102 protein-coding genes (1 of these 102 only partly in view) are annotated in these 112,943 nt (G+C 64.0%); 54 read left to right on the top strand and 48 right to left on the bottom strand.

Features of this window, described 5'->3' with window-relative positions:
- The 15 genes from ACWGS9_RS13550 to ACWGS9_RS13480 form a co-directional block, all read left to right on the top strand.
- A protein-coding gene (locus tag ACWGS9_RS13550) for a nucleotidyltransferase family protein (protein ID WP_454505725.1) crosses the window boundary here: on the top strand, positions 1 to 94 show its 3' portion. Its footprint begins 1,163 nt before the window's first position; only the last 94 of its 1,257 coding nucleotides appear in the window; its start codon lies beyond the left edge, outside the window; its stop codon occupies positions 92 to 94.
- Positions 95 to 98: 4 nt separating this feature from the next.
- Entirely contained in the window at positions 99 to 1,127 is a 1,029-nt protein-coding gene (locus ACWGS9_RS13545) for a glycosyltransferase family 2 protein (protein WP_454505724.1), read from the top strand.
- A gap of 124 nt (positions 1,128 to 1,251) precedes the next feature.
- A complete protein-coding gene (locus tag ACWGS9_RS13540; protein WP_454505723.1) occupies positions 1,252 to 1,629 on the top strand; it encodes a hypothetical protein in 378 nt (125 codons plus the stop codon).
- 129 nt (positions 1,630 to 1,758) lie between these two features.
- Positions 1,759 to 2,643, top strand: a complete 885-nt coding sequence (gene exoK, locus ACWGS9_RS13535; protein ID WP_454505722.1) for an endo-1,3-1,4-beta-glycanase ExoK — start codon at positions 1,759 to 1,761, stop codon at positions 2,641 to 2,643.
- 129 nt (positions 2,644 to 2,772) lie between these two features.
- Entirely contained in the window at positions 2,773 to 4,104 is a 1,332-nt protein-coding gene (locus tag ACWGS9_RS13530; protein WP_454505721.1) for a UDP-glucose dehydrogenase family protein, read from the top strand.
- A gap of 91 nt (positions 4,105 to 4,195) precedes the next feature.
- Positions 4,196 to 5,416, top strand: coding sequence for a glycosyltransferase family 2 protein (locus ACWGS9_RS13525; protein ID WP_454505720.1), 1,221 nt, complete (start codon positions 4,196 to 4,198; stop codon positions 5,414 to 5,416).
- 39 nt (positions 5,417 to 5,455) lie between these two features.
- Positions 5,456 to 6,535 (top strand): glycosyltransferase, encoded by a 1,080-nt coding sequence (locus ACWGS9_RS13520; RefSeq protein WP_454505719.1) that lies wholly within the window; start codon positions 5,456 to 5,458, stop codon positions 6,533 to 6,535.
- Positions 6,536 to 6,722: 187 nt separating this feature from the next.
- Positions 6,723 to 8,747, top strand: a complete 2,025-nt coding sequence (locus ACWGS9_RS13515) for an acyltransferase family protein (protein WP_454505718.1) — start codon at positions 6,723 to 6,725, stop codon at positions 8,745 to 8,747.
- A gap of 417 nt (positions 8,748 to 9,164) precedes the next feature.
- The gene (locus tag ACWGS9_RS13510) at positions 9,165 to 10,661 is read left to right on the top strand and encodes a lipopolysaccharide biosynthesis protein (RefSeq protein WP_454505717.1); all 1,497 of its coding nucleotides are present in this window, start codon (positions 9,165 to 9,167) and stop codon (positions 10,659 to 10,661) included.
- Between the two features lie 546 nt (positions 10,662 to 11,207).
- Positions 11,208 to 12,377, top strand: coding sequence for a glycosyltransferase family protein (locus ACWGS9_RS13505; RefSeq protein WP_454505716.1), 1,170 nt, complete (start codon positions 11,208 to 11,210; stop codon positions 12,375 to 12,377).
- 26 nt (positions 12,378 to 12,403) lie between these two features.
- The gene (locus ACWGS9_RS13500) at positions 12,404 to 13,393 is read left to right on the top strand and encodes a glycosyltransferase family 2 protein (RefSeq protein ID WP_454505715.1); all 990 of its coding nucleotides are present in this window, start codon (positions 12,404 to 12,406) and stop codon (positions 13,391 to 13,393) included.
- Positions 13,393 to 14,331, top strand: a complete 939-nt coding sequence (locus ACWGS9_RS13495; RefSeq protein ID WP_454505714.1) for a glycosyltransferase family 2 protein — start codon at positions 13,393 to 13,395, stop codon at positions 14,329 to 14,331. Before ACWGS9_RS13500 ends, ACWGS9_RS13495 begins: the two co-directional genes overlap by 1 nt.
- On the top strand, positions 14,321 to 15,349 hold the full coding sequence (locus ACWGS9_RS13490) for a glycosyltransferase family 2 protein (RefSeq protein ID WP_454505713.1): 1,029 nt from the start codon (positions 14,321 to 14,323) through the stop codon (positions 15,347 to 15,349). The genes ACWGS9_RS13495 and ACWGS9_RS13490 overlap by 11 nt, the downstream gene beginning before the upstream one ends.
- Before the next feature lie 38 nt (positions 15,350 to 15,387).
- The gene (gene galU / locus ACWGS9_RS13485) at positions 15,388 to 16,284 is read left to right on the top strand and encodes a UTP--glucose-1-phosphate uridylyltransferase GalU (protein WP_454505712.1); all 897 of its coding nucleotides are present in this window, start codon (positions 15,388 to 15,390) and stop codon (positions 16,282 to 16,284) included.
- A 167-nt stretch (positions 16,285 to 16,451) separates the two neighbouring features.
- Entirely contained in the window at positions 16,452 to 18,833 is a 2,382-nt protein-coding gene (locus ACWGS9_RS13480; RefSeq protein WP_454505711.1) for a polysaccharide biosynthesis tyrosine autokinase, read from the top strand.
- 81 nt (positions 18,834 to 18,914) lie between these two features.
- On the opposite strand, the gene ACWGS9_RS13475 is transcribed toward ACWGS9_RS13480, so the two are convergent.
- From ACWGS9_RS13475 to ACWGS9_RS13465, 3 genes are all read right to left on the bottom strand, one after another.
- Positions 18,915 to 19,628, bottom strand: a complete 714-nt coding sequence (locus tag ACWGS9_RS13475; protein ID WP_454505710.1) for a metallophosphoesterase — start codon at positions 19,626 to 19,628, stop codon at positions 18,915 to 18,917.
- 97 nt (positions 19,629 to 19,725) lie between these two features.
- A complete protein-coding gene (locus ACWGS9_RS13470) occupies positions 19,726 to 19,968 on the bottom strand; it encodes a hypothetical protein (RefSeq protein ID WP_454505709.1) in 243 nt (80 codons plus the stop codon).
- A 113-nt stretch (positions 19,969 to 20,081) separates the two neighbouring features.
- Positions 20,082 to 21,989, bottom strand: coding sequence for a propionyl-CoA synthetase (locus ACWGS9_RS13465; RefSeq protein WP_454505708.1), 1,908 nt, complete (start codon positions 21,987 to 21,989; stop codon positions 20,082 to 20,084).
- Between the two features lie 650 nt (positions 21,990 to 22,639).
- On the opposite strand from ACWGS9_RS13465, the gene ACWGS9_RS13460 reads away from it, so the two are divergent.
- Genes ACWGS9_RS13460 through ACWGS9_RS13450 form a run of 3 tightly spaced genes read left to right on the top strand, consistent with a single transcriptional unit; the run spans position 22,640 to position 24,341 of the window.
- Positions 22,640 to 22,927, top strand: coding sequence for a PqqD family protein (locus tag ACWGS9_RS13460; protein ID WP_454505707.1), 288 nt, complete (start codon positions 22,640 to 22,642; stop codon positions 22,925 to 22,927).
- Entirely contained in the window at positions 22,927 to 23,358 is a 432-nt protein-coding gene (locus tag ACWGS9_RS13455; protein WP_454505706.1) for a lasso peptide biosynthesis B2 protein, read from the top strand. Before ACWGS9_RS13460 ends, ACWGS9_RS13455 begins: the two co-directional genes overlap by 1 nt.
- On the top strand, positions 23,355 to 24,341 hold the full coding sequence (locus ACWGS9_RS13450) for a serine kinase (protein WP_454505705.1): 987 nt from the start codon (positions 23,355 to 23,357) through the stop codon (positions 24,339 to 24,341). Before ACWGS9_RS13455 ends, ACWGS9_RS13450 begins: the two co-directional genes overlap by 4 nt.
- A gap of 21 nt (positions 24,342 to 24,362) precedes the next feature.
- Here ACWGS9_RS13450 and ACWGS9_RS13445 read toward each other — a convergent pair whose 3' ends face one another.
- From ACWGS9_RS13445 to ACWGS9_RS13375, 15 genes are all read right to left on the bottom strand, one after another.
- Entirely contained in the window at positions 24,363 to 25,388 is a 1,026-nt protein-coding gene (locus ACWGS9_RS13445; protein ID WP_454505704.1) for a nucleotidyltransferase family protein, read from the bottom strand.
- A gap of 72 nt (positions 25,389 to 25,460) precedes the next feature.
- Positions 25,461 to 26,447, bottom strand: a complete 987-nt coding sequence (gene dhaK, locus ACWGS9_RS13440) for a dihydroxyacetone kinase subunit DhaK (RefSeq protein ID WP_454505703.1) — start codon at positions 26,445 to 26,447, stop codon at positions 25,461 to 25,463.
- A gap of 32 nt (positions 26,448 to 26,479) precedes the next feature.
- Positions 26,480 to 26,911, bottom strand: coding sequence for a hypothetical protein (locus ACWGS9_RS13435; protein ID WP_320217441.1), 432 nt, complete (start codon positions 26,909 to 26,911; stop codon positions 26,480 to 26,482).
- Positions 26,912 to 26,918: 7 nt separating this feature from the next.
- Positions 26,919 to 28,493 (bottom strand): phosphoenolpyruvate--protein phosphotransferase, encoded by a 1,575-nt coding sequence (gene ptsP, locus ACWGS9_RS13430; RefSeq protein WP_454505702.1) that lies wholly within the window; start codon positions 28,491 to 28,493, stop codon positions 26,919 to 26,921.
- 41 nt (positions 28,494 to 28,534) lie between these two features.
- Positions 28,535 to 28,837, bottom strand: a complete 303-nt coding sequence (locus ACWGS9_RS13425) for an HPr family phosphocarrier protein (RefSeq protein WP_454505701.1) — start codon at positions 28,835 to 28,837, stop codon at positions 28,535 to 28,537.
- Between the two features lie 19 nt (positions 28,838 to 28,856).
- The gene (gene dhaM / locus ACWGS9_RS13420) at positions 28,857 to 29,246 is read right to left on the bottom strand and encodes a dihydroxyacetone kinase phosphoryl donor subunit DhaM (RefSeq protein WP_042645089.1); all 390 of its coding nucleotides are present in this window, start codon (positions 29,244 to 29,246) and stop codon (positions 28,857 to 28,859) included.
- Positions 29,246 to 29,845: a dihydroxyacetone kinase subunit DhaL gene (gene dhaL / locus ACWGS9_RS13415; protein WP_454505700.1), complete on the bottom strand. Its 600-nt coding sequence runs from the start codon at positions 29,843 to 29,845 to the stop codon at positions 29,246 to 29,248. The genes dhaM and dhaL overlap by 1 nt, the downstream gene beginning before the upstream one ends.
- A 10-nt stretch (positions 29,846 to 29,855) precedes the next feature.
- Entirely contained in the window at positions 29,856 to 31,493 is a 1,638-nt protein-coding gene (locus tag ACWGS9_RS13410; protein ID WP_454505699.1) for a dihydroxyacetone kinase subunit DhaK, read from the bottom strand.
- Between the two features lie 78 nt (positions 31,494 to 31,571).
- Positions 31,572 to 32,585 carry an ABC transporter ATP-binding protein gene (locus tag ACWGS9_RS13405; protein ID WP_454505698.1) on the bottom strand — a complete coding sequence of 338 codons (1,014 nt, stop codon included), beginning with the start codon at positions 32,583 to 32,585 and terminating at the stop codon, positions 31,572 to 31,574.
- The gene (locus tag ACWGS9_RS13400; RefSeq protein ID WP_454505697.1) at positions 32,578 to 33,684 is read right to left on the bottom strand and encodes an ABC transporter ATP-binding protein; all 1,107 of its coding nucleotides are present in this window, start codon (positions 33,682 to 33,684) and stop codon (positions 32,578 to 32,580) included. The genes ACWGS9_RS13405 and ACWGS9_RS13400 overlap by 8 nt, the downstream gene beginning before the upstream one ends.
- A gap of 2 nt (positions 33,685 to 33,686) precedes the next feature.
- Positions 33,687 to 33,890, bottom strand: coding sequence for a hypothetical protein (locus tag ACWGS9_RS13395; RefSeq protein WP_454505696.1), 204 nt, complete (start codon positions 33,888 to 33,890; stop codon positions 33,687 to 33,689).
- 193 nt (positions 33,891 to 34,083) lie between these two features.
- A complete protein-coding gene (locus ACWGS9_RS13390) occupies positions 34,084 to 35,034 on the bottom strand; it encodes a carbohydrate ABC transporter permease (protein ID WP_454505695.1) in 951 nt (316 codons plus the stop codon).
- Complete coding sequence (locus ACWGS9_RS13385) at positions 35,031 to 35,978, bottom strand: carbohydrate ABC transporter permease (RefSeq protein ID WP_454505694.1); 948 nt, start codon at positions 35,976 to 35,978, stop codon at positions 35,031 to 35,033. Before ACWGS9_RS13385 ends, ACWGS9_RS13390 begins: the two co-directional genes overlap by 4 nt.
- Positions 35,979 to 36,084: 106 nt before the next feature.
- Positions 36,085 to 37,413 carry an ABC transporter substrate-binding protein gene (locus tag ACWGS9_RS13380; RefSeq protein ID WP_454505693.1) on the bottom strand — a complete coding sequence of 443 codons (1,329 nt, stop codon included), beginning with the start codon at positions 37,411 to 37,413 and terminating at the stop codon, positions 36,085 to 36,087.
- 234 nt (positions 37,414 to 37,647) lie between these two features.
- On the bottom strand, positions 37,648 to 37,842 hold the full coding sequence (locus tag ACWGS9_RS13375) for a PIG-L deacetylase family protein (RefSeq protein WP_454505692.1): 195 nt from the start codon (positions 37,840 to 37,842) through the stop codon (positions 37,648 to 37,650).
- Between the two features lie 24 nt (positions 37,843 to 37,866).
- On the opposite strand from ACWGS9_RS13375, the gene ACWGS9_RS13370 reads away from it, so the two are divergent.
- The 5 genes from ACWGS9_RS13370 to nhaA all read left to right on the top strand — a co-directional run bounded on the left by ACWGS9_RS13370 (position 37,867) and on the right by nhaA (position 45,266).
- On the top strand, positions 37,867 to 38,757 hold the full coding sequence (locus ACWGS9_RS13370) for a DMT family transporter (RefSeq protein WP_454505691.1): 891 nt from the start codon (positions 37,867 to 37,869) through the stop codon (positions 38,755 to 38,757).
- 55 nt (positions 38,758 to 38,812) lie between these two features.
- Positions 38,813 to 41,275, top strand: a complete 2,463-nt coding sequence (gene hrpB / locus ACWGS9_RS13365; RefSeq protein WP_454505690.1) for an ATP-dependent helicase HrpB — start codon at positions 38,813 to 38,815, stop codon at positions 41,273 to 41,275.
- 360 nt (positions 41,276 to 41,635) lie between these two features.
- The gene (locus tag ACWGS9_RS13360; protein WP_454505689.1) at positions 41,636 to 42,961 is read left to right on the top strand and encodes an ActS/PrrB/RegB family redox-sensitive histidine kinase; all 1,326 of its coding nucleotides are present in this window, start codon (positions 41,636 to 41,638) and stop codon (positions 42,959 to 42,961) included.
- Positions 42,962 to 43,310: 349 nt separating this feature from the next.
- Positions 43,311 to 43,874, top strand: coding sequence for an ActR/PrrA/RegA family redox response regulator transcription factor (locus ACWGS9_RS13355; protein ID WP_320217456.1), 564 nt, complete (start codon positions 43,311 to 43,313; stop codon positions 43,872 to 43,874).
- 195 nt (positions 43,875 to 44,069) lie between these two features.
- Positions 44,070 to 45,266, top strand: a complete 1,197-nt coding sequence (nhaA, locus tag ACWGS9_RS13350) for a Na+/H+ antiporter NhaA (RefSeq protein ID WP_454505688.1) — start codon at positions 44,070 to 44,072, stop codon at positions 45,264 to 45,266.
- Between the two features lie 9 nt (positions 45,267 to 45,275).
- On the opposite strand, the gene ACWGS9_RS13345 is transcribed toward nhaA, so the two are convergent.
- The 3 genes from ACWGS9_RS13345 to ACWGS9_RS13335 form a co-directional block, all read right to left on the bottom strand.
- A complete protein-coding gene (locus ACWGS9_RS13345; protein ID WP_454505687.1) occupies positions 45,276 to 46,322 on the bottom strand; it encodes an RNA polymerase subunit sigma-70 in 1,047 nt (348 codons plus the stop codon).
- Positions 46,323 to 46,364: 42 nt separating this feature from the next.
- A complete protein-coding gene (locus ACWGS9_RS13340) occupies positions 46,365 to 47,111 on the bottom strand; it encodes an SDR family NAD(P)-dependent oxidoreductase (protein WP_454505686.1) in 747 nt (248 codons plus the stop codon).
- A gap of 180 nt (positions 47,112 to 47,291) precedes the next feature.
- Positions 47,292 to 47,792, bottom strand: a complete 501-nt coding sequence (locus tag ACWGS9_RS13335; protein ID WP_320215022.1) for an MmcB family DNA repair protein — start codon at positions 47,790 to 47,792, stop codon at positions 47,292 to 47,294.
- A gap of 147 nt (positions 47,793 to 47,939) precedes the next feature.
- On the opposite strand from ACWGS9_RS13335, the gene ACWGS9_RS13330 reads away from it, so the two are divergent.
- Entirely contained in the window at positions 47,940 to 48,410 is a 471-nt protein-coding gene (locus tag ACWGS9_RS13330) for a nucleoside deaminase (RefSeq protein ID WP_454505685.1), read from the top strand.
- 14 nt (positions 48,411 to 48,424) lie between these two features.
- Here ACWGS9_RS13330 and cueR read toward each other — a convergent pair whose 3' ends face one another.
- Positions 48,425 to 48,814 carry a Cu(I)-responsive transcriptional regulator gene (cueR, locus tag ACWGS9_RS13325; RefSeq protein ID WP_454505684.1) on the bottom strand — a complete coding sequence of 130 codons (390 nt, stop codon included), beginning with the start codon at positions 48,812 to 48,814 and terminating at the stop codon, positions 48,425 to 48,427.
- Positions 48,815 to 49,040: 226 nt separating this feature from the next.
- Here cueR and ACWGS9_RS13320 point away from each other — a divergent pair, with 226 nt between their 5' ends.
- A complete protein-coding gene (locus tag ACWGS9_RS13320; RefSeq protein ID WP_454505683.1) occupies positions 49,041 to 49,658 on the top strand; it encodes a L,D-transpeptidase in 618 nt (205 codons plus the stop codon).
- Between the two features lie 149 nt (positions 49,659 to 49,807).
- On the opposite strand, the gene ACWGS9_RS13315 is transcribed toward ACWGS9_RS13320, so the two are convergent.
- The 3 genes from ACWGS9_RS13315 to trpS form a co-directional block, all read right to left on the bottom strand.
- A complete protein-coding gene (locus ACWGS9_RS13315; protein ID WP_320215030.1) occupies positions 49,808 to 50,377 on the bottom strand; it encodes a NifU family protein in 570 nt (189 codons plus the stop codon).
- A 134-nt stretch (positions 50,378 to 50,511) separates the two neighbouring features.
- Entirely contained in the window at positions 50,512 to 51,003 is a 492-nt protein-coding gene (locus tag ACWGS9_RS13310) for a universal stress protein (protein ID WP_320308822.1), read from the bottom strand.
- 99 nt (positions 51,004 to 51,102) lie between these two features.
- The gene (trpS, locus tag ACWGS9_RS13305) at positions 51,103 to 52,170 is read right to left on the bottom strand and encodes a tryptophan--tRNA ligase (RefSeq protein WP_454505682.1); all 1,068 of its coding nucleotides are present in this window, start codon (positions 52,168 to 52,170) and stop codon (positions 51,103 to 51,105) included.
- Between the two features lie 180 nt (positions 52,171 to 52,350).
- Between trpS and ACWGS9_RS13300 the strand changes: the two genes are divergently transcribed.
- Entirely contained in the window at positions 52,351 to 52,596 is a 246-nt protein-coding gene (locus tag ACWGS9_RS13300; RefSeq protein ID WP_095766111.1) for a type II toxin-antitoxin system VapB family antitoxin, read from the top strand.
- A complete protein-coding gene (locus ACWGS9_RS13295) occupies positions 52,596 to 53,000 on the top strand; it encodes a type II toxin-antitoxin system VapC family toxin (protein WP_454505681.1) in 405 nt (134 codons plus the stop codon). The genes ACWGS9_RS13300 and ACWGS9_RS13295 overlap by 1 nt, the downstream gene beginning before the upstream one ends.
- On the opposite strand, the gene murJ is transcribed toward ACWGS9_RS13295, so the two are convergent.
- Positions 52,975 to 54,582, bottom strand: a complete 1,608-nt coding sequence (murJ, locus tag ACWGS9_RS13290) for a murein biosynthesis integral membrane protein MurJ (protein ID WP_454505680.1) — start codon at positions 54,580 to 54,582, stop codon at positions 52,975 to 52,977. The genes ACWGS9_RS13295 and murJ overlap by 26 nt on opposite strands.
- A 306-nt stretch (positions 54,583 to 54,888) precedes the next feature.
- A complete protein-coding gene (locus ACWGS9_RS13285) occupies positions 54,889 to 57,690 on the bottom strand; it encodes a [protein-PII] uridylyltransferase (protein WP_454505679.1) in 2,802 nt (933 codons plus the stop codon).
- Between the two features lie 189 nt (positions 57,691 to 57,879).
- Between ACWGS9_RS13285 and ACWGS9_RS13280 the strand changes: the two genes are divergently transcribed.
- From ACWGS9_RS13280 to ACWGS9_RS13265, 4 genes are all read left to right on the top strand, one after another.
- Complete coding sequence (locus ACWGS9_RS13280; protein WP_454505678.1) at positions 57,880 to 60,375, top strand: heavy metal translocating P-type ATPase; 2,496 nt, start codon at positions 57,880 to 57,882, stop codon at positions 60,373 to 60,375.
- A 42-nt stretch (positions 60,376 to 60,417) separates the two neighbouring features.
- The gene (gene copM, locus ACWGS9_RS13275) at positions 60,418 to 60,807 is read left to right on the top strand and encodes a CopM family metallochaperone (protein ID WP_454505677.1); all 390 of its coding nucleotides are present in this window, start codon (positions 60,418 to 60,420) and stop codon (positions 60,805 to 60,807) included.
- Positions 60,808 to 60,916: 109 nt separating this feature from the next.
- Positions 60,917 to 61,762, top strand: a complete 846-nt coding sequence (locus ACWGS9_RS13270) for an aldo/keto reductase (protein ID WP_454505676.1) — start codon at positions 60,917 to 60,919, stop codon at positions 61,760 to 61,762.
- A 43-nt stretch (positions 61,763 to 61,805) separates the two neighbouring features.
- Positions 61,806 to 62,615, top strand: a complete 810-nt coding sequence (locus tag ACWGS9_RS13265) for an MBL fold metallo-hydrolase (RefSeq protein ID WP_454505675.1) — start codon at positions 61,806 to 61,808, stop codon at positions 62,613 to 62,615.
- A 10-nt stretch (positions 62,616 to 62,625) separates the two neighbouring features.
- Here ACWGS9_RS13265 and ACWGS9_RS13260 read toward each other — a convergent pair whose 3' ends face one another.
- The 3 genes from ACWGS9_RS13260 to mutS all read right to left on the bottom strand — a co-directional run bounded on the left by ACWGS9_RS13260 (position 62,626) and on the right by mutS (position 66,541).
- Positions 62,626 to 63,195: a TetR/AcrR family transcriptional regulator gene (locus tag ACWGS9_RS13260; protein ID WP_454505674.1), complete on the bottom strand. Its 570-nt coding sequence runs from the start codon at positions 63,193 to 63,195 to the stop codon at positions 62,626 to 62,628.
- 67 nt (positions 63,196 to 63,262) lie between these two features.
- Positions 63,263 to 63,727: a nuclear transport factor 2 family protein gene (locus ACWGS9_RS13255; protein WP_454505673.1), complete on the bottom strand. Its 465-nt coding sequence runs from the start codon at positions 63,725 to 63,727 to the stop codon at positions 63,263 to 63,265.
- Between the two features lie 78 nt (positions 63,728 to 63,805).
- Positions 63,806 to 66,541, bottom strand: a complete 2,736-nt coding sequence (mutS, locus tag ACWGS9_RS13250; protein WP_454505778.1) for a DNA mismatch repair protein MutS — start codon at positions 66,539 to 66,541, stop codon at positions 63,806 to 63,808.
- 248 nt (positions 66,542 to 66,789) lie between these two features.
- Between mutS and ACWGS9_RS13245 the strand changes: the two genes are divergently transcribed.
- The gene (locus tag ACWGS9_RS13245) at positions 66,790 to 69,069 is read left to right on the top strand and encodes an NADP-dependent malic enzyme (RefSeq protein ID WP_320215047.1); all 2,280 of its coding nucleotides are present in this window, start codon (positions 66,790 to 66,792) and stop codon (positions 69,067 to 69,069) included.
- 92 nt (positions 69,070 to 69,161) lie between these two features.
- Here ACWGS9_RS13245 and ACWGS9_RS13240 read toward each other — a convergent pair whose 3' ends face one another.
- The 3 genes from ACWGS9_RS13240 to ACWGS9_RS13230 all read right to left on the bottom strand — a co-directional run bounded on the left by ACWGS9_RS13240 (position 69,162) and on the right by ACWGS9_RS13230 (position 72,769).
- The gene (locus ACWGS9_RS13240; protein ID WP_454505672.1) at positions 69,162 to 70,331 is read right to left on the bottom strand and encodes a porin; all 1,170 of its coding nucleotides are present in this window, start codon (positions 70,329 to 70,331) and stop codon (positions 69,162 to 69,164) included.
- 364 nt (positions 70,332 to 70,695) lie between these two features.
- A complete protein-coding gene (locus tag ACWGS9_RS13235; RefSeq protein WP_454505671.1) occupies positions 70,696 to 71,397 on the bottom strand; it encodes an antitoxin Xre/MbcA/ParS-like domain-containing protein in 702 nt (233 codons plus the stop codon).
- Between the two features lie 379 nt (positions 71,398 to 71,776).
- Positions 71,777 to 72,769 carry an adenosine kinase gene (locus tag ACWGS9_RS13230; RefSeq protein WP_454505670.1) on the bottom strand — a complete coding sequence of 331 codons (993 nt, stop codon included), beginning with the start codon at positions 72,767 to 72,769 and terminating at the stop codon, positions 71,777 to 71,779.
- A gap of 295 nt (positions 72,770 to 73,064) precedes the next feature.
- Between ACWGS9_RS13230 and ACWGS9_RS13225 the strand changes: the two genes are divergently transcribed.
- Both ACWGS9_RS13225 and ACWGS9_RS13220 read left to right on the top strand, forming a co-directional pair.
- Positions 73,065 to 73,967 carry an EamA family transporter gene (locus tag ACWGS9_RS13225; protein WP_454505669.1) on the top strand — a complete coding sequence of 301 codons (903 nt, stop codon included), beginning with the start codon at positions 73,065 to 73,067 and terminating at the stop codon, positions 73,965 to 73,967.
- Between the two features lie 98 nt (positions 73,968 to 74,065).
- Positions 74,066 to 74,761, top strand: a complete 696-nt coding sequence (locus ACWGS9_RS13220; protein WP_454505668.1) for a sulfate transporter family protein — start codon at positions 74,066 to 74,068, stop codon at positions 74,759 to 74,761.
- On the opposite strand, the gene ACWGS9_RS13215 is transcribed toward ACWGS9_RS13220, so the two are convergent.
- From ACWGS9_RS13215 to ACWGS9_RS13195, 5 genes are all read right to left on the bottom strand, one after another.
- Entirely contained in the window at positions 74,758 to 75,570 is an 813-nt protein-coding gene (locus ACWGS9_RS13215; protein ID WP_454505667.1) for an isocitrate lyase/PEP mutase family protein, read from the bottom strand. The two genes, ACWGS9_RS13220 and ACWGS9_RS13215, sit on opposite strands and share 4 nt — an antisense overlap.
- An 82-nt stretch (positions 75,571 to 75,652) precedes the next feature.
- Positions 75,653 to 76,507 carry a hypothetical protein gene (locus ACWGS9_RS13210; protein WP_454505666.1) on the bottom strand — a complete coding sequence of 285 codons (855 nt, stop codon included), beginning with the start codon at positions 76,505 to 76,507 and terminating at the stop codon, positions 75,653 to 75,655.
- Between the two features lie 63 nt (positions 76,508 to 76,570).
- Entirely contained in the window at positions 76,571 to 77,230 is a 660-nt protein-coding gene (locus ACWGS9_RS13205; RefSeq protein ID WP_454505665.1) for an HAD family hydrolase, read from the bottom strand.
- Positions 77,230 to 77,715: a dUTP diphosphatase gene (gene dut / locus ACWGS9_RS13200; protein WP_454505664.1), complete on the bottom strand. Its 486-nt coding sequence runs from the start codon at positions 77,713 to 77,715 to the stop codon at positions 77,230 to 77,232. Before dut ends, ACWGS9_RS13205 begins: the two co-directional genes overlap by 1 nt.
- A gap of 322 nt (positions 77,716 to 78,037) precedes the next feature.
- Positions 78,038 to 78,508, bottom strand: a complete 471-nt coding sequence (locus tag ACWGS9_RS13195; RefSeq protein WP_454505663.1) for an Lrp/AsnC family transcriptional regulator — start codon at positions 78,506 to 78,508, stop codon at positions 78,038 to 78,040.
- Between the two features lie 115 nt (positions 78,509 to 78,623).
- Between ACWGS9_RS13195 and ACWGS9_RS13190 the strand changes: the two genes are divergently transcribed.
- The 3 genes from ACWGS9_RS13190 to ACWGS9_RS13180 all read left to right on the top strand — a co-directional run bounded on the left by ACWGS9_RS13190 (position 78,624) and on the right by ACWGS9_RS13180 (position 81,177).
- Complete coding sequence (locus tag ACWGS9_RS13190) at positions 78,624 to 78,878, top strand: DUF6356 family protein (RefSeq protein ID WP_320215061.1); 255 nt, start codon at positions 78,624 to 78,626, stop codon at positions 78,876 to 78,878.
- A 16-nt stretch (positions 78,879 to 78,894) separates the two neighbouring features.
- On the top strand, positions 78,895 to 79,695 hold the full coding sequence (locus ACWGS9_RS13185) for a class II glutamine amidotransferase (RefSeq protein WP_320215062.1): 801 nt from the start codon (positions 78,895 to 78,897) through the stop codon (positions 79,693 to 79,695).
- A 108-nt stretch (positions 79,696 to 79,803) separates the two neighbouring features.
- Positions 79,804 to 81,177, top strand: coding sequence for an amidase (locus ACWGS9_RS13180; RefSeq protein ID WP_454505662.1), 1,374 nt, complete (start codon positions 79,804 to 79,806; stop codon positions 81,175 to 81,177).
- Here the strand turns inward: ACWGS9_RS13180 and ACWGS9_RS13175 are convergent.
- Positions 81,171 to 82,235 (bottom strand): NAD(P)/FAD-dependent oxidoreductase, encoded by a 1,065-nt coding sequence (locus ACWGS9_RS13175; protein WP_454505661.1) that lies wholly within the window; start codon positions 82,233 to 82,235, stop codon positions 81,171 to 81,173. The two genes, ACWGS9_RS13180 and ACWGS9_RS13175, sit on opposite strands and share 7 nt — an antisense overlap.
- A gap of 115 nt (positions 82,236 to 82,350) precedes the next feature.
- Between ACWGS9_RS13175 and ACWGS9_RS13170 the strand changes: the two genes are divergently transcribed.
- The 3 genes from ACWGS9_RS13170 (at position 82,351) to ACWGS9_RS13160 (ending at position 85,548) form a co-directional block, all read left to right on the top strand.
- Positions 82,351 to 82,938 (top strand): TetR/AcrR family transcriptional regulator, encoded by a 588-nt coding sequence (locus ACWGS9_RS13170; RefSeq protein ID WP_454505660.1) that lies wholly within the window; start codon positions 82,351 to 82,353, stop codon positions 82,936 to 82,938.
- 5 nt (positions 82,939 to 82,943) lie between these two features.
- A complete protein-coding gene (locus ACWGS9_RS13165) occupies positions 82,944 to 83,858 on the top strand; it encodes a haloalkane dehalogenase (protein WP_454505659.1) in 915 nt (304 codons plus the stop codon).
- 97 nt (positions 83,859 to 83,955) lie between these two features.
- Positions 83,956 to 85,548, top strand: coding sequence for a peptide chain release factor 3 (locus tag ACWGS9_RS13160; RefSeq protein ID WP_454505658.1), 1,593 nt, complete (start codon positions 83,956 to 83,958; stop codon positions 85,546 to 85,548).
- A 171-nt stretch (positions 85,549 to 85,719) separates the two neighbouring features.
- Here the strand turns inward: ACWGS9_RS13160 and ACWGS9_RS13155 are convergent, their stop codons facing one another.
- Positions 85,720 to 86,190, bottom strand: coding sequence for a VOC family protein (locus ACWGS9_RS13155; RefSeq protein WP_454505657.1), 471 nt, complete (start codon positions 86,188 to 86,190; stop codon positions 85,720 to 85,722).
- Positions 86,191 to 86,436: 246 nt separating this feature from the next.
- Here ACWGS9_RS13155 and ilvD point away from each other — a divergent pair, with 246 nt between their 5' ends.
- Positions 86,437 to 88,281 (top strand): dihydroxy-acid dehydratase, encoded by a 1,845-nt coding sequence (ilvD, locus tag ACWGS9_RS13150; protein WP_454505656.1) that lies wholly within the window; start codon positions 86,437 to 86,439, stop codon positions 88,279 to 88,281.
- Between the two features lie 191 nt (positions 88,282 to 88,472).
- Here ilvD and ACWGS9_RS13145 read toward each other — a convergent pair whose 3' ends face one another.
- Entirely contained in the window at positions 88,473 to 90,227 is a 1,755-nt protein-coding gene (locus ACWGS9_RS13145) for an ABC transporter ATP-binding protein (protein ID WP_454505655.1), read from the bottom strand.
- Positions 90,228 to 90,402: 175 nt separating this feature from the next.
- Here ACWGS9_RS13145 and ACWGS9_RS13140 point away from each other — a divergent pair, with 175 nt between their 5' ends.
- Complete coding sequence (locus ACWGS9_RS13140) at positions 90,403 to 91,683, top strand: amidohydrolase family protein (protein ID WP_454505654.1); 1,281 nt, start codon at positions 90,403 to 90,405, stop codon at positions 91,681 to 91,683.
- Between the two features lie 295 nt (positions 91,684 to 91,978).
- Complete coding sequence (locus ACWGS9_RS13135) at positions 91,979 to 92,902, top strand: DMT family transporter (protein WP_454505653.1); 924 nt, start codon at positions 91,979 to 91,981, stop codon at positions 92,900 to 92,902.
- Here ACWGS9_RS13135 and ACWGS9_RS13130 read toward each other — a convergent pair.
- Complete coding sequence (locus ACWGS9_RS13130) at positions 92,899 to 93,852, bottom strand: LysR family transcriptional regulator (protein WP_454505652.1); 954 nt, start codon at positions 93,850 to 93,852, stop codon at positions 92,899 to 92,901. The genes ACWGS9_RS13135 and ACWGS9_RS13130 overlap by 4 nt on opposite strands.
- Positions 93,853 to 94,010: 158 nt before the next feature.
- Here ACWGS9_RS13130 and ACWGS9_RS13125 point away from each other — a divergent pair, with 158 nt between their 5' ends.
- Complete coding sequence (locus tag ACWGS9_RS13125) at positions 94,011 to 94,457, top strand: ester cyclase (protein ID WP_454505651.1); 447 nt, start codon at positions 94,011 to 94,013, stop codon at positions 94,455 to 94,457.
- A 31-nt stretch (positions 94,458 to 94,488) separates the two neighbouring features.
- Here ACWGS9_RS13125 and ACWGS9_RS13120 read toward each other — a convergent pair whose 3' ends face one another.
- The gene (locus ACWGS9_RS13120) at positions 94,489 to 95,388 is read right to left on the bottom strand and encodes a phosphotransferase (RefSeq protein WP_454505650.1); all 900 of its coding nucleotides are present in this window, start codon (positions 95,386 to 95,388) and stop codon (positions 94,489 to 94,491) included.
- Between the two features lie 100 nt (positions 95,389 to 95,488).
- Here ACWGS9_RS13120 and ACWGS9_RS13115 point away from each other — a divergent pair, with 100 nt between their 5' ends.
- Positions 95,489 to 96,121 (top strand): class I SAM-dependent DNA methyltransferase, encoded by a 633-nt coding sequence (locus ACWGS9_RS13115; protein ID WP_454505649.1) that lies wholly within the window; start codon positions 95,489 to 95,491, stop codon positions 96,119 to 96,121.
- A gap of 15 nt (positions 96,122 to 96,136) precedes the next feature.
- Here ACWGS9_RS13115 and ACWGS9_RS13110 read toward each other — a convergent pair whose 3' ends face one another.
- Positions 96,137 to 98,590 carry a GcvT family protein gene (locus tag ACWGS9_RS13110; protein WP_454505648.1) on the bottom strand — a complete coding sequence of 818 codons (2,454 nt, stop codon included), beginning with the start codon at positions 98,588 to 98,590 and terminating at the stop codon, positions 96,137 to 96,139.
- Complete coding sequence (locus tag ACWGS9_RS13105; protein WP_454505647.1) at positions 98,587 to 99,471, bottom strand: phosphotransferase; 885 nt, start codon at positions 99,469 to 99,471, stop codon at positions 98,587 to 98,589. The genes ACWGS9_RS13110 and ACWGS9_RS13105 overlap by 4 nt, the downstream gene beginning before the upstream one ends.
- 387 nt (positions 99,472 to 99,858) lie before the next feature.
- On the opposite strand from ACWGS9_RS13105, the gene ACWGS9_RS13100 reads away from it, so the two are divergent.
- Positions 99,859 to 100,623 carry a DeoR/GlpR family DNA-binding transcription regulator gene (locus tag ACWGS9_RS13100; RefSeq protein WP_454505646.1) on the top strand — a complete coding sequence of 255 codons (765 nt, stop codon included), beginning with the start codon at positions 99,859 to 99,861 and terminating at the stop codon, positions 100,621 to 100,623.
- 107 nt (positions 100,624 to 100,730) lie between these two features.
- Here the strand turns inward: ACWGS9_RS13100 and ACWGS9_RS13095 are convergent, their stop codons facing one another.
- Positions 100,731 to 102,095 (bottom strand): sensor histidine kinase, encoded by a 1,365-nt coding sequence (locus ACWGS9_RS13095; RefSeq protein WP_454505645.1) that lies wholly within the window; start codon positions 102,093 to 102,095, stop codon positions 100,731 to 100,733.
- Between the two features lie 10 nt (positions 102,096 to 102,105).
- Complete coding sequence (locus ACWGS9_RS13090) at positions 102,106 to 102,780, bottom strand: response regulator transcription factor (RefSeq protein ID WP_454505644.1); 675 nt, start codon at positions 102,778 to 102,780, stop codon at positions 102,106 to 102,108.
- 212 nt (positions 102,781 to 102,992) lie between these two features.
- On the opposite strand from ACWGS9_RS13090, the gene ACWGS9_RS13085 reads away from it, so the two are divergent.
- From ACWGS9_RS13085 to ACWGS9_RS13050, 8 genes are all read left to right on the top strand, one after another.
- The gene (locus ACWGS9_RS13085; RefSeq protein WP_454505643.1) at positions 102,993 to 103,592 is read left to right on the top strand and encodes a class I SAM-dependent methyltransferase; all 600 of its coding nucleotides are present in this window, start codon (positions 102,993 to 102,995) and stop codon (positions 103,590 to 103,592) included.
- Positions 103,589 to 104,197, top strand: coding sequence for a DedA family protein (locus tag ACWGS9_RS13080; RefSeq protein WP_454505642.1), 609 nt, complete (start codon positions 103,589 to 103,591; stop codon positions 104,195 to 104,197). Before ACWGS9_RS13085 ends, ACWGS9_RS13080 begins: the two co-directional genes overlap by 4 nt.
- A gap of 65 nt (positions 104,198 to 104,262) precedes the next feature.
- Positions 104,263 to 105,174: a LysR family transcriptional regulator gene (locus ACWGS9_RS13075; protein ID WP_320215083.1), complete on the top strand. Its 912-nt coding sequence runs from the start codon at positions 104,263 to 104,265 to the stop codon at positions 105,172 to 105,174.
- A 287-nt stretch (positions 105,175 to 105,461) separates the two neighbouring features.
- The gene (locus ACWGS9_RS13070) at positions 105,462 to 106,616 is read left to right on the top strand and encodes an ABC transporter substrate-binding protein (protein ID WP_454505641.1); all 1,155 of its coding nucleotides are present in this window, start codon (positions 105,462 to 105,464) and stop codon (positions 106,614 to 106,616) included.
- 173 nt (positions 106,617 to 106,789) lie between these two features.
- Positions 106,790 to 107,788 (top strand): ABC transporter ATP-binding protein, encoded by a 999-nt coding sequence (locus tag ACWGS9_RS13065; protein WP_454505640.1) that lies wholly within the window; start codon positions 106,790 to 106,792, stop codon positions 107,786 to 107,788.
- Positions 107,789 to 108,014: 226 nt separating this feature from the next.
- Entirely contained in the window at positions 108,015 to 108,980 is a 966-nt protein-coding gene (locus ACWGS9_RS13060) for an ABC transporter permease (protein ID WP_454505639.1), read from the top strand.
- Positions 108,970 to 109,785 (top strand): ABC transporter permease, encoded by an 816-nt coding sequence (locus tag ACWGS9_RS13055; RefSeq protein ID WP_454505638.1) that lies wholly within the window; start codon positions 108,970 to 108,972, stop codon positions 109,783 to 109,785. Before ACWGS9_RS13060 ends, ACWGS9_RS13055 begins: the two co-directional genes overlap by 11 nt.
- A gap of 138 nt (positions 109,786 to 109,923) precedes the next feature.
- Positions 109,924 to 111,351, top strand: a complete 1,428-nt coding sequence (locus tag ACWGS9_RS13050; protein ID WP_454505637.1) for a gamma-aminobutyraldehyde dehydrogenase — start codon at positions 109,924 to 109,926, stop codon at positions 111,349 to 111,351.
- A gap of 104 nt (positions 111,352 to 111,455) precedes the next feature.
- On the opposite strand, the gene ACWGS9_RS13045 is transcribed toward ACWGS9_RS13050, so the two are convergent.
- On the bottom strand, positions 111,456 to 112,865 hold the full coding sequence (locus tag ACWGS9_RS13045; protein WP_454505636.1) for an FAD-binding oxidoreductase: 1,410 nt from the start codon (positions 112,863 to 112,865) through the stop codon (positions 111,456 to 111,458).
- Positions 112,866 to 112,943 lie beyond the last annotated feature (78 nt).

Here is a 112,943-nt window from a genome sequence, read left to right as displayed (position 1 = left end):
GCGCATCTTCGAGCGCCCGGCCCCTGACGGGCCGGCGCGAGGCGAAACAATCAAAATCATAGGCGGGGCTGCCACGCATGCAAACGAAAGGTAAGCCCATGCCTGTGACGACGCCTGTGACGCCGCCGGGAGTCTGCGTCATCATCGCCGCGCGCAATGCGGCGCGCACGATTCCCGTCGCCATCGCGTCGGCGCTGCGCGAAGCCGAAGTCGCCGAAGTCGTCGTGGTCGACGACGCTTCCACCGACAACACCCGGGATGTGGCTTTAGCCGCCGACGACGGCAGCGGCCGGCTTGCCGTCATCCGCCTCGACGTCAATCGCGGCCCCTCTTCCGCCCGCAACGCCGCTATCCAGGCTTCCAGGTCGCCTTTCATCAGCGTTCTCGACGCCGACGATTTCTTCCTCGAGGGCCGCTTTCGCCGGCTTTTCGCCAGCACCGACTGGGATTTCGCCGCCGACAACATCATGCTGATCCGCGACGATGCCGCGACCGACCTCGCCAAGGTCGCCGCGCCGCCTTTCGCCGCCGACCCGGAATTTCTCGATTTCGAGCGCTTCATCGACGGCAACATCTCGCGCCGCCGCGTCCGGCGCGGCGAGCTCGGTTTCCTCAAGCCGGTGATCAGCCGGGCTTTTCTCGAGCGGCATGGGCTGACTTACGATGAAAACCTCCGTCTTGGCGAAGACTACGAGCTCTACGCGCGCGCCGTCGCCTGCGGGGCGCGGTTCAAGATCATCAAGTCCTGCGGCTATGGCGCGATCGTGCGCGCCGATTCGCTGAGCGGCCAGCACAGGACGCAGGATCTGAAGCGCCTTGCCGACGCCGATCTGGCGCTGCTTCAGATCGACAGCCTTCCGGAGCGCTCGAAGGCCGCGTTGCGGCGCCACGAGCGCCATGTCCGCGACAAATACCGGCTGCGCAACTTCCTCGACGTCAAAGCCGAGCGCGGCCTGGCGTCGGCCGCGGCTTACGCCTTCGCCAGCCAGTCGAATCTGATCCCGATTGTCCGCGGCGTCGCAACCGACAAACTCGACGCGCTGTTCCGCCGCACCGGGATTGCCGCAGAAAAGCAAATGCCGCCGATGCGCTTCCTGATGCCGGCAACCAGTGCCGCAAATGAGTGATCCCGCATCACCCGGGAAGCCGCTAGCTCTCAAAAAATCCGCATTCCGAAAACTATGATGTTGCCTAGTGGCTGCGGTAATGTCAGTCTATGTTGCAATGCAGCAATTTCGAAAGGCCGATAGGATGGCTTCGATTTTTGGCTTCAGATCCCGGGATCCGGGTCGCGACCGGAACACCGATCTCCAGCGTTTCGACCGGTTGGCGAAGCTGTTCGACCAGATCGCGGTCGAGATCGAGGCGGAGAAAACCGGGCTGGAGAATCGTTATAGGTCGACGGCTGCCAACGCAGCCTTTCTGGTCGAGGCGATGGAGAATGGTTCGGCGCCGACCAGCAAGGGATCGGATGTCAGCGCGATGACCAACTCGATCCTGAACTGTGAGCGGCGCATTGCGGAACTGGTGCGCCAGAAGGGTCTGGTGAAGGAACTGCGGCATTCGCTCGACGCGATCGTCGAGGATGGTTCCGATCGGTCTGCTGCGCAGTCCGCGGCAAGAGGCTGACGGCACCTTCAGGCGCCGTCATCGGTACGAGACTTTAGAGGAGTTAAAAGGGCGCAGGATCAGAGGCGGCTCGCTCAAGGGAGCCAAGGATGACTTTGGGTTGGGCGGACAACACAAGGTGAGTTTGTTATGAACGCAGATCCGAACGACACCTCCACCGTGGCGGCTTGCGGGATGCCGCATACGCCAGGGAACGGATTAACCAGCCTGCGGCTCGGCGTGGTCGGCGCCCTGCTTGCGATCGCGGCGGCCCTTGCGGGAAGCCTACATCCCGCGCACGCGCAAGCGGTGCAACAGGAGGTGCAAAGCGCGCCGTCTTTCGTCGACAATTTCTCGAGTTTCGACCGGTCCCGCTGGTTCGTCTCGGACGGCTGGACCAATGGCGCCCACCAGAACTGCACCTGGTCGAAGGACCTTGTCCGGCTTTCCGACGGCGTGCTTTCGCTGGGCTTTGAAAAACGCAAGCTGAAGGACCGCGAGTTCGCCTGCGCCGAAATCCAGACCAAGCAACGCTACGGCTATGGCGTCTACGAGGCTCGGATGAAGACTGGTACCGGCTCCGGCCTCAACGCGGCCTTCTTCTCCTATATCGGCCCGCAGGACAAACAGCCCTGGGACGAGATCGACTTCGAGGTCCTCACCAAGGATCCGTCCAAAGTGCAGGTCAACAGCTACATCCAGGGCAAGCCGAAGAACGGCAAGCTGGTCGACGTCGAGGGCGGCGCCGACAAGGGCTTCAACGACTATGGCTTCGTCTGGGAGAAGGACCGGTTGCGCTGGTACGTCAACGGCAAGCTCGTCCATGAAGTGACCAACCCCGACGAACTGCCGACGCATTCGCAGAAAATCTTCTTCAGCCTCTGGGGCAGCGACAAGCTGACCAACTGGATGGGCGCCTTCGTCGATCCCGGCAGCAAGGTGACCATGGAGGTCAAGCGCGTCGCTTTCACCGCCTTGGGCCAGCCATGCCAGTTCCCGGATTCGCTGGCATGCAGCATAAGTAACAGCAACTAAGCATGATCCCCAAAAGTGGGAACCGGTTTTGGGATAAGATCATGCGGAACCAACTAGGCCGTTGGGCCTGGGGGACACTAGAATCGACCGGGCCGCTTGCGGCCCGGCCATCAACAGGAACAAAACCGAATGAACTTGACGGTGTTTGGGATTGGCTATGTCGGTCTCGTCCAGGCCGCTGTGCTTGCCGAGGTCGGCCACGAGGTGGTTTGCGTCGATATCGACGAGAAGAAGGTGGAGCGGCTCAACCAGGGCTTGGTTCCGATTTTCGAACCCGGCTTGGAGGCCCTCGTCCGGGAAAACCATGCAGCCGGGCGTATCCGCTTCACGACCGACGCGGCCGCGGCGGTCAAGCATGGCCAGATTCAGATGATCGCGGTCGGCACGCCGCCAGGTGAGGATGGCTCGGCCGATCTGAAATATGTGCTCGCCGTCGCCGAGACCATCGGCCGCGAGATGGACAGCGCCAAGATTGTCGTCGGCAAGTCGACCGTCCCGGTCGGCACTTGCGAAAAGGTGAAGGCCAGGATTGCCGAAACGCTGAAGAAGCGCGGCCGCGAGGACCTGAGCTTCGACGTCGCCTCGAATCCCGAATTCCTCAAGGAGGGCTCGGCGGTCGCCGATTGCATGAAGCCGGACCGCATCATCGTCGGCACGTCCAGCGAGGACACCGAGATGGTGATGCGCGAGCTCTACGCGCCGTTCAACCGCAACCACGAGAAGATGATCGTGATGGACGTGCGCAGCGCCGAATTCACCAAATACGCCGCCAACTGCATGCTCGCGACCAAGATCAGCTTCATGAACGAGATGGCCAATCTCGCCGAACAGCTGGGCGCCGACATCGAGGAGGTGCGCAAGGGCATCGGCAGCGATCCGCGCATCGGCTACCACTTCATCTATCCCGGCCTGGGTTATGGCGGCTCGTGCTTCCCCAAGGACGTGCGCGCGCTGATCAAGACCGCCGAAGGCGTCAAGTTCGACGCCAAGCTGCTGCGCGCCGTCGAGGAGCGCAACAATGCGCAAAAGTCGGTCCTGTTCGACAAGGTCAACCACTATTTCAAGGGCGCGCTCAAGGGCAAGACATTCGCTGTCTGGGGGCTCGCCTTCAAACCCAACACTGACGACATGCGCGAGGCGCCGTCGCGCACGCTGATGGAAGCGCTATGGGCGGCCGGCGCCAAGGTGCAGGCCTACGATCCCGAGGCGATGCAGGAGTGCCAGGCGATCTACGGGCTGCGCGACGATCTGCTGCTCTGCGGCACCAAGGAGGCGGCGCTGCGCGGGTCCGACGCGCTTTTGATCTGCACCGAATGGAAGAGCTTCCGCGCGCCGTCCTTCGACGCGCTCAAGGATGCGCTGACCACGCCGGTCATCTTCGACGGCCGCAACCTCTACGATCCGAAGGTGATTGCGCGCTACGGCATCGAATATTTCTCGATCGGCAGGATGGCGGCATGACCGCGGCTGCTTGCCTCAAGGACAATTGCCGTCGCCATGTCTGTAAAACCACGCCGGCGAACGGCGCATCGGCAATAGCATGAGGTCACCAATGGCTGCGCAGCGGAAACCGACGGTCACCGTCATCGTCCCCACCTTCAACCGGGAGAAGTTCCTGCCCGAATCCATTGGCAGCCTGCTCCAGCAGACTGTGGTGCCGGATCAGATTCTGATCGTGGATGACGGCTCGACGGACAACACAGGCGCGGTGGCGGCCTCTTTCCCCGCGCCGGTGGAATATCACCGCAAGGAGAATGGCGGCAAGTCGACGGCGCTGAATTTCGCCCTCAAGCACTGCAGGGGGGATTTCGTCTGGGTATTCGATGACGACGATGTCGCGCATCCGACGGCGCTTGAACGGTTTCTCGCTGCGTTCGAGCGGGAGCCGACGGCCGATTTCGCTTTCGGCGAATATGCACGTTTTCAGCAGTCAGCCCAGATCGAACAGCAGAATTACGAGATCGTCGCCTTCGGCCACGTCAGCCAGGACAACTTCTTCCCGTCGCATCTCGAATATTGCCACGTCCATCAGCCGGGCCTTCTGGTGCGCCGCAAATGCTACGACGAGGTGGGAGGCTTCAACGAAACCCTGGTCCGGTCGCAGGACTACGAGATGATGCTCAGGCTGGCGCGCCGGTTCAAGGGCGTCAGGGTCGACGGCCTCATGTTCTTCCAGCGCCAGCACGACATGGTTCGCGGCAGCACCAAGGTCGTCATTTCGTATGCCAACCGGATAAAGGCCTGGGGCTCATACGACCGGGCGATCATGGAAGAGGTCTACAGGTCCGTCGATCTCCATGAGTATCTCGATCGCTCGGAGCAGGCCTTGCCGAAGACGGCCGATCTCGAGATGCAGGCACTTCTGCAACGTTCGAGCATCATGGCCAGGAAGGGGCTATGGCATCATGCGGCCGAAGACATCCGCCGCTACGCCTTGCTTGCCGAACGAGCCGGAAAGACGTCGCTCAGCGACAAGGAACGCGCCATCGTGCGGCGCACGTTCGAAGCCTACGACACTGGTCTGGCATCCGCCCCTGCCGACGAATTCGTCTCGGCGGTGAAGGGATGGAAGTCTGGAGCGCTGAAGGCCGATATCGTCAGGGAGTACATGCATTCGTTTCCCCACTATCTGGCGCGGGACTTGAAGGCGGGAAAGGTGATCCCGGCATCGAAGCTGTTGCGGGAATACTCGACGCTGTCGCTTTCAGCCTCGGTCGGCCGGTTGTACCAGGCAATGACTTCGAAGCTTCCGTCGGCGCGCGGTGCAAGCTGATCAGCGCGGGTGCTCGCGGGCCGAATTAGGAGCCAAACGATGAAAGTGCTTTTCGCAAGCGGCAACGGATACATCCCCGAGTTCACCGGCGGCGTGCAATCCAACACCCACCATCTGGTCGAGCAGCTGATCGAGCATGGTCACCAGGCGTCGGTCCTCGCCTCGCTGTTCGGCGACGGCATGTTCGGCCTCAAGGCGCGCGCCAAGATGAAGCTGTTGCGGCAACCGGCGGTGGTCGACAATTTTCCCGGCTATCCGGTGATGCGCGCCTGGTTCCCCTGGGAGGCGGCCGGCTTCGCGGTCGAGAAGACCAGACCCGACGTCGCCGTCGTGCAGTGCCACAAATCCGTCCCGCTCGGAAAGGCGCTGCTGGCCGAAGGAGTGCCGCTGGTCGTCTATCTTCACAACGTCGAATTCCACGAGCTCGCCGGCGATCCGCGCGAGCTGCATTCGGCGCTCTACATCGCCAATTCGGAGTTTACGGCGCGCACCTACAAGGAAAAGTTCGGCATCGATTCCACGGTGCTTCCGCCGACCATCAACGACGCTCTCTACTGCACGCACACGACCGGTGAATTCGTCACCATGATCAATCCTTATGAGGAGAAGGGTTTCGATCTTGCGGTGAAGATTGCTGCCGCCTGTCCGGAGATTCCGTTCCTGTTCGTGGAAAGCTGGAAGCTGGACGACGACCATCGTGCCCGTATCGAGAAGACCATCGCGCCGCTGTCGAACGTCATGCTGGAAAACCGCACCAACGACATGAAGACGGTCTATGGCCGCACCCGGATCCTGCTTGCTCCGAGCAAATGGGAGGAGGCCTGGGGCCGCGTCGCATCCGAGGCGCATTGCAGCGGCATCCCCGTCGTCGGATCGAGGCGCGGCGGCCTGCCCGAAGCCATCGGTCCCGGCGGCGTGGTGCTCGACTACGACGCTCCGCTTGCCGACTGGGCCGCGGCGGTGAGGCGCCTGTGGAACGATCGCCAGGAATACGAACGGCTTTCGGCCTCGGCTCTCGCCTTCTCCAAACGCCCCGAGCTCGATCCTGCGCGGCAGCTGGTGGTGTTTCTCGATCTGCTCGAAAGAGCGGCCCGGCAGGACGTTCGCCGCGCTGCGTAGATCGGGATCTGCGTCTGCATAAGCCGGGCGCAGAACGCTTCCGTCTTATGCCCCGCCTTACGACTTGAGGTCGGTGCGCTGCCCCCTGCCTCCTTAGCGGAGATTTAATTGTGCGATGCACAATTTCGTGTTGCGCTCGCGAAGCGACTAATCTAATTTTCTTCTGCGGGGGCGGCTGGAGCGATCGATGACGAATCGCGAGATTTGGCTTGATGCCGCCAAAGGCGTTGGCATTCTACTTGTTGTGGCGGCACATATTGCCGGCGCTGGGTTTCAACCTTGGGACCCGGTTTTCGCTAACGCGGTATTGCTTTTTCATATGCCGCTTTTCTTTGTGATGTCTGGCTACGTTTACAAGCCTACGGAACGCAACCAACTGTTCTGGAAGAAGGTGGCTGGCCTAGCGGTGCCGTATGTAACTTTTTTGTTTGTTTTGACACTGGCAGTCATATCCAGGAGAGTTCTGCTCGGCGATTTTCCAGCCCGTTGGCAGATACGCGAGATGGCCGTTAACGATATGCTGGGTGGGATGCGCCTCTCGCGTGATTTTGGCGTCTTCTGGTTTATAACCTGCCTCTTCTTCACCCAAATCGTCTACAACGAAATTGCGAATTGGACGAAAAGCCCCAGCAGCCCTCGCATGTTGGGCTTTGTCGCTCTGTGCGTCGTCCTAGGCTATGCTATTCAATTCCAGTGGCCAATGAACCGTTCACCTTGGGCGGTCGCCGCAGTGCCAATTGCACTGTGCTGCTATTGGTTTGGGCATTTGATTCGGACCGTCCAATTTCGTTCGAGGACCTTGTGGATTTTCATTTTGACCGTGGGTGCCCTTGCTTCGGCCGGAGCAGCCAGCGGCGCTGACATTCAGTTCAATATGAAATATTCCATTTTCGGACCTCCCATCCTCGGGCTTCTCATTGCGCTGGCCCTGTCCCTGACATTTCTCATCCTGATACGGCGAGCAGCCACAGTTGCGGGAATAGGGTTGCCATTAGCGAAGGTGGGTGAAGCGTCGTTTGTCATTATGTTCCTGCACCAATTCTTCCATTTTTCCCTCCGGGATTTCGGGGTCGACAATGAGGCGGTCATCATGGTGGTCGCAGCTTTAGGGCCTTTTGCGATCTACCTTTGGCTGAAGCGATCGGAGTCGCTCTCCCCGTGGTTCCTGGGAACAGGTGTCGGCGCGCCAAGTCGCGGGATTTTGTGGGTGCGCCACGGTATTGGTTGGCGGGTCGCGAAGTATCGAGCAACGATCCTTCATTTTGCCAAGCCATACATTGCGCAACTCATGATCGCTCTTCGATGGCCACTTAGAGGCAAGGGAAGGCCGCATGGTTTGCCTGATGACTTGATCGTATCCCTGACTTCCTATCCGAAACGGTTCGCCACCCTGCATTTGACGCTGCGCTGTCTCCTGTCGCAGACGGTTGTGCCCGACCGGGTTATCCTTTGGGTCACGGCCGAGGATGCGGCGCAACTGCCTGCCTCGGTCACAAACCTCAAGGCCCAAGGTCTTGAAATCCGTTTTTGTACAGACATTCGTTCGTACAAAAAGATCGTGCCGGCCCTCCTAGCGTTTCCAAAGGCCTACATCGTTACGGCGGATGACGATGTTTATTATTCGTCGCGTTGGCTGGAGCAACTTGTTCAACTGGCGGGTGAAAAAACCGTCGTTTGCCATCGGGGCCACGAGGTCACATTCGATGATGCGGGGCGAATTCAGCCTTACGACAAATGGTTATTTGACGTTTCGGAAACGACGGGAATGCTTTTCCCAACGGGTGTCGGTGGAGTGCTGTATGGCCCTAAATCGTTGTCGCCAGAAACCGTAGATGAGGAACTGTTCATTAACCTCAGTCCCCAAGGCGACGATATCTGGCTGTTCTGGATGGGGCGACGAGTCGGGAGCAAGTACATAAAAACATCAACCAGGTGGGTGGAGTTTCCGTGGAAAGGGTCACAAGCGTCGGCGCTTGTATTAACCAATGTCGGGGCCGGCCGGAACGACATTCAGATCAAGAAAATCACAAGCCACTTTGGCGAGCCCACATCAAAAGGGCTGTCGCCAGAAGAACTAAAGCGGGTACCTTTTAGCCCTGATGATATGATCGTTAAAATTCAGAAGGAAATCGCTTCCAAGGCATCCTCCACACCCAGTGAGAGCCGCCTTTTGTTGTCCCAGGGCAGCCCACAACACGGTGAGCGTCGGTAGTCGCCCGATCCGTGCATTCAATTCCTTGTCAGCCCGTATATTTCCGGCCTAACCGGCCGGCGACTGTCTCACCTCGCTCATGGCGCACTAGCCCCCAGCGACTGCTCCTGCCCGCAACGCTGACCGCAGTGTCGTACGTTGTTGATCTATTGTAAGGTTCAATCCCTTCCGGTTCGCCATTTCTTCAAACGAAATTAACAGTTTGGACAGTGGTCCCTGCTTTGCCACAAGACACTCGAACGGGCTCCCACTAGCCTTTCTGTCGTAAAATTTTGCTGCATTGCAACAATTTTGATGCGGCGTCGCAAAAATTGCCATATCGTTGCTGCAAGCTTGATGGTGGACGGGGCATTTTCGGTACTCAACGGACGGTCGGGGTCATGGATCCAGGCCGGGCGAAAGTCAGGAATCCTGAATTTGCAAGCCAGTGCATTCGATCCGCCGGAAGGCTCTCTGCGCAAATCTGTCGGACGCGGCGCGGTCGTCACCGCGATGGCGCAAGGCGTGCGGGTGGCGACGCAGATCATCTCCGTCATCGTGCTGTCGCGGCTCCTGTCGCCGCAGGATTTCGGTGTCGTAGCGATGTGCGCGCCGGTGCTTGCCTTCATCGCACTGTTCCAGGATTTCGGCCTGACCCAGGCGACCATCCAGAAGACCGGCATCCGGGACGAAGAGGTCAACTATCTGTTCTGGATCAATGTGGCGGTGAGCGCGGCGCTCGCCTGCGTGCTCGCGGGTTCGGCGCCCCTAGTCGCCGCCTTCTATGGCGAGCCGCGCGTGACGGGCCTCGTTGCCGCCTTCGGCCTCCAGATCATAACCTATGGCCTGGGGGCGCAGCACGTGGCCCTGCTGACGCGCCGCATGGAGTTCACGCGGCTGGCCATCATAGACATCGTCAGCGCCGTCGCCGGTGTCGCGGTCTCGATAGCCTGGACGTACATCGATCGCTCCTACTGGGCACTTTTCGCCGGCACGCTGGCCAGCGCCGTGCTGCCGACGCTGTGCTACTGGTATTCCTCGCGTTGGCGCCCCAGCATGCCGCGCAAGGTCGACGGCATCAGCGCGCTGATCAATTTTGGCGCCGGCATCACCGGTTTCAATTTCGCCAATTTCTTTGCCCGCAACCTCGACAATGTGCTGATCGGCAAATACTGGGGCGAGGCGCAACTCGGCCTCTATGATCGCGCCTACAAGCTTTTGCTTTTCCCGCTCAGCCAGATCACCAACCCGCTGGCGAAGGTGATGGTGCCGGCGCTGTCGCGGCTGAAGGACGAGCCGGACCGCTACCGCAGCGCCTATCTGCGCGTCATGCCGCTGATCCTTGTGGTGGCGCTTCCGGGTGTCGCTTTCGCCACCGCCATGTCGGACACGCTCGTTCCCTTCGTGCTCGGCGAGCAGTGGCGAGGAAGCGCGCCGATCTTCCTGGCGCTGGGCTTTGCCGGACTGCTGCAGCCGCTCAACAACCCTTCGGGATGGCTATTCGTCAGCCAGGGCCGTTCCGGCGATTTCATGCGCTGGGGCATCATCTCCGCCGTGACCTCGGTCTTGGCCTTCGCAATAGGCCTTCCTTACGGAGCGCTCGGCGTCGCGGTCGCCTACGCGATCAGCGAGTATATTCGCACACCCTTCCTGTGGCTCTATGTCGGCAGGCACGGGCCGCTCAAGGCCAGCCATGTGCTTCACGCGGCATTGCCTTTCGTCCTTGGCGCGCATCTGGCGTTCGGCTTGGTCTGGCTCGCCAAACCTATGCTGCAGACGCCGCCGGTCGTCGCGCTGGCCGCCGGCGTAACGCTCTCCTATGTCGCGACCATTGTCGTCGCGCTTGCCTTCGGTGCCGGCCGCGAAGCGCTTCGCGAGGCATTGCGGCTGATCCCGGCGCGAGGGTTTTCCGCGACCCCGAGCGAGGCGAAATGAAACCGGTCGACCGGCGAGACGCCGATGTCAGGACAGGGACAACCGCATGAACTACCGATCGATTTCAGACATGAACGACGCGATGCGCAACCTTCACCGGTTGCCGCGAGACATCGACCTGGTCGTCGGCGTGCCGAGAAGTCCGCATCGCCACGGAAGTCGTATCCGGGGCCGAAGGTGTCGACGAACGTGGCCAGGATGCCGAAATGCAAGTTGCGCAGCAATTGCCGCATGGCATGATTGGGCAGCACGCCGTGGTAATGGACGTTCTTCAGGTTTACGATTTCAAACCATTTTACTGCGGCGCAACAATACTAGTGGACTGCGTTTTACGACCGGTTCAGGTCCGGATATCGGGCTTCGCTCGAGCGGTCGGCCCATGCACAGCCCGGTCGCTGGGCCGTTGCGACGGTCCAATTGACCTGCCAAAAATTATTGCGGTGCAGGACAGACTGGCACTTTTTGCTTCGCAGCACCAAAATTGTTGCGATGCAGCAAAAGCTGTACTAGCATCCCCGATGGGTGGGCCCAACAGGGTCGAGTTGCATGCTGCATGTCTTGTACCTTGTGCATGACGTATCCGACCCGGCGGTACGCCGGAGGGTCCAGATGCTCAAGGCAGGCGGCGCCAGGGTCACCCTGGCGGGCTTCCGCCGTACCACCAGTCCGGTCGCCGAGATCGAGGGTGTCGAGCCAGTCGACCTCGGCGCGACGCGCGACGGCCGATTCGCGCAGCGCATCGGCGCGGTCGCCAAGGCAGCCGTGTCGATCGGCGCGAAACTGGGCGCCATGCCCAGGCCCGATCTCATCATCGCGCGCAACCTCGAAATGCTGGCGCTGGCCCGCCGCGCCAATGGCGCGCTCGGGGCGAGCGTGCCGATCGTCTATGAATGCCTCGATATCCATCGCCTGGTGCTGCGCGACGATTTTGTCGGCAGGACGCTGCGCGGCGCCGAGCGCCGCCTTGCCCGCGACGTGAAGCTTCTGGTGACGAGTTCTCCCGCCTTCATCGCCAATTACTTTGAGCCGTTCGGGCAGATCGTCGCACCCGTCGAGCTGATCGAGAACAAATATTTCGAGACCGCGCCGCTAGCAGTGCGTTCTTTCGAGGACGACAGCCCGGCGACGCCACCCTGGCGCATCGGCTGGTTCGGCGCGCTGCGTTGCCGCCGCTCGCTGGAGCTGCTGGCCGATTTCACCCGCCGGCAGGCAGGACGTTTCGAGGTCGTGCTCAGGGGCCGCCCGGCGCTGTCCGAATTTCCGGACTTTCATGGTTTCGTCGGGGCCGAACCGTGGCTTTCCTTCCGCGGGCCTTACCGCAATCCGGAGGATATGGCCGCGATCTACCGGGAGGTGCATTTCTCCTGGGCGATCGATTTCTTCGAGGCCGGCCAGAATTCCGAATGGCTGCTTCCCAACCGCCTCTACGAGGGCTGCCGCTTCGGCGCCGTGCCGATCTCGATGGCGGACACCGAAACCGGCAGGTTCCTGAAGCAACGGGACATCGGCGTGCTTCTGTCCGAAGCGACGCCGGAAGGCATCGAGGCGACGCTCGGCCGGATGGATCAGGATGCATATCGCGGTCTGAAGTCGCGGGTGTTGGGCCGCAATCCGAGGACCTGGAGCTACGACCGCAGCGACTGCGCGGCCTTCGTCGAAAAGCTCCGCGGCCTCGCCGCCATGCCTTCGACTTTTGCGACGGGGGCGGCCGCGTGATGGCGCAGCAGGACGCACAAAAACCGATGACCGAGGCCACCGCATCGATCCTGATCGTCATTCCCTGCCTTGACGAGGCGTCCCATATCGGCGGCCTGCTCGACCAGTTGCGGCCCGCGGCGGCACGGCTCGGCGGCCGTATCGTCGTCGCCGACGGCGGCAGCACCGACGGCACGCAAGGCATCGTCGAAAACATCGTGGCGAAGGATCCTCGGGTCATCCTGCTCGCCAATCCGAAGCGCATCCAGAGCGCTGCCATCAACCTGGCGGTGGCGACCCTCGGCGATGGCGCCGACTACCTCATCCGCATCGACGCGCATGGCGGTTATCCTGACGATTACTGCGACAGGCTGGTCGAGGAAGCCCTTGCCACCGGCGCCGATTCGGTCGTCGTTTCGATGCTGACCAGCGGCACAAGCACCGTGCAGAAAGCAGTCGCGGCGGCGCAGAATTCCAAGCTCGGCACAGGCGGCTCGAAGCATCGGCACATGTCCGAGGGCGAATGGGTCGACCACGGCCACCATGCGCTGATGCGCATCGCCGCCTTCAAGGACGTCGGCGGCTATGACGAGAGTTTCAGCCATAACGAGGACGCCGAGCTCGACTACCGCCTGCGACGCGCCGGCTACCGCATCTGGATGAGCGGCAGGACTCAGATGGTCTACTATCCGCGCTCGACGCTGAAGAGCCTCTATTTCCAGTATCTCGGCTATGGCCGCGGCCGCGCCAAGAACGTCCTGAAACACCGCATGGTGCCGAAGGTGCGGCAGATGATCCCGCTTTTGGTGGCGCCCATGGTGCTGTTGGCCCTGTTCTCCTTAGTCCACTGGCTGGCGGCCGTACCTTTCCTGCTGTGGGCGGCGGTGTGCCTCGGCTACGGCCTCGTGACGGCGATACGCCAGCGCAATGCAGGCATCGCGCTGGCCGGCGTCTCGGCGATGGTCATGCATTTCGGCTGGTCGGTCGGCTTCTGGCAGCAGCTTTTGCCCCCTCGCTCGCAGCGCAAGGTGGCGTGATGGCCGGCCGCTCGATCGACATCTGCATCTGCACCTTCCGCCGGCCGGAACTGGCCGACACGCTGCGCTCCGTCGCCGCGCTGGAGAAGCCGGCGGGATTGGAGATCGGCATCGTCATTGCCGACAATGACGATGAGCCAAGCGCGCAAAAGCTCGTGAAGGCGCTGGCCGGGGAACTGAAGCTGCCGGTCCGCTATCGCCACGCGCCGGCGCGCAACATCTCGATCGCCCGCAACGCCTGTCTCGACGCGAGCGTTTCGGACTTCGTCGCCTTCATCGACGACGACGAGACCGCATCGCCCGGCTGGCTGGTCGAACTGATGGCGATGGCCGACGCCACGGGCGCCGCGGCGGTGCTCGGACCGGTGCGGGCGCATTATCGCCAGGACGCGCCGGACTGGATGCAAAAGGGTGACTTCCACTCGACCTTGCCGGTCTGGGTACGTGGCGAGATCCGCACCGGCTACACCTGCAATGTTCTGCTCAGAATGACCGATGGAAGCCTGCGCGGCCGGCGCTTCAGCCTGGCGCGCGGCCAGACCGGCGGCGAGGATACCGAGTTCTTCGATGCCATGGTCAAGACCGGCGGCCGCATCGCCTTTGCGCCCGACGCCTTCGTCGACGAGGTGGTGCCGCGCGCCAGGGCGGCGTTCGACTGGCTGCGTCGCCGTCGCTTCCGCTTCGGCCAGACGCATGGCCACCTGATCGGACACGACACCGGCGGTGTACGCCGCGCCGGCCAGGTCGGGCTGGCTTCGGCCAAGGCCGCCTACTGCTTCGGCATGGCCATTTTTACCGCAATCAGCCCGGTGCGACGGAACCGCAGCGTGCTGCGCGGCATTATGCACGTTGGTGTCGTCAGCGGTTTGGTCGGCGTCCGCGAAATCCGCCAATACGGCCTCACATCGCCAGAGCAAGGGAACAAGCGTGCAGCCTGACGTCAGCTTCGTCATTGCCGCCTACAACGCCGAGGCGACCCTCGACCGCGCCATCGCCGGCGCGATCGCGCAACGCGGCCTCACCGTTGAAATTATCGTCGTCGACGACCGGTCGCGCGACGGCACCCTGGATGTGGCGCGCGCCTACCCGCAAGATATCGTCAAGGTGGTGGCGCTGCCCGCCAACCGCGGCCCGGGCGGCGCCCGGAATGCCGGCCTCGACCTGGCGCGCGGCCGCTGGGTGGCGGTGCTCGATTCCGACGATGCAGTCCTTCCCGAGCGTCTGGCGGCGATGATCGCGCGGGCGGAAGCGACAGGCGCCGAAATCGCCGTCGACAATGTCCAGGTCGTGCGCGAGGACGGCACGCCCGACGACACCATGTTCTCGGCCGGCTATCTGGAAGGCTTACGCGAAATCTCGCTTGCCGACTACATAGAAGGCAATCTGGTCTTCGAATCGCGCTTCAATCTCGGCTATCTGAAGCCGATCTTTCAGCGGCGGTTCCTCGACGACAAAACGCTGCGCTACGACGAGAAGCTGCGCATCGGCGAGGACTACATTCTGCTGGCAAGCGCGCTGGCCAGCGGCGGCCGCTGTGTGGTCGAGCCGACCGTCGGCTATGTCTACCACATCCGCACCGGCTCGATCTCGCGCGTGCTCGAATTGCACCACGTCGAGGCGATGGTTGAGGCCGACGCCGCGTTCGCGGCGGCATATTCCATGGACAGCGGGGCCCAGGCGGCTTTCGCCAGGCGCGGCCGCAGCCTGCGCAAGGCAGCGTCGTTCCTGTCCCTGGTTCAGCACATCAAGGCGCGCGCGCCGCTCAAGGCGATAGGCGCGGCGCTCAGGGATCCGGCCGCGGTCAGGCATATGTCGATGCCGATCGCGGTCCGGCTCAGAAGGGTTGCGGCGCAGTTTTGCCGTGGGGGCGGGGAGATGAAGCATGCGGGCGATTTTTTGGAGCATGATCCCGAAAAGTGGGAACCGGTTTTCGGAAAAGATCATCTCCAACAATGATTTAGCCAGCGATAGGTAGAAATCAGAAGGAATACCAGATGCAGAAAGTCAGGAAGGCAGTCATCCCGGTGGCGGGGCTCGGAACGCGGTTCCTGCCGGCGACCAAGTCGATGCCCAAGGAAATGCTGCCCGTCGTCGACAAGCCAGTCGTGCAATATGCCGTCGACGAGGCGTTCGAGGCCGGCATCGAGCACATCGTCTTCGTCACCGGCCGCAACAAGGCGGTGATCGAGGACTATTTCGACCTGCATCCTGAACTGATCGGCACACTGGAGCAGACCGGCAAGAAGGCGCAACTGCAGTCGCTGGAAAGCCTGCTGCCGGAGGCCGGCGCCACCAGCTTCATCCGCCAGCAGTCGCCGCAGGGGCTCGGCCATGCCGTATGGTGCGCGCGCGACGTGATCGGCAACGAGCCCTTCGCGCTGCTGCTTCCCGACATGGTGTCCTTCGGCGCCCGCGGTTGCCTTGCCGAGACGGTCGACCTTTATCAGCGGACCGGCGGCAATGTGATCGCCGTCGAGCGCTGCGATCCGGCCGAAACCAGCAAATACGGCATTGTCGGCCGCGGCGACGAGGTCGGCTCCGGCTTCAAGGTTTCGGCGATGGTCGAAAAGCCAGCGCCCGCCAACGCGCCGTCGAATTTCTACATCAACGGACGCTACGTTCTGCAGCCGGAAATCTTTGCCCTGCTCGGCAATCAGCAGCGCGGCGCAGGCAACGAGATCCAGCTCACCGACGCCATGGTGCGCCTGGCTCAGAGCCAGCCCTTCTACGCCCAGCCTTTCGATGGCCGCATGTTCGACTGCGGCTCCAAGGAAGGCTTCATCGAGGCCACCATCGCCTTTGCTCTGGCGCGCGACGACATGAAAGGGCCTGTCTTCGAGATGCTGCAGCAATTTGTCCGGTCGCATGAGCGCCGGGAAGTGGCCGCATAATGCCCATCTTTTGGGTGCATATGCGAACTCGCGATGGCGCGACAGCCACACCAGCGCCCGGGCCTTCTGGCCCGGCGCATCTTGGCAACAATGTTGCGCGGTCTTTTCTGGTCACGACGCCGATCTATCAAGGCCGATAGCGCCTGCAACCTGGAATTGGACCAAACATGAACTATGCCAACTTCCCTCTCGACAAGAGGATGCCGTTGCCCAGCGCCGATTCGGAAAAGGGTGAAGACTTCATCGACGTCGAGCGTCTGCTTGGCATGGCCGCCCGACAGGCCAAGGTGGTGGCGATCTGCGCCGTCATCGGCCTGTTCCTGGGTGTGATCTATCTGCAGACCACGCCCAAGCAATATATGTCCATGGCGAGCGTCCTGATCGACGAGGGCATGAACAAGGTCATGAACGACATCTCGGCTGCCAGCGCCACGCAGCAGACCGACGCGACGATCCTCAGCCAGATCGAGATTCTCAACTCGGCGCGGCTGGCGTCGGAAGTGGTCGACAAGTTGAAGCTCGACCAGAACCAGGACTTCATGAACCCGCCGCAATCGGCTTTGGCCAAGGGTATCGGGTTCCTGCGCGGCATCGTCGGCTATTTCCGCGGCAATGCGGCCGATGAACTCCCCGGTATCCAGAATGTCGATGCCGCGACGCGCGAAGCCATGATCAAGACCGTGACTCACGACTACGCGGTTCTTATGCTGCAGACCGGATTGCTGGCGGATCGCGTCAGCCGCAGCAATGTCATCAGCATCGGCTACCAGGCGACAGACCCGGCACTCGCCACGGCCATCACGAAAGCCTATGCGGATGCTTATCTCGCCGACCAGCTCAACGCCAGCTTCGACGCCACCGAGCGCGCGGCCGTGTGGCTGCAGGGCCGGCTGACGGAGTTGCGCGAAAGCTCGCAGGCGGCTTCGCTGGCGGTCGAGAAGTTCAGGGCCGAGCATGGCCTTTCCGCCAACAGCGAAGGCCAGTTGCTGAGCGACAAGCAACTCGCCGACCTCAACGCCCAGCTCATCGTCGCGCAGGCCGACACGGCTCGCGCCAGCGCCCGCTACCAGCAATACAAGGCGATCGTCGAGAGCGGCTCCGAAAGCGCCTTCAACGATTCGGCGATAGCGGCCGACCAGCCGAGCAGCTCGGTCATCATCGCGCTCAAGACCCGCTATCTGGCCATCACCAAGCGCCTGCAGGACGTCGAGACGAATTTCGGCAAGGATCACCCGCAGGCGGTCGCGCTGGCCAAGGAAAAGGCCGATGTCTCGGCGCAGGTCTTCGGGCAGCTGAAACAAATCACCGAAAGCTACCGCAACGATTTCGAAGTGGCGCAGGCGCGCGAGACCGCACTGCGCGACAAGATTTCCACGGCTGCCGGCAAGAGCTCGGTCGACAACCAGTCGCAGGTGAGGCTGAAGGAGCTCGACCAGCAGGCGCAGGCGCTGACCACGCTCTACCAGACCTTCCTCAGCCGCTATGAGGAAGCCTCGCAGCAGCAGTCCTTCCCGGTCGGCAAGGTCCGCATCATTTCCGACGCGACGATGCCGCTTGCGGCCTCCAGCCCGCGCACCTTGCGCGTGCTGGCGTTGTCGCTGGTGCTCGGCCTGATGCTTGGCGCCGGCTTCGGTGGCCTCAACGAGTTCAACGAGCGTTTCTTCAGGACGGGCGAGGATATTCGTGATCGAGCCGGCCTGAAATTCCTCGGCTACCTGCCGACGATCGGCGGCGGCAAGGCCAGGGATTCCAAGGCCGACGACCTGCCGACCGACGGCAAGGTGGCTAGCCTCTCCGCGGCCGAGAGGCGGGCGCGCATGCGTGTCAGCATCGATGCTCCGGCTTCGATGTTCGCCGAGACGCTGCGCAACGCCAAGATCGCCTTCGACGTCGTGATGGAGGACCGAGGCAGCCGGGTCATCGGCGTCATTTCGGTGCTGCCCGGCGAAGGCAAGTCGACGGTGGCCGCGAACCTCGCCGGCCTGCTTGCCGCCAACGGCGCCAAGACCTTGCTCATCGACGGCGACCTGCGCAATCCCGGCCTCAGCCGCAGCCTCGGCATGGAGGCCGAACAGGGCTTGATGGAAGCGGTGGTCAACGGCCAGACTTGGCAGTCGGTCGGCAAGGTCGACCGCCAGACCAAGCTTGCGATCATTCCGGCAGTGCTGCGTGGCCAGTTCTCGCACACCAGCGAGCTGCTGGGCTCCGCCGGGATGCGGCGCTTCATCGAGAACGCCAAGGAGACGTTCGAGTATATCATCGTCGACCTGCCGCCGCTCGGGCCTGTTGTCGACGCCAAGGCGTTCGCGCCGCTGGCTGACGGCTTCGTGCTGGTCACCGAATGGGGCCGCACGCCGCGCGCCATGGTGCGCTCGATGCTGGAATCCGAGCCCTATATCGCCAACAAGGTGATCGGCGCAGTGCTCAACAAGGTCGATTTGAAGAAGCTGGCGAAATACGGCTCGCTCGGCGGCTCGGAAAGGTTCTTCGACCGCTATTCGAGCTACTATCTGGAGAAGTCGGAAACGCGCACCAAGCAGGCTGCCTGAGGCGGCTTTTCCGTTTGGAAAACAGAGAGATGGGGCGGCTCGGCGTTTTGAAACGGCGAGCCGCCCTAATCTTGTGAGGCCCTAATTATGTGAGGATAGCAGCCGGCCGTATTTGCCGACGATCCTGAGCGCGGTCAGACGTCCTGTTTGAAAGGCGCCGGTATCGATGTCGAGCCGGCGTCCGTCGAGGGTAGGAACGTCTACGATCGTGTGCCCGTGCACCACCCAGCGGTCGAGGCGGTGCGCCGCCTGGAAGAACTCCTCGCGGATGTTGGTGAGGTCGCCCTCGTCCTGCGCCTCGAGCGCGATGCCGGGCCGGATGCCGGCATGCACGAAGACGAATTGCTCGGAGCACACCATCACCGGCAGCGTGCGCAGGAAGTCGACATGGCTGGCGGGAATGGCATCGCGGATGCGCGCATCCGTCTGCTCGCTCGAACCGTAGAGGCTTGCCAGGCGGTCCGGATCGACGCCGTAGGAGAACAAGGTCTCGCGCCCGCCATAGCCGAGCCACGCTTCACGCGAGAGGTAGCCGTCCAGGTAGCCGAGCAGCGCGACCTCGTGGTTTCCCACGAGGCACACACGCAGGAAGCCTTTCGGCGGCGGCGCCATCAGATGTTCGATCACGCGCCGCGAATTCGGCCCGCGGTCGACATAGTCGCCCAGCATGATGATGATCTTGCGGCCGCGGAACTGCTGCGCGTCGAGTTGGATTTTTTGTTCCAGCGCACGTAGCTCGTCATGGCAGCCATGCACGTCGCCGATCGCATAGACGATTGTGTCGCGCATATCCATGACAAGGCGCTCGCGTGGCGCGGGTCGAGGGCGTTTCGATCGTTGGAACAGGCTCACGGATTGAGGCTCGGGTATGTTCATTGATTGCGCCTCGATATCATGCCGAATGCAAACAATTCCACACCGACGGTTCAAGCAACCGGATGAGCGGTTCGCCGTTTCCACGAAACGGTGAACCGCTCTCAGCAGCCTTCAACGGATAACGGAACAGCGTATGACCGGGCAGCAGCCGGATGCGCGGCTCGGCCACGGCCACCACCAGCCAGTTCACGGCGATCATGGCGGCAGCCAGGCATCGCGGAATGTCGACACCGCCGAATGTCGTCTTGTGCTGAGCCATGCCGTGCCTTCGCAATGGCCCCCAAGGCAGACTTTAGGAGTTATTGCTGCGTTGCACAACAAACGATTGCAATGCGGGAGGATCTCGCTTCGTTCCCGGGCGATCGGCGCAGCCTATATTGCGATGCCGCGTCCCTTCAGCGCTGCCGTGATCTCGTCGAGGATCACGGGATCGTCGATGGTCGCCGGCATCGTCCATTCCTCCTTGTCGGCGATCTTCTGCATTGTGCCGCGCAGGATCTTGCCGGAACGGGTCTTGGGCAGCCGCTTGATCGTCACCACGGTCTTGAAGGCGGCAACCGGGCCGATCCGTTCGCGCACCAGTCCCACCACCTCGCTTTCGATCGCGCTGGTGTCGCGCGACACGCCGGCATTGAGCACGACGAAGCCCAGCGGCACTTGGCCCTTCATGGCATCGGCAATGCCGATGACCGCGCATTCGGCGACATCGGGATGGGCGGCCAGCACCTCTTCCATGGCTCCGGTCGACAGCCGATGGCCGGCGACGTTGATGATGTCGTCGGTGCGGGCCATGACATAGAGATAGCCGTCCTCGTCCATCATGCCGGCATCGGCCGTCTTGTAGAAGCCCGGGAACTCTTCGAGGTAAGCCTGGCGGAAGCGGGCATCGGCATTCCACAGCGTCGGCAGGCAGCCGGCGGGCAGAGGCAGCTTGACCACGACATTGCCGAGCGTGCCGCGCGCCACCTCGTGGCCGGCATCGTCGAGAATTCGGATGTCGTAGCCCGGCATCGGCACGCCGGGCGAGCCGTATTTCACCGGCAGCAGCCCGAGACCCGCCGGGTTGATGGTCATCGGCGAGCCGGTCTCGGTCTGCCACCAATGGTCGACGACTGGGCGGTCGAGCTTCTGTTCCGCCCATTTGATGGTTTCGGGATCGGCGCGCTCGCCGGCGAGGAACAGGGTTCGGAACTTCGACAAATCGTATTTCGGCACGAACTCGCCCTTGGGATCCTGCCCCTTGATGGCGCGGAAGGCGGTCGGCGCGGTGAACAGCGCCATCACGCCATGCTGCGAGATCACCCGCCAGTAGGTGCCGGCGTCCGGCGTGCCGATCGGCTTGCCTTCGAACAGCACGCTGGTGCAGCCATGCAGAAGCGGCCCGTAGACGATGTAGGAATGGCCGACCACCCAGCCGACGTCTGAAGCTGCCCAAAACACTTCGCCCGGCTTGACGCCGAACTCGTTGTCCATGGTCCATTTCAGCGCGACCATATGGCCGCCATTGTCCCGCACGATGCCCTTCGGCTGGCCGGTCGTGCCCGAGGTGTAGATGATGTAGAGCGGATCGGTGGCCAATACCGGCACACAGTCGACATTGGCGCCGGCGGCGCGCTCACGCGCCACGGCGTCAGCATAGTCGAAGTCGTAATTGTCCTTCATTTCGCAGCGCAGCTGCTCGCGCTGCAGGATCAGGCAGGCGCCCGGCTTGTGCTTCGACATCTCGATTGCCTTGTCGAGCAGCGGCTTGTAGGCGACGACGCGGCCGGGCTCGAGGCCGCAGGACGCGGTGATGATCAGCTTCGGCTTGGCGTCGTCGATACGGGTGGCGAGCTCATGCGAGGCGAAGCCGCCGAACACCACCGAATGCACGGCGCCGATGCGGGCGCAGGCGAGCATGGCGATTGCCGCTTCCGCCACCATCGGCATGTAGATGATGACGCGGTCGCCCTTGCCGATGCCGCGATGCCTGATCACCGACGCCAGCGCAACGACCTCGCGCTTCAGTTCGGCATAGGTGAATTTCCGGATCGTGCCGGTGATCGCGCTGTCATGGATCAGCGCCAGCTGGTCGGCGCGGCCGCCCGCGACATGGCGGTCGATGGCGTTGTAACAGGTGTTGCAGGTAGCGCCGGTGAACCAGCGGCCATAGACGCCTTCCGTCGGGTCGAAGACCTTTTCGGCTGGCGTATACCAGTCGATCGCCTTGGCCGCTTCGGCCCAGAACCCTATGGGGTCGCGTTTCCAGCCCTCATAGACTTCATGGTAGCGTGAGGCCATCGACCTTCCTCCCGGGGACATTTTGCCGTCTGGGCATAAGCCTAGAGCAATTCCAGGAAAAGTGTGAAACGGTTTTCCGTCCGGAATTGCGTCAAAACAAAGGAGCAATTCCAGGAAAAGTGTGAAACGGTTTTCCGTCCGGAATTGCGTCAAAACAAAGGAGCAATTCCAGGAAAAGTGCGAAACGGCTTTCCGTCCGGAATTGCGTCAAAACAAGGAGATAGAGCGGTTCGCCGTCTCCTTGAAACGGTGAAACGCTCTGAGTCGCTTTTGCCGGCCATGTCTTCCTGCATTTTGGTCGACATCGCAAAAACGTCTCTGTTCGGCACCTCCAGTGGAGGCGTCGCTGTCGCGTCCGTGATATAAGCCGGCTTAGAGCGGCAGCGCCGCCAGCATCAGCCCGACGCCGCCGGCGATCAGGATGGCCGCCGCAAGCGCCTTCCGATGGCGCTCGAACGCCGTCGGAGCCCGTTCCCAATTGTAACGCATACGAAATCACTCCCCAGGACCCGGCGGACTCATAGCTTACTTAAGGGAAGGAAGGCAACCCTGGCGGGACTTGCCGCCACAGCAGCAAGCGCAACACCGGCTGGCAATGGACAGCGCCGCCGTCCCGCGCTAATTGCTCTGCGGCTAAAGGGAGCGGGCACATGGCTGAGATTGGTCCTGAAACGGTGCTGCGGATGGCGGACGACGCTTCCGTGCAGCATGTCGGCGATGGCGCCGTCGTGCTGTTGGCACGCAGCGGCCAGCTTTACACCTGCAACGACACCACCGAGGCTTTTCTCGGCAAGGTCGACGGTGCGCGCAACCTCGGCCAGATCGTCAACCTGTTGTCGGACGAATTCGACATCGACAAGGCAACGCTCGACGAGGATATGGCCGAATTGGCCGCCGAATTGGTGGCCGAAAGCATCCTCGCCGACCCGGGCGCGTGATGGCCGACGGACCGTTCCTGCGCATCCTGTTTCGCGTCCATTTGTGGCTCAGCGCCCGGCTGATGCCGGCGCTGGTCGGCCGGCGCGATTTCGAAAGCGTGTTGAAACTGGCGCCGCTGCAGTCGCCTGCGCCCTATCGTGACCTGCCCTGGACCTACATCGTGCAGCGCGTCAACCGAACGGTCCGGCGTCCCTGGTTCATGCGCGACCGCAGATGCCTTCGGGAAGGTCTGCTCGGCTTCCGCTTTCTGCGGATGGCCGGTCTAGATCCGGAGCTGCGTTTCGGCGTCGATGCCAGGTCGATGCACGAGCCTCGCCTGTCCGCGCATTGCTGGGTCTGTCTCGACGGCAAGCCGGTGGTCAGCGACAGCCAGCCCGGCATGGTGGAGATCTATCGCCACCCGTCCAGCGTGAAGGCGCCTGCCGCTTGAGCGACCGGACAACCACTTTCTGCTACGACCTCAAAGGGCAGGTCATAGGCATCACCGCCGCGCGCGCCGACCTCTGGCCGAGCTTTGACCTGATGCTCGGCGCCCTGCGCGTGAACGAGCCTGTCCAGCCCGGTTTTCGCGTCAACATCGTCGAGACGCCGCAGTTGCCGGAGAACCCGGAAGGAAAACTCGCTTTCGACGGCGAAGTGCCGCTGGACGGCCATTGCCGGATGATCGATGCCGGTTGCGTCTTCCATCTCGTCTTTCCAGGTCAGCAGACGGTGTCGATCCACGAAGAGGAGGGTTGGGCCGAAATCCGCGTTCATCCGGACAGCAAGATCAAGTGGACGCTGCTGATGATGGTGCTGGATGCAGCGCTCGATGCCGGCGCGCAGCACATGCTGCATACGGCCGGCCTGACGCTGCCGGGCAGCGAGGCGCTCGTGCTGATCCATGCGCCGAGTGGCACCGGCAAGTCGACGACGTCGCTGGCGCTCGCCTCGCAAGGCTTCGGCCTCTGCTCGGACGACGTCATGATCCTGAGCGCGGCACCGGATGGCGTCACCGCCTGGGGCATGCCGCGTAAGGTGAAGATCCATCGCAACACGGCAACAATGCTGCCTTTCGTGTCGCCCTGCCTTGGCGAGACATGGGACGCCGAGGGTGAGCAGGCCGTCTTGCTCGATCGTCTTGGCGAGATCATCCGTGTCGAGGACGTTCGGGTCAGGCCGATCGCGGCGCTGCTTCATCTTGCCCGCTCGGCCGACGGCGAGACCCGGCTCGTGCCGATGGCGAGGACCGACGCCATGGTGGCCTTGGCCACCGACAATGTGCGGACCGGCATGACCGGCCTGTTGCCGCTGCAGAAAAGGCGAATGGCGACGATCGCGGCCTTGGTCAAGACGGTGCCGACCTTCACGCTGCAAGTCGGGGCGAGGCCGGCCGAGGCTGCGGTGCTGATCCGCGCCGCGGTGCATCTTTAACGGATCGCGAAGTTCCCGCGCTCAGGCGGGATGAGGTCTCGGCCGGGCAAGCCTCTGCACCCAGCGGAAGGCGTCGCGGCTGAGACGCGAGCGCAGCTTTTCGCGCGAGTTGACACGCAGCAGCGTGTTGCCGGTGATCAGCCATTTCGCCAGCCTTATCGAAAGGTCCGGCTTGATGCGGTCGGCGAGCTCGATCGCGCGCGGCGCGCCGAACAGGCGTCCGGTCACGTTGAGGACCGTCGCAAGCTCGAGCTCGATGCCGGTCATACGGGCGGCCTCGAGCAGCCGCGCTTCCTCTTCCGGCGATTTCAACGCCCGCACGCCTTGCAGCACGTCGACGCAGAGCTGCAGCCGGTGGAATTTGTGCCCGCCGGCGGCATGGACGATGCCGATGGTCAGCAGCGCGGCCGGCGTGTCGGTTTCGCCATTGTCGATCGCCTGCAACTCGCGAAAGCCGAGCGACAAGCGTCTGCGCATGCCGGTGTCATGCACCAGGTTGCCATGCAGCTCGACCAGCAGGCTGGAGTTCTCTTTCTCCAGCCATTTGAATTCCTGCAGCTCGTGCGACTCGGCTTCGCCGCTGCCGAGCTCGAAGCCGCATTCGGCGATCGTCCTGTTGGCCTCGTCGATGCCGGCGGGGTCGACGAGTATGTCGATGTCGGTGAACGGCCGGTCGGCAACCTGGCGATAGAGCCTGCGCGCGAATACCGGCCCCTTGACGATCCGGGCCGGAACGCCTTTCGCCGCCAGCGCTTTCATGATGCGGTCGCCATGATATTGCAGCAGCATCGACTGCCCGGTCGCCGTCGTGGCCTGGTCGCGCAGCTCGGCAAGCTTCTGCAGTAGGCCTGTGTCTCTTGGTAGATTGGCGTCGCCACGTTCCCTGAGCTTGCGCAGAACGATCGGCAGCACGCCGTGGAACTCGGCATTGGCCAGCAGCGCCATCAGGCCGCTTGCGGAAACGTCCTTGCCCCAATCGGCGGGCGCCTCGGGGTCGGCAAGGTTGATCAGCAGTTTTTCCTGGGCAGGCGAAAGCTCGGGCAGCATCGGTTCGGCAAAACAGCAACGAGGTTTTGCGCATGCTTGCCAGAAAAGTACCTGGGAAGCCAGCGACGCGCGCTACATCCCCCAGCGCAGCGCCGCCGTGCGCACCGGAGCGTCCCACAACGCCGTCAAGTCATCGTCGAGCATGGTGAGCGTGATCGAGCATCCGGCCATGTCGAGCGAGGTCACATAGGAGCCGACGAGTGAGCGGATCACCGTCACGCCCTGTTTCTCGAATATTCTGCGGGCGCTGTTGTACATCAGATAGAGCTCCATCGACGGCGTGCCGCCGAAGCCGTTGACGAACAGCAGGGCCGGCCCTTTGGCGCGCTCACCGAAGTCGCCAGTGATCGCCGCGCAGACCTCCTCGGCGATCGCGTCGGCACTCTTCAGCGCGTCGCGACGCCGGCCGGGTTCGCCATGGATGCCGACGCCAAACTCCATCTCGCCGTCGCCGATCGCGAAAGTCGGCTTGCCGGCGGCGGGCACTGTGCCGCTGGTCAGCGCGACGCCCATCGAGCGCGTGGCGGCGTTGACGCGGTCGCCCAGCGCCTTGAGCGCGGGCAGGGCCATGCCCTGCTCGGCGGCGGCGCCGACGATCTTTTCAACCACCAGCGTGCCGGCGACGCCGCGGCGTCCGGTCGTGTAGGAAGAGTTCTCGACCGCGACGTCGTCATTGGTCACGACCTGCAGCACGCCGTCCGCCATCTCGGCCGCCATGTCGAAATTCATCACGTCGCCCTCATAGTTCTTGACGATGAACAGGCAGCCGGCGCCGGTATCGACAGCCTGGGTGGCCGCAAGCATCTGGTCGGGCGTCGGCGAAGTGAAGACCTGGCCGGGGCAGGCGGCGTCCAGCATGCCGTACCCGACCAGCCCGCCATGCAGCGGCTCGTGGCCCGAGCCGCCTCCCGAGATCAGCGCCACCTTGCCAGGTTTCAGCTCTTTGCGGCGGATGAATTTGTGCTCCTCGCCGAGGACCAGGATATCGGCATGTGCGGCCGCAAAGCCGTCGAGGCTTTCGATCAGCACCGTATCGACCGAATTCAGGAATTTCTTCATGTGTCCTCCCGACACAGCCTTACGCCATGCGATCAGCCGCCACTCTTGCCGGTGATGCTGGTGATCTTCTGGATGAAATCGTTGATCGCCCGGTCGAGCGCGGCGTTTTGCTTGTCGTCGCCGAAATCGGGGACGATGACCGAGACATGCCTGGTTTTACGCATGCCTGCCGCGACGGACATCTTGCCGGGATGCGCCAAATGATAGGCGGCGAGGAACTGATCGCGCTCGGCCTGGCTGAAATGGCAGACGGAAAAGATCGCCGGCAAATGTTTTGAGGGGATCGGGATCGAATAGACCGGGCTGGAAATCTGCGTGACGAAGCTGCGGTGCTTGCCGAGCGCGTCGGCCAGGCGCTGGCGCATGCCGGACGGGCGCTGGTCGATGACGTGAGACAGGATCGTCTTATAGGCGCGGATTGCCTCTTCCGAGCCTGCTTCCGGTATCTTTTCGGCCCTGGTCATGCCGCGCTTACACCGCGATGTCCGCAATGGCCGCCTTGGCCATCGCGAGTTGCGCAGGGGCGACCGACAAGTCGCGCAGGCCGGCTTCAAGCAGCACCGGGATGGCTGCCGGATCGCCGCCGGCATCGCCGCAGAGGCTGACTGGAATTCCCTTCTCCCGTCCGAAGGCGGCAACCGCAGCGATCAGCCGGAGCACCGCCGGGTGGCGAACGGAATTGAGATGAGCGACCGCGGCGTTGTCGCGGGCCGCCGCCATCACATACTGCGTCAGATCGTTGGAGCCGATCGAAAAGAAGGCGACGTCGGCGAAGGCCTCCGGCGCCAGCGCGACGGAAGGCACCTCGACCATGATGCCGAGCGGCGGCAGCTTGTGCGCCACGCCCTGCGCGGCGAGCGTTGCCTGTTCTTCCGCGAACAGCGCGGCGGCTTGGCTGTACTCGTCATGCGTGGCGATCATCGGGAACATCACCTTCAGATTGCCGTGGATAGCGGCGCGCAGCAATGCCCGTATCTGCACGCGGAAGATATCGCGCCGCGCCAGCGAAAGCCGGATGCCGCGCAGGCCAAGAAACGGGTTGGTTTCCTCGACGGTGAAACCGGGCACAGGCTTGTCGCCGCCGGCATCGACGGTGCGGATGGTCACCGGCTTGTCGCCGGCCCATTCAAGCACCTTGCGGTAGGCATGATATTGCGTCTCCTCGTCGGGCAGCGTCTTGCCGAACAGGAATTCCGTACGCATCAGGCCGACGCCGTCACAGGTCGCGATATCGATGCCGTCGACGTCGGAAGGGTATGCGATGTTGACCTGGACGCGCACAGCGGTGCCGGCCTTGGTCACCGCCGGCTCCGTCAGGAATGTCTGCGCCGCGCCCTGGCGGTCGGCGAAGAAAGAGGCGGACTGCCGGAAGGCTTCAATCTCGGCCGGCGACGGCGAGAAAATGATTCCGCCGCGCTCGGCATCGAGCAGCGCGACGCCGGTGAGCGGTCTGGCCGGGGCGCCGAGACCGACGACCATCGGCACGCCGCGCGAGCGCGCCAGCATCGCGACATGGCTGGCCGTGCTGCCTGCCCTCAGCGCTATGCCGCCGCCATTGCTCCAATCGGTTTCGAGGAAGCGCGTCGGTGCGATGTCCTCGCCATAGAGGATCGCGCCCAGGGGCGCCGCGGCCTCGCTGTCCTCGCTCAGCGCCCGCAGCACCTGGTCGCGAATGTCGCGCAGATCGGCGGCGCGGGCGCGGAAATAGTCCTGGTCCGACGCCTGGTAACCGGCGATTTCGCTGTCGAGCGCAGCGCGCCAGGCGACGTCCGCCGGCTGCCCGGAGCCGATCGACGCGAAGGCCGGACCGCTCAAAGCATCATCTTCCAGCATGGCGATGTGGAATTCGAGGATGCCGGCGGCGTCGCCATCGGCGGTTTCGACCAGCGCCGTCAGCCGGCCGACGGCCTTGCCGATCGCCCCTTCCAGTGCTGCTTTTTCTCCCGTCGCGCCCGCCTTGGCTTTGTAGCTGGCCGGAGGCTGGTCGAGGTCGAACAGCGGCCCTTCGGCATAGCCGGGAGAGGCGGGAATACCGTCAATCCGCATGGCTTGCGTTCCTTGCGGGCCTACGAACATGCAGGTCCGTTTCAAGCGGAGCGGGCATGATCCGCGTCCTCGCCGAAGTCACGCTGCACCAGGTCGACCAGCGCCTCGACTGCTTGGGTCGCGCCGTCGCCCTTGGCACGGATGTGCAGCATCGTCCCCTTCGGCGCCTTCGCTGCCATTACCTTGACGATGCTCTTGGCGTCGAACCATGGGCCGTTGGCGGCGACCGCCACCTCCACCTCCGCCGCGAACGATTTGGCGAGCTTGGTGAACTTCACCGAAGGGCGCGCGTGCAGGCCCACGGCGTGGGTGATCAGAACGGTTGCTTCGGCGGATGTTGACATTCAGTCGGTTCCCGTTCGTTCACGACGGCGACAGTTCATGCGCCGTCGCCACCACTTCCTTGAGCGAGGCGCCGCCGGAGGATTCGGTTGCAGCCATCACCGCGCCCTCGACGATCGGCGCGTTGCAGACGACGATCTTGTGGGAGCGCGGCTCGCCGATCATCTCGACCGCCATCTCTGAGTTGGTCTCGGCGCCGCCGAGATCGACCAGGATGGCGACGCCTGCTTCAGACCAGGCCTTGTCGATCGCGCCCATGATCGCCTCGACGCTGGTGCCGAGCCCGCCATGGCCGTTTCCGCCGCACCATGCAAGCGGCACTTCGTCGCCCACCATCTGGCGCACCATGTCGGCGGTACCCTCGGCAACCAGGGGTGAATGCGACACGATGACGATACCGACATTGCTCATCAAATGCCCTCTATCGCTTCCGCGACTGCACGCACCAGAAGCGCGGTCGAGCGCGCCCCGGCGTCCATATGCCCGATCGAGCGTTCTCCCAAGAAGGAAGCGCGCCCGCGCAGGGCCTTCATCGGCACCGTGGCCTCCGCCGCCTTGTCGGCGGTGTCGACGATTTCGCCAGCCGTCTTGCCTTGCGCCAGCGCCTCATACACCGGCTGCAGCACGTCGAGCATGGTTTTTTGCCCCGGCTGCGATTTGCCGCGCGCCGCCACCGCCTCGATCGCCTTGCCCAGTGCCGCCGCCAGCCCGTTTCGATCGGGTGCTGACGGCAGGTCCTTGCCGAGCGCCATGAACAGCGTGCCGAACAGAGGCCCGGAGGCGCCGCCGACGGTCATCACCAGCTTGGTGCCGACCGCCTTCAGCGCCTCAGGCAGCGGTTTGGCCGCAAAGGCGTCCGCCTCGGCGCGCACGGCCTCGAAGCCGCGCTTCATGTTCAGGCCATGGTCGCCGTCGCCGATCGCCTGGTCGAGCGCGGTCAACTCCTCGGCATGCGCCGCGATCGTATCGGCCGCCGCCACGATCAGTCGGGAGAAATCGGATGCGGCCATTTCTTGTCCTTCATGCCGGGGCGAACAGCGCCGCCACGGCAGCGAAAACTTCGGCGACCGCGAAGGCGCCGGGGTCCGCTATGTCGAGCTGCCTGCCGATATAGGCGGAACGCCCGGCCTTGGCTTTCTGCATCGCGGCGGTTGCCTCGGCACCTTGCCGCGCCGCTTTGGCGGCTGCTTCCAGCCCGGTTGCATCGAGGGCTTTCAGCGCCGGCTCCAGCGCATCGACCATGGTGCGGTCGCCGATCTTGGCGCCGCCGTAGAAAGTCATGCGGTCGAGTCCGGCGAGCAAGGCCTTGCTGAGCGACGCGCCGGTGCCGAGCGACTGCGATGCGGCGGTGAAGAAGATCGACAGCAGTACGCCGCTGGAACCGCCCATCGAAGTGCCCAGCGTATCGCCGATCGTGGCGGCAGTTGCGGCGCGATCGGCAAGCGGCAGCGCATCGACGCGCTCGAGAATGCTGCGCGCGCCCGTCGCCACCGTCGAGCCGGTGTCGCCGTCGCCCGCCTTGGCGTCGAGACTGTTGAGCGGTTCTTCCAGCGAGATCAGCTTCTCGCAGACGACCATGATCAGTCGTTGCGCGCCGGTGTCGCGGCTGGCCACCTTTGTCTCGCGATTGGCGGGCTTGGTCATCGCCATGACGACCGGTGCGCGAACCGGCTTCGCCGGTAGCCAGGCATGCGGACCGACGGGTGCCAGCAGGGCTGCCTCGCGCTCTGCGTCCAGCTTGATCAGCGACAGCGAGAAGCCGTTCATGTTGAGCGCGGTCATCAGATGCCCGGGGCCGACGGTCAGCGCCACGGCCTTCGCCAGCGGCGAGGCGAGCACCGCATTGGCGATGAGCGACATTTCGAGCGGAGGTACCGAGCCGAGATTGTTGATCAGCAGGGCATGACGGCTGCCGGCATCGAGCCGCGCCGCGAGGCGCTCTGCCATGATCGCCACCAGCGCGCCGGCGCTCTGCAGCGCGATGCGCTCGACGCCCGGCTCGCCATGGATGCCGAGGCCGAGCTCGCCATCATCGGCGCCGAAGCGATCCTCGTGCGCCTGTCCGGGGATCGAGCAGGAGGAGAGCGAGATGCCGAGCGAGAGAATATCCTTCGCGGCCGTGCGAGCCGCGGCCGCGACCGACGCCAGGTCGCGGCCGGTTTCGGAGAGGTGACCGGCGATCTTGTGCACGAACAGCGTACCGGCGACGCCGCGCGGCTGCGCGATGTCGGGCAGTGCGATGTCGTCGGCGACGATCGCCATCTCGACTGCGAAACCTTCGGCGCGCGCCTTTTCCGCGGCCAGTCCGAAATTGAGCCGGTCGCCGGTGTAGTTCTTCACGACCAGCAGGCAGCCCGCGGGGCCGGTCGTCGCGCGGATCGCCGCCAGCACCGCCTCGACGCTCGGCGAAGCGAAGATCTCGCCGGAGACGGCCGCCGTCAGCATGCCGGCGCCGACGAAGCCGGCATGCGAGGGTTCATGCCCGGCGCCGCCGCCCGAAACCACGGCCACCTTCGTCTTGTCCCAATCGGCGCGAAGCACGACCTTGATCTCGGGATAGCCGTCGAGGCGGGCCAGCGTGCCCGACCCCGCCGTGGCGAGGAAGCCCTCGAGTGCTTCGGTGACGATGGTGTCCTTGCGGTTGAAAAAGTGCTTCATGGATTTCGTCCAGTCCGTATCTGCTGTCGTCAATCGGTTTTGCAAATATATGGCCCGAGCCGGCTACATCAGTCCCCGCTACATCAGTCTTTGCCCGTCCGAGCCGAAATAGAGCGGCGCGATGTAGCGGATCGTCACTTTGTCCCCCTTTGCGAGCGGCGTGTCGGGATCGGTCAGCGTCACCAGCTTTTTCGCCCCCACCGTCACGTGCAAGTGGTTCTGGTCGCCCAGGTGCTCGACCCAGTCGACGACGCCATCGGCATGGCCGTTCATTGCCTTCTCGATCGCGAGATGCTCGGTTCGGGCGCCGATCGTCGCCGTTCCGGTCGGCGCGCCGCCGTCGGGCAGCAGCCCGGCCGGCAGAAGATTGATCGCCGGCTGGCCGAGGCGCGCCGCGACATGGAGGTTTGCCGGCTCCGAATAGATCGCTCGCGGCGTGCCGATCTGCACAAGCACCCCATCGGCGAGAATGCCGATGCGGTCGGCCATGGTCATCGCCTCGATCTGGTCGTGCGTGACGTAGAGCATGGTGGCGCCGAGCTCGGACTGGATGCGCTTCAGCTCGAGCCTGAGGTCGGCGCGCAGCTTGGCGTCGAGCGAGGACAGCGGCTCGTCCATCAGGTAGATCGCCGGCTTGCGCACCAGCGCGCGGCCGATGGCGACGCGCTGCATTTCGCCGCCGGACAGTTTTGTCGAACGGTTTTCGAGCTTGTGGTCGATGCGCACCATGCGCGCCACTTCCTCGACGCGGCGGCGCACGGCCTCCTCCGGAAACCGCCGCGCCGGCGAGCGCAGCGGGAAGGCGAGGTTTTCGAACACCGAAAGATGCGGGTAGAGCGAATATTGCTGGAAGACGAAGGCGGTGTCGCGCTCGGCCGGCGACAGCGCCGTCGCGTCCTGCCCGGCTATGCGGATCGCGCCGCTGTCCGGCCGTTCGAGGCCGGCGATAAGCCTCAGTGTCGTGGTCTTGCCGGCGCCGGTAGGCCCAAGCAGCACGACGAATTCGCCGTCCTTGATCCGCAGGTCGAGATCGTTGATCGCGACAGTGTCGCCGAAGCTCTTGGTCACGCCCTGGATATGGACATCAGCCATGGCGCGCCTCCGCTGCCTGATCATGCATGGCGGTCCTGACCGCGCGGCCGGAACCCTTCTCGAACAGCGACAGCCGCGCGCCGTTCAGCGCCAGCCCGACCTGTTCGCCGGGGCTGAGATGAATGCCCGCCGGCACCCGTGCCTTGATGATGCCGTCGGCCGTCTCGACGGCAACGATCTGCGTGGTGCCGAGATATTCGGTGCCGTAGATCGCGCCGCGCAGCTTCGAGCCGTCATCGAAGCGGATGTGCTCGGGCCGGATGCCGAGCGCCATGTCGGCGGGCGCGATATCCTCGCGTACTTCCGGCACCGTGACCTTGGCGCCCTGCACGACGATCTCCTTCGCGCCCTTGGCGAGGCCGCCACCGAACTTCAGGAAATTCATCGGCGGCGAGCCGATGAAATCTGCGACGAACATCGTTGCCGGCCGGTCATAGATCTCGCGCGGCGTGCCGAACTGTTCGATGACGCCATGGTTCATCACCGCTATCTTGTCGGCCATCGACATCGCTTCCATCTGGTCGTGCGTGACATAGACGGTCGTGGCGTGGATGCGATTGTGCAGCTCGCGCAGCTCATGCACCATCAAATCGCGGAATTCCGTGTCGAGGGTCCCCAGCGGCTCGTCCATCAGGAAGCATTTCGGCCGCCGCACGATGGCGCGGCCGAGCGCGACGCGCTGGCGGTCGCCGCCGGCAAGTCCGGAGACGGACTTGTCGAGCAGGTGATCGATGCGCAAGAGCTTCGCGGTTTCCTCGACCCGCTGGCGGATTTCGGACGCCGGCATGCCTTGCGCCAGCAGAGGGAAGCCGATGTTCTTGCGCACATTCATATGCGGGTAGAGCGCGAAGAGCTGGAAGACGAAGGCGATATCGCGCTCGCGCGCCCGTCGCATGGTGACGTCCTCGCCGCCGAGCAGGATCTTGCCGCCGGTCGGCAGTTCGAGGCCGGCGATCATGCGAAGCGTCGTCGTCTTGCCGCAGCCGGACGGGCCGAGCATGACGAAGAATTCGCCATCCTCGACGACGAAATTGGAGTCCTGCACGGCGACAAATGCGCCGAAGGCTTTCCTCAGGTTCTGAACACGGATCTCGGCCATGTCTATTCCGGAAATTTCGAGACGATGATGAACATGACCGTGCCGGCAAGCATGGTGACGAAGGAATAGGTGTAGAGCGAGAGCGCGAAGGGTTGGAACAGCATCAGGAAGCCTATCGCGATGATCGCGGTCGCGATGTTTTCCATCAGGCCGCGCCTTGCCCAACGAGGCCAAGAAGAGCGCTTGGAGACAACCGAGCGGCTCATGCAGCGCCCCCTTCCTTCTCCCCGTTCACGGGGAGAAGGTGGCCCGAAGGGTCGGATGAGGGGCGGCGCAAACGCCCGTGATTAAGGCGGATGTAGGCGCTGCCCCTCATCTGCCTGCCGGCATCTTCTCCCCGTGAACGGGGAGAAGGGGCGATTCCTCCGCAGCGCTGGTTCCATGCCTGCCGACTGTTCATCATTTGCGCACCGCGCCGAAGGTGATGCCGCGCAAGAGCTGCTTGCGGAGCAGGATGGTGAAGACGAGGATCGGCACCAGGAAGATGGTCGTGCCCGCGGCCACCGCCGGCCAGTCCTGGCCGCCTTCGCCGATGATCGTCGGGATGAAGGGCGGCGCGGTCTGCGCGGTGCCGGAGGTGAGCAGGGCGGCGAAGGCATATTCGTTCCAGGCAAAGATCAGGCAGAAGATCGCGGTCGCGGCAATGCCGGTCGTGGCTTGCGGCAGCACGGTGCGCCAGAAGGCCTGCAGCCTTGTATAGCCGTCGATCATCGCGGCCTCTTCATACTCGCGCGGGATCTCGTCGATGAAGCCCTTGAGCAGCCACACGGCCAAAGAGACGTTAACCGCGGTGTAGAGCAGGATCATGCCGAGCGCCGTGTCGGAGAGGCCGAGCTCGCGGTACATCAGATAGATCGGGATGGCGACGGCGATAGGCGGCATGAAGCGCGTCGAGAGGATGAAGAACAGAAGATCGTCGGCCAAAGGCACCTTGAAGCGCGAGAAGCCGTAGGCCGACAGCGTGCCGAGGAACACCGCGCAGAAGGTCGAGCCGAAGGCGATGATCAGCGAATTGACGAAGCGCGGCAGGAAGTTCGATGGCCCGGCGATGACCATGTTGCGCTTGCGCACGGTCTCGTCGCAGACGCCCGTCGCCGGTCCGAGCGAGTTGATGTATTCCGGCGTCTGCCTGGTGCGGGTGGTGAACAGGTTGCAATAGCCCTCGATGCTCGGCTGGAAGACTATCTTCGGCGGATAGGCGATCGAATCCGGCGGCGTCTTGAAGCTGGTGGCGAAGATCCACAAGAGCGGCACGATCGAGATCAGCGCGTAGCCGACGACGAGCGCGCCGGCGATCCGCTTCGAGTTCGCCGAGGGCGCGACGACGGAATGGGCGGTTGTCAGGCTCATCTCTGCTTCACCTTGTTGAGCGCCTTGACGTAGATGTTGGCCAGCCCGAAGACGGCGACGAACAGGATGATGGCGAAGGCGGACGAATAACCGGTGCGCCAGCTTTCGAAGGCCTGCCGCTTCAGCGTGATCGAAGCGAGCTCGGTGGTCGAGCCCGGGCCGCCGCCGGTCAACAGGTTGACCATGTCGAACATCTTGAAGTTCTCGATGCCGCGGAACAGCACCGCCAGCATGATGAAGGGAAGCGCCATCGGCAGCGTGATCGACCAGAACTGCCGCCAGTTGGAGGCGCGGTCGACCTCGGCTGCTTCGTAGATGTATTCGGGGATCGAGCGCAGGCCGGCAAGGCAGATCAGCATCACGTAAGGCGTCCACATCCAGGTGTCGACGATGATGATCGCCCAAGGCGCGAGCTGCACGCTGCCCAGCATCTCGAAGGACGAAGGCGGCAGGCCGGTGAAGAAGGCGACGATGTAATTGAACAGGCCGGTTTGCGGCTGGTAGAGGAAACGCCAGAAATTGCCGACCACTGCCGGCGACAGCATCATCGGCACGAGGATGATCGTCGTCCAGAAGGCGTGGCCGCGAAACTTGCGGTCGATCAGCCAGGCGAGCGTGAAGCCGATCGCGGTCTCGAGCAGGATCGTCCAGAACACGAAATGCGCCGTTGCCTGCATGGCGATCCAGATATCCTGGTCGCCGAGGATGCGTTCGTAATTGGCGAGCCCGAGGTTCTTCACCACCTCGTTGGGGCGGTTGGCGCGATAATTGGTGAAGGAAAGATAGATCGCCCAGAACAGCGGGAAGATGTTGATCGCCAGCAACAAAAGGATCGTCGGCGAGATGAACAGCCAGGCGAGGCCCTTGTCGCTGATGCCGCGGATCTTGCGGGCCAACGGTTCCGGTGTCGCCCGGGCAAAGTTGTCCGCAGTCCGATCAAGCATGGTTAATCCTGCGTCGGTCACTGGTAACTCTCATCGATGGAATTTATCTGAACTGCGTCCCGTGCCAAGGCGGCACGGGACGGTCCGGTCTGGCTCGGGAGGAGCCTTACATCTTGCCGTCGTCCTGGAAGGTCCGCGTCCAGTCCTTGACCAGATTGTCGAGCGCTTCCTGCGCGGTGCCCTGGTCGGCCACGACATAGTCATGGACGCGCTTCTGCATGGCCTGCAGCAGCGTGGCGTAGCTTGGCTCGGCCCAGAAATCCTTCACGATCTGCATCGATTGCAGGAAGTCCGGGGCGAAGGGCGCGCTCTTCGGGAAGGTTGGAGCCTCGACGACCGCTTTAAGCGCGGAGTAGCCGCCGATCTCCCACCACTTCTGCTGCACGGCAGGCTGTGCGAACCACTTGATGTATTTCAGGGCTGAGTCCTTATGGTCCGAATAAGAGACCACCGAGATGCCCTGGCCGCCGAGTTGCGTGAAGTGAGCCTGCGGTCCGGCAGGATTGGGGAAGAACCCGATCTTGTCACCGCCGACATTGGGGTCCTTGTAAAGGCCCGGGAAGAACGCGAACCAGTTCATTTGCATCGCCACCTGGCCTGACTTGAAGGCGTCAAGTCCCTCCGACATGTAGGCGTCGGTCATGCCCGGCGCGGTGCAGCATTTGTACAGGTCCTTGTAGAATTCGAGACCCTTCGCCGCGTCCGCCGAATTGACGAATCCTTTCATGGCGTATGGCTTCTTGGGGTCCTCATATTGGAAGCCATAGTCGTAAAGGACGTTCGTCACGCCCATGGTGATGCCTTCGGAGCCCCGCTCCGTGAAGATGTAGGCGCCGTAGACCTTCTTGCCGTCGATGTCGCGGCCCTGGAAGAACTGGGCGATCTGCTTCAGCTCGTCATAGGTCTTCGGCGGAGCGAGATCGCGGCCGTACTTCCCCTTGAACTCCTTCTGCAGTTCGGGCTTGGAGAACCAGTCCTTGCGATAGGTCCAGCCGACCGCGTCGGCCATCGCCGGCAGCGCCCAGTAGTTGGGCGTGTTCTTCGGCCATTCCGAATAGCCGACGACGGTTGCCGGCACGAAGTCGTCCATGCTGATATGCTCCTTGTCGAAGAAGTCGTTCAGCTTGACGTAGTGGCCGTTCTCGGCGGCGCCGCCGATCCACTGGCTGTCGCCGATGATCAGGTCGCAGAGCTTGCCGTGCGAGTTGAGCTCGTTGAGGAAGCGGTCGGCGTAATTGGTCCACGGCACGAACTCGAATTTCATGCCGATGCCGGATTCCTTGGTGAAGTCCTTGGACAGTTCCACGAGCGCGTTGGCCGGATCCCAGGCGGCCCAGCAAAGCGTCAGGTCTTCCGCATGCGCGACGTTCGCGACGGCTGTCGACGCAAAGATCGCCGAGGCCAGTCCCAACGCCAGTTTCAAGGTCGATTTCATGCCTTACCTCCCATTTGCGAAACGCGTCCGGATGACGGTTTCAAGAGCCCTCAACCCTCGCTCCTCCGAGGGCCTGAACATGGGTGCGCAATGCGCTGCCGATGTTTAGTAATTTGTTTAGTGATGCTCTTTTTACTAAACAACGCAAGCGAATTCGTTGCTGCGCCGCAGCATGGCGAAACGGGTGATTGAAATCGCTCGGGAAATGCCGGCGGACGCTACGTCCTGCTTCTGTCAGCTGGCGGGCTCGGGCTTGCCGTCACCGGCCGGATGGCGGCGCCCGCTGCCGGGTCGCCCTTGCCCCCCCTTGGCACCATCGGTGGCTATCGCAAAAGTCAGTTCTGCGCCTTGCGCGGCATAGGCAGCCAGCGTACCGAACATGAATATCTCGATGTCGTCGGGATGTGCCCCCAGCGCCAGTATCTTCACGTCGTCTCTCCCGGAAATTGCATCGTGCCGAACGGAATCCTGCTCGCCCTGATCGCCTATGCAAGCTATTCGTTCAGCGACGGGGTCATCAAGAGCCTGGGCGGTCAGTTCACCGTCTTCGAGATCGGCTTCTTCTCGACCTTGTTTGCCGGCTGCTTTCTCTTCTTCACCAAGCCCCAGGGCGAACGCTGGCGCGACTTCTGGCGCACCAAAAGGCCGTGGGCGGTGCAGGCGCGCGCCTTGGCGGGTATCGCGTCGGGCGTGCTCAGCGTCTTTGCCTTCACCACCATTCCGCTGGCGGAAGTTTACGCGCTGATCTTTCTGGCGCCATTGCTGGTCACCATCCTGTCGACGGTCGTCCTGAAGGAAAGGGTCGGTCCCTGGCGGTGGCTGGCCGTGGTCGCCGGCTTTGTCGGCGTCATGCTGGTGGTGCGGCCGGGCTTTCGCGAATTGCATCTCGGCCATCTCGCCGCCTTTGCCAATGCCTTCCTCGCCGCCACCAGCGTCATCCTGATGCGCTCGCTCGCCCAGCAGGAAAAGCGCACGACGATCCTTGGCGCGCTGGTCGGCTACGGCCTGGTCTTCAACGGCGTCGGCGCGGCCGCGACGTCGTTGTCTCTCCCCAATCTCGGGCAGCTGGTCTGGCTGATGCTGGCCGGTATTTTCACCGCCAGGGGGCAGCTTCTGCAACTGCTTGCGGTCAAATACGCGCCCGCAAACCGCATCGCGCCGACGCATTACTCGCAAATTGTCTGGGCGGTTATCCTCGGCGCGCTGTTCTTCCATGAATATCCCGACTGGCTCTCGTTGGCCGGTCTGGCGGTGGTTGGTGCGTCCGGCCTTCTGACGATGGTGCGCGAAGAGGTAAGGCTCGGCACCGTGCGCTGGAACCCGTTTTCACGCACCAGGCTTTGACGCGCACCGGTCTCGCAAGTTGCGCGTCGGCCGCAACCGCTGATATGCGGGCGCGATGACGACGAAACCCTTGCCTGAACTTCCGGTCACGGCCGTGCTGCCGGCGCTTGCCGCGGCACTTGGCCAGCGCAGCAGCGCTGTGCTGGTGGCGCCGCCCGGCGCCGGCAAGACGACGCTGGTGCCGCTGGCGCTGCTCGATGCGCCCTGGCTCGGCGAAGGCAGGATCGTCCTGCTCGAACCGCGCCGGCTCGCCGCTCGTGCCGCCGCCCGCCGCATGGCCGAATTGCTGGGCGAGGAGCCCGGCGGCACGGTCGGCTACGCCATGCGCATGGAGAACCGCACGTCGGCCAGGACGAAGGTCCTGGTGGTCACCGAAGGCGTGCTCTCCCGCATGATCCTCGACGACCCGGAACTGCCCGGCGTCTCCGCGGTGATCTTCGACGAGTTCCACGAGCGTTCGCTCGACGGCGATTTCGGCCTGGCGCTGGCGCTCGACGTGCAGGGCGCGCTGAGGCCGGACCTGCGTCTGCTGGTCATGTCGGCGACGCTCGACGGCGCCCGTGTCGCAAGGCTTCTGGCGCAGGCGCCGGTGATCGAAAGCGAGGGCCGCGCCTTCCCGGTCGAGATCCGCTATGACGAACGGCCGGCCGGCGTGGCGATCGAGGACGCCATGGCCAGGGCCGTGCGCGCGGCTTTGGCCGGCGAGCAGGGCAGCGTGCTCGCCTTCCTGCCCGGACAGCGCGAGATCGAGCGCACCGCCGAGCGGCTTCAAGGCAATGTCGCCGCCGACACCGACATCGTTCCGCTCTACGGCCAGCTCGACAATAGGGCACAGGACGCGGCGATCAAGCCGGCGCCGGCCGGCCGCCGCAAGGTGGTGCTGGCAAGCTCGATCGCCGAGACCTCGATCACCATCGACGGCGTGCGCGTCGTCATCGATTCCGGCCTGTCACGCCTGCCGCGCTACGAGCCGGCAAGCGGCCTGACCAGGCTTGAGACGGTGCGTGTCAGCAAGGCCTCGGCCGACCAGCGCGCCGGCCGCGCCGGTCGTACCCAGCCCGGCGTGGCGGTGCGCCTGTGGCGGGCGGAGCAGACCGCGTCGCTTCCCGCCTTCACGCCGCCGGAGATCCTGGAGGCCGATCTGTCGGGCCTGCTGCTCGACTGCGCCGCTTTCGGTGTTGCCGATCCGTCGGGCCTCTCGTTCCTCGATGCGCCGCCGGCGCCCGCTCTCAACGAGGCGAGGGTCCTGCTCAAGGCCCTTCACGCCATAGACGATGCTGGCCGGCTGACCGAGGCGGGCGCTGCGATGCGCAAATTGGCGCTGCCGGTGCGGCTGGCGCATATGGTGGCCGAAGCGGCGAAGACCGGCCAGGCACGTCAAGCGGCTACGCTCGCCGTTCTGTTGACCGAGCGCGGGCTCGGCGGCGACAGCGCCGACCTCGAACGCCGGCTGATGCGCTTCGGCAGTGAAAGATCGCCGCGCGCCAATGCCGCCCGGCAATTGGCGGAGCGCTTGGCCAGGCAGGCTGGCGGAGAAACAAACGGCACACCGGCCAGCGCCGGCTCGCTCCTCATCCATGCCTGGCCGGATCGCGTGGCAAGAGCGCGTGGGGAGCGTGGCCGCTTCGTCCTCGCCAATGGTTCGGGCGCCATGGTCGATGCCGCCGACCCGCTGGCCAATGAAACCTGGCTGGTCGTCGCCGACCTGCAGGGCAAGGCGCAAAACGCCCGCATTACCGCTGCCGCGCCGGTCGACGAAGCAGATATCCGCGCCGCCCTTGCCGATCGCATCGAGACGAAGCGCGAGACGACCTTCGACCGAGAGCGCCGCGCCGTGCGCATGCGCGAAACCGCGCGGCTCGGCGCGATCACGCTGTCAGAGCGCATGCTGCCGGCGCCGTCAGGCGCGGACGCCGACCGCGCCGTGACAGACGCCTTGCGCGGGCACGGCCTGTCGCTGCTCGACTGGGGCAAGGAGGCGGAGGGGCTGCGCCAGCGGCTCGGCTGGCTGCATCGCGGCCTTGGCGCGCCCTGGCCGGACGTTTCCGATGCCGCCCTTCTGGATCGCCTCGACGATTGGCTCTTGCCGTTTCTCGCCGGCGATGCCTCCTTCGCGGCCATCAAGCCGGCGACACTGTCGGCCGCACTCATGTCGTTGGTCCCGCACGACCTGCAGCGCAAGGTCGACGCGCTGGCGCCGACCCATTTCGACGCGCCGTCCGGCAGCCACGTGCCGATCCGCTATGATGGCGAATGGCCGGTGCTGGCGATCCGCGTGCAGGAGCTGTTCGGCCTTGACCGACATCCGGCGATCGCCAGCGGCACCGTGCCGTTGACGCTCGAATTGCTGTCGCCGGCGCATCGGCCGATCCAGACGACGCGCGATCTCCCGGGCTTCTGGCGCGGCTCCTGGGTCGATGTGCGCACCGACATGCGCGGTCGCTACCCCAGGCATGTCTGGCCGGAAAATCCGCTGCTGGCGGTTGCCACCAGCCGTGCCAAGCCACGCGGGACCTGACCTTGGGCGGGAGCTTTGACAGGCCGCTTGCGTTGGCGGACCGCATACATTGGCGATCGGCGCGAACTCACTTCGTCATCCACGGGCGGAGGATCCATGCCGCGACGTCGACGCTTTGCGGTGGTTCAGAATTCTGTTCCGCTGCATTCTACGGTCAAGGTAACGGAATGGATCCTCGGGTCTGCGCTCCGCTTCGCGTCGCTCCGCCCGTGGATGACGAAGTCGCGAGGCGCCTCGGCCAATCGCGAATGTTCATGATGGTGAACCGAAACGAACGATGAAACACCGGCTGCCAACCCGGTTAAGTCGCCCTTACAGGGCTACTAGCGCTTACTCTCCCGCGGCTATAATCGTAAGTCGATGATCAACATCCTGCGCGCGCCCGATTCCCAGCAAAGCCAGCGGTTGCGGCTCAACACGCTGATCCGCCTGCGCTGGCTGGCCATCGTCGGCCAGAGCCTGACCGTGCTTGTCGTCGCCTACGGGCTGAAATTCCCGCTGCCGGTGCCGATGTGCTTTGCGCTGATCGCCTGCTCGGCCTGGATGAATCTGTGGCTCACCTTCCGCTATCCGGCGGCGCACCGCCTGACGCCGCTTTCGGCCTTCGCCATCCTGACCTTCGACGGCATCCAGCTCACCGGCCTGCTCTACATGACCGGCGGCCTGACCAATCCGTTTTCCGTGCTGCTTTCCGTGCCGGTCGTCATCTCCGCCACGTCGCTGCCGCTGCGCTTGACTGCCGTGCTGGGCGCGCTGGTCATGGTGGCCGCCACGCTTCTGGTGTTCTTCCACCTGCCGCTGCCCTGGTATGAAGGGTCGCCGCTGCCGATGCCGTTCATCTATGTCGCCGGCATGTGGATGGCGGTATTCGCCTCGATCGCCTTCACCGCCATCTATGCCTTCCGCGTCGCGGCGGAGGCGCGCCTGCTCGCCAACGCGCTTGCCGCCACCGAACTGGTGCTGCAGCGCGAGCAGCATTTGTCGGCGCTGGACGGGTTGGCCGCCGCCGCCGCGCATGAGCTCGGCACGCCTTTGGCCACCATCACCGTCGTCGCCAAGGAGATGGAAAAGGCGCTCGGCAAGGATCCAAAATACGGTGAGGACGTGAAGTTGCTGCGCTCGCAGAGCGAACGCTGCCGCGAAATCCTGAAGCGGCTGACCAGCCTTTCGTCGGAAGGCGAAGCGCATATGTCGCGCATGCCGCTTACCTCGCTGGTCGAGGAAGTGACGGCGCCGCATCGCGATTTCGGCATCTCGATCCGGTTGCGGCCTGGCGAGCGCATCGGCCCGGAGCCGGTCGGCCAGCGCAGCCCCGGCGTCATCTACGGGCTCGGCAACCTGGTCGAGAATGCGGTCGATTTCGCCCGCAAGTCGGTTACCGTCAGTTGGAGCTGGGACAACGACGAGGTCATCTTCTCGATCACCGATGACGGGCCAGGTTTCCCGGCCGAGATCATCGACCGCATCGGCGAGCCTTATATGTCGACGCGTCAGGGCACCGAGGCCGGCGGCGGCCTGGGGCTCGGGCTGTTCATCGCCAAGACCTTGCTGGAACGGTCGGGCGCCACCATCGATTTCCGCAATTCGAGCGGGCTCGGCGAAGGCGCGGTGGTGCAGATCGTCTGGCCGCGCGGCGTCTTCCTCAACCAGGACCAGGCTTCGGCCACCATGTTCGACAATGCCTAGAGCAATTCCAGGAAAAGTGCGCAGCGGTTTTCCGTCCGGAATTGCGGCAAACCAAGGATAGCAATTCCGGGGAAAGTGCGCAGCGTTTTGGCTCGGCGACTTCGCCGTAGCCTTCCGTCCGGAATTGCGAAACGGTGAACGAAGCCTTGCATTCGCCGCATGGCAGCTCTGTTGCCGGCTCTAAAAATTGGACATTGCTGTTGCGGAACTGTATCTGCGTAAAAGTGAGGCATATCGCCCAAAACTGTGCAGGCGGTGTTTGGGAAAATGACATGCCCGGAAACGAGGACTTAAGGCGCATTCGCTAGAATCCGTTTTGATGCGAAGTGCTCTTGGGGATGCCGATAAGATGAGCGGAGACGAAACGACTGGTGCAATGGTCGAGGGCGAGGACACCTCGCTGCTCATCGTCGAGGACGACAAGCCATTCCTCACCCGGCTTGCCCGGGCGATGGAAACAAGAGGCTTCGTGGTCGAGACGGCGGAGAGCGTGGAAGAGGCGGTCGCCAAGGCGCGCGCCCATCCGCCGGCCTATGCGGTGGTCGACATGCGGCTCGGCGACGGTAACGGCCTCGATGTCGTGGCAGTCATCCGCGAAAAGCGCGACGACGCCCGCGCCATCATCCTGACCGGCTACGGCAACATCGCCACCGCGGTGACGGCGGTGAAGCTAGGCGCCGTCGATTACCTCTCCAAGCCCGCCGATGCCGACGACGTCTTTGCCGCGCTCACCCGCACCTCGGGCGAGCGCGCGGCACCCCCGGAAAACCCGATGTCGGCCGACCGCGTGCGCTGGGAGCACATCCAGCGCGTCTACGAAATGTGCGACCGCAACGTTTCCGAGACGGCGCGCCGCCTCAACATGCATCGCAGAACCCTGCAGCGTATTCTCGCTAAGCGCGCGCCTCGGTGAGGATTGCCGGACCTACCGGATAAAGCGCTTCGGCCAACGTCGGTTTCGGTTGGTGGCGAAGACCCAAACCGCCGGCGTCGGCGGCGCCGGCATTCGGAAATGGGAGATAGGGCGGCGACGATTGCCCTTTGATGCTTGCCCGGCCGTTGATGTTTGAGCATCATCGCGCCGCCGGAAGGGATGCGAGGAGGCGAAATGCAGGATTTGGACCAGCGACAAAAATCGATCCTGCGCGAATTCCTCGACGGCGAGGCGGCCGGCGGCATCATCCTGATGGTGGCCGCCGCCCTTGCGCTCATCGTCGCCAACTCGCCGTTGGCCGCAACCTATTTCGCCGTCCTTCACGCCTATCTCGGGCCGCTCAGCGTCTCGCACTGGATCAATGACGGGCTGATGGCGGTGTTCTTCCTGCTGGTCGGGCTGGAGATCAAGCGCGAGATGCTGGACGGCCAGCTCTCGACCTGGCCGCGCCGGGTGCTGCCGGGCATCGCCGCCGCTGGCGGCATGGTGGTGCCGGCGCTGGTCTATGTCGCCATCAACCGCGACAATCCGGCCGCGCTTTCCGGCTGGGCGATCCCGACTGCCACCGACATCGCCTTCGCGCTCGGCGTCCTGTCGCTGCTCGGCAGCCGCGTGCCGGCCTCGCTGAAGGTCTTCCTCACCGCTCTGGCCATCATCGACGATCTCGGCGCCGTCATCATCATCGCGCTGTTCTACACCAGCGGCCTGTCGCTCGCCTATCTGGCGGCCGCCTTCGTCGTCATCGCCTTGCTCATCGTGCTCAACCGCATGCGGGCGATGAAGCTCTGGCCGTATCTGCTGCTTGGCGCGCTGCTGTGGGTGCTGGTGCTGAAGTCGGGCGTGCACGCCACGCTGGCCGGCGTGGCGCTGGCGCTCACCATCCCGCTCGAACGCTCTCCCGGCATCAGCCACGATCTCGAGCATTCGCCGCTGCATCGCCTCGAGCACGGCCTGCACAAGCTGGTGCCCTTCATCGTCATCCCGATCTTCGGCTTCGCCAATGCCGGCGTCTCGCTCGGCGGCGTGAGCTTTGCAGCACTTGTCGAGCCGCTGACGCTCGGCGTTGCCGCCGGCCTTGTCGTCGGCAAGCTGGTCGGCGTTTTCGGCTCCTCGGCTTTAGCCATCCGGTTCGGCCTCGCCGACCTGCCGGTCAATGCCGGCTGGCTGCATATTCTGGGCATTTCGCTGCTTTGCGGCATCGGCTTCACCATGAGCCTGTTCATCGGCCTGCTCGCCTTCGCCAGCGACCCGGCGCTCCAGGACGCGGTGAAGGTCGGCATCCTTGCGGGCTCGCTGATTGCCGCGCTCCTGGGCGCTGCCGTGCTGCTCATGGCGCCGGCGGCAGGCGGGGTGGAAGAAGATCTGGGCTAAACCTCTCGGTCAAGTCGGGCCAGGCTCCGGCGGCAGGCCAAAGGCCGCAAACAGAGTGGGGCCGAGCGGCGGGACATAGATCGTCAGCGAGGCGATCTTGCCGTCGGCGGGTTCGATGACATGCACCGAATGCGGTCGCCACGCGAAGTCCTGGCGGCCAAGCGCGTAAACGCCCACGGCCGGCTGGCCGTTGGCGCCGACGGCGACCGCGCGATAGCCGGCAAAATTGCCCCAGACGCTTCCCAGGAAAGCGCCGATTGCCGGGCGCCCGTGGTACCATTCCCGCCATGGCGGCATGTGATAGATGGCGTCCTCGCGCAGCAGGTCGACGAGCCCATCCAGATTGCCGGCCTGCCAGGCCCGCATATAGCGCTCAAGCAGCAGGCCTTCGTCCGCACTGGGCCGTGATTGCTGCGGCGGGCGCCCTTGGGGGTAGCGCTCGCCCAGCGTCGCGCGGGCCCGCTGCAGGGCGCTGTTGATCGAAGCGGTCGATCCGCCCAGCAATTGCGCGGTCTCGATGGCGGACCACCCGAGCACATCGCAAAGCAGCAGGGCCGCGCGCTGCCTCGGCGGCAACAGCTGGATCGCCGCGATAAAGGCGAGCCGCACGGCCTCGCGGGCTTCGTAGCGCGCTTCCGGCCCAGGCCTGTCATCGGCAATGTCGGGCAGTTCCGCGTCCGGATATGGCTCCAGCCAGGTGAATTCGGTGGCCGGCCCGCCGGTCGCCCTGCCTTCGGAGGGTGGCCGCTCGGGTTGCTCGAGAATGCGCCGCGCCGACGACCGTGCCTTGATGGCATTGAGGCAGCTGTTGGTGGCGATCGAGTAGAGCCAGCCGCCCGCCGAGCCGCGTCCGTCGAATTGCGACCGTGCGCGCCAGGCTTTGAGGAACGTCTCCTGGACGAGATCGTCCGCCTCGTTGAGCGAGCCCATCATCCGGTAGCAATGGAGTTTCAGCGCGCGGCGGTGGGCGACGGTCAGGCGTTCGAACGCCAGCCGGTCGAGGACCGGCTGGCCTGGCCGGCCCAAAGGCTCGATAGGGCCGGAAGCATTAGTCATGTGGAGCCCGGAGAGCTGAATTCGGTTGCCATCCTGCGCGCCTCACGCCGCCGCCGCAAGGCCGCTGCCGCTCACGATGAAGGAGCTGCCCTGCGGCTTGCCCGTCGCGAGCTGGACCACCGCTTGTCCGACATCGGCAGGCGTCTGCATGTCGCTCATGCTGGCCAGGAATTCGGTCGGGCGGATGCCCATATAGGCCGCAATGCCGTCGATGCCGCGATCGCCGACCCCGGTGCCCGGCATGATGCGGGCCGGCGAAAGCGCCATGAAGCGCAGGCCAAGGCCGAGCCGCTCCGATTCCTTCTGGCAATGGCCGGCTAAAAAAATCTGCATGCGCTTGGCGCCGGCATAGCCGCCGGAATTCGGCGGTCCGCCACTGATGGCGGCGCCGCTGGCGATCAGCAACACACGGGCTCCGGGCTTGAGCCGGCCTTTAAGGGCTTCCCGGCAGAACAGGAACGATGCCTTGACGTCCATTTCCCAGTTCGCCGAGAAGACCTCCCAGCTCTGCTCCTGTATCGGCGCCGAAGGGGCGAGCGCCCCGGCACAGAGCACCAGCACGTCGGGCGCCAGCGCGTCGAAAACCGCTTGCGGCGCCGTCTCCGCCGTCGCGTCGGTGCTGAGGGTCCTCAGACCCGGCCGTTCCCAGGCGAGTTGCTTCAGGTCGGCGGCGCCACGGGCAACCGCAAGCACCGTCGCCCCCTCGCCAAGCGCTGCTTCCACGATCGAGCGGCCGACACCACGGCTGCCTCCGACGACGACGACATTCTGATTTTGCAACGATTTCATTTGATCACCTCTTTTCCAGGCGGCCGGCTATCCGGATGCGCCTGTTGGTGAAGACAATCAGGATCGGCGGAAATCATCGGTGCGGAACGAAAAGTCTCGCTGGCCTTGGGCAGGGGGTGGCTTGAGGCCCGGCCTGATGCCAGGCGTCACCAGCAAGACGTTGGCGCTCACGCTCGCGTACTACTCGCTCTCGCCATCCAGCGCCGGCACCGCGACGCCGGCAAGCTCTGCCGCCAAGAGCCGCGCGGCGCCCGCGCGGGCGATCCGCAGCATCAGCGCCTTACGCGTCGCAGCCGCCATGCGGTGCTCGGGCGCATCGCGCAGGACCTCCGCGCCATAGCCGTCGGAGAGGATGAAACCGCATTCCTCCGGAAAGATGTCTTGTGGAACGCCGGGATGGGTGGCGAAGAAGAACCGGTCGGAATGCAGCCGGTAGTCCGGCCATTTGCGGTCGACCCGGAAATCCTCGATCGAGGATTTGATCTCGATGATCCAGATATCGCCCTGCCTGGTCAGCGCCACGAGATCGGCGCGGCGGCCGGTGGCCAGGGACAACTCCGGCAGCACATGCGCGCCCATTTCGGTGAGAAGCCGCTGCACGCCGCGCCGCACCAGCATGGCGCGCTCGGACTGGCGGCCGTCGATCAAAGGGTTGAGGGGAATCGGGGAAACAAGTGGCATGGCAGCCACCATGCCAGATTTTGTTCACGGTTTGAACCCGGCTAGTGGGGGCGATTATATATTTGAAGAAGGTGGATGTTCGAGCAACGGTCGGCTCTTGCCAATCGGGCCCCTTGTCAGCAATCTCGGCGTGACAGGATTTTTCCCATGACACGCGATCAAATGCTCGCCCACCTGCGATCTGCCGACGCCGTCGCGCGCGAGGCGGCGGCGCATGGGCATCATCCGTTCGGTTGCGTGCTGGTCGGGCCGGACGATCGCGTGCTGATGCGGCAGGGCAATCTCGACACGGTGCGCCATGCCGAAACCGAGTTGGCCCGCCGCGCCGCGGCGGCCTACGAGCCTGAGTTCCTGTGGCAATGCACGCTGGTCTCGACCGGCGAGCCCTGCGCGATGTGCGCCGGCACGATATATTGGGCGAACATCGGGCGGCTGGTCTACGGCTTCGAGGAGACAGCGCTTCTAGCGCTTACCGGCGATCACGCGGAGAATCCGACGATGAACCTTGCCTCGCGCACCGTATTCGCCTCCGGCCAGAAAAAGATCGAGGTCTTTGGCCCTTTCCCCGAAATCGCCGACGAGATGCTCGCCCCGCACCGCGATTTCTGGAAGCGCTGATAGGCCATCCTGCCTCAGGCAGCTCCAGCCATATCATCCAGGATCGGGCAGTCCGGCCGGTGGTCGCCGTGGCAGGCCTGGATCAGCGCCTGCAGCGTCGAGCGCATCGACTGCAATTCGCGCACCTTCTCCTCGATCGCCCTGACATGGGCGGCGGCGATCTCGCGCACGTCGTGGCTGGCGCGGCCGCGATCCTGATAGAGCGCCATCAGCTGCCTGCAATCGTCGATTGAGAAGCCGAGGTTGCGCGCGCGCCGCAGGAAGGCCAGCCGATGAATGTCGTCGCCGGAGTAATCGCGATAGCCGTTGTCGGCCCGCGCCGGACGGATCAGGCCGATCTCCTCGTAATAGCGGATGGTCTTGGCCGGCAGGCCGGAACGCTCGGCGGCATCTCCGACATTCATGGCGTTCTCCTCGAGTTACAAACGGCTCGTTAAGCCGCCTCATTGATTTTGTTTCACAATCCTGTGAGGCCTGTTGCGGAAATGCCGCAGTTCGGCACTTACCGGCACGTAAGGTCTTGCATATAGGCAGTGCGTGCTTGGCAAGCAAAAGAAATGCCAGCATGAATGATGTCAAGAAAGCGGCCGACTCGTGCCGCTGCATCGAGACAGGGCGTCGGACCAATTCATGCGTTTGAAGTCATTTGCAATCCTCGCCGCTCTTGCGCTGTCGACCGCGATCAGCGGGTGCAGCACCATCGGCGGACAGTTGTTCACCAACAACTATGGCGCGATGAGCGATGCCGGCTATCAGCTGCCGCGCATCCCGATCGAGAAGGTTCCCGCCAAGTACCACCGCCAGGAAGTGCGGTATGACTCTTCGGAGAAGCCAGGCACCATCATCGTCGATACCCAGAACAAGTTCCTTTACTTCATCGAGGGCGACGGCATGGCGATGCGCTACGGCATCGGCGTCGGCCGCGAGGGTTTCGAGTGGCACGGCACCGCTCATATCGCGCTGAAGCGCGAATGGCCGACCTGGACGCCGCCTTCGCAGATGATCAGGCGCCAGCCCGAGCTCGCCAAGTTCGCCGGCGGCATGGAGCCGGGCCTGATGAACCCGCTCGGCGCGCGCGCCATGTATCTTTTCAACAAGGGCGGTGACATGGGCTACCGCCTGCATGGCAGTCCGGAATGGTTCTCGATCGGCAAGGCGATGTCGTCGGGCTGCATCCGGTTGATGAACCAGGACATTATCGATCTCTACGACCGCACGTCGGTCGGCGCCAAGGTCATCGTGCTGTGATCACGAAGGCCGAGGCCAAAAGCTTTCGCAAGCGGACCGTCTAGGCAACAACAAGACGTCCAAAAACAGAAAACCGGGCTGTTGGGGCCCGGTTTTTTGTTTTTGCGATGAGGGCTTGGCCTATCCTGTGACGACCAGCCGAGAAAGTCTCAGGCGACCTGTTCGACCTGCTGGACTTCCGGAACGAAATGGCGAAGCAGGTTCTGGATGCCGTGCTTCAGCGTCGCCGTCGACGACGGGCAACCGGCGCAGGCGCCCTTCATGTGCAGGAACACAGTGCCGTTCTCGAAGCCGCGGAAGGTGATGTCGCCGCCATCCTGGGCAACCGCCGGGCGCACCCTTGTGTCGAGCAGTTCCTTGATGGTCAGCACCAGTTCTTCGTCGGCCTTGTCGTAGAACTCGCCGGTGTCGCCAGCTTGGCTCGCCGGGGCGGTCGAGGCCATGACCGGAGCGCCGGACATGAAGTGTTCCATGATGGCGCCGAGGATGGCGGGCTTCAGGTGCTGCCAGTCGGGGCCGTCCTTGGTCACGGTGATGAAGTCATAGCCGAAGAAGACCCCGGTGACGCCCGCAATCTCGAACAGCCGGCCGGCCAACGGCGAGGCCTCCGCCGCGGCTTCGGCGTTGCGGAAATCGGCTGTGCCTTCGCGCAGCACTTCCTTGCCGGGAAGAAACTTCAACGTCGCCGGGTTCGGCGTCGATTCGGTCTGGATGAACATGGGGTATCTCCAGGCCCTTCTGGGCCGATAGTTTGGAATAATTCTAAATAGGCTCTATCGGCTGGACATTCAAGCGAAACGCGTCGCTGGGAACGGCTGGCTGGTGGAATGTTTTTTCGACCCTTCACCACATCTCAGGCCAGGCTGTCGATCTCTTCGTCCGACAGGTTCTGCGGCACCACCGTGACCGGAATGGGGAAGGCGGCACCCTTGCCGGCTACCGCGCCGACCAGCGGCCCTGGGCCTTCCTTGCCGGCGCCGGCCGCCAGCACCAGGATGGCTATGTCCTGGTCTTCCTCGATCAGCTTGTGGATCTCTTCGGTCGGCTTGCCTTCGCGCACCACCAACTCCGGCTCGATCCCGACATCCTGGCGGACCTTGTTGGCATAGCCGTCGAGCGCCGCGCGCGCGGTGGCCGTGGCTTCCTCGCGCATGATTTTTTCGACACCCAGCCAGTGCTGGAAGTCGTCGGGCTCGATGACATAGAGCAGCACCAGCACGCCGCTGGTGTGCTGCGCCCGCTTAGAGGCGTAGGCGACGGCGCGCTCGCATTCGGGCGTGTCGTCGATGATCGCCAGGAACTTGCGGCGATGGCCGGCTTCGCGGCTGAGGCGTTTGGAGACCATGTCTATCTGCTCGGTATGGTTTCGACCGCAATCTGCCACCGCCGCGAACCGGCGGCAAGCCGCCCGCCGGCGCGGCAATGGTCCCACGAGGTCGCGGGGTCAGTCCTGCAGCAAGCCGATAATGTCGCGCACGGTCTTCATCGTGCCCTCGGCGATCGCGCGGGCGCGGTCGCCGCCATCCTTGAGCACGGCGTCGACATAGGCGCGGTCGCCCTCGATGCGGCGCATCTCGGAAGCGATCGGCGCCAGCTTCTCCACGGCAAGATCGGCAAGCGCCGGCTTGAACACGGAAAACTGCTGGCCGCCATACTCCTTCAGCACATCTTCCTTCGAGATCTCGGCGAGCCCGGCATAGATGCCGACAAGGTTTTCCGCCTCAGGCCGGCTTGCAAGTCCGTCCAACTCGCCCGGCAGGGCCTCCGGATCAGTCTTGGCCTTGCGGATCTTCTTCGAGATGGTGTCGGCATCGTCGGTCAGGTTGATGCGCGACAGGTCCGACGGATCGGACTTTGACATTTTCTTCGAGCCGTCGCGCAGGCTCATGATGCGCGCCGCCGGGCCGCCGATCACCGGCTCGGTGATCGGGAAATAGCCGTTCACGGTCTCCTCGCCTATCCTCATCTCGACGCCGACGCCGAGCGCCGCAATCTTTTCGGAGAAGTCGTTGTTGAATTTCTGGGCGATATCGCGGGTCAACTCCAGATGCTGCTTCTGGTCCTCGCCCACCGGCACATGGGTCGCGCGGTAGAGCAGGATGTCGGCGGCCATCAGGCTCGGATAGGCGAGCAGGCCGAGCGAGGCGTTCTCGCGGTCCTTGCCGGCTTTGTCCTTGAACTGCGTCATGCGGTACATCCAGCCGATGCGCGCCACGCAGTTGAAGATCCAGGCGAGCTCGGCATGCTGCATGACCCGCGACTGGTTGAAGACGATGTGCTTCTTCGGGTCGATGCCGGAGGCGAGGAACGCGGCGGTGATCGAGCGCGTCTGGTCGCCGAGGTCCCGGTGGACGAGCTGCGCCGTCAGCGAATGCAGGTCGACGACGCAATAGATGCAGTCGGACTGTTCCTGGAGGGCGACGAATTTCTTGATGGCGCCGAGATAGTTGCCGAGATGCAGGTTGCCGGTCGGCTGGACGCCCGAAAAGACGAGTGGCTTGAAGGCGGACATGAGTTCCTCATGGCTTGTGGAGGGCCGTTTCGCGCGAGGCGAAAGTCTTTCGACGGCGGGCTTATGGACGAAGCACGGCGTCCGATCAAGAGGCGCACATTGGGCCGATTGTGACTCAGCGGGGCGTTGACATTGCCGCGCAGTAACTACATCATTCAAGCTACATGAAAGAATGTAGCCATGACCATCAACATCAACAATAAAGAAGCCGACAGGCTGACGCGCGCTTTCGCCAAAGCTGAAGGCGTCGGCATCACTGAGGCAATCGTGATCGCCATGCGTGAAGCCCTGGAGCGGCGGCGCAATCGCGAGACGCCGCTGGAGACCGCGGCACGACTGCGCGCCGAATTTGGAATCAAGCTTAGCGAACAAGCGCGCAAACCGTTGCCGCAGTCGGTCTATGACGAACTTTCCGGCGACGATTGATGTTTGTCGACGCCGCAGCCATCGTCGCGATCCTGAGCAATGAGGTGGAAGCCGGGCGATGCGCGCAGGCCATCGTGGAGGCATCGGCACCGTTCACGTCGGCGATAGCCGTTTGGGAGGCCGCGATGGCGCTCGCGCGACCAGAAAAACTAGCGATACCGATCGCCAGAAGCGCGGAGATTGTGAACCGCTTTCTTGAAGAACGGGCAATTGCCTTGCGCGAGCTTCCGCCCGCGCTCGAGGCAACATCGCTAACCATTGAAGCCGCTTCGCGGTTTCGCAACAATGCGATCCGCCTGAACATGGCGGACTGCTTCCACTATGCTTGCGCGCGCTACTACGCCGTTCCGATGCTTTCTACGGCGAGGGAGTTCAGGCTCACGGATCTGGAGACTGTTCCGTGACCGATGGCGCCGGCTTGCCCGTTCCGCGCTTGACGTTCCTGCGGATCATGCCGAAATCGGCTCCGCCGGTGCTGAAGGCGGCGATGAAGTAGAGCAGCGCGCCGCCAGCGACGAGGCCGAGCACCGTCGTCGCCTTGACGACCAGAGGCGAGCCCGGCCCAATTCTTGCGGCGAAATAGTGCTCGGCGAAATAGAGCGCCGTCGCCATCACCACCGCTGACAGCACCAGCCTGGGGATACGCTTCAAAAGCGGTACGTCGCGGCCCCAGTGGCCGCGTTTGATCAGCATGGCGAGCAGCATCAGCGCGTTGACCCAGCCGGCGACGGCCGAAGCCACCGCGATGCCCGGCGCGCCCATCGACGGGAACAGGGTCAATGCGGTGGCGACGTTCACGCCGACCGAGATGGCTGCGAAGATCATCGGCGTACGGGTGTCCTCGCGCGCGAAATAGCCGGGCGTGAACGCCTTGATCAGCACGAAGGCGGGCAGGCCGAGGCCGAAGATCGCCAGGATAGCCGCCACCGTCGGCGTCGAATGATTGGCGGCGAAGGCGCCGCGCTCATAGACCAGCCGCACGATCGGTTCCGACATCACCCAAAGCGCCGCCGCCGCCGGCAGTGTCATGAACAAGGTGAATTCGACCGAACGGTTCTGCAGATTGGCGGCCTCGACAAGATTGCCCGATTTCAGCGCCCGCGACAGTTCCGGCAAGAGGACGATGGCGACGGCCACGCCGACGACGCCGAGCGGCAGCTGGTAGATGCGGTCGGCATAGGCGAGCGACGACACGGCGCTGTTCTGCGCCGAGGCAATCGCCGTGCCGATCAGCTGGTTGATCTGCGTGATGCCGCCGGTGATCGCCGCCGGCAGCGCCAGGATCAAGAGCCGCTTGACGTTCGGCGTCATCTTCGGCCGGCGGAAGCCGATCGAGATGCCGGCATTGCGCACCGCGATCCAGACGATCGCAAGCTGCACGATGCCCGCCGCCAGCACGCCCCAGGACAGGCCGAAGCCGACATCATGCGCGTCGAGCCCATGATACCAGGCATAGGCGAGCACGCCGATCAGGATGATGTTGAGGAAGGCGGGCGCGATCGCCGCCGCGAAATAGCGGCGCAGCGAATTCAGCATGCCGGCCATCATGGCGCCGAGCGACATGCAGATCAGGTACGGGAACATGATCGTGGCAAGCCGTACAGTCGTCTCGAACTTGCCCGGAATGTCGGCAAAGCCCGGCGCCACCAGGTAGCGCACGATCAGCGGCATCGCCAGTTCCATGGCGATCGTCAGCGCCAAAAGCGCGGAGAACAGCACGCCGAACACTTCCTCCGAAAAGCGCTTGGCGCCCTCGTTGCCGTGCTGCTCGATCTCCTTGGCGAACAGCGGCACGAAAGCGGCGTTGAAGGCGCCTTCGGCAAACAGCCGGCGGAAGGTGTTGGGGAACTGGAAGGCGGCGTTGAAGGCGTCGGCGACCGGCCCGGTGCCCAGCGCCGCCGCCATCAGCATCTCACGGCCGAAACCCAGCGCGCGGCTCATCAGCGTGCCGGAAGCGACGGTGGCGAATTTCTTGACTAGGCTCATGCTAGGGCGTGTCGTCAGTTACGGTTTGGGCTAGACGGGAGGGATTTTGACCGAGGAGAAGGAGGGTGAGGACGCAAGCCTTTCGGCTTGCTACGATAGCCGACGCGCTCATCGGTCAAAAGCGCCCCGCCGCCGGAGGCGGTGAGGTGAAAAATGGCCGTCTGCAACGTCGCCTCGCTTGCCAAGACGTAAGTCTTGGCTGCGCTCGCTCCTTCCATCCAGCCATTTTTAACCTCATCTAGCTCCAAACCATAACTGACGCCACGCCCTAGGGACGACTGCCAGGGAAATTGCGTCAAATGGATGTCACTCGGCCGCCGCCTTGGCCTTGCCGTTGCGGTCGGACGAATTGCCTTCCAGCGTATCGATCAGCCGCTTGTGGATGGTGGCGGTGCGCGTAGGGCTATCGATCTTCTGGCCGGTGAGGTCGGTGACGTAGAACGTGTCGATGACCTTCTCGCCGAAGGTCGTGATATGCGCCGAGGCGATGTCGAGCGAAAGGTCGGACAGCGTTCCGGTGATCTCGGACAGCAGGCCCGGCCGGTCCAACCCCTCGACCTCGATCACCGAGAAGCGGTTCGACAGCGTATTGCGGATCTCGGCGCGCGGCGGGATGCGGAACGCCCTGGCGCCGCGCTTCGGCTTGGTGCGCTTCTCGATCATCTCGGGCAGCCAGCTCCTGCCGGAAAGCACGTCCTCGATCAGCCGGCCGACCCGCTCGGCGCGGCGGCGCTCGTCCTCGTCGAGGTCGAATTCCCTGGAGATCAGGATGCTGTCCAGCGCGCGCCCGTCCGAGGTGGTGAAGATCTGCGCGTCGACGATATTGCCGCCGGCCCCCGCGCAGGCCCCGGCAATGATCGAAAGCAGGCGCGGATGGTCCGGCGCCAGCACGGTGATCTCGGTCACCGCTTCGAACTCATGCGTCTTGACCATGGTGGCGAGCTTCTTGCCCGCCGCATCCGCCTCGCGGACGAATTCGGCATGGCGTAGCTGGTCGGACAGGTCGACCGTCAGCAGGTAATTCTCGTAATGCTGCGCGACATAGCGCTTGCACTCCTTGGCCGGCCAGGCGGACAGCGCCTCGGCCAGCCGCTCGCGTGCCGCAGCGGTGCGCTCGGCCCGCGACACTTCCGAGAAGCCGCCGGTCAGAAGCAGCTCGGTCTCGAAATAGAGCGTGCGCAGCAACTGGCCTTTCCAGCCGTTCCACACACCCGGCCCGACGCCCCTGATGTCGCAGACGGTGAGGATCAAAAGCAGCTTCAGCCGCTCGACCGACTGCACGATCGAGGCAAAATCCTCGATTGTCTTGCGATCGTTGAGGTCGCGCGTCTGCGCCGTCATCGACATCACGAGATGGTTTTCGACCAGCCAGGCGACCGTCTCGGTGTCGGCCGCCGACAGTCCCATATGCGGGCAGATGCGCCGCGCGATCCGCGCGCCGGCTTCCGAATGGTCCTCCGGCCGGCCCTTGGCGATATCGTGCAAGAGCACCGCGACATAGAGCGCCTCGCGGCTCTTCTTCAGTCCCGGCATCAGCGAATGCGACAGCGGATGCACTTTCGCGCCGTCGCCGCGCTCGATCTCGGCCAGCACGCCGATGCAGCGGATCAAATGCTCGTCCACCGTGTAGTGGTGGTACATCGAGAACTGCATCATGGCGACGATCTTGCCGAAGTCGGGGATCAGCCGGCCGAGCAATCCCGCCTCGTTCATGCGCCTGAGGTTGAGCTCGGCATAGCGGTCCGAGGTCAGGATATCGAGGAACAGTCGGTTGGCTCCCGCGTCGCGCCGGAGCGACTTGTTGACCAGGCCGAGCGAGCGGGTCAGCAGCTTGAGCGCATCGGGATGGAACTCCAGCCCATGCTTGTCGGCGAACCAGAACAGCCGCAACAGGTTGACCGGATCGCGCTCGAACACGCTGTCGTCGGCGATGTTGATGCGGTGGTTGTCGACGATGAAATCGGAGGTGCCGGCAAGCTTGCGCTTGCGCCGCGAGAAAGTGAGGAAGATGCGGTTGAAGCCCGGCACATGCTTGGCCTGCTCCTCCTCGAGCGCCGCGCAGAAGATGCGGGTTAGGTCGCCGACATCCTTGGCGACGAGAAAATAGTGCTTCATGAAGCGCTCGACCGCCGACAGGCCGGGATGTGTCGTATAGCCCAGACGCTCGGCGATCTCGCGCTGGATGTCGAAATGCAGCCGCTCTTCCGCCTTGCCGGTCAGGAAATGCATGTGGCAGCGCACCGCCCACAGGAAATCCTCGGTCTTCTGGAATTCGCGATATTCGGCCTCGGTGAAGACGCCCTTCTCGACCAGTTCCTCGCCGGTGCGCACGCGATAGAAATATTTGCCAATCCAGAACAGCGTCTGCAGGTCGCGCAGGCCGCCCTTGCCGTCCTTGACGTTGGGCTCGACCAGGTAGCGGCTTTCGCCCGCCTTGGCATGGCGCTCGTCGCGCTCGGCAAGCTTGGCCTGCACATATTCCGGCCCGGTCGTGCGCACCACTTCATTGTCGAAGCGGGTGAGCAACTCGTCATAGAGCTTGTGTTCGCCCCATAGGAAACGCGCTTCCAGGATCGAGGTGCGGATGGTGATGTCGCTGCGCGACAGCCTCAGGCATTCGTCGATGTTGCGGGTGGCGTGGCCGACTTTCAGCCCCATGTCCCACAGCATGTAGAGCATGTATTCGACGATCTGCTCGCCCCACGGCGTCTGCTTGTAGGGCAGCAGGAATAAGAGGTCGATGTCGGAACCCGGCGCCAGCGTGCCACGACCGTAACCGCCGACAGCCACGACTGCCATGCGCTCGGCCGCAGACCGGTTCTTGACCCGGTAGACATGGGTGGCGGCGAAATCATAGAGCGCCCGGATCAGCTCATCCATCAGATGCGAGAGCCGCTCGGCACAGGCATTGCCGCCGCCATCCTCTTTCAGCATGGCTTCGGCGATCTTTCGCCCTTCCGCCATCCTGCTTTTGAGCAGCTGAAGAACGGCCGTTCGAACGGCGGGTCCTGAGCCGTCGCCGGCGCTTGCCGCCGTCAGCGCGCTCAAGTCGCGGCGCAAGGCGTCGCCATCGATGATTTCGTCGAGTTTCAGGGAGATCTTTGCCATTCGGCGGCGTCTATAGCGCGTTTTGTCCGCGCTGTGTATGGGGCGGCGGAAGCGTTCGAATGCCATGCGATTGATGCGGCGCAAGGCCGTGCGACCAGAATTCCCAAAAATAGAAACCGGCCCTTGACCTTCCAGTTACTGGAAGGACTACCTCCGGTTCAATTGCGAGAAATCCCGAGGCATTTGCTCATGACCCATTCCGACCACAATCATCATCACGCTCATGGCGCAGCCTGCTGTTCCGCAAAGAGTGCCGCGCCCGCTGCCGAAGCGGTGATTCGCGATCCTGTCTGCGGCATGACGGTCGATCCGGCGGCCGAGCATGGCGGCCGGACGTTTCATTTCTGCAGCGAGCGCTGCCGCACGAAGTTCCAGGCCGAGCCGGATAAATATCTGACGGCAATCGATCCCGTTTGCGGCATGAATGTCGACCGGGCAAGCGCCAGGCACTTTCTGCGCCATGAAGGGCAGGGCTTCTATTTCTGCTCTGCCGCTTGCCAAGGTAAGTTCGAGGCGGAGCCGGCAAAGTACCTTGCCGGCCGGCCCGAACCGCAGCCGATGCCGAAGGGCACGCAGTACACCTGCCCGATGCATCCCGAGATCATCCGCGACAAGCCCGGTTCCTGCCCGATCTGCGGCATGGCGCTGGAACCGATGGGCGTGCCGACCGGCAACGAAGGCCCGAACCCGGAGCTCGTCGATTTCACGCATCGGTTCTGGGTCAGCGCGGTGCTCTCCGTGCCGCTCCTGATCGTCGCCATGGCGCCGATGCTGGGCGTCAGCTTCGAAAACTTCATCGACGGCCGCACCAAGACCTGGGCAGAGCTGGCGCTGGCAAGCCCGGTGGTGCTGTGGGCGGCGTTTCCGTTCTTCCATCGCGGTTGGGAATCGATCCTCAACCGCAGCCCCAATATGTGGACGCTGATATCGCTTGGCGTCGGCGCGGCCTATCTCTTCAGCCTCGTCGCGACGCTGTTCCCGGATGTCTTCCCGCATCAGTTCCGCGGTCATGACGGCGCCGTGCCGGTCTATTTCGAGGCTGCGGCCGTCATCGTCGCGCTGGTCTTCCTCGGCCAGGTGCTGGAACTGCGCGCTCGCGAGCGCACCGGCTCGGCCATTCGCGCGCTGTTGGACCTTGCGCCGAAGACGGCGCGGCTGATCGGCGCCGACGGCTCCGAGAAGGACGTGCCGCTCGACAGCGTCAAGTCGGGCGACCGCTTGCGCATCCGCCCCGGCGACGCCGTACCGGTCGATGGCATCGTGCTGGAGGGCCGCTCGGCGATCGACGAGTCCATGATCACCGGCGAGCCGCTTCCGGTCGAGAAGACGGAAGGCGATCCTCTGACCGGTGGCACGCTCAACAAGAACGGCTCGCTCATCATGCGCGCCGAAAAGGTCGGCGCCGAGACCACGCTCTCTCGCATCGTCGAAATGGTCGCCAAGGCGCAGCGGTCGCGCGCGCCGATCCAGGGGCTGGCCGACCGCGTGTCCTTCTATTTCGTCCCGGCAGTCGTGCTGGTGGCGATCATTGCCTTCATCGCCTGGGCGGTCTTCGGCCCCGAGCCAAGCCTGATCTTCGCCATCGTCTCTGCCGTTTCGGTGCTGATCATCGCCTGCCCCTGCGCGCTGGGTCTCGCCACGCCGATGTCGATCATGACCGCGACCGGCCGCGGTGCGCATGCCGGCGTGCTGATCAAGGAAGCGGCGGCGCTGGAACGCTTCGCCTCGGTCGACACGCTGATCGTCGACAAGACCGGCACCTTGACCGAGGGCAGGCCGAAGCTGACGGACGTCGTGGCCGCCGAGGGCATCGACAGGAATGAATTGCAGGCCCTCGCTGCCGCCCTTGAAAAAGGCTCGGAACACCCGCTCGCCGAGGCGATCGTCGAGGGCGCGGCTGAGCGTGGCGTCAAGCTAGCGGATGCTGAAGACTTTGAGGCAATCATCGGCAAGGGGGTCTCCGGCACGGTGTCCGGGAAAAAAGTGGCGCTCGGCAATGCGGCGATGATGGCCGACCTTGGCGTCGACACCGCACCTGTTTCCGCCAATGCGGAGACGATGCAGGCCGGAGGCAAGACGGCCATGTTCGTGGCCGTGGACGGCAGACTCGCCGGCATCGTCGCCGTCGCCGATCCCGTAAAAGCAACCACGGCCGAGGCGATCAAGGCCCTGCACGACAAGGGCCTGCGCATCATCATGGCGACAGGCGACAACGAGCGCACCGCCAGGGCCATCGCCGGCAGGCTCGGCATCGACGAAGTGCGCGCCGGCCTGCTGCCCGACGGCAAGAGCGCGCTGGTGGAAGAACTGCGCGGCAGAGGCGCCGCCGTTGCGATGGCCGGCGACGGCGTCAACGACGCGCCGGCGCTGGCCAGCGCCGATGTCGGCATCGCCATGGGCACCGGCGCCGATGTCGCCGTCGAAAGCGCCGGCATCACGCTGGTCAAAGGCGACCTCAACGGCATCGTCAGAGCCCGCACGCTCGCCCAGGCGACGATCGGCAACATCCGCCAGAACCTGTTCTTCGCCTTCCTCTACAACGTGCTCGGCGTGCCGGTCGCGGCCGGCGTGCTCTACCCGATCACCGGCATGCTTTTGTCGCCGATGCTGGCGGCGGCGGCGATGAGCCTGTCGTCGGTGTCGGTCATCGCCAATGCTTTGCGGCTGAGGACATTGAAACTCTGAGCAAAACTCCCAGATACGCTATCCGACAGAAGGAGATCCTGAATGACCTTGGCCAAGAAAATCGTGCTGCTGCTGATGGCGGCTGGAATGCTGCTTGCCGTCTTCCTCGAAAGCGTGCCGGCCTCGTCGGAGGAGATGAAGCACGACATGTCCAAGATGGCGATGGGCGCCCAGAGCCCGGCCACCGTCGGCTATGAGGCGGCGATGAAAAGGATGCACAAGGACATGATGGTCAAATACACCGGCAATGCCGATGTAGACTTCGTCCGCGGCATGATCCCGCATCATCAGGGCGCCATCGACATGGCCAAGGTTGTGCTCGCCAACGGCAAGGACCCGGAGATCCGCAAGCTTGCGGAAGACGTCGTCACGGCGCAGGAAGCCGAGATCAAGGAAATGCAGGACTGGCTCGCCAAGCATCCGGTGAAGTAGCCACTCCGGGAAATCCGGATGGCCGGGAGCCCTCGGTCTGGATTTTCGCCCTTCGGTCTGGATTTCCGACTGGGGCTGTGCTGCGATCCGGCTTCACGCGGAGAAAGCCATGCCCTCGTCAATCAGAACCTTGAAGCTGCCGTCCGGCGAAGCCGTCCCGGTTCTGGGCCAGGGCACCTGGAAGATGGGCGAGGACCGGCGGCGCCGCGCCGATGAGGTGGCGGCGCTGAAGCTTGGACTCGATCTCGGCATCACGCTCATCGACACGGCCGAAATGTATGCCAGCGGGCGTGCCGAGGAAGTGGTGTCCGAAGCCATCGCCGGACGCCGCGACGAAACCTTCCTGGTCTCCAAAGTGCTGCCCTCCAACGCTTCGCGCGCCGGCGTGAAACGTGCCTGCGAGAACAGCCTGAAACGGCTTGCGACCGACCGCATCGACCTCTACCTGCTGCATTGGCCGGGCAGCGTGCCGCTGTCGGAAACCGTGGAGGCTTTCGAGGCGCTGAAGGCCGAAGGCAAGATCCGCCACTGGGGCGTCAGCAATTTCGACACCGATGAGATGGAGAAACTGGTCGGCTTGGCCTCCGGCAGCAATGTCCAGACCAATCAGGTGCTTTACAATCTGTCGCGCCGTGGGCTTGAGTTCGACCTTGAGCCATGGTGCCGGCAGCGCGGCATCCCGCTGATGGCCTATTCGCCGGTGGAGCAGGGCGCGCTCGCGCGCAATGCCCGGCTTGCGGCGGTCGCTTCCCGCCACAACGCCACCGCCGCGCAGATCGCGCTCGCTTGGGCGATGGCGCAGGAAGGTGTCATCGCCATCCCGAAGGCCGGCCGGCAGGAGCATGTCCGCCAGAACGCCGCGGCGCTCGACATCGAGCTGACGCCCGAGGATTTGGCCGAGCTCGACCGCGTCTTCCCGCCGCCGACACGCAAGCGCGGCCTGGAGATGATCTAACCGAAACCTCACTTCGGAATATGCGGTTGAAAGAGAGCAAGCGTTGCAACGAATCTCAATCGGGCCGCATCACACGGCCTACAAGGTCGGAGACATCAGGGTCACGTCGCTGCGCGACGGCTATGTCGACATGCCGACCGGACGATTGCGCCAACCGGGAGACAGGACATTCGACGGCGATCTCACTGCGCAGGTACAACTCGTCGACGGCGCGCTCAGGCTGTCCGTCAACGCTTTTGCGATCGACGACGGTCACGAAATCACGCTGATCGACACAGGATCCTCGAACGCCTGGCACCCGACGATGGGGCTTCTGCCGCAGGCGCTCAGCGAGGCGAAGATCGCCGTCGAGCGGATACGCACGGTCGCTTTCACCCACACCCATCTCGACCATATCCAGGGGCTCGTTCTTGCCGATGGTGGAGACGGCTTCCCGCAGCTCTCTCGCCTGCTCGTGCCTCGATCCGAGCTCGACATGTTCCGGTCGGAGGCGAGGTTGAGCCGCTTCCATGATCGAGCGCAGCCTTTGGATCCGGGACAGCGCCTGAGCGCGAACATCGAGGCAATCGCCACCCCCGGCCATGAAATCGGCCATACCTGCTTTCGTGTCACGAGCGAGGGCGAAACATTGCTGGTCTGGGGCGACATCGTGCATGTGCCGTCGCTTCAGTTTGATCACCCTGAGATCGCATGGGAATTCGACGCCGACCAGGAGCAGGCGCGGGCGAGCCGGCTGCGGATATTGGCCCTTGCCGCCGACAACGCCTATTGCGTTGCCGGAGCGCATCTCGATTCACCGGGCGTTGGCTGGATTTCCCGAACCGAAACGGGCTTCCGCTTCGAACCCTTGTAGCAATCGGAGTTTAGATTTTTGCCGGTAGCCCAAGCCGCTTCCGCAATCGCCGCAATGCCCTTGAAAACACATCGATGTCATCAGCGGCGCGGGCAAGGGTAAGCGCACCCTGGATGGCGGCCACGGTTTCCTCGGCGAGTTCCATGGCTTCGGCTGGTCCATGTCCGCCTCGCGCGAGCGCTTCGGCAAGATGCGTGACCCAGCGGCCGAAATAGTCCCGGATCTGGCCAGCGAACAGGTTGCGCGATTCGTCCAGCGCGAAGGCGCCGATCAGGCAGACGCGCCGCCCGGAGCGGAAATAGCTGTCCGTCGCCTCGAGCATGTGCTCGATCCCGGCCCGCGGATCGGCGTTGTCGCGCAGAGGCGCAAAGACATTGTCCTCGAACCAGTCATCGATATGGGCAATGACGGCGCTCGCCATCTCTTCCTTGCCGCCGGGAAAGAAGTGGTAAAGGCTCCCCTTGCCGAGCCCCGTCGCCTTGCCGATCAAGGCCAGGCTGGCGCCTTCATAGCCATGCTCGCGGAAAACTTCCGCAACGATCCCCAGCAGCTGGTCGCGATCTGGCGCGATGCGCCGCACCGGGCTAGTCCTCTTGCTCGAGCATGATCTTTTCCGAAAACCGCTGCACACTTTTCGGGATCATGCCCTACAGCCCCAGTTCGGAAAGGCCGGGATGGTCGTCCGGCCGGCGGCCGAGCGGCCAGTGGTACTTCCGCTCGCTCTCACCAATCGGCAGGTCGTTGATGCTCGCCACGCGGCGGCGCATCAGTCCGGCTTCGCCGAATTCCCAGTTCTCGTTGCCATAGGAGCGAAACCATTGGCCGCTGTCGTCATGCCATTCATAGGCAAAGCGCACCGCGATGCGGTTGTCGTTCCAGGTCCACACCTCCTTGATCAGGCGGTATTCCAGCTCACGCGCCCATTTGCGCGTGAGGAAGCCGACGATCTCGCCGCGGCCGGAGACGAACTCCACCCGGTTCCGCCAGAGGCTATCCTCGGTATAGGCGAGCGAAACCCGTTCCGGGTCGCGGCTGTTCCAGGCGTCCTCGGCGAGCCGCGCCTTTTGTGCCGCTGTCTCGGCCGTGAATGGCGGCAATGGCGGACGGCTCATTGAAAATCTCCTGTCGGTTTCGATCATCGATAACCGACATTGTACCGATTGGTACAATGAGTCAACGGCAGATACACGCTATTGCTTCGTCGCCAGCCCCTTCAGCCGGTAGAGCGCTTCCAGCGCCTCGCGCGGCGTCATCTCGTCCGGATTGATCGCGCCGAGCGCGTCGCCCACCGCATCGCCTTTGGCGGGCTTCGGCGCTTCCCGCTTCACCGCCACCGAAAACAGCGGCAGGTCGTCGACCAGCCGGTTGGTCTTGCCGGAAACCTCGCCTTCCTCGAGCTGGTGCAGCACTTGCTTGGCGCGGGCGACCACCGCTTCCGGCAGGCCGGCGAGCCGGGCCACCTGCACGCCGTAGGAGCGGTCGGCGGCGCCCTTGCCGACCTCGTGCAGGAAGACGACGTCGCCTTCCCATTCCTTCACCCGCATGGTGACGTTGGCGAGCCGGGAGAGCTTGCTGGCCAGCGCCGTCATCTCATGGAAATGTGTGGCGAAGATTGCCCGGCAGCGGTTCTTCTCATGCAGATATTCCACCGCCGCCCAGGCGATCGACAACCCGTCGAAGGTCGCGGTGCCGCGGCCGATCTCGTCGAGGATCACCAATGCCCGCTCGCCGGCCTGGCTGAGGATCGCCGCCGTCTCGACCATCTCGACCATGAAGGTCGAGCGACCGCGCGCCAGATCGTCCGAGGCGCCGACGCGCGAGAACAGCCGGTCGACGACGCCGATATGGGCGCTTTGCGCCGGTACGTAGGAGCCGGTCTGGGCAAGGATGGCGATCAGCGCATTCTGCCGCAGGAATGTCGATTTACCACCCATGTTGGGGCCGGTGAGCAGCCAGATCGCGCCGGCCTTGGCACCGCCCTCGGGCGACAGGTCGCAATCATTGGCGACGAACGGGCCTTCGCCGGAACGTCGCAGCGCCTGTTCGACCACCGGGTGGCGCCCGCCTGCAATCTCGAACGCGAGGCTGGAGTCCACCAGGGGCCGGCACCAGCCCTCGCTTTCGGAAAGCAGGGCAAGAGCCGACGACACATCGAGCACGGCCAGCGCCTCGGCGCCGGCGCGAATGCTGTCGGCTTCGCCCACAACCTCAGCGGTCAGTCGGTCGAAAGTGGCGAGCTCGATGCCGAGCGCCTTGTCAGCGGCATTGGCGATCTTCGATTCCAGCTCCGCCAGCTCCGTCGTGGTGAAGCGCATGGCGTTGGCCATGGTCTGGCGATGGATGAAGCGCGCCTTGGCGGCATCGCTGCCGGTCATGATCGAGTGGTGGTTTGCTGTGACCTCGATGTAATAGCCCAGCACATTGTTGTGCCGGATTTTCAGCGAGCGGATGCCGGTTTCCTCGATCAGCGAGCGCTCCAGCCCGGCTATCACTTTTCGCGATTCATCGCGCAGCGCCCGCATCTCGTCGAGCTCGGCGTGATAGCCGCCGCGCACGAAGCCGCCGTCGCGCCTGATCAGCGGCAACTCGTCGTCGAGCGCTTCGCTGAGGTGGCGGGCAAGCGCCTCCGGCAAGGCTCTGATCGCGGCCAGTACGGCAGCGAGCTCGGCGGGCAGGGCGGCCGCCGCGAACAATTCGGCGATCGCGCCCGCCGCTTCGAAGCCGGCGCGCAGCGCGCCGAGATCACGCGGTCCGCCGCGGTTGAGCGCCAGCCTGGACAGCGCCCTCGGCATGTCGGCAACGCTTTTCAGGCTCGCCCGCAAACCCTGGCAGAGCCGCGTTTCGGCACGGAAGAAGGAGACCGAATCCAGCCGGGCCGCGATCGCCGCGGAATCGGTCAGCGGCGCCATCAGCCGGTCGGCCAGCAAACGCGCGCCACCACCCGTCACCGTGCGGTCGATCGCCTTGAACAGCGAGCCGTCACGGCTGCCGGACAGCGTGCGCAGCAATTCCAGATTGGCGCGCGTAGCCGGATCGATGAACAGCGTCGAGCCCTGCTCCTCGCGCTCGGGGCGCGACAAAGGCGGGCGCTCAGCCTTCTGCGTCTTTTCGACATAGGCGATGGTGCCGGAGATCGCCGACAGCTCGGCGCGCGAAAACGTGCCGAAACTGTCCGGCGTCGCGACCTCGAAGAAGCGCGCGATGCGGCCCGTGGCCGAAGCCGAATCGAACAGCGAAGGCGGCTGCGGGTTGGCGACCCGTCCGAGGACGTCGAATATGGGCCTGAGCTCCGGATCGTGGAAAACCGGCTCGGCGACGATCAGCTCGCGCGGGTCGACGCGGAAAATGTCGGCAAGCAGCCGCTCGGCGCTCGTCTCGGCGACCCGGAACGTACCGGTCGAAATGTCGATCCAGGCCAGAGCAAAGCCGGCCTGGCTGGTCGCGGCGCCGCCACCTTTCACGCGACCGAGCGCCATCAGGAAACTCGATTCCGAGGGCGCAAGCAGCTTGTCCTCGGTGATGGTGCCTGGCGTGACCAGCCGCACCACGTCGCGGCGCACCACCGATTTGGAGCCGCGTTTCTTGGCTTCGGCCGGGTCCTCGATCTGTTCGCACACGGCAACGCGAAAACCCTGCGCGATCAGCTTCTGCAGATAGTCGTCCGCGGCATGCACCGGCACGCCGCACATCGGGATGTCGTGGCCCTGGTGCTTGCCCCGCTTGGTCAAGACGATGCCGAGCGCCTGGCTTGCCTTCTCCGCGTCGTCGAAGAACAGCTCGTAGAAATCGCCCATGCGGTAGAACAGGAGCGAATCCGGGTTTGCCGCCTTGATCTCGATGAATTGCTCCATCATCGGCGTGACGCCGCCCGTGCTGGGCGCCGGGGTCGTCGTCTCCTGGGCGTCGGTATCTGTCGGCATGTGCATGTTCATGCCGGGACGCTAGCAGATAGGCCAGCCGGGTTTAATGCCGGCCGCTCGAAAAGCAGGGGAAAGCCGGCAGTCCTGCTGCCAGATGCCGTCGCGGCGCCAAGCCGGAGCCACCGGATCCGCATTGAATGAGCTTTGCCGGGCTTGCCGGTTTACAGCTGTCGCCTGTAGCCTTAGTCCTGAAATTCCAAAAGAAAGCACCCATTTCAAGCGGTGCCGTGCAAGGCGAGGAAATCAAAAGCATCATGGCCAGGAAAACCGAAAGCAGCGGCCCCTCCGTCAGCCCCGAGGAGGCGTTGGAATTCCACGCCATGGGACGGCCCGGCAAGCTGGAGATCGTCGCCACCAAGCCGATGGCGACGCAACGCGATCTGAGCCTCGCCTATTCGCCGGGCGTCGCCGTTCCCGTGCGCGCCATCGCCGAGGATCCGAGCCGCGCCTTCGACTATACGACGCGCGGCAACATGGTCGCCGTCATCTCCAACGGCACAGCCATCCTCGGCCTCGGCAATCTCGGCGCGCTTGCCTCGAAGCCGGTGATGGAAGGCAAGTCCGTGCTGTTCAAACGCTTCGCCGACGTCGATTCGATCGACCTCGAAGTCGACACCGAGGACGCCGACGAGTTCATCAACTGCGTGCGCTTCCTCGGGCCTTCCTTCGGCGGCATCAATCTCGAGGACATCAAGGCGCCGGAATGCTTCATCATCGAGCAGCGGCTGCGCGAGCTGATGGACATCCCCGTCTTCCATGACGACCAGCATGGCACCGCCATCATTTCGGCCGCCGGGCTGATCAACGCGCTTGCGGTCACGGGCCGCGACATGAAGACCACCAGGATGGTCTGCAATGGCGCGGGCGCCGCCGGCATCGCCTGTATCGAATTGATGAAGGCGATGGGCTTTGCGCCGGAAAACGTCATCCTGTGCGACACCAAGGGCGTCGTCTATCAGGGCCGCACCGAAGGCATGAACCAGTGGAAGTCGGCGCATGCGGTCAAGACCGAGGCGCGCAGCCTCGCCGAAGCATTGGACGGCGCCGACGTCTTCCTCGGCCTGTCCGCCAAAGGGGCGCTTACACCCGCCATGGTGCAGTCCATGGCGAAGAACCCGATCATCTTCGCTATGGCCAATCCCGATCCGGAGATCACGCCGGAGGAAGTGGCCGAGATCCGCACCGACGCCATCATGGCGACTGGCCGCTCGGACTATCCCAACCAGGTCAACAATGTGCTGGGCTTCCCCTATATCTTCCGCGGCGCGCTGGATGTGCGTGCCACCACCATCAATGACGAGATGAAGATTGCGGCGGCACGCGCGCTGGCCGAGCTGGCGCGCCAGGACGTGCCGGACGACGTCGCGGCCGCCTATCAGGGCAACCGGCCGAAATTCGGTCCCAACTACATCATCCCGGTGCCGTTCGATCCGCGCCTGATCTCGGCGATCCCGCTGGCGGTGGCGAAGGCTGCGATGGAATCCGGCGTCGCCCGCAAGCCGATCCTCGATCTCGACCGCTATGCTCAGGAACTGTCCGCCCGCCGCGACCCGATCGCGTCCACGCTGCAGCGCATTTACGACCGTGTGCGCCGCCAGCCCAAGCGCATCGTCTTCGCCGAAGGCGAGGAGGAGCAGGTGATGCGCGCCGCCGTCTCCTATGTGAACCAGAAGCTCGGCACGGCGATCCTGCTCGGCCGCGACGATGTCATCAAGGACAATGCCCGCAATGCCGGCATCGACCTCAACAAGCCGGGCCTCGAAATCATCAATGCCAGGCTGTCGCGCCGCAACGGCATCTACACCGACTATCTCTACGAGCGCATGCAGCGGAAGGGTTTCCTGTTCCGCGACTGCCAGCGCCTGATCAACAACGACCGCAACCATTTCGCCGCCTGCATGGTGGCGCTCGGCGATGCCGACGGCATCGTCACCGGCGTCACCCGCAACTATTCGACCGCGCTCGACGACGTGCGCCGTATCATCGACGCCAAGCCTGGCCACCGCGTCATCGGCGTGTCGATCGTGCTCGCACGCGGCAGGACGGTGCTGGTCGCCGACACCGCCGTGCACGACATGCCGAACGCCGAGCAGATCGCCGATATCGCCGAAGAGGCCGCCGGTTTTGCCCGCCGCATGGGTTATGAGCCGAGGCTCGCCATGCTTGCCTACTCTACTTTCGGCCATCCGCAGGGCGAGCGCTCCGAGCGCGTCCAGGAGGCGGTGCGCATCCTCGACAAGCGCCGCGTCGATTTCGAGTATGACGGCGAGATGGCGGCCGACGTGGCGCTGAACCCGCGCGCCATGGCGCAATATCCGTTCATCCGGCTAACCGGCCCGGCCAACGTGCTGATCATGCCGGCCTTTCACTCGGCCTCGATCTCGACCAAGATGCTGCAGGAGCTCGGCGGCTCGACCGTCATCGGCCCGCTGCTGGTCGGCCTCAACAAGCCGGTCCAGATCGTGTCGCTGAATGCCAAGGACTCAGACATCGTCAACATGGCCGCGATCGCGGCCTACACGGCGGGGAATTGACGAGCAGCCAGCGCGTCAACGGCCCTGCTTGGGATCAAACAAAAAGGCCCGCGGCGATGCCGCGGGCCTTTCCTTTAAGATCGCGGCTTCGATCAGAACGAGCGCTGGAAGCGGACGATGCCGCCGACGCTGTCCTTCTTGTCGGCCTTGGTCCAGTTGCCGAACGGCGTGCCGTCGTTGAAGTGGCCGAAGTGATCCCAGTCGACTTCGGTCGTGATCGTGAAGCCCGGAACGATGGTGTAGGCGACGTTGGCTGCCAGAGCGTAGTTCTTGTCGTCGTCAGCCGAAGCCTGGACGTTGAACGCCGTCTTGGCGTTGAACTTGTAGGTGCCGCCACCCCAGGCGGCCCATTTGCCGCCCCACGGCTTGTAGAAGCCGCGACCATGTGCCTTGATGGCATTGTGAGCATCATCGGTAAGGTTGTCGTCGGTGCCGTAGCCGCCCATGATGAACAGCGACAGTTCCTTAGTGACGTTGACGTCCAAGCGAACCTTGCCGGCCACTTCCTCGTAGGAGCTGTCATAGGCAACGACGCCGGTGATCGCGCCCCAGTCGCCCTTGTACTTCAAGCCGCCGACAACATGCGGAACGTAGCTGTCGATCGTGCCGGAAATGCCCGCCCCGTCCGAGCCTTCTTCGAGCGAGATCACGCCCGAGAAGCCGCTGCCAGCGTCGAAATAGTAGCTGACGACGTTGGTATCCTTCATACCGTACGGGATGATCGTGTCCTGGATGACACTGCCGGCATAGCCGATGAACTGGTCGTAAGGCGTTTCGTCCTTACCGACGCGGAGGCCACCGAGCTGGATCCAGGCGAAGTTCAGTGTAACCGACTTGTTGACAGCCGGATTGTCGGCGGCAGCGCCACCACCAGTCACGCCGGCGCCGTCGCCGAAGTTGAAGCGGGTCTCGGTGTAGGTCTTCAACGTGCCGAGTTCGGTTTCCTGGCCGGTCCAGGTTTTCAGGTTGAAGCGCGCGTTTTTCCGCCACGTTTTGTTGTCATCGCCGTCTTGATGATCGATAGCCTTGGCGCCATCGAAGGAACCGACATCGCCGAGGCCGGCGTCATAGCGGATGTAGCCGCCGACGCGCAGGCAGGTTTCGGTGCCGGGGATGTAGAAGTAGCCGGCGCCATAGACGTCGCAGATCTTGACATATTCGGCCGGTTCCGGCTCGGCGACGGTCACCGCGTCGGCGGCGCGGGCGCCCGAAACTGCGATCAGGGCCGCAGCGGAGCCGAGAAGAAGGCTCTTGATGTTCATTTTCTTGAATCTCCAGTCAAAGGTTCAAGACAGGCCTGACATGCCGTTCGGCTAGTGCCACCCCCGTCCCCATCGTTGAAAAAGTACGCGCACCGGCGCCGCTTCTTCGCTTTGGACATGGCCTAATCAGCGGTCGTGTACAACATAGATTGTGTCCGAAAGGCGGCTTTTGGAATCTTATAAAGGTCTTGTTGCCCAAATATCACGTCATATATTTGTAAAAATGGGACAAATTGCACAATTTATACAATCGAAACGTCAGGGAATCGTGGAAATGTGCCAAATGTGCCAATTATTACAGTTTTGTGGCATATCATTATCCGGCTAATTTGTTCCGCTCGGAGAAGGTTTTCGCCGGGTCAGCTCAGGACAGGGCTCGGGCGGCACGGGCCACGTCCTCGACCATGTCTTCCCTCAGCATCTCGATGGGGACCCGGCCGTCAAGCTCGGGCGAAGGCCGGCTCAGCCAAAACCAGGCAAGCCTCGGACTGGCGATCGCCGACAGCACGTCGCTTATGCCCGGAACCGGCCTGCCGTCGACGAACTGAGCCAACGGGAAGACATGTTTGCGGCCGCCCTTGCGCAGCGCAACGACCTCGCCGCGCCGCTGCCAGCGATGCAGTGTCGAGCGCGGGATGCGGAGCTTCTCTTCCAGGTAAGTCGAGCCGGCGACCTCGCCGGCCCAATCCTCGATCAGCATCGACTGGAGATCCGCGGCCCGCTCGGCAATCTGCTGGGCCGTCGGTCTTGCCGTCTCCGGTTTCGGCGAGCGCTCAAAAGCGCGGCTGGCCGAATCGTCGCTCGCGATCCTGTCCGCCATCACGCGGAAAAAATCGGCGGCAAGGCGGGTCCACTCACCCTTGAAGGAACCGATTGCCAGGCGCTGTGCCAGCGGCAGGAAGGGAAGGGCGGCAGCCATATGGCCGGCGATCTTGCCGGCTGACGCCAGCGCCCCGGCATCCAGCAGGACACCATGCTGCGTCAGGGCCTGTTGCACCACTTCGGCCACAAGGCCGGCCAAAGCCTCTTGTGAAATCCCTTCAGACGGGTTCTGGAATCTGGTCATGCGTCTGTCTTGTGGCCCGCGCTCCTCCCCAGGCGCCGGCGGTTTGCTGAACTCTATAGCGGAAAGTAAAAATCGCGGCGGCAACGGACGCCGCGGCCCGGCAGGTTGCTGGCTTGCATCTTCACACCCCTGGTTTTGGCGCGCCGAAATGTCAGTCGCGGAACGCCTTATTTTGCGTGTAGGAGCGCTCTGTGACAGGGGCGCGACAACCGGCGTTCTTCCTTCTCCCCCTGTGGGAGAAGGTGGCTCGGCGCGTAGCGCCGAGACGGATGAGGGGCTCCAGCTTGGCGCTGCTTACCCCTCACCCGGATTGCCATCCGATTTGTAAGGACAAATCGGGGCAATCCGACCTCTCCCACAAGGGGAGAGGTAAGAAGCTTTAAAGAAGCCCGGCCTGTTCGGCCTCGCGCCGCAGGTTTTGCCGCGGACGCGGGCCGATCTGCTGGATCACCAAGCCGGCGGCCAGCGAGCCGAGGTCGCCGCACTGCTTGAGGCTGCGTCCGGTCGTGTAGCCGTAAAGGAAGCCGGCGGCATAAAGATCGCCGGCCCCGGTCGTGTCGACCAGCTCCTTGATCCTTGTCGCCTGGATGGTGACCGTTTCTTCGCCGCGCACGATGATCGAGCCTTTTTCCGAGCGGGTGACCGCGGCGATCTTGCAATCCTTGCGGATGGCGTCGAGCGCCGCCTCGAAGGAAGCGGTCTGGTAAAGCGACTTGATCTCGTGGCTGTTGGCAAAGACGATGTCGACGGTGCCCGAACGCATCAACTCGAGGAACTCGTCGCGGTAGCGGTCGACGCAGAAGGAATCCGACAGCGTCATCGACACTTCGCGGCCGGCCGCATGCGCCAGCTTCGCCGTCTGGCGGATGGCCTCCTTGGCGCGCGGCGGATCCCACAGATAACCCTCGAAATAGGTCACCTTGGCGCCGGAGGCCTTGTCGGCCTCGACATCCTCGGGGCCAAGCTCCACGCAGGCGCCGAGATAGGTGTTCATCGAACGCTCGCCGTCCGGCGTGACGAAGATCATCGAGCGCGCCGTCGGCGGCTCGCCCTCGAGCGGCCCGGTATCGAAGGCCACGCCCTGGGCCTGGATGTCGTGTGTGTAGATTTCGCCCAGCGCGTCGTTCGAAACCTTGCCGAAGAAGGCGGCCCGTCCGCCGAGACTGGCGACGCCGGCCGCCGTGTTGCCGGCGCTGCCGCCGGAAGCCTCGATCGCCGGTCCCATGCGGCTGTAGAGCAGCTCGGCGCGCCTGGCGTCGATGAGGTTCATCGCGCCCTTGATGATGCCGTTGGTCTCGAGAAAAGCCTCGTCGCATTGCGCGATGATGTCGACAATGGCATTGCCGATGCAAAGCACGTCATATTCCGGCATCGAAATCTCCGCCAAGGACCTACCCGGCTTCTGCCATGCCGGCCGCGCGCGGGTCTAGCTGGTCGCAACCGCTTTGCCTACCCCGAAAATCGGGACCATTCGCGGTCGCCACGACCTTGGCCGGGATTGTACGCCGGCTGCGGCAGTGGTCGCATCGAACTGGCCCATATCAGGCGCCGCCCAGACGGCTATGGTTTCGCTGCCATCGAAACATTACCGCCTGCTCGTGCGCTAGAAGCGGATCGTTCCGGCAACAGGCTGAAGGCGCGAACCGCGAATGTCTCAAAAGGCCGAAATGTCCACCGACCTCGCGCTGCTTGGCCTACTGGCGGTGCTGTGGGGCGCTTCCTACACCTTCATCAAGATCGGCGTCGAGACGATCCCGCCTGTGACCTTCATCGCCGCACGGACCCTGATCGCCGGGGGTATCCTCTTCACCATCATTCGCTGGCGCGGCCTTGCCATGCCCGCCGATGCGTCAACCTGGCGTCGGTTCGCCTTCCAGGCCTGCCTGAACAGCGTCGTGCCGTTCACGCTGATCGCCGCCGCCGAACGCTCGGTCGATGCCGGCCTTGCCACCATCCTCAACTCGACGTCGCCGATTTTCACCTTCCTGCTGACCGCATTTATCACGCGCCATGAGCCCGTCACGGTGCGTAAGCTCGTCGGCGTCGGCGCCGGCATCGTCGGCATCTGTCTTATCATCGGCACGGAGGCGCTTGGTGGACTTGGCCATGAGTTGTGGGCGCAGCTTGCGATCGTCATTGCGACGATCTCCTATGCCGGGGCGGCGATCTTCGGCCGCGGCTTCAAGGGCCTCGATCCGATGATACCCGCAGCAGGTTCGATGCTTTGCGGCGCGGTGATGCTCGTGCCGCTCAGCCTGATCGTCGATCGGCCATGGATGCTTGCGCCGTCGGCCGCATCGATCCTGGCACTGCTTGGGCTCTCGATCTTTTCGACGGCGCTGGCCTTCGTTATCTATTTCCGCCTGATCCACACGCTGGGCTCGGTCGGCACCACCTCGCAAGCCTATCTGCGCGTGCCGATCGGCGTCGGCATCGGCGCCGTCTTCCTCGGCGAAAGCATTGGACCGACGGCCTGGGTCGGCATGGGCTTCGTCGTCGCCGGCGTTGCCGCTATGACCATTCCCGCCCGGCGGGCCGGAGCAATTTCAGGAAAAGTGACTTTGCCGTAGCCTGCGGTGAACCGCCCTCGGCTGGCGCAATAGTTGCGCCGGCGGCCGACGCCGCCTATCTCGGAGACGTCGCTTCTCGATGAGGGCTTGGACCTGCCGTGATCCTAGACGCTGCCCGCGCCGCCGCCAGCCGGCTGTTCTCGCCTGAATTCCGCTCCGTCTTCCTGAAGACGCTGGGGCTGACGCTGCTCGCTTTGGTGGCGCTCTGGCTCGGCCTGGAGAGCCTGCTCGAATGGCTGGCCTGGCCGTGGCTGCAGACGCTGCTCCCGGGTCTGCCGTCCTGGGCCGGATGGCTGGGCGGCATCATCGCCGGGATCGTCCTGGCGATGGGCATGGCCCTGCTCATCGCGCCGGTGACGGCGATCGTCGCCGGACTGTTCCTCGACGATGTTGCCGAAGTGGTCGAACGTACCGACTATCCCGACGACCCGCCCGGCCGCACCGTGCCGGCACTGCATTCGCTTGTGCTGGCGATCAAATTCTTCGGCGTGGTGGTCCTCGGCAACATCGTCGCGCTGCTGCTGCTTCTGGTGCCGGGCATCAACATTGCCGCCTTCTTCATCGTCAACGGCTATCTGCTCGGCCGGGAATTCTTCGAGTTCGCCGCCATGCGGTTTCGCCCCGAGGCCGAGGCCAAGGCGCTGCGCCGCAAATATGCCGGCACCGTGTTCCTGGCCGGGCTTGTCATCGCCGTGTTCCTTGCCGTGCCGCTGCTCAACCTTCTGACGCCGCTTTTCGCGGCCGCAATGATGGTGCATCTGCATAAGGCGGTTGCTGCGCGAGAGCCGATTTAGTCTTCCTCAGCCGCGCCGCTGCGGAACAGCGCCTGCAGCTTGCCGAACGGCATCGCCGCCCGGGTGAAGCCGAAGGTGCCGTCCTGCTGGATCTCGCGCGCCGCCGTCTCCAGCATCCCATAAGCAAAGTTGGTCAGCCATGGTCCGAGCGAGATGCGCTTGACGCCGGCCGTGGCAAGGTCTGCGATGGTGAAGCCGGGCCGGGCCATCACATTGACAGGCCGGCTCACTGACGAGCAGATGGTGCGCACCATTTCGACGTCGCCGATACCCGGCGCATAAAGCACGTCGGCGCCGGCTTTCTCGAAGGCCTGCAGCCGCTTGATGGTGTCGTCGAGGTCGGTCTTGCCCCACAGGAAATTCTCGGCCCGCGCGGTAAAGATGAAATCGTGCTTGAGCGCCCGGGCCGCCTCGACGGCGGCCGCGACGCGTTCGACGGCGTGCGAGAAATCATAGATCGGATTGGCGGCATCGCCCGTATGGTCCTCGATCGAGCAGCCGGCGAGACCGGCGGCCTCGGCCGCGAAGATGGTCTCGGCAGCCTGTTCGGGGCTGTCGCCCTTGCCGCGTTCGAGATCGGCCGAAACCGGCAGGTCGGTTGCCGCGGTCACCTCGCGGCAATGGTGGATCATGGCGTCGAAAGTCACGCCGCCGTCCGGCAGGCCGCGCGAGAAGGCGAAGCCGGCGCTGGTCGTGGCCAGCGCCTTGAAACCGAAAGAGGCCAGAAGCTTGGTCGTGCCGACATCCCAGGGGTTGGGCATGACGAAGGTGGAAGCATGCAGGTCGCGAAAAATCTTGCCCTTGTCCATGGCGGGTCCTCAATCATGAGTGGGGGTCGTGCGGGGGAATTTATCGCGGCCGTTCGAGCCGGGCAAACGAATGCGGCGGGGTTCAGAAGCGTTTGGCATTTTCTACTGACAATTTCTCGAAGGCGTCGGAATTGCGAACGTAACGCGATCCGGCCTTGTCCCAGCGATAGATGACCGAAATGTCTTGCGAGACGGCCTTGGGCGCCGGCTCCTCGCAGCTTTCACCGCTCGGCTTGGTGGCGTCGGTCACCGTCACCTTGATCGCCGCATAGGGTTTTTCACCACCGCGAGTCTGGAAGGAAAGATCCTGTGTCCGTTTGTAGGCGCAGACATTCTCGTCGAATGTATTGATCTGGTCGATCGGCTCGAAGCGGTCGTTGCGAACCAGGATCAGGATCGTGCCGACATAGCCCTGGTTCGAATTGAAATGCGTGCTCATGGTGATGAGCGCATCGTCGCCGGCACTGACCGCGAGCTTGCCCGGATCGCGAAAATAGGTGCTCTGATCGGTTCCGACATTGACGGCGTCGAGCAGCTTCGGCTTGCCGGTGAGGTCGTAGAGCGCGAGCACGGCAAACCCTTCGGCGCTGTCTTGCGACTGGCCGAGGTCGAAAAGCATCGTCAGCCGGTCCTTGCCGCCGGCCTTGATGGCTAGCACCGCCGCATTCGGCAGGTTGATTGTTTCGGGCGGCGATCCGCCGTCATCGCCGCCGAGGATGTCGCGCATCTTGATCGGCGCGCTGCCCTTGTAGAAACCGTCGTCGCCGGCGGCCAGATCAGGCACGATCATCTTGGCGAGGTCGAAATAGGTGACGTCCTGATGTCCGGGAACGGCGCTGTTCAGCTCCGGAAAGCTGGCGGCCTGGGCCTGCGCAGCCGTCCAGATAGATGGCAGCAGCAGGCATGCGAGCATGAGACGGTGTAACGTGGAAACCATGGACCGCGCCCCTCGGATGCGCTCACGCTAGCACGGCGTTTCGCAGCGTGCAGCCGGATGCGATCAGCGGATCGGCACGAGTGCGGCGAGTTCCCGCATGTCGTCAAACAGGATGCCGCCGGCCGCCGCCAGGCCGTCGCGGTCGGAGAGCGGATCGGCGTGGTAGGAGAACACCCGCATGCCGGCGGCGATGCCGGCTCGAGTTCCCGCGACGCTGTCCTCGATGACGATGCAATCGGGAGGCGCGAAACCCATCGTCTCTGCCGCATGGAGGAAGAGGTCCGGGAACGGCTTGCCGCGGCTGACCATGGTGGCGGAGAACATGGCGTGCTCGAACAACGGCAAGAGCCCGGTCTGGCCGAGCGTGATGTGCATCTTCGAGACCCGAGCCGAGGAGGCGACGCAATAGGCGATGCCGGTCGCGCGGACTGCTTCGACGAACTCACGAACATAAGGGATCGCCTCGACGCCATGAGCGAAAAGATCCGGCAGGCCGGCATTCCAGCGTTCGACGAAGTCGGCGCCGAGCCTGACCTTTGTCGTCTCTTCGATCTCTTTCTGCACCGAGACCATGCTGCGGCCGGAAAAATGCTTGCGGCAATATTCGAAGCTGGTCGTAAACCCGGCGGCAGTGAGCCATTCGGCCAATCGTCGATTGGCAAGGTTCTCGGTATCGACCAGGACCCCGTCGCAGTCGAAGATGACCAGCTCTGGCCCGTGCATCAGGCCGTGCCGGTCGACCCGAACCCGCCGGCGCCGCGCGCCGTGCCGCCGGCCAGCCCTCTTTCCTCGACCGAAACCTGGGTCACCGCAGCAAACACGATCTGGGCGATCCGCATGCCGCGCGTCACCGCGAAGTCTTCGTCGCCGAGATTGACCAGCAGCACCTTCACCTCGCCGCGATAGTCGCTGTCGACGGTGCCGGGCGTATTGAGGACGGTGAGGCCATGCTTGAAGGCAAGGCCGGAGCGTGGCCGCACCTGGCCTTCCATGCCTTCCGGGATTTCCAGGATCAGCCCGGTCGGCACCAAAGCGCGTTTTCCGGGCAGGATCAGCAGCGGCCGGTCTTCAGGCACCGCGGCCCGCAGGTCCATGCCAGCGGCGCCGGCGCTTTCATAGGCCGGCAGAGGCAGGCCTTCGCCATGCGGAAGCCTGACGAAACCGACGGTGGGGCCGATGACGGAGGAAGGATAGACAGAGGTGCGCATAAAATCGATCCTATCGGCGCGAGCGGCGATTCGGTCAACTCGCCCGCCATGCTATCAACGGCTTTCTTTCTGGCGTGACTATGACCTCGCCATCTACTTTGGCGATTGGCGAAAACACTCATCGCTTCGTCATCCACGGGCGAAGCAAGGAGCGAAGCGACGCGCGCAGACCCGAGGCTCCATGCCGCGACGCCTGAGCGCCGCTACGGTACAGAATTCTGCTCCGCTGCACTCTTTGGCTGAGGTCACGGAATGGATCCCAGGGTCTCCGCCAGCCACGGAGCTTCGCCCAGGATGACGAAGTTGGTAGGTTTCGGCCTACCTAGCGCAATTCCACCGGCACCACGGTCGTCTCCTTGATCTCCTCCATCACGAAGGAGGCCGAGACATCCGACAGCGCCACCTTGGCGATCAGCCGCTGGTAGAGCCGGTCATAGGCCTTCACGTCGGCGACGCGGGCCCTCAGCACATAGTCGAGGTCGCCCGACATGCGGTAGACGCCGGTGATCTCGGCAAAGCCGGTCACCGCCGCGCGGAACTTCCGCAGCCAGTCAGGATCGTGGTTGGAGGTGCGGATCAGGATGAAAACGGAGAGGCCGATCCCGACCTTGTCGGCGTCGACCAGCGCCACGCGCCCGGTGATGATGCCGTCCTCCTCCAGCCGCTTGACGCGCCGCCAGCAGGCATTGCGCGACAGCGCCACGCGCTCCGACAGCTGATCGACGGAAAGCGTGCCGTCGCGCTGCAGTTCGGCCAGTAATCTTCGATCAATCTCATCGATTTCCGTCGCCATGTTGGGATAAATGTCCCATTAACATGCCAGATGCAAGGATAATTTGGGACCGATGAACCGAAGCACCATGGCAGGATACTCACCATCGGGGCTCATCCCGGCAGGAGGGATCACCATGACGACACGGCTTACGGCGCTGTTCACCTCTCACCCGCAGAAGGTCGGCGAGACCTATTTCGGCCACATGGCCTTCGCCGCCTGGTTCTGTTCGCGCCTGTCGATGGCCGCAGGTGCCGCGCTTGTTCACGCTTTCTTGCCGTTTCTGTTCGAAACTACGGCGAGCCGAATCGTTCGCGAGCTCTATGAGCGCACGCACAATCGAGGCTCACATGCGGTCAACGAGCCGGCGGCTCTGATGGATCGCGCCTGACGGATGGTGGAAAGCGATGTGCCGGTGGGCGGCCTATCTTGGTGAAGCGGTCTTCCTCGAAGACATCATCACCGCGCCCTGCCACTCGCTGATTGCCCAGAGCCACTGCGCCCAGGAAGCCAAGTCGCCGACCAATGGCGACGGCTTCGGCCTTGCCTGGTATGGCGACCGGCCAGAGCCCGGCCTTTATCGCGACATCCTGCCGGCCTGGTCCGACCCCAACCTGAAGAGCCTCTGCCGGCAGATCAAATCGGGACTGTTCCTCGCCCATGTGCGCGCCTCGACCGGCGGCGCCACCAGCCGCATGAACTGCCATCCCTTCATCTCCGGCCGCTGGTCGTTCATGCATAACGGCCAGATCGGCGGCTTCGAAAAGATCCGCCGCGCGCTGGAGAACACGCTTTCCGACCAGGTCTTCGATCAGCGCGAGGGCACCACCGATTCCGAGCTTTTCTTCCTTCTGATGATCGACCAGGGCCTGGCGGCCGACCCGCAGGGCGCGGTGTCGCGGGCAACCGGCCGTGTCGTCGAGGCCTCGCGCCGCGCCGGCATCGAGCCGGCCCTGAAACTGACGGCGGCCTTTTCCGATGGCGAGGCGCTGTACGCCGTTCGCTATGCCACCGACGACCACGCGCCAACGCTCTATACCGGTGCCTTCACGAAGCGCGCCGGCCATTGCATAGTCTCGGAACCCTTCGACCGAGACGGTGGCGAATGGCAGGCGATCCCGCCATCGAGCTTCGTCACCATGACGAGGGGCGGCACCAGCATCCGGCCGTTCGCGCCGGCGGTGGCCTCGCTGGCGCTGGTGGGCTGAACCGCAATTTCGATCAAGCGCCGCCGTCCTCCGGATGCTGAACTCGGCTTGAAGCTGTCGCGCGATCCTCCATCTTCGTAGCGAGCGGCAGCGGCCGGAGCCTTCGCCATGTACCTAGCCTTCTCCTCCACCATTGAACTTGCGGCTGCGATTGCCGGGCGCAAAATATCGGCTGTCGAGGCGCTCGATGCGCATCTGGCGCAGATCGACCGGCACAATGAAGCGGTGAACGCCGTCGTCATCCTCGACCGGGAGGGGGCGCTCGAACGCGCCAGGCAAGCCGATGCGGCGCAGGCTCGCGGTGATACGCTCGGGCCTTTGCATGGCGTGCCTTTCACCCTGAAAGACGCGCATGAGACCGCGGGCATGAAGACGACCGTCGGCTTCCCTCCCTTCGCCGATTACATGGCCGGGCAGGACAGCCCCGTCGTGGCCAGGCTCAAGGCGGCTGGCGGCGTGCTTATGGCCAAGACCAATGTCGCCACGATGCTGGGCGACTGGCAGTCGGACAACCCGCTGTTCGGTCGCACCGGCAACCCCTGGAATCCGTCGCGCACCGCAGGTGGCTCTAGCGGTGGCGCTGCGGCAGCCGTTGCGACAGGCATGACGCCTTTCGAGGTCGGCACCGATATGCAGGATTCCGTCCGCTTGCCTGCCGCCTTCTGCGGCGTCTATGGCCTGAAGCCGACCGAGCATCGCGTCTCGCTTGCCGGAGCCTTCCCCAATCCTGGTGGCGCGCCGCGCAGCGTACGGCTGATGTCCTGTCCTGGTCCGCTGGCGCGCAGCGCCGAGGATCTGGCGCTGATTTATCGCATCATCGCCGGGCCGGACGGAGCGGACACCGACTTGCCGCCGATGCCGATCGAGACGATGCCGAAGCTCCAGCTGAAATCGCTGCGCATCGCATTCGCCGGTGCTTTCCCCGGCTTTCCCGCGACCACCGAGATCAGCGCCGCCCTAGAGAAACTGGCCGCGCTACTCGCGTCAGCCGGCGCGCGCGTCGAGGATGCAACTTTGCCGAAGCTCGATCTGCATGACGATTTGTCCGAGGGCGGCAAGCTGATCGGCATGATGCTCGAGGCCGCCCAGCCGGAACTGCCGGAGCACCCGACACCGGTGTCACAATGGTTCGCGGCGCTCGCCCGCCGCGACCGCTCGATCCTTGCCTGGGAGCGATTCTTTGAAAGCCGCGACGCCTTGCTTTGCCCGGTCGCCATGACAACCGCCTTTGCACACTGCAAGCCGGGTAGCTTGCTAAAGGTGGACGGCAAGGACGACAGCTATTGGATGCTGCCGGCCCACGGCGCGGTGTTCAACTATTCCGGCCATCCGGCAGTCGCGTTTCCTTGCGGGCAGGACAGCAATGGCTTGCCGATCGGCCTGCAATTGGTCGGCAAGCACTGGTCGGAGGCGAAGCTGCTCGGTATCGCGGCTGCGATCGCGCCGCTCACCGGCGGTTTCCGCCGCCCGCCGGCCTACTGAGCAAAACGCGACAGAGCGTAAGGCTTCAGCAGCCCATCCCGCTCGCCGTCGAGGATTTCGCGGGTGGCAAACTGGCCGACGGCCGGCGCCAGTGTGACGCCTGAATGCATGACGGCGATGTAGAGACCGCCGACTCCTTCGGTGCGGCCGATGATCGGAAAGCCGTCGGCCGGTGTCGGCCTGTAGCCGACGGTGTGGAAATCGAGCTCCAGCCCGTCCGCGCCATGCAATGCTGCCTTGGCGACCACGAACAATTCCCGCGCGGTGGCTTCCGGGTTTTCGCCAGGATCGCCGCCGGCGAAGTCCGAGCCGGCGATGATGCGGCCCTCGGCCGTCTGGCGCATATGCAACCTCTCGGCATGCACGAGCCCGTTGAGCAGTTTCCTGTAGGGGCGGGAGTGCACGATGAGACCTGGCGGCGTGTCGAGCGGCAGCTTGATGCCGGCTGTCGCGGCAATGGCCGCTGCACCGGTGCCGGCCGCGACGACCACCTCGTCGGCGCCGATGGTTTCGCCCGAAACGACCGCGCCTGTCACTTTGCCATCCGCTAGGGTCAGCCTGTCCACGGCGCCAACGATCACCCGCGCGCCAAGCCGCTCGGCATCCGCCAGCAGCGCATTTGCGGTCGCGGCCGGCTCGGCAACGCCTTCCTCGGCAACGTAAACGGCGAAATCAGGTGGATCGACAAGGTTGGGTTCGATTTGCGCTGCCCGCTCACGGTCGACGCGCTTGATGCCATAGCCCCATGACGAGTGTTCGGCCGCATAGGCTTCGAGCCTGTCCGGCGGCAGGTCGAAGCACAGGCCGCCGCACCAAGCGAGCGGCAGTCCGGGCACGTCTTTCGCCAGCCTTTTCCATTCGGCCATGGCGCGGATGCGCAGCCGGAAATAGACTTCCGGGTTGCCCCAGCTGGCATTGATCCAGGCGAAGGAATTGGGTGTGGCGACACCGCCGGCGCCGCTCTCGGAAATGACCGTCACCCGCGCGCCGGCCTTCGTCAGATGCCAGGCGATCGAAGCCCCGATGATGCCGGCGCCGATGACGATGATTTCTTTCATCACGCTGATCTCTATCCTGTTCCCGGTGAGGTCCATCCACCTGCCATTTGCGGGAGCACTTGCCAACGTAAACTTATGCGCTTGACATCAATACGTACGTACGTATTGTGTCGGCATGGCTAGACAATCACTCCGCGAAAACCTTATCGAGGCTGGCTTCCAGACCATCTGGAATTCCGGCTACACCGCAGCCGGCGTCCGCGACATCGTCGCTGCGGCCGGCGCCCGGCCAGGCTCCTTCACCAACCATTTTGCCTCCAAGGAAGAATTCGCCGGCGAGGTGCTGGAGCGCTACTTCGCTTATGTCGGCGGGTTGGTGGAAAACGCGCTGGCGCGTGACGGCACGCCGCCCGTCGGCAGGCTCCGCCGCTATCTCGACGTCATCACCTCGAAGCTCGAAGCGCATGACTGGGCGCGCGGCTGCATGGTCGGCAATCTCAGCCTGGAAACGGCTGTTCACAGCGAACCGCTCCGGCTCAGGCTGGTCGACATTTTCGAGCGCTGGCGCCAGCCATTCGCGGCCTGCATCGCCGAGGGTCAGGCGGCGGGCGAGATCACCAAGGCCTTCGACGCGGAGGACCTTGCCGATTTCCTGCTGTCGTCCTGGCAGGGCGCCATGCTGCGCATGAAGGTCGAGCGCGGTCCCGAGCCGCTCGAGCGGTTCAAGAAAATCATCTTCAGCACAGTGTTCGGAAGGGAGTGATTCAGGTGAATTCGACGACCGATACAAAACAGCTGCGGCGCGCTGAGATCGCCGTGCTTGATTCAAAGATGTCCTATCTGGAGGCCGGTGCGTCCGGGCCGACCGTGCTGTTCCTGCACGGCAACCCGACCTCCTCATACATCTGGCGCAACATCATTCCGCATGTCGCGCCGTTCGGCCGTTGCATCGCGCCCGACCTGATCGGCTATGGCCAGTCGGGCAAGCCCGACATCGACTATCGCTTCTTCGATCAGGTCCGCTATCTCGACGCCTTCATCGAAGCGCTCGACATCAAGGATTTGGTGATCGTCGCCCAGGACTGGGGCACGGCGCTGGCGTTCCATTTTGCGGCGCGGCGGCCGCGCCGCCTTCTCGGCCTTGCCTTCATGGAGTTCATCCGGCCCTTCGAGCGCTGGGAGGACTTCCACCAGCGCCCGCAGGCGCGCGAGCTCTTCAAGGCGTTGCGCACGCCCGGCGCCGGCGAGAAGCTGGTGCTGGAGGACAATGTCTTCGTCGAAAAGATCCTGCCTGCTTCCATCTTGCGCAAGATGAGCGAGGAGGAGATGGACGCTTATCGAGCGCCGTTCCCGACGCCGCAGTCGCGCAAGCCGGCACTGCGCCTGCCGCGCGAACTGCCGATCGAAGGCCAGCCGGCGGATGTCGCCGCGATCAGCGAGCACGACCACCGTGCGCTGCGGAATTCCTCCTATCCAAAACTGCTTTTTGCCGGCAATCCAGGCGCCCTGATTTCAGCGCAGGCGGCAAAGGAATTCGCGGCCGGGCTGAAGAACTGTCGCTTCATCGATCTGGGGCCGGGCGCTCACTATCTGCAGGAAGACCACCCCGATGCGATCGGCAAGGCCATTGCCGGCTGGTTGCCGCAGATTGCCAAGGCGGAAAGCACGGCCGAATCGGCTTGAGCCGGCGCGGCGGGTGAGGGCATTGCCCGCCCCATGTCGACAGGCCGGCGCCGCGCTGGTAGAAGCGCCGCCTGTCACACGGAACGCCTTAAAAGAAATGCCCGAAACGATACCCGAAGAGGTTGCGCGCCGCCGCACGTTCGCGATCATCGCGCACCCCGACGCCGGCAAGACCACGCTCACCGAAAAGCTGCTGCTGTTCGGTGGCGCCATACAGCTCGCGGGCGAGGTCAAGGCCAAGAAGGACCGCATCCAGACGCGGTCCGACTGGATGAAGATCGAGCGCGAGCGCGGCATCTCGGTCGTCACCTCGGTGATGACGTTCGAATATGAAGACAACGTCTTCAACCTGCTCGACACGCCCGGTCACGAGGATTTCGCCGACGACACCTACCGCACGCTGTCGGCGGTGGATTCGGCCGTCATGGTCATCGACGCCGCCAAGGGCATCGAGCCGCGCACGCTGAAGCTGTTCGAGGTCTGCCGGCTGCGCGACATCCCGATCATCACCTTCGTCAACAAGATGGACCGCGAGAGCCGCGATCCGTTCGAGATTTTGGATGAGATCGAGCAGAAGCTGGCGCTGGACACCGCACCCGTCACCTGGCCGATCGGCCGCGGCAAGTCTTTCTCCGGCACCTATCACCTTGCGCAGAACGCAGTGCGCCGCAGCGACGACGAGAAGGAACGCACGCCGGTCAATGGGCCCGATTCCAACCGCGTCGCGGGGTTGTTGCCGGACAATGAGCGCGAAGCCTTCATCGAGGAATTGGAACTCGCGCGCGAAGCCTGCCGTCCGCTCGATGTCGACGCCTTCCGCGAAGGCCATCTGACGCCCGTCTATTTCGGCTCGGCGCTGCGCAATTACGGCGTGCGCGACCTGATCGAGGCTCTCGGCGCCTACGGCCCGCCGCCGCGGGCGCAGGAAGCCGACGAGCGCACCGTCGAGGCGACCGAGGACAAGATGACGTCCTTCGTCTTCAAGATCCAGGCCAACATGGATCCCAACCACCGCGACCGCATCGCGTTCGTGCGCGTCTGCTCCGGCAAGCTGGAGCGCGGCATGAAGGCCAAGCTCGTGCGCACCGGCAAGCCGATGAGCCTGTCGGCGCCGCAGTTCTTCTTCGCCCGCACCCGCGTTACCGCCGACGAGGCCTTTGCCGGCGACGTCGTCGGCATCCCCAACCACGGCACGCTGCGCATCGGCGACACGCTGACCGAGGGCGAGGAGATCCTGTTTCGCGGCGTGCCGAACTTCGCCCCGGAAATCCTGCGCCGGGTGCGCCTCGGCGATGCGATGAAGGCCAAGAAGCTGAAGGAAGCGCTGCACCAGATGGCCGAAGAGGGCGTCGTGCAGCTGTTCTCGCCGGAGGACGGCTCGCCGGCCATCGTCGGCGTCGTCGGTGCGCTGCAACTCGATGTGCTGAAGGAGCGGCTCAATATCGAATACACGCTGCCGGTGGATTTCGAGATGTCGCGCTTCTCGGTCTGCCGCTGGATCGCGGCCGACGACAAGGCGGAAGTGCAGCGCTTCATCGAAGCGCATCGCGGCGATATCGCCCGCGACCTCGACAATGACCCGGTGTTCCTCGCCCAGCACGCCTTCTCGCTGAACTACGAAGCCGAGCGCTGGAAAGCGATCCGCTTCACTGCGGTCAAGGATTACCAGATCCGCGACAAGGCGGCGTGAGCTGTTTTTCCCTTCCCCCCTTGTGGGGGAAGGTGTCGCCGAAGGCGACGGATGAGGGGTGTTCCAGGGAAAGCCGACGTCTCACTTCGCTGGAACACCCCTCATCCGTCTCGGCGCTATCGCGCCGATCCACCTTCTCCCACAAGGGGAGAAGGCAAGATCGCACGCTTCTCAACCCTTGGCAGCCGCCTCCAGCTTGTCGATCTCGATCTTGCCCATCTTCATCATGGCGTCCATGACACGGCCGGCCCTGGCACGGTCGGGATCCTGAAGCAGGCGCGGCAACTGCTCCGGCACGACCTGCCAGGAAACGCCGAACCTGTCCTTCAGCCAGCCGCAAGGCCCGGGCTCGCCGCCGCCTTCGGTAAGCCGCGTCCAGAAATGATCGACTTCTTGTTGCGTCTCGCAGTCGATCGACAGCGAGATCGCCTCGGTGAACTTGTATTGCGGCCCGCCGTTCAGCGCCTGGAAGGTCACACCGTCGAGCTCGAACGAGGCGACCAGCACCTGGCCCGACTGAGGATGGCCTTCGGGCCAGCGCGTGACGCTCAGCACCTTCGAGTTCCTGAAAATGGAGATGTAGTGGTTCATCGCCTGTTCGGCCTGGTTGTCGAACCATAGGAAGGTGGTGATCTTCTGCATGTCTTGCTCCTCGGACTTGTTTAGGTTGGTTCCATCTTCAAACGGCGCGCCGGCGATTTGGTGCCGTCTGCCTCTCAAGGACGGACCGGCGGGGCGCGATCCGACAGTCATTTCAAATTTCCTGAAGAATCTTGGCGCAGCGCAAAACTGTGGCAAGGCCGGGCGGCGGCCGCTATAACCGCTGCCGACTAAAATTCAGCGCCGCCATGCCGCGCATCGGCGCGGCCAGCCAGCAAGGACAATCAGATGCCTGCCTATCGTTCCCGCACCACCACCCATGGCCGCAACATGGCCGGCGCTCGCGGCCTGTGGCGCGCCACGGGCATGAAGGACTCCGATTTCGGCAAGCCGATCATCGCGGTGGTCAATTCCTTCACTCAGTTCGTGCCGGGCCATGTGCATCTGAAGGACCTCGGCCAGCTCGTCGCGCGCGAGATCGAGAAGGCCGGCGGTGTCGCCAAGGAGTTCAACACCATTGCCGTCGACGACGGCATCGCCATGGGCCACGACGGCATGCTCTATTCGCTGCCGTCGCGCGAGCTGATTGCCGATTCCGTCGAATACATGGTCAACGCGCATTGCGCCGATGCCATGGTCTGCATCTCCAACTGCGACAAGATCACCCCCGGCATGCTGATGGCCTCGCTGCGCCTCAACATCCCGACCGTCTTCGTCTCCGGCGGTCCGATGGAGGCCGGCAAGGTGGTGCTGGCCGGCAAGGCGCAGGCGCTCGACCTCGTCGACGCCATGGTCGCGGCCGCCGACGACAAGATCTCCGACGAGGACGTCAAGGTTATCGAGCGCTCGGCCTGCCCGACCTGCGGCTCCTGCTCCGGCATGTTCACGGCCAATTCGATGAACTGCCTGACCGAGGCGCTGGGCCTGTCGCTGCCCGGCAACGGTTCGACCTTGGCCACCCATGCCGACCGCAAGCGCTTGTTCGTCGAGGCCGGCCACCTCGCCGTCGATCTCGCCCAGCGCTACTACGAGCAGGACGACGAAAGCGCGCTGCCGCGCAGCATCGCCTCCAAGGGCGCCTTCGAGAACGCCATGGCGCTCGATATCGCCATGGGCGGCTCGACCAACACGGTGCTGCACATCCTTGCCGCGGCACATGAGGGCGAGGTCGATTTCACCATGGCGGACATCGACCGGCTGTCGCGCAAGGTGCCGGTGCTGTGCAAGGTGGCGCCGGCCAGGTCCGACGTGCATATGGAGGACGTCCACCGCGCCGGCGGCATCATGGCCATCCTCGGCCAGCTCGACGAAGCAGGCCTGATCAATCGCGACCTGCCGACAGTGCACACTGCAACGCTCGGCGAGGCGCTCGACCATTGGGATATTTCGCGCACCTCCAGCCAGAATGTCCGCGACTTCTTCCTCGCCGCGCCCGGCGGCGTGCCGACGCAGGTCGCCTTCAGCCAGGACCGCCGCTGGGACGAGCTCGACACGAACCGCGAGGCGGGTGTCATCCGCTCGGCAAAGACGCCGTTCTCCAAGGATGGCGGCCTTGCCGTGCTCAAGGGCAATCTGGCGCTCGACGGCTGCATCGTGAAGACCGCCGGCGTCGACGAGTCTATCCTGAAATTCACCGGCCCGGCCCGCGTTTTCGAAAGCCAGGACGCCTCCGTCAAGGCGATCCTCGGCAACGAGGTCAAGGCCGGCGATATCGTCGTCATCCGCTATGAGGGGCCGCGCGGTGGCCCGGGCATGCAGGAGATGCTTTATCCGACCAGCTATCTGAAGTCGAAGGGCCTGGGCAAAGCCTGCGCGCTGATCACCGATGGCCGCTTCTCCGGCGGCACGTCCGGCCTGTCGATCGGCCACGTCTCGCCGGAAGCCGCAGAGGGCGGAGTGATCGGGCTGGTCCGGGAAGGCGACACGATCGAGATCGACATCCCCAATCGCAAGATCCATCTCGCCGTCAGCGACGCCGAGCTCGATGCTCGCCGCACCGCGATGGCGGCGAAGGGCGCTGACGCCTGGAAGCCGGCGGAAAAGCGCAAGCGCAAGGTGACGACCGCGCTGCGCGCCTACGCCGCCTTCGCCACCAGCGCCGACAAGGGCGCTGTGAGGAAGGTGCCGGAGTAAGGAGGGCTTTTCCTTCTCCCCTTGTGGGAGAAGGTGTCGCCGAAGGCGACGGATGAGGGGTGCTCCAGCTTGGCGGCACCGCTTATCCAGTCAGAATTCGCCGACGTCTCATTCCGCTGGAACACCCCTCATCCGTCTCGGCGCTGCGCGCCGATCCACCTTCTCCCACAAGGGGAGAAGGCAAGGACGCCCTACGGCATCAGCTGATACTCATAAAGCTTCTGGTAAAGCCCGCCCTGCTTGAGCAGGGTCTTGTGCGGGCCGCTTTCCTGCACCTTGCCGTTCTCCAGAACCACGATGGTGTCGGCCTGATGCACGGTGGACAGCCGGTGCGCGATCACGATCGTCGTGCGCCCGACGGTAAGCTGCTGCAGCGCGTCGCGGAACAGCGCTTCGGATTCTGCGTCGAGCGCGCTGGTCGCCTCGTCGAGCAGCAGGATCTCGGCATTGCGCAGCATGGCGCGCGCGATCGAGATGCGCTGGCGCTGGCCGCCGGACAGCAGCGAGCCATTCTCGCCGACCTCCGTATCGTAGCCCTTGGCCATGGCGCTGATGAAATCATGCGCGTTGGCGGCCTTGGCCGCGGCGATCACCTCTTCGTCGGTGGCATCCTCGCGGCCGAGGCGGATGTTATGCATGACGGTGCCGGCAAACAGGAACGTGTCCTGGCTGACATAGGCGATCTTGCGCCTGAGCGAATCGAGTGTCGCGAAGGAAATGTCCTGGCCGTCGAACGACACCTTGCCCGTTTGTGGGTCATACATGCGCATGATCAGGTTCAGGATCGTCGACTTGCCGCTGCCCGATGGCCCGACCAGCGCGGTCATCTTGCCGGCTGCCAGCGTCAGGTTGAAGCCTTCGAACACCGGCGAGCTTTCCGGATAGGCGAAGCTCACATTGTCGAAGCGGATTTCACCTGGGCCGGGCCGCAGCGGCTTGGCATCGGGCTTTTCGGCGAGCGTCAGCGGCCGGTCGGCGAGCTGGAACATCATGCGCACACCGACGATGCCCGTCTCGAGCGAGATGCGCACGCGGGCCAGGCGCTTTGCCGGCTCATAGGCGAGCAGCAGCGACGCGATGAAGGCCATGATGTTGCCCGGCATCTGGCCACCTTGCAGCACCAGGAAGCCGCTGACGAAAACCGCGCCGGCAATCGCCAGGCCGGCAAGCGTTTCCATGACCGGGCTGGTGGCGGCCTCCAGCGTGGCGATGTTGTTGGCGCGGTTCTCGACGTCGGATACGGCCTTGTACATGCGCTTGCGCATCGCTCCTTCGAGGTTGAAGGACTTGACGACTCGCACGCCGATCGCCGTTTCCTGCATCACATGCACGATCTGGCCGAGCGAACGGAATTCCATGGCAGCGATGCTGCGGACACGCTTCAGAATGCGGTTGACGCCATAGATTGCCACCGGTCCGACGACAAAGCAGATCAGCGACAGCACCGGCTGCTTCCAGATCATGACTGCCACCAGGGCAATCAAAGTCACCAGATCGCGTACATAGGATGTGACAACGAGGTCAAGAACGCCGCGTGCAGCCTGTGCATTGTTCGTCATGCGGGTGATCAGGTCGGACGATGAGGTCGAATGGTAGAATTCGATGCCTTGCGCCAGGATCCGGTCGTAGATCTTGCGTTGCCGGTCGGCGATGATGGCGTTGCCAACGCGGCTCATGAAGTACGCTTGGACGAAGTTGGCGATGCCCTTGGCGATGAAGATCGCGGCGACCGCCAAGGCGATCCAGTTAATGCGTTCGACTCTTTTATAGATGACGAACTCATTGGTAATTACGCTAAGGATCCAGGCGCTGGCGGCAGTCGTGGCCGCTACCACCAGCATCGACACGATGGCCGAGCCATAGCCGAATTTGTGCTCGCGGAAGGATTCCCTCACCAACCTCGCGATGAGGCGCTGGTTTTCCGTGAAACGGAAGAAGCGAAACAACGGCCGATCCCTGTGTCTGGCTGCAAGAATTTCGAATTCGCCACGAGGGCGAGACGCGGCTTATAGAGCGAGTTGCGGCGCGATGGAACCTTTCGGCTGCCGGGGAAAGAAAAGGCTGCGCCAGACTGTCTTTTCGGCCACGATGATTGCCGATTCTTCAGAGGGGTGACGACAGATGGATTTCGACCTCATCGTGCGCGGCGGCACGCTGCCGGACGGCAGGATTGCCGATATCGGCATTACCGGCGAAGCCATCCGGGCCATAGAGCCGAACTTGCCGGGTTCTTCACCGACGGAGATCGACGCGCGCGGCGATCTTGTCTCGCCGCCCTTCGTCGATCCGCATTTCCATATGGATGCCACGCTGTCCTACGGCATCCCGCGCATCAACGCATCAGGCACGCTGCTCGAAGGCATTGCGCTCTGGGGCGAGTTGAAGCCGCTTCTGACGCATGAGGCGGTGCGCGAGCGCGCGCTTGCCTATTGCGACTGGGCCGTGTCGATGGGCCTTCTCGCCATCCGCAGCCATGTCGACGTCTGCGACGACCGGCTGCTTGCGGTGGAAGCGCTCCTCGATGTCAAGAAAACCGTCGCGCCCTATATCGACCTGCAACTGGTCGCGTTTCCGCAGGACGGCCTCTATCGCTCGCCGACGGCGCTCAAGAACACCATCCGCGCGCTCGACAAGGGCGTCGACATCGTCGGCGGCATCCCGCATTTCGAGCGCACCATGGCCGACGGCACCCGTTCGGTGACGGAGCTTTGCGAGATCGCGGCCAAGCGCGGCCTGATGGTCGACATGCATTGCGACGAGACGGACGATCCGCTGTCGCGCCATATCGAGCAGCTCGCCTTTGAGACGCAACGGCTAGGCCTGCAGGGCAGGGTGGCCGGCTCGCACCTCACATCGATGCATTCGATGGACAATTATTACGTCTCGAAGCTTTTGCCGCTGATCGCCGAAGCCGGTGTTTCGGCTATCCCCAATCCGCTGATCAACATCATGCTGCAGGGGCGCCACGACACTTTCCCGAAGCGGCGCGGCCTGACCCGGGTGAAGGAGATGCTGGCGCTCGGCATCCGCGTCGGCTGGGGCCAGGATTGCGTGCTCGACCCCTGGTATTCGCTGGGCACGGCCGACATGCTCGACGTCGCTTTCATGGGCCTGCATGTCGCCCAGATGTCGAGCCCGGTCGACATGGCGCGCTGCTTCGACATGGTCACCAATGTCAACGCCGCCATCATGGGGCTCGACCATCTTGGCCTTGCCGTCGGCAAGCGGGCGAGCCTCGTCGTGCTCGATGCAGGCAATGCGATCGAGGCCATTCGCCTGCGCCCCGAACGGCTTTGCGTCATCGCCCGAGGCAAGGTCGTGGCGCAACGCACCAAGCAGGAAACGCGGCTGTCGATCGCCGGCCGGCCGGAAACGGTCAACCACAGGCATAAAACAGCTTAGGTCTCTGCGTCTCGGCTGGACCAGTCCCATTAGCAAGGAGCGAAGCGACGCGCGCAGACCATAGGATCCATGCCGTTACCTCTACGCGTTGCGGCGGTGCAGAACGACCCTCTGTCCTGCGCCGCCTTCACTCTTCGCGCGAGGTCACGGCATGGATCCTCGGGTCTGAGCGTCCGCTTCGCTCCCGCTCCGCCCGCGGGTGACGAGGCTGCGGCGCTTCGGCCAACCTCGATTTCCGCCACTGGTCTTACGGATTTCCCTCGTCAAACCGGCTGCTTGCGTCTAGGGAGCCAGCATGGCTCAATCCCTTGCCCGCAACTTCACGGTCAGGAACGTGTTGCTCGCCGGCATCCTGTTGATGCTGGCCGGCGACTTCATGTTCGCACTGAACGACGCGATGGGCAAATGGCTGGTCGCGAGCTTCTCCGTCGGGCAGGTGGTGCTGATCCGCTCGGTCGGCGCCTTCATCGTGCTCGGCCCGATGATAGCCAACCAGGGCACGGCCAGGCTGTTTCACATGGAACGGCCGCTTTTGCAGGTCCTGCGCGTCGTGGCCACAACCACCGATACCGGGCTTTTCTACGCCGCGGTCGTCTACCTGCCGCTGGCCGACGTGATGAGCTTCTACATGGCCGGGCCGATCTATGTCGCGGCGCTGTCGCACCTGCTGCTCGGCGAAAAGGTCGGCTGGCGCCGGTGGCTGGCGATTGTGGTCGGCTTCTGCGGCGTGCTGATCATCCTGAAGCCGTCCTCGGCGGCCTTCTCCATGGCGTCCGGCTTTGCGCTGGTCGGCAGCATCGCTTTTGCCTTCGCCATCATCCTGAGCCGCCTCCTGCGTGGCACCAGCGACACGACACTGGTGACCTGGCAGACTATCGGCACGCTGCTGGTCGGCGGCGTGCTCGCCATCGGCGCCTGGCGCACGCCATCGGCGCTCGATCTCGGCGCCATGCTGCTGCTCGGCGTCGTCTCCTGCGCCGCCCATTTGATGATCACCCGGGCGCTGAAGCTGGCGCCTGCCTCGACACTGGCGCCGCTGCATTACAGCCTGCTTCTGTGGGCGATCGTCTTCGGCCTGGCCTTCTTCGGCGACGTGCCCAGCACCCGCATCCTGATAGGCTCTGCGATCGTCGTGCTCGCCGGCATCTTCATCTTCCACCGCCAGAAGGTGGTGGAGACGGAGGTGCCGCCTGAGAACGTGCCGAAGGGCGTGAGCTAGGGTCGGCGGGCCCCTCCGCCGACCGGGCTGGCGCCGATGCGGATGTCGTCCCTGGCGCTGTGCCGGTGTCGTTTGATCGTGTCGACAAAGGCGCGCAAGGTCGACGGCACATGACGATAGCCGGGATAATAGAGCGCGAGCCCAGGTATCGGCGGACACCACTCGGTCAACACCGTCACGAGTTGGCCCGAGCGCAGTTCATTGCCGGCGAAAGATTCAGGCACGTAGGCGATCCCCAGGCCATTCACCGCCGCCTGGACCATCAGGACGTTGTCGTCGAGCGACAGCGGACCGGGGACATCGATCGAGAGTTCCTGGTCGTTGCGGCTGAACTCCCAGAAATATCGTTTGCCGCTCGGCAATCTCTGGCGGATGCAGGCATGGTGCCGCAAATCCTCAGGCGTTGCCGGCAGCTTCCGGTCAGCCAGATAGGCCGGCGCGGCAACCGCGACAAAGCGCGCGGGACCACCGAGCGGCACTGCAATCATGTCTTGTGGTATCGCATCGGCCAATCGCACACCGGCGTCGAAGCCGTCGCGGACGATGTCGACGAGGCGGCCTTCCGAAACCAGGTCGAGCGCGACGCTCGGATATTGCCTGAGGAAATGCGGCACGACATGGTTGAGCAGCCATGCGGCCGCGGCCTTGTTTGCATTGATGCGTAATGTTCCGTTCGGCGCGCCGCAATCGTCGGCAAGCTGGTCCAGCGCGGCATCCAACTCGCGCAGCGCCGGTTCCAGAAGATGGAGCAGCCGCTGTCCGGCTTCGGTAGGCGATACGCTGCGGGTGGTGCGGTTGAGGAGCCGGACGCCCAGCGTCTTTTCAAGCGCGATGATGGTGTGGCTGAGCGCCGAACGCGATACGCCCACCGCGTCGGCCGCCTGGCGGAAGCTGCGCTTGGTGGCGACCGCGCGGAACGCTTCGAGTTCATTGAAGGTCGGCCGAGTCATTGGTGAAAACCATTCACGAACCCATGCAGGTTTGTCCATCTTATTCGACGAATGGGAACTGTCTATCTCCCTTGCAGCTCGCTGAGGGCTGATCGGTTCGCGCCTGCCGTGGCAGTCTGCTGGCAAGCGAGATTACACCAGAGGAAAGGGATATCGCCATGAGCATGCAGTTGACACGAGACGAACTTGTTGCCCGCCTTGTCAAAGCCGGTGAACTTGAGGTCGCCGGCGCGCCGGCGGCTGAAATCGCCGGCTATTTCGACGTCGAGAATTTTCGCTTTCACGGGCCGGACGGCTTTGAAAGCGACTTCGATGGGCTGAACAGCTTTTTCGCCGCGATCCGCGCGGCACTCGAGGATCGCAAAATCCGGCGCGGCATTATGGTGGTCGAAGGGAATATGGTTGCGTGTCAGACCTGGATAACCGGCCGCTTCGTCCACGCATTCACCATCTCGCCGGCCGGGCAGCTGCCTCCGAATGGCGCCGACATCACCATGGACCTGATCAACATCTTCATGTTCACTGACGACGGCCGCCTGGTCGAGGAGTTCGTCCGCACCGATTATCGGAGTTTTCTGAGGCAGCTCGGCGCCGAGGGACGATAAGTCGGGCATCGCCTGGTTTGACGAGTCTTGCCTAGCCGTTTCGTATCGCCGCGAGGTGGCGGGAAAACTCTTGCGTCTCCATCAGCGCCCTGCAGCGGGCGAAGCGGCCGTCGGCATAGGCGCGGAAATCGTCGACCGGATTGTCGTTGGCGAATTGGATCAGTCCCCACAGCGTCCATAAGAGGTCGCACATCGCCTTGTAGATGACGATGCGGCCGCGCTCCGCCGGTCGCGCCTCGCCGCCAAAATAGGCGCGTATCATTTCTTCGTCCTGGCCCGCATCGAACTTGCCCTCGACCGAGAGATCGCCGAGGTCCCAAAGCGGATCGTTCATGCCGGAATATTCCCAGTCGACGATCCACATCCGGTCGCCCGTATCGAGAAAATTCTCGCACAGCGGATCGCAATGGCAGGCGGCGAGCTGGATTGCGTGTGCGGCAAGGGCGGCGCGCACGCTGCCCGCCTCGTGCACCACGTCATGGTAGCCTGCGGGCAGCGCCACGTCCTTCGTCGACAGAACCTTGAGATAGTCGTCGATCATCGCGAACAGTTCGAAGCGGAAGGGAAACACCGCCCCCGACGCATGCAGCTTGCGGAAAACCTCGCCCGCACGCGCCGGGCTGCCTGGTCTCGCCTTGAATTTCTCCGGCGACATCGTCTCGGCGCCGGCGATGAAGCGCGTCGCCATCCGGCCGGATGGCGGATCGGCATAAAGCACTTCGGGACTGACACCGGCCTTGGCCGCCTCGCGCGCCGCAACCGCCTCGTTGGCGCGGTTGATATATTCTTCCGTGCCCTTGCCGGGAATGCGCAGGCACACATTGCCGGCCCTGTAGACCATGTTGGTGAGGCCGCCGAGTCGCTCCAGGGGACCGTCATAGCCCGCCAGCACCGGAACAGCCGCCAGCGCCGCGCGCAGCTCGTCGGTCATGTCGTGTCCCCTTCACGCCATTGTTGTCGTTCTGACGGTTCCACAATTTTAGCTGCCTGGCTATCATCCGTTGAATGAGAATCGGGCGTCGGGAGCGGCAATGGCAGACGGCAAGCACAACAGCGCGCTGGGCGCCGCTTATGCGGCGCAGCGGCCGGAGGAAGTGGCCGCGATCTATGACGGCTGGGCGGACACCTACGACACCGACATGTCGGCCGCCGGCTATCGCCATCCGACGATCTGCCTGGCGCTGCTTGCCCGGCACCTGCCGCGCGGCGCCGAACCCTTGCTCGACGCCGGCGCCGGCACCGGCCTGATCGGCGAGTGGCTCGCCATCACCGGCTACCCGCAGGTCGAGGCGCTCGATATTTCGCAAGGCATGCTGGACAAGGCCGGGGCGAAGGGCGTCTACGCGGCGCTGCATCGCCTGGCGATGGGTGACACTTTGCCCTTCGCCGACGGCGCCTATGCAGGGATTATTTCGGCAGGCGTCTTCACGTCCGGCCATGTCGGGATCGACGGCCTGGACGAGTTGATCCGCATTTGCCGTTCCGGCGGCGTCATCGTGCTGACGGTCAAGAACACGCTTTGGCATGCCGGCTTCGCCGAGCGCATCGCCGAGCTCGAAGCTCAGGGCACGCTGGCGCGCGTCGAGGAAACGTCGCCTTATGCCTCGATGCCGGGCGAAACCGATACCGTGCCGAGCAGGGGGCTTGTGCTGCGCGTCAGCTGACCCGCTCTTCGTGGATCAGGCCTTTATCTTCGCTCCGGCCGGGTCATACATCGGCTCGAGATGGATCCTGGCCGGCGTGCGCTCCATCGCCACCACCAGCTCATAATCGCCCGAGGCGAGGAAATCGTCGCTGACGCTGTCGGCATTGCGCACATAGCCGTAGCCGATGTTCTTGCTCACCGTGTAGCCGTAGCCGCCGCTGGTGAGATAGCCGACCGGCTCGCCATTGCGCAGGATCGTCTCGCGCCCGACCAGCACGGTCTCCAGGTTGTCCACGGTGAAGCCGGCAAAGCGTTTTGTCAGTGGCTTGCCGTTTGCTTTCTCCAGCGCCCCGCGTCCCACGAAGTCGGTGTTCTTGCGAAGCTTCACCGCCCAGCCGAGCCCCCCCTCCAGCGGCGTGTCGTTCGGCGTGATGTCGGAACCCCAGGCGCGATAGCCCTTCTCCAGTCGCAGCGATTCCAGCGCCCGGTAGCCGACCGGGAGGATGTCATGCTTCCTGCCTGTCGCCATCAGCGCGTCGAAAACCTCGCCGGTGGCGGCGATCGGCACATGCAGCTCCCAGCCAAGCTCGCCGACATAGGTGACGCGCAGCGCCTTCACGATATGGCCGGCAATCGCGATCTCGCGCGCATGGCCGAAGGGGAAGGCGGCGTTCGAGACATCGGCATCCGTCACCGCCGCCAGCACGTCGCGGGCGCGCGGCCCCATCAGCGACAGCGTGCCGAAATCCTCGGTGACGTCCTTCAGCCTCGCGTCCAGGCCGGAGCCGATATGATCGCCGATCCAGGACAGGTCATGCGTGCGGAAACCGGTGCCGGTGACGATGTAGAACCGGTCTTCGCCCAGCCGCGATATGGTGAGGTCAGCCTCGATGCCGCCGCGTGTGTTGAGGAGCTGCGTGTAGGTCAGCCGCCCGACCGGCTTGTTGACGTCGTTGGCGCAGACCCAGTCGAGCGCCTTCAGCGCATCGGCGCCGGTCAGCTCATATTTGGCGAAGGACGACTGGTCGAAGATGCCGACCTTCTCGCGCACATGCCGGTGCTCGTCGCCCACCGGGCCGAACCAGTTCTGCCGGCCCATCGAATAGACGTCTTCGGCGGCTGCGTCATCCGGCGCGAACCAGTTCGGCCGTTCCCAGCCAAGCTTGGAGCCGAACACCGCGCGATGCGTCTTCAGCCGTTCATAGAGCGGCGAGACGATGCGCGGCCTGCCGGAGAGATACTCCTCATGCGGGAAGCCGATCGTGTAGTGCTTGCCGTAGGCTTCCAGGGTGCGGTCGCGGACCCAGTCGCGGTCGCGGTGCAGGCCGGAGAAGCGTCGGATGTCGACCACCCAGAGGTCGAGCGGCGCCTCGCCGTCGACCACCCATTGCGCCAGCACCCAGCCGGCGCCGCCGCCGGACGCGATGCCGAAGGCGTTGAAGCCGGCGCCGACGAACATGTTGGCGCACTCGGGCGCGACGCCGAGGATGAAGTTGCCGTCCGGCGTGAAACTTTCCGGCCCGTTGATCATCTGCTTGACGCCGACGGTTTCCAAGGCGGGAACTCGCGCGATCGCCTGGGTCATATGCTGCTCGAAATGATCGTAGTCGTCGTCGAACAAGCGGAATCCCCAGTCATTGGGAACATCGCCGCCAGGAAGATCGGTCGTCCAGGCCTGCGGGTTGGGTTCATAGCCGCCCATCACCAACCCGCCGACCTCTTCCTTGAAATACGTGCGGCGGTCGGGGTCGCGGATCGTCGGCGCGTCGGTCGCAAGGCCCTCGATCTTCTCGGTGATGATGTACTGGTGCTTCACCGGCTGCAGCGGCACGTTGATGCCGGCCATCGCACCGACCTGCCTTGCCCACTGTCCGGCGCAGTTCACCACCTTGTCGCAGGCGATGTCGCCCTTTTCGGTCTTCACCGCCGCGATACGGCCGTCCTTCATCGTAAAGCCGGTGACACGAACGTCCTCGAACAGTTTTGCGCCATGCATTCGCGCGCCCTTGGCGAGTGACTGGGCAATGTCGGAAGGACTTGCCTGCCCGTCGGTCGGCAACCACGAGGCGCCGACCAGATCGCCGGTCTCCATCAGCGGCCACATGCGCTTCACTTCCGCCGCCGACAGAAGCTGCATGTCCATGCCGAAGCTCTTGGCCGTCGTCGCCAGCCGCTTGAACTCGGTCCAGCGGTCGGCGTTCGTCGCCAACCGCAGGCACCCCGTCATCTTCCAGCCGGTCGCCAGGCCGGTCTCGGCCTCGAGGCCCTTGTAAAGCTCGACCGAATATTTGAGCACGCGCGTGATCGAGGCCGAGGAGCGCAACTGCCCGACCAGGCCGGCGGCGTGCCAGGTCGAGCCCGAGGTCAGCTTGCCCTGTTCGAGCAACACCACATTGGCCTTGTGGTCGCGCGCCAGATGATAGGCGGTGGAACAGCCGATGATGCCGCCGCCGATGACGACGATTTCAGCTTGGCTGGGCAACGTCATGACTTTGGTCCGTATTTCGTCCGGTAGTTCTCCAGCGCCGCATCGAGCCGCACGAGGTTTTCCTCGGTATAGGCGACGTAGTCGATGCCGGGCGCGTCGAGATAGAGCTCGGAGACCATGCTCCACATCGCCTCGCGCAGCAGCGAGGCGCATTGCATGGCGGCATGCGAGCGGCGGATTTCGTTGTCCGGCTCCTTCATGAAATAGGCGGTCATGAAGGCGAAGGACTCGTCGTCGCTCATGCCGGCATTGGAGGCCGCGCCGGCGAGGTCGAACATCGCCGTGTTGAAGCCGGCATATTCGAAGTCGATCAGCCACAGCCGCTTGCCGTCGTCCAGGATATTGGCCGGCAAAAGATCATTGTGGCCGAAGACGATCGGCAAAAGCTTCTGCGCCCGCTCGAGCTCGTCCGCGAGCGAAAGATAACGCGGCAACTGGTCCTTCTTGCGGCTGCCGCCTTCGTTGAGCGTGCGCGCATAGTCGCGGATGACGTGGAACACCCAGAACATGAAGCCGGCGCCGGAGACGTGGTTGGGCATCTCGCGATGGAAGCCGCGCAGCAACGCCGCCACACGACCGAGATTGGCGCGCACATCCTCGCCCAGAAAAGTCTTGGCGCCGAGAAATTCCGTCACCAGTATGCCTGGCTCGGAATAGTGCACGGCCGGAGCGAAACCCGCGGCCTGTGCGGCCCGCGCGGTCATCACCTCGCGCTCGCGAAAGACGTGGTGGAACGGGAAGTCCTGGCCGAAGCGCACGACATGGCGTCCGGCGGCGTCCGTGACGACATAATTGGCGTTGCTGAGCCCGCCCGGCAGCGGCTCGATCTCGATGCCGCCGCTCCAGCACGGCAAGGCGCGGATGCGGTCCTCGGCATTCACGGTTTCGCTCCGGCCTCAGCCGGTCCTCCGGAAAACAACGATGGGAAAAAACGAAAAAGCCTCGTCGGTGCGAGACGCCAGGATCGGTATCCCGCACCGCACCGACGAGCCCCTTGGCCAGGTTTAGTATCCCGGCGTCCGCCCCCGCGGATTCGACAAAAGCCCGAGTCTGGCTGGTTCCAGACGATCTGGTCATTAGGTTGCGGCTCTGCCATCACCCTCCCGTGGCAGTTCCGAGCCTGACACTTGCGTCAGTTTCACGCCGGGGTGGCAGAGCTGTCAATCAAAAGCTGTGACCTTTTTTGGGTGTTTTGCCCGAAAATATAAGCGCCTCCTTTCAAAGCGTTGCTGAAACCTTAAATTCGGTCAAAAACCCCGGACATTCAGATGATCCATTCGAAACGGCATGGCGAAATCCTGCGGCTTCTCAAGGAGGAGGGCACAATCACCATAGCCAGCCTCGCCGAACGGCTGGGCGTCTCGCTGGAAACGGTGCGGCGCGACGTCAAGCCGCTTGCCGATGACGGGTCGGTTCTGAAGATGCACGGCGCCGTGGGCCTTGCCTCGATGGTGGGCGAGGCGCCGTTCGAGCGGCGCATGCGCGAGAATGCCGAAGCCAAGCGCCTGATCGCCAAGATGGTCGCGGCCACGATCCGCGATGGCGAGGCGATCATGCTCGACACCGGCACGACCACATCCTTCCTGGCGCGTGAACTGCTGGGGCATCGCCGGCTGACGGTGGTCACCAATTCCTCCGACATTGCCCGCACGCTGGCGACGGTGAACGGCAACAGGGTCTATATGGCGGGCGGCGAGCTGCGCAGCGATTCAGGCGCGGCTTTCGGCATTTCGGCAATCGAGTTCGTCAGCCGCTTTTCGGTCGATCATGCGGTGATCTCGATCGGCGCGGTCGATGCCGCCGCCGGTCTGACCGACTATGACCTGGACGAGGCGGAATTCGCCCGCAAGGTGCTGTCGCGCGGTCAGCGCTCGCTGGTCATCACCGACCATACCAAGTTCGGTCGCCAGGGCCTGGTTCGGGTCTGCGGCTTCGACGGCTTTTCCGAGCTTGCGACCGACCAGCCGCCGCCGCGCGACATCGCCGCCGCGCTGAGCCAGGCCGGCGCGCGCTTGGCCATTGCGACGGCCTGAAAATTACCCAAGAAACAAGCAGCTAGCCGAAACCAGCGACCGATGCGCCGCGACCCCGGCCATGGAGGCAAATCGCTCTTGCCTGCGAAGACTGTTTGGAAGCTGAATTAAGCGGCCGGCGCGGCAGGAAAAATCATCCGGAAACAGGCGCCGCCGTCCTTGCCGTCAAGCACCTCGACCTTGCCGCCATGCAGCTGCATCAGGTCGCGGACCAGGTTCAGGCCGAGGCCGGCGCCATGGTTCTGCGGATGCAAGCGGTAGAACGGCTCGAAGATGCGCTCGCGTTCGGATGTCGGCACGCCGTTGCCTTCGTCCTGCACTTCGATCGCCGCGGGCGGCCGCACACTGATGGTGATCCGGCCGGCCTTGCCGCCATGGTCGATCGCGTTCTGGACAAGATTGGTCACGGCGCGTTCGATCGCCGTGCGGTCGCCGCGCACAATGAGCTTTTCGCTGGCCGGCTCGAACGACATCTCGTAGCCGGCGGCGAAGGCCATCGGAGCCAGGTCGACCACGACGTTGCGCGCGATGGCGACCAGGTCGACCGGCCCGAAATGCTCGGCCTGGCGGTCGAGCCGCTGCAGGTCGAGCAGCTGATCGGCAAGCGTCGACAGCCGTGCGGCGTCCTGCAGAAGCCGCGCCCGCTCCGGCGTCGCCGGCAGCGCGGCGAGCCGCGTGTTGAGGATGGCGACCGGCGTTCTGAGTTCATGCGCTGCATCGGTCAGGAAGCGCTTGTGCCGCGCGTAACCGGCATCGAGCCGCGACAGTGCCGCGTTGACCGCATCGACCAGCGGGGTGACTTCCTTGGGCACGCCGTCCAGCGGCAGCTGCACGCCGCGCTGGTCGATTTCGATCTGTCCTGCAGCCCGGGCAGCGTTGCCAAGGCCCGAAAGCGCACCGCGCACCACCCATGGCGTCGCGAACAGCGTCGCCAGCGCCATCAGCCCGGCGAGTGGCAATATGCCCTGCAGGAAGAATTGCGGCGCCTGCCCGAGCAAACGCAGCAGCGAAAGCCCGCCTTTGGTGCCGGTAAAAATCTGGACGTTCCCGGCGGCGGTGTCGGTCCAGCGGATCTTTGCATCCGGTGGGGCGCTCTCGCCGATCGAATTGTCGATACGGGCGTCGCTGATGTTGTCCAGCAGTCCGACAAAAGTCTGGAAAATGACCGGCACCGTGCCTTCCTGAAGCCCCTGCCCCTGCTTGTCGCGGATGATGAACCAGAGGTCGGGAACCCCGGCGCGCAGCTTCGTGACATCCGGAGTCTCACGCAGGACCAGCTTGCCGCCAGCGTCGCGCGCCACGGCATCCGCCAGCACGTCCATTGTGCCGTCCTCATAGTCGTGTGGGATGATGCCGGTGGCCAGCATGGCGCCGAGAATGCCGACGATGATCAGCGTCAGCATGGCGCATTGCAGCAAGGCGATGCGCAGCACCAGGCTCCATTTCAGCGAACGCGGGCGTTTGATGCTCATCGCCTGGCGCTCATGTCGTTTCGCGCAGGAGATAGCCGACGCCGCGAATGCCGTTGATCGTCACGCCGGCATCGGCATCGGCAAGCTTGCGGCGCAGCCGCGAGACATGGGTGTCGAGCGCGTTGGACTGGATCTCGTCGTCGAGGCCGAACACTGCTTCCATCAAGGCCTCGCGCTGCACCATGCGCCCGGTGCGCCGGATCAGCGCCTCCAGCACCAGCAGTTCGCGCCGCGGCAGGCTGAGCGGCTCACCGCGGATCGACGCCTCGCGATGCCCGACGTCGAGCGAAAGGTGCCCAGCGCGGATCGTCTGGGTCTCGATCGCCGCCGGGCGTCTCAGCAATGCCCTGAGCCTCGCCAGCAGTTCCTCGAAGGCGAAGGGCTTGGCCAGATAGTCGTCGGCGCCCATGTCGAGCCCTTCGACCTTGTCGATGGTATCGCCCCTGGCCGTCAACATCAGCACCGGCGTCGTATTCCTCGCGGCGCGAAGCTTAGGCACCAGCGTCAGACCGTCGCCGTCCGGCAACTGCCGGTCGAGCAGGATCGCGTCATAACCGTCGACGGCGACGAATCCTTCCGCTTCCAGCAGCGAGCCGGCATGGTCGACCACCATGTCGTGCCGCCTCAGTGCCGCGCGCAGCGCCGAAACCATTTCCGGCTCGTCCTCGACCAGCAGGATACGCATTCAAAACCTCTTACAGTCCCACCACTTACAATCCCTTGCCGGCCGACTATCGCGCCAAGATTGCGCAAACATGGCGCCAGTTCTCGCTGCCGGCGTCGAGCCTTTCTTTCGGCAAGCTCCGCCATGCGCAATGTCCATGCAATGCCGCACCCGCAAACAGCCCTCGTCGAATGCCGGGCAACCGAATCGCCCGCGTAAGCAATGAGGTCAACATGCCTGCAAATGACGCTTTGTCCTTCCTGATGGCCTGGACGCTGGCGCCGTTCCGGATGGGCTCGGTCGCGCCCTCCAGCCCGAGCCTGGCGGCGCTGATCACGCGCGAGATCGGTCCCGATACCGGCCCGGTGCTGGAGCTTGGGCCGGGCACCGGTCCCTTCACGCGCGCCTTGCTGGGGCGCGGCGTCCGCGAAAACGACCTGACGCTGGTCGAGTCCGACCCGGATTTCGCCTCGCTGCTCACCCGCCGTTTCCCGTCGGCGCGCATCTTCGAGATGGATGCGGCCAGCCTGCGCCATCTGTCGCTGTTCGATGGCCCAGTCGTCGGCGCGGCGGTCAGTGGATTGCCGTTTCGCCTGATATCGCCGCGCAAATCATCCGCAATTCTGGAAGGTGTCTTTGCCAGTCTTCGGCCGGGCGCGGCACTTTACCAGTTTACCTTTGGCCGCCGATGCCCCTTCGATCAGGCAGTCCTCGACAGGCTCGACCTTGAAGCTGTGCGCATCGGCGGCACCTTCCGCAACTTCCCGCCGGCGACGGTCTATCGCGTCTCCAGGATCAAGAGCCTCAGCACCTATGATTGGCGCTTCGCATGACCGATCTCGTGTCGGCGTTGCTGGGGCTCGGCCTGTTCGGCGCTGCCTGTCTGGCCTTCACCGAAAAGATCCTTCCGGTGCCGCCGTCGCATGTCCTGCTGCTCTTTCTCGGCATGACCCGGGCGTCCGACCTTGCGGCGCTCGGCGCCCTGCTGGCGGTGACGACGCTGGCTTCGACGGCCGGCTGCCTGTTCTGGTACGCTCTGGGCGGCCGGCTGGGGCCGGCGCGCGCCGACGTTCTGGCCCGGCGTTTCGGCCGCTATATTTTCCTGCGCCACGAAACCTATCTCCGTTTTTCTGGCGCCTACCGCCGCAACCACATGCGGGCGTCGCTGCTGGCACAGTTCGTGCCCACGGTGCGAAACTATCTGCCGATCGCCGCCGGCGCCTTGCGGCTTCCGGCTTTGCCCTTCACGCTCGCCACCCTGCTTGGCGCAATGCTGTGGAACGCCGGCTTCCTTCTCGCCGGCTATGCGATGCGCGACAGCTTCCACGATCTGCTCACGGTGGCGTTTCGCATCATGGCCATCGTGCTCGCGCTGGAAGTCGCGTTTCTCATTGCGCTGCGCGCCCACTGGCGTCGCGTCAGACCGGCAGGAGGGTAAAAGCTGCCGGCGCAAGGCGGCTGCGCCGGCTTTCTTTCCCACGCGTGCCGGTGTTTAGTCCGGCCATGGCTTTCACAATCCGCCAATTGCAGTTCTTCGTCGCCGTCGCCGAGCAGGGCACCGTCTCGGGCGCCGCGCAGAACCTGTCGATTTCCCAGTCCTCGGTCACCGAGGCGATCAAGGAATTGGAGAGCGATCTCGGCGTCGAGCTCTTCGAGCGCCATCCGCGTGGGCTGAACATCACCCACAAGGGCCACCAGTTCCTGCGGCACGCGACCAAGATCCTGGCCGATGTCTCCGATGCACGCCGTTCTTTCTCCAGCGAGCAGGCCGTTGCCGGCGGCCGCCTGCAGCTCGGCGTCACCTCGCTGGTCGCCGGCTATGTGCTGTCCGACCTGCTCGCCCGCTACCGCCGCGCCTATCCAGGCGTCGAGGTCTCGGCCATCGAGGACAACGGCGACTATCTCGAGCACCTTCTGGTCGGCGGCAAGCTCGACATTGCCGTCATGGTCACGTCGAACCTGCGCGATCGCACCGCGCTGCAGTCGGAAATCCTCGAAGTCTCGGCCTACCGCTTGTGGATCCCGCTCAGCCACCGGCTCGCCAGCGCCGACATCATCGGCATCAGCGATATCGCTTCCGAGCCGCTGATCATGCTCACCGTCGACGAGATCGAGGAGAACACCGGCAAGCTGCTGTCGGCGATCGGCGCGCGGCCGCATGTAGCGTTCCGCACCCGCTCGGTCGAGGCAGTGCGCAGCCTCGTCGCTACCGGCGCCGGCGTGGCGCTCCTGCCCGACCTTGTCTACCGGCCCTGGTCGCTCGAAGGCGACCGCATCGAATCGCGCGACATTTCCGGCTCGCTACCGGTGGTCCAGGTCGGTATGGTCTGGCGCCGCGGCTCCAGCCTGCCGCAGTCGGCGCGCGATTTCATCGGCCTCGCGCAATCGCAGCGCATGGTTCGCCAGCGGCTCTGATCGGAGCAATTCCAGGAAAATGTGAAACGGTTGGGTTCGGCGGCTTCGCCGTAGCCTTCCGTCCGGGGTTGCGTCAAAGAGAAATATCGGAAAAACCGATATCGGCTTTCTGATAAATGAATTTGCGAAACCGGATTTTTCACAGCACTTTTTGCTCAGGGAACAAAGCCGCGCCCTGAGAGCGCTGCCGTCAGGGCAAAGTGTGCCCTGACATTTTGAGTTTGCGCATGATCCTTTCCGAAAACCGGAGCGGTTTCGGGGTCATGCGCCAAAATGGGAGATCGACGATGAATGCATTCCTGAAGTCGTGCACGGCGTTGACTGTCGCGCTGACCTTCTCGGGTCAGGCCATGGCCCAGGTCAAGGAAGTCGGCAAGGGCGAGGGCGAAGTCAACATCGTTGCCTGGCCGGGCTATATCGAGCGCGGCGAGACCGACAAGGGCTATGACTGGGTGACGGCTTTCGAAAAGCAAAGCGGCTGCAAGGTCAACGTCAAGACCGCCAACACCTCGGACGAGATGGTCTCGCTGATGAACGAGGGCGGCTTCGACCTCGTCACCGCTTCAGGCGATGCTTCGCTGCGCCTCGTCGCCGGCAAGCGCGTGCAGCCGATCAACACAGGTCTGATCCCAAGCTGGAAAACTGTCGACGACCGCCTGAAGGACGCGCCCTGGTTCACCGTCGACAAGGTGCATTACGGCGTTCCGTACCAGTGGGGCCCGAACATCCTGATGTACAACACCGATGTCTTCAAGGAAGCACCCAAGAGCTGGAACGTCGTCTTCGAGGAAATGAAGCTGCCCGACGGCAAGTCGAACAAGGGCCGGGTCCAAGCCTATGACGGCCCGATCCACATCGCCGACGCCGCCAATTACCTGATGTTCCACAAGCCGGAACTCGGCATCAAGGATCCCTACGAGCTCAACGAAGATCAGTATAAGGCGGCGCTCGAGTTGCTGCGCACGCAGCGTACGCTGGTCGGCCGCTACTGGCATGATGCCGCAATCCAGGTCGACGACTTCCAGAACGAGGGCGTGGTCGCTTCCGGCTCCTGGCCCTATCAGGTGAACACGCTGGTCGCCGCCAAGAAGCCGGTCGCCTCGACCGTGCCGGAAGAAGGTGTCACCGGCTGGGCCGACACCACCATGATGGAAGCCGACGCCGCACACCCGAACTGCGCCTATATGTGGCTCGAGCATTCCTTGGCGCCGAAGGTCCAGGGCGATGTCTCGGCCTGGTTCGGTTCGCTGCCCGTCGTGCCTGCCGCCTGCAAGGGTAATGAGCTTTTGACCGACGAAGGTTGCAAGACCAATGGCTACGACAATTTCGACAAGATCAAGTTCTGGAAGACGCCGGTGACCAAATGCGCCAGCCAGAACAACCAGTGCGTGCCCTATTACCGCTGGGTGTCGGACTATATCGGCGTCATAGGCGGCCGGTAACGAACCTTACCCTCCCCCTTGTGGTGAGGGTCGACGCGTAGCGTCGGGGTAGGGGCTGCTCGGCCGCTGCAGGTCACCCCCACCCGTCGCTCCGCCGCGACCTCCCCACAAAGGGGAGATCGGGCGGCGTGCGAACTCGCCTTCCTCAGACCCGGCAATAGACAGACAGGCCCATGACCTCTGCCGTTTCCTTCAAACAAGTCTCGCGCCATTTCGGCAGCGTGCGCGCCGTCGACGCGGTCGATCTCGACATCGCTGCGGGCGAGTTCTTCGCCATGCTCGGGCCGTCCGGTTCCGGCAAGACGACGTGTCTGCGGCTGATCGCCGGCTTCGAGCAGCCGACGGCAGGTTCGATCTCGATCTTCGGCGAGCGCGCAGAAGGCGTTCCACCCTATCGCCGCAACGTCAACACCGTCTTCCAGGACTATGCGCTGTTCCCGCATCTCAACGTGCTCGACAACGTCGCCTATGGCCTGATGGTCAAGGGTGTCGCCAAGGCCGAACGGCTGCAAGCAGCGGAGGAGGCGCTGTCGCTGGTGCGCCTGCCGGGCTATGGCACGCGTCGCCCAGGCCAGATCTCCGGCGGCCAGCGCCAGCGCGTCGCGCTCGCCCGCGCGCTCGTCAACCAGCCCAAGGTGCTGCTGCTCGACGAGCCGCTCGGCGCGCTCGACCTTAAGCTGCGCGAGAACATGCAGGAGGAATTGAAGTCGCTGCAGAAGGTGCTCGGCATCACCTTCGTCTTCGTCACCCACGACCAGGGCGAGGCGCTTTCGATGGCCGACCGTGTCGCTGTCTTCAACGACGGCAAGATCATGCAGGTCGGCACGCCGGAAGATATCTACCAGCGGCCGAACACGCGCTTCGTCGCCGATTTCGTCGGCTCGTCCAACGTGCTGCCGCCGGATTTCGTCCAGCGCTACTCCGGCCAGCATCGCTGGGGCAGCCTGCGACCGGAATCCATCCGCGTTTCAAGCGCGGCAAGCGGCGACGGCGTTGCCGCGCGGCTTGTCGGGACCAACTATCTCGGCGCGACGACAAGGCTGGCGCTCGACGCCGACGGGCTGAGGCTGCATGCGGTGGTGCCGGCGGGAACGTCGCTGCCCGCGGAAGGCGAGGCGGTCATGCTGACCTTCAACCGGGAGAGCCTGCACCTGATGGATGAGCAGGCATGATTGAGGTTTGCGCGAAGCACCCCCCTCTGTCCTGCCGGACATCTCCCCCGCAAGGGGGGAGATTGGCCGTCGCCACGGGCTTCGCCAATTTTCGACGTTGCAGAACTGGCGGGGCAGACAAGCTGCTGATCTCCCCCCTTGCGGGGGAGATGTCCGGCAGAACAGAGGGGGGTGTGACGAAACTCGGCCTTGCCGCGATCGATCCAATCGACATGGCGGTGGCCTCATGACCATCGCCGCTGTTCAATCCAACCCGCCCCCCGCCATCCTGCCGGGCAGCGGGGGCCTGCGCGGCGCGTTCTCCGATCTCTTCTGGCGCCGGCCGAAATTCCTGCTGTTCCTGATGCTGCTGCCGCCGGTGCTATGGCTCGGCATCGTCTACATCGGCTCGCTGTTCGCGCTTCTGGCGCAGAGCTTCTTTTCGATCGACGAGTTCTCCGGCCTCATCAACCGTGAGTTCACGCTGAAGACCTATGGCGACCTGTTACTGGCCGCCAACCTCGACATCATCCTGCGCACGGTGACGATGGCGGCGCTCGTCACGCTGGCCTCGGCGGTCGTCGCCTTCCCTATCGCCTATTACGCGGCGCGCTACGCGCGCGGCCGCTGGAAGGCGCTGTTCTATCTCGGCGTCATGCTGCCGCTGTGGTCGAGCTACCTGGTCAAGATCTACGCCTGGAAGCTCATCCTGGCCAAGGAAGGCATCCTCACCTGGCTGTTGGCCAAGCTCGACCTTCTATGGCTGCTCGACGGCTGGCTGTCGCTGCCGATCGTCGGCGGCAACTCGCTGTCCGTCTCCTTCACCGGCACCTTTATCGTCTTCGTCTATGTCTGGCTGCCCTTCATGATCCTCCCGGTTCAGGCCGCGCTCGAGCGCGTGCCCGGCAACCTGGTCGAGGCCTCGTCCGATCTCGGCGCCTCGCCGGGGCAGACCTTCCGCAACGTGCTGTTCCCGCTGGCGCTGCCCGGCATCGTCGCCGGCTCGATCTTCACCTTCTCGCTGACGCTCGGCGACTACATCATCCCGCAGATCATCGGCACCTCGCGCCTGTTCATCGGCCAGGCCGTCTATTCACAGCAGGGCACCGCCGGCAACATCCCACTCGCCGCCGCCTTCACCGTGGTGCCCATCGTCATCATGGGCTTCTACCTTTGGGGTGCCAAGCGCATGGGGGCTTTCGATGCGCTCTGACCGTGGTCAAAATGCTCCGCTAGGCCTGAAGATCGCCGCCGCCTGCGGCCTGCTCTTCCTGCATCTGCCGATCCTTTTGATCTTCGTCTACGCCTTCACGACGGAAGAGAAGAGCTTCGTCTGGCCGCCGCCAGGGCTTACCACGCAATGGTTCGCCGTCACCTGGAACCGGCCGGACGTCTGGGAGGCGCTGTCGCTGTCGGTTCGCGTCGCCGCCATCTCGACGGCGATCGCGCTGGTGCTCGGCACGCTCTGCGCCGCCGCCGTCTCGCAAACCCGCTTTTTCGGCCGCGAGGCCATCTCGCTGCTGGTCATCCTGCCGATCGCGCTGCCCGGCATCATCACCGGCATCGCGTTGCGGTCCGCCTTTGCGCTGGCCGACATCCCGTTCTCGTTCTGGACGATCGTGCTCGGCCACGCCACCTTCTGCGTGGTCGTCGTCTACAACAACGCCGTCGCCCGCTTCCGCCGCACGTCCGGCTCGATGATCGAGGCCTCGATGGATCTCGGCGCCGACGGTTTCCAGACTTTCCGGCATGTCGTTCTACCCAACATCGCGACCGCATTGCTTGCCGGCGGCATGCTCGCCTTCGCGCTGTCCTTCGACGAGGTCATCGTCACCACCTTCACCGCCGGCCAGCAGCAGACAGTGCCGATCTGGATGCTGGAGGAACTGATCCGCCCGCGCCAGCGCCCGGTCACCAATGTCGTGGCCATGGTCGTCGTTCTGGTGACGCTCTTGCCGATCCTCTTTGCCTATTACCTGACCCGCGACGGCGACCAGATCGCTGGGAGCGGGAAATGAAAAACAGTGAGTAGTGAATAGTGAATGGTGAATAGAAGAATGAATCCAGACCGGTCGCTGACTACTGACTACCGACTACCGACTACTCACCATTCGCCATCCACCAATCACCATTCACTCTCTTCAAGGAGAACCCCAATGGACACCCAGATGCTGATCGGCTCGAAATTCGAGAAGGGCACCGAGACCGAGGAGCCGATCCTCAATCCGAAGACCGGGGCGACGATCCTCAACCTGCCTGAAGCCAGCCCGGCGCAGATCGAGGCGGCGGTGCTGGCCGCCGAACAAGCGTTCGTCAGTTGGTCGCGCACGACGCCGGCGCAGCGCTCCGGCTATCTCCTGAAGATTGCCGACCGCATCGAGGCCGAAGCGAAGGAGTTCGCGGCGCTCGAGGCGCTTAACTGCGGCAAGCCGATCAATGCGGTGCTCAATGACGAGATACCGGCGATCGTCGACTGCTACCGGTTCTTTGCCGGCGCGGTGCGTTCGATGCCCGGCCAGGTGGCCGGCGAATATATTCCGGGCCACACCTCGATGGTTCGGCGCGACCCGATCGGCATCGTCGCCTCGATCGCGCCCTGGAACTATCCGCTCATGATGATGGCCTGGAAGCTGGCGCCCGCGGTCGGCGGCGGCAACACGGTCGTCTTCAAGCCGTCCGAGCAGACACCGCTGACCGCGCTGAAGCTGGCGAAAATCCTCGCCGATGTGCTGCCCGAGGGCGTCGTCAACGTCGTGCTCGGCCGCGGCGACAGCGTCGGCAACACGCTGATCAACCACCCCAAGGTCAACATGATCTCGATCACCGGCGACGTCGCCACCGGCAAGAAGGTGCTGCAGGCGGCCGCCAAGTCGGTCAAGCGCACGCATCTGGAGCTCGGCGGCAAGGCGCCGGTCATCGTCTTCGACGACGCCGACCTCGGCGCCGTGGTCAACGGCCTGCGCGCCTTCGGCTATTACAATGCCGGCCAGGACTGCACCGCCGCCTGCCGCATCTATGCCGGCAAGAAGATCTACGACAAGCTCGTCGCCGACCTCTCTTCCGCCGTCTCGACGATCAAATACAACCAGCCGGACGATACCGAGAACGAAATCGGTCCGCTGATCTCGCGCCGTCAGCGCGACCGCGTGTCGAGCTTCGTCGAGCGCGCATCGGAACTGAAGCACATCGAGATCACCACCGGCGGCAAGCCGGGCGAGGGCTCCGGCTTCTATTACCAGCCGACGGTCGTCGCCGGGGCGCTGCAGGAAGACGAGATCGTGCGCCGCGAAGTGTTCGGCCCCGTCGTCTCGGTCACCCGCTTCGCGGAAGTCGACGAAGCAGTGAACTGGGCGAACGACAGCGACTACGGCCTTGCCTCGTCGGTGTGGACCAGGGATGTCTCGCGCGCCATGGCGACCGCCGCCCGCCTGCAATATGGCTGCACCTGGATCAACACCCACTTCATGCTGACCAACGAGATGCCGCATGGCGGCCTCAAGCAGTCCGGCTACGGCAAGGACATGTCGCTCTATGCACTGGAGGACTACACAGCGGTGCGCCATGTGATGGTGGCGCACCGGTAATTCGTGCTCTTCCCGTGAAGGCGAGACTATCGGATCGCGGCGGTGACGACCCTTCTTGTCGGGAGGGCCGTCACCGTGCCGTTGCAGCGGCTAGGATACGGTAGCTATGCGGCTGTCCTGCCCTGCTCCGCCGATGTCGCGGGCTTGATGTTCTGATTGACCCGGAAGACATTGAAGGGGTCATATGTTCGCTTCACCTGGCTCAGCCGCTCATAGTTTGAGCCATAGCTCGCACGCACGCGCGCTTCTCCTTCGTCGTCCATCATGAAATTCACGTAGCCGCCTTCGCCGTTGTGGGGGTGGATGCTCGCCCAGTAGTTCTTCGCCCACTTGGTGAGGTCGGCGGCCTTGCCCGGATCGGGATCGATGGCGGCGATGACCATCGACCATGTTGCGTCGCGCGCGTTCCATGCCGTCTCGTTCTTGCCGACGCGGCGAACGGCGCCGTCGATCGGATAGAGATGCATAAGCGACAATTCGCTCGGCGCCTCGGCGGCCTGCGCGATATGGGTCGCGATGGCGTCGTCGGGAAGCGACTTGACGAAATCACCCTTCCAGTACCATTGCAGGCCTTTGGGAAGCAGCGGGTCGAATAGCGCCTGCAAGGCTGGGAATGGCATCACGCCCATCCAGTTGAAGATCGGCGGCGGCAAATTGTCCAGCAGCGGCGCCATGGCTTTGCGCCCGTCCTCCTCCGTGCCGTTGTAGCAGGAGATGATGGCGCAGGCGCGCTTACCCCAGTACTCGCGCGGGAAGGGATCGGTCGAGGGAACGGACTTCAGGCCGACAAAAGCGCCGAGATCTTCCGGTGCCGCCGGCAGGTAGTCGCGATAGGCACGCATGACGGCTGGAGCGTCCTTGGCCTCCCAGAATACCGGGCCGCCGAAGATCATATTCACAGGATGGGCCTGGAACAGGAAGCTGGTCACGACGCCGAAATTCCCGCCGCCGCCTCGGAGTGCCCAGAACAGGTCGGGATTCTCACTTTTGCTGGCTGTCACCACGCTGCCGTCGGCCAGCACCAGATCGGCTTCGACCAGATTGTCGATGGTGAGGCCGTATCTGCGCGTGAGATAGCCCGTCCCGCCGCCGAGAGTAAGACCGGCAACGCCCGTGGTCGAGACGATGCCGGACGGAACAGCGAGCCCGAAAGGATGGGTGGCATGGTCCACGTCACCCGAAGTGCAACCGGGCGCGACCCTCACGGTGCGCGTTTTCGGGTCGACATGGACCCCTTTCATCATCGACAGGTCGATGACGAGGCCGTTGTCGCAAATCCCCAACCCGGCGCCGTTGTGCCCTCCGCCGCGCACCGCGATCAGCAGGTCGTTGTCGCGCGCGTATTTCACAGCGGTGATCACGTCGGCGACATCGGCGCAGCGTGCAATCAGCAGCGGGCGCTTTTCGATCATGCCGTTGTAGACCTTGCGGGCCTCGTCATAGCCGGCATCGTCGCGCAGGATCACCTCCCCGCGCAGGCTTTCACGCAGTTTTGCATGGGCTTCGTCGGTCATTGTTGTTGCTCCCTTGATTGCGCCAGCGCCATGCGGCGTCGGCGCGACGCATTTGTTGCTTCGTTATGTCGCCTCGAC

It is taken from the genome of Mesorhizobium sp. Arg314 (assembly GCF_053714275.1).
Note: the sequence above shows the minus strand (reverse complement) of the source record. Positions and strands in the feature narration are given on the sequence as shown.

Bases quoted from the DNA above. Each gene is read 5' to 3' on its own strand.
- ACWGS9_RS13545 (WP_454505724.1), top strand. From the start codon at position 99: ATGCCTGTGACGACGCCTGTGACGCCGCCGGGAGTCTGCGTCATCATC.
- ACWGS9_RS13540 (WP_454505723.1), top strand. From the start codon at position 1,252: ATGGCTTCGATTTTTGGCTTCAGATCCCGGGATCCGGGTCGCGACCGG.
- exoK (WP_454505722.1), top strand. From the start codon at position 1,759: ATGAACGCAGATCCGAACGACACCTCCACCGTGGCGGCTTGCGGGATG.
- ACWGS9_RS13530 (WP_454505721.1), top strand. From the start codon at position 2,773: ATGAACTTGACGGTGTTTGGGATTGGCTATGTCGGTCTCGTCCAGGCC.
- ACWGS9_RS13525 (WP_454505720.1), top strand. From the start codon at position 4,196: ATGGCTGCGCAGCGGAAACCGACGGTCACCGTCATCGTCCCCACCTTC.
- ACWGS9_RS13520 (WP_454505719.1), top strand. From the start codon at position 5,456: ATGAAAGTGCTTTTCGCAAGCGGCAACGGATACATCCCCGAGTTCACC.
- ACWGS9_RS13515 (WP_454505718.1), top strand. From the start codon at position 6,723: ATGACGAATCGCGAGATTTGGCTTGATGCCGCCAAAGGCGTTGGCATT.
- ACWGS9_RS13505 (WP_454505716.1), top strand. From the start codon at position 11,208: ATGCTGCATGTCTTGTACCTTGTGCATGACGTATCCGACCCGGCGGTA.
- ACWGS9_RS13500 (WP_454505715.1), top strand. From the start codon at position 12,404: ATGACCGAGGCCACCGCATCGATCCTGATCGTCATTCCCTGCCTTGAC.
- ACWGS9_RS13495 (WP_454505714.1), top strand. From the start codon at position 13,393: ATGGCCGGCCGCTCGATCGACATCTGCATCTGCACCTTCCGCCGGCCG.
- galU (WP_454505712.1), top strand. From the start codon at position 15,388: ATGCAGAAAGTCAGGAAGGCAGTCATCCCGGTGGCGGGGCTCGGAACG.
- ACWGS9_RS13480 (WP_454505711.1), top strand. From the start codon at position 16,452: ATGAACTATGCCAACTTCCCTCTCGACAAGAGGATGCCGTTGCCCAGC.
- ACWGS9_RS13475 (WP_454505710.1), bottom strand. From the start codon at position 19,628: ATGGATATGCGCGACACAATCGTCTATGCGATCGGCGACGTGCATGGC.
- ACWGS9_RS13470 (WP_454505709.1), bottom strand. From the start codon at position 19,968: ATGGCTCAGCACAAGACGACATTCGGCGGTGTCGACATTCCGCGATGC.
- ACWGS9_RS13465 (WP_454505708.1), bottom strand. From the start codon at position 21,989: ATGGCCTCACGCTACCATGAAGTCTATGAGGGCTGGAAACGCGACCCC.
- ACWGS9_RS13460 (WP_454505707.1), top strand. From the start codon at position 22,640: ATGGCTGAGATTGGTCCTGAAACGGTGCTGCGGATGGCGGACGACGCT.
- ACWGS9_RS13455 (WP_454505706.1), top strand. From the start codon at position 22,927: ATGGCCGACGGACCGTTCCTGCGCATCCTGTTTCGCGTCCATTTGTGG.
- ACWGS9_RS13445 (WP_454505704.1), bottom strand. From the start codon at position 25,388: ATGCTGCCCGAGCTTTCGCCTGCCCAGGAAAAACTGCTGATCAACCTT.
- dhaK (WP_454505703.1), bottom strand. From the start codon at position 26,447: ATGAAGAAATTCCTGAATTCGGTCGATACGGTGCTGATCGAAAGCCTC.
- ACWGS9_RS13435 (WP_320217441.1), bottom strand. From the start codon at position 26,911: ATGACCAGGGCCGAAAAGATACCGGAAGCAGGCTCGGAAGAGGCAATC.
- ptsP (WP_454505702.1), bottom strand. From the start codon at position 28,493: ATGCGGATTGACGGTATTCCCGCCTCTCCCGGCTATGCCGAAGGGCCG.
- ACWGS9_RS13425 (WP_454505701.1), bottom strand. From the start codon at position 28,837: ATGTCAACATCCGCCGAAGCAACCGTTCTGATCACCCACGCCGTGGGC.
- dhaM (WP_042645089.1), bottom strand. From the start codon at position 29,246: ATGAGCAATGTCGGTATCGTCATCGTGTCGCATTCACCCCTGGTTGCC.
- dhaL (WP_454505700.1), bottom strand. From the start codon at position 29,845: ATGGCCGCATCCGATTTCTCCCGACTGATCGTGGCGGCGGCCGATACG.
- ACWGS9_RS13410 (WP_454505699.1), bottom strand. From the start codon at position 31,493: ATGAAGCACTTTTTCAACCGCAAGGACACCATCGTCACCGAAGCACTC.
- ACWGS9_RS13405 (WP_454505698.1), bottom strand. From the start codon at position 32,585: ATGGCTGATGTCCATATCCAGGGCGTGACCAAGAGCTTCGGCGACACT.
- ACWGS9_RS13400 (WP_454505697.1), bottom strand. From the start codon at position 33,684: ATGGCCGAGATCCGTGTTCAGAACCTGAGGAAAGCCTTCGGCGCATTT.
- ACWGS9_RS13395 (WP_454505696.1), bottom strand. From the start codon at position 33,890: ATGAGCCGCTCGGTTGTCTCCAAGCGCTCTTCTTGGCCTCGTTGGGCA.
- ACWGS9_RS13390 (WP_454505695.1), bottom strand. From the start codon at position 35,034: ATGAGCCTGACAACCGCCCATTCCGTCGTCGCGCCCTCGGCGAACTCG.
- ACWGS9_RS13385 (WP_454505694.1), bottom strand. From the start codon at position 35,978: ATGCTTGATCGGACTGCGGACAACTTTGCCCGGGCGACACCGGAACCG.
- ACWGS9_RS13380 (WP_454505693.1), bottom strand. From the start codon at position 37,413: ATGAAATCGACCTTGAAACTGGCGTTGGGACTGGCCTCGGCGATCTTT.
- hrpB (WP_454505690.1), top strand. From the start codon at position 38,813: ATGACGACGAAACCCTTGCCTGAACTTCCGGTCACGGCCGTGCTGCCG.
- ACWGS9_RS13360 (WP_454505689.1), top strand. From the start codon at position 41,636: ATGATCAACATCCTGCGCGCGCCCGATTCCCAGCAAAGCCAGCGGTTG.
- ACWGS9_RS13355 (WP_320217456.1), top strand. From the start codon at position 43,311: ATGAGCGGAGACGAAACGACTGGTGCAATGGTCGAGGGCGAGGACACC.
- nhaA (WP_454505688.1), top strand. From the start codon at position 44,070: ATGCAGGATTTGGACCAGCGACAAAAATCGATCCTGCGCGAATTCCTC.
- ACWGS9_RS13345 (WP_454505687.1), bottom strand. From the start codon at position 46,322: ATGACTAATGCTTCCGGCCCTATCGAGCCTTTGGGCCGGCCAGGCCAG.
- ACWGS9_RS13340 (WP_454505686.1), bottom strand. From the start codon at position 47,111: ATGAAATCGTTGCAAAATCAGAATGTCGTCGTCGTCGGAGGCAGCCGT.
- ACWGS9_RS13335 (WP_320215022.1), bottom strand. From the start codon at position 47,792: ATGCCACTTGTTTCCCCGATTCCCCTCAACCCTTTGATCGACGGCCGC.
- ACWGS9_RS13330 (WP_454505685.1), top strand. From the start codon at position 47,940: ATGACACGCGATCAAATGCTCGCCCACCTGCGATCTGCCGACGCCGTC.
- cueR (WP_454505684.1), bottom strand. From the start codon at position 48,814: ATGAATGTCGGAGATGCCGCCGAGCGTTCCGGCCTGCCGGCCAAGACC.
- ACWGS9_RS13320 (WP_454505683.1), top strand. From the start codon at position 49,041: ATGCGTTTGAAGTCATTTGCAATCCTCGCCGCTCTTGCGCTGTCGACC.
- ACWGS9_RS13315 (WP_320215030.1), bottom strand. From the start codon at position 50,377: ATGTTCATCCAGACCGAATCGACGCCGAACCCGGCGACGTTGAAGTTT.
- ACWGS9_RS13310 (WP_320308822.1), bottom strand. From the start codon at position 51,003: ATGGTCTCCAAACGCCTCAGCCGCGAAGCCGGCCATCGCCGCAAGTTC.
- trpS (WP_454505682.1), bottom strand. From the start codon at position 52,170: ATGTCCGCCTTCAAGCCACTCGTCTTTTCGGGCGTCCAGCCGACCGGC.
- ACWGS9_RS13300 (WP_095766111.1), top strand. From the start codon at position 52,351: ATGACCATCAACATCAACAATAAAGAAGCCGACAGGCTGACGCGCGCT.
- ACWGS9_RS13295 (WP_454505681.1), top strand. From the start codon at position 52,596: ATGTTTGTCGACGCCGCAGCCATCGTCGCGATCCTGAGCAATGAGGTG.
- murJ (WP_454505680.1), bottom strand. From the start codon at position 54,582: ATGAGCCTAGTCAAGAAATTCGCCACCGTCGCTTCCGGCACGCTGATG.
- ACWGS9_RS13285 (WP_454505679.1), bottom strand. From the start codon at position 57,690: ATGGCAAAGATCTCCCTGAAACTCGACGAAATCATCGATGGCGACGCC.
- ACWGS9_RS13280 (WP_454505678.1), top strand. From the start codon at position 57,880: ATGACCCATTCCGACCACAATCATCATCACGCTCATGGCGCAGCCTGC.
- copM (WP_454505677.1), top strand. From the start codon at position 60,418: ATGACCTTGGCCAAGAAAATCGTGCTGCTGCTGATGGCGGCTGGAATG.
- ACWGS9_RS13270 (WP_454505676.1), top strand. From the start codon at position 60,917: ATGCCCTCGTCAATCAGAACCTTGAAGCTGCCGTCCGGCGAAGCCGTC.
- ACWGS9_RS13255 (WP_454505673.1), bottom strand. From the start codon at position 63,727: ATGAGCCGTCCGCCATTGCCGCCATTCACGGCCGAGACAGCGGCACAA.
- mutS (WP_454505778.1), bottom strand. From the start codon at position 66,541: ATGCACATGCCGACAGATACCGACGCCCAGGAGACGACGACCCCGGCG.
- ACWGS9_RS13245 (WP_320215047.1), top strand. From the start codon at position 66,790: ATGGCCAGGAAAACCGAAAGCAGCGGCCCCTCCGTCAGCCCCGAGGAG.
- ACWGS9_RS13240 (WP_454505672.1), bottom strand. From the start codon at position 70,331: ATGAACATCAAGAGCCTTCTTCTCGGCTCCGCTGCGGCCCTGATCGCA.
- ACWGS9_RS13235 (WP_454505671.1), bottom strand. From the start codon at position 71,397: ATGACCAGATTCCAGAACCCGTCTGAAGGGATTTCACAAGAGGCTTTG.
- ACWGS9_RS13230 (WP_454505670.1), bottom strand. From the start codon at position 72,769: ATGCCGGAATATGACGTGCTTTGCATCGGCAATGCCATTGTCGACATC.
- ACWGS9_RS13225 (WP_454505669.1), top strand. From the start codon at position 73,065: ATGTCCACCGACCTCGCGCTGCTTGGCCTACTGGCGGTGCTGTGGGGC.
- ACWGS9_RS13215 (WP_454505667.1), bottom strand. From the start codon at position 75,570: ATGGACAAGGGCAAGATTTTTCGCGACCTGCATGCTTCCACCTTCGTC.
- ACWGS9_RS13210 (WP_454505666.1), bottom strand. From the start codon at position 76,507: ATGGTTTCCACGTTACACCGTCTCATGCTCGCATGCCTGCTGCTGCCA.
- ACWGS9_RS13205 (WP_454505665.1), bottom strand. From the start codon at position 77,230: ATGCACGGGCCAGAGCTGGTCATCTTCGACTGCGACGGGGTCCTGGTC.
- dut (WP_454505664.1), bottom strand. From the start codon at position 77,715: ATGCGCACCTCTGTCTATCCTTCCTCCGTCATCGGCCCCACCGTCGGT.
- ACWGS9_RS13195 (WP_454505663.1), bottom strand. From the start codon at position 78,508: ATGGCGACGGAAATCGATGAGATTGATCGAAGATTACTGGCCGAACTG.
- ACWGS9_RS13190 (WP_320215061.1), top strand. From the start codon at position 78,624: ATGACGACACGGCTTACGGCGCTGTTCACCTCTCACCCGCAGAAGGTC.
- ACWGS9_RS13185 (WP_320215062.1), top strand. From the start codon at position 78,895: ATGTGCCGGTGGGCGGCCTATCTTGGTGAAGCGGTCTTCCTCGAAGAC.
- ACWGS9_RS13180 (WP_454505662.1), top strand. From the start codon at position 79,804: ATGTACCTAGCCTTCTCCTCCACCATTGAACTTGCGGCTGCGATTGCC.
- ACWGS9_RS13175 (WP_454505661.1), bottom strand. From the start codon at position 82,235: ATGAAAGAAATCATCGTCATCGGCGCCGGCATCATCGGGGCTTCGATC.
- ACWGS9_RS13170 (WP_454505660.1), top strand. From the start codon at position 82,351: ATGGCTAGACAATCACTCCGCGAAAACCTTATCGAGGCTGGCTTCCAG.
- ACWGS9_RS13160 (WP_454505658.1), top strand. From the start codon at position 83,956: ATGCCCGAAACGATACCCGAAGAGGTTGCGCGCCGCCGCACGTTCGCG.
- ACWGS9_RS13155 (WP_454505657.1), bottom strand. From the start codon at position 86,190: ATGCAGAAGATCACCACCTTCCTATGGTTCGACAACCAGGCCGAACAG.
- ilvD (WP_454505656.1), top strand. From the start codon at position 86,437: ATGCCTGCCTATCGTTCCCGCACCACCACCCATGGCCGCAACATGGCC.
- ACWGS9_RS13140 (WP_454505654.1), top strand. From the start codon at position 90,403: ATGGATTTCGACCTCATCGTGCGCGGCGGCACGCTGCCGGACGGCAGG.
- ACWGS9_RS13135 (WP_454505653.1), top strand. From the start codon at position 91,979: ATGGCTCAATCCCTTGCCCGCAACTTCACGGTCAGGAACGTGTTGCTC.
- ACWGS9_RS13130 (WP_454505652.1), bottom strand. From the start codon at position 93,852: ATGACTCGGCCGACCTTCAATGAACTCGAAGCGTTCCGCGCGGTCGCC.
- ACWGS9_RS13125 (WP_454505651.1), top strand. From the start codon at position 94,011: ATGAGCATGCAGTTGACACGAGACGAACTTGTTGCCCGCCTTGTCAAA.
- ACWGS9_RS13120 (WP_454505650.1), bottom strand. From the start codon at position 95,388: ATGACCGACGAGCTGCGCGCGGCGCTGGCGGCTGTTCCGGTGCTGGCG.
- ACWGS9_RS13115 (WP_454505649.1), top strand. From the start codon at position 95,489: ATGGCAGACGGCAAGCACAACAGCGCGCTGGGCGCCGCTTATGCGGCG.
- ACWGS9_RS13110 (WP_454505648.1), bottom strand. From the start codon at position 98,590: ATGACGTTGCCCAGCCAAGCTGAAATCGTCGTCATCGGCGGCGGCATC.
- ACWGS9_RS13100 (WP_454505646.1), top strand. From the start codon at position 99,859: ATGATCCATTCGAAACGGCATGGCGAAATCCTGCGGCTTCTCAAGGAG.
- ACWGS9_RS13095 (WP_454505645.1), bottom strand. From the start codon at position 102,095: ATGAGCATCAAACGCCCGCGTTCGCTGAAATGGAGCCTGGTGCTGCGC.
- ACWGS9_RS13090 (WP_454505644.1), bottom strand. From the start codon at position 102,780: ATGCGTATCCTGCTGGTCGAGGACGAGCCGGAAATGGTTTCGGCGCTG.
- ACWGS9_RS13085 (WP_454505643.1), top strand. From the start codon at position 102,993: ATGCCTGCAAATGACGCTTTGTCCTTCCTGATGGCCTGGACGCTGGCG.
- ACWGS9_RS13080 (WP_454505642.1), top strand. From the start codon at position 103,589: ATGACCGATCTCGTGTCGGCGTTGCTGGGGCTCGGCCTGTTCGGCGCT.
- ACWGS9_RS13075 (WP_320215083.1), top strand. From the start codon at position 104,263: ATGGCTTTCACAATCCGCCAATTGCAGTTCTTCGTCGCCGTCGCCGAG.
- ACWGS9_RS13070 (WP_454505641.1), top strand. From the start codon at position 105,462: ATGAATGCATTCCTGAAGTCGTGCACGGCGTTGACTGTCGCGCTGACC.
- ACWGS9_RS13065 (WP_454505640.1), top strand. From the start codon at position 106,790: ATGACCTCTGCCGTTTCCTTCAAACAAGTCTCGCGCCATTTCGGCAGC.
- ACWGS9_RS13060 (WP_454505639.1), top strand. From the start codon at position 108,015: ATGACCATCGCCGCTGTTCAATCCAACCCGCCCCCCGCCATCCTGCCG.
- ACWGS9_RS13055 (WP_454505638.1), top strand. From the start codon at position 108,970: ATGCGCTCTGACCGTGGTCAAAATGCTCCGCTAGGCCTGAAGATCGCC.
- ACWGS9_RS13050 (WP_454505637.1), top strand. From the start codon at position 109,924: ATGGACACCCAGATGCTGATCGGCTCGAAATTCGAGAAGGGCACCGAG.
- ACWGS9_RS13045 (WP_454505636.1), bottom strand. From the start codon at position 112,865: ATGACCGACGAAGCCCATGCAAAACTGCGTGAAAGCCTGCGCGGGGAG.